Genomic DNA, 114,841 nt, shown 5'->3' on the forward strand with positions numbered 1-114,841 from the left:
TACCGGAAGGGGCCGGGGCGGGGCCGGGAGACCGGATCAGGCGCGCCGGGCCGCGCGCTCAGGAGTCGGCGTGGGCGCGCTCCTCCCGCTCGGCCTCCTCCTCGGCCGCGGCCTGCTTCCGGGAGGCGGCCAGCGAGGTGATCGTGGTGACGATCAGCACGGCGCAGATGACGCCCAGCGAGACCGGAATGCTGATCTCCGGCACATGCACCCCCGTCTCGTGCAGGGCGTGCAGCACCAGCTTGACGCCGATGAAGCCGAGGATGACCGACAGTCCGTAGGACAGGTGGACCAGCTTCTGCAGCAGGCCCCCGATCAAGAAGTAGAGCTGCCGCAGGCCCATCAACGCGAAGGCGTTGGCGGTGAAGACGATGTACGGGTCCTGGGTGAGGCCGAAGATCGCGGGTATGGAGTCCAGCGCGAAGAGCACATCGGTGGTGCCGATCGCCAGCATCACGATCAGCATGGGCGTCATCAGACGCTTGCCGTTCTCGACCACGAACAGCTTGGTGCCGTGGTACTTGTCCGTCGAGGGGAAGCGCCGCTCGACTGCCTTGAGCAGGCGGTTCTCCTCGAACTCCTCCTCCTGCTCGCCGGAGCGGGCCTCCTGGATGAGCTTCCACGCGGTCCAGATGAGGAAGGCGCCGAAGATGAAGAAGACCCAGGAAAAGGTCGAGATGATCGCCGCGCCCGCCGCGATGAAGATGCCCCGCAGCACCAGCGCTATCAGCACCCCCACCATCAGCACCCGCTGCTGGTAGACGGACGGCACGGCGAACTTCGCCATGATCAGGACGAAGACGAAGAGATTGTCGACGCTGAGCGACTTCTCGGTGATGAAGCCGGCGAAGAACTCGCCGGACGCCTGACCACCGCCGAAGAGGAAGAGGCCGAATCCGAAGAGCACGGCGAGGACGACCCAGACCGTGGTCCAGATGCCCGCTTCCTTGAGGGAGACGTCGTGCGGCTTGCGGCCGCCGATGAAGAAGTCGACCGCGATCAGGGCGCACAGACCGACGATGGTCAGCACCCAGGCGGTTGCAGAGATGTCCACGGGCGTTCCTCCGGCTTGCATATCAAGCATGGGCCGGAGGTCTCTTCCACCCGGCGCGCCGCCCATAGCGACCGGGCCGGTGCCCCGGGACCGTCCTGTCCGGCCCGTACTGACGGGGACACCGCATGGCTGGGAATACTCCCCTCCGTTGAAGAGACAGTAAAGTAATCCCATGAAAAGGTAAAGTGCGGGGCCCGGGAGGGCCCGCCCCTGGCCGGAGTCCGGGGGCCTGCCCCTCGCCGGAAGTGGTCAGCTCCCCGAGGAGTGGCGCGCGGCCACGACGCGCCGCAGCACCTGCGGCACGACCTGACTGCCGCTGGGCGCCAGCGGCGGCTCGTACGTCCAGGCGTGCCCCACCCAGGGGTCAGCGAGATGGTCGTCGGGCACCGGCGTCAGCCGCAGCAGCGAGCGCCACAGCGGGTCGAGAACCGGCCCGTAGGCCCGCGCCTCCTCCCGGTCGGCCACCATCAGCAGGCTGACCCCCACCGAGGGCCCCTCGTCCGCGAGGTAGCGCAGCTGGTTGACCGCCCGGTCGTCGAAGCCGTGCGGGAAGTCGTGCACGATCAGGAGCTGATCGGCCAGGTCCAGGTCGGGCGGTAGCGCGTCGGTGGCGCGGCTGCGGACCGCCATCTGCACCAGGTCCACCCGCTGCGTCAGCCGCTCCAGCGTGCGTGCCACCCCGGAGGCGCCCGCTGCGGGCGGCTCCCGCAGCACGCCCGACTCCACCAGCGGCAGCAGCGCCGTGGCGGCCGACCCCGCCGGGTCGATGACGTGCAGCGTCAGCTCGTCAGCCGGATGTACGGCGACGATCCGCGCGGCCAGCGCCGTGGCGGTCGCCTGCGCGAGGCGACGCAGCTCGTCCGCGTCCACCAAGGCGGACTCGCCGCCCCGCGGGCGGCCGCTGTCGATCCACAGCCCCCGCTCCAGCGGCAGCCGCACCAGCATCGGTATCCGCAGCCCCGCGCGCTCGGGGATGCTCAGATCACCCACCCGCAGCGCCATGGGGGGCTCGGCGGGTGGCTCGTACGCCTGCCATACGGGGTTGTCCCAGCGGGCCAGCGCGGGCGGCAGGGCCGGTTCGACCACCTCGGACTCGGCCTCGAGCCGGCCCGTATCCCGCTCCAGGGCCGCCTGGGCCTGCTCGATGAGCGCATCCCGCTTGGCCTGGGCCTGGGCACGGGCCGCCTCCGCCGCCGGGCCGACCCGGGCCCGCGGGTCGTCGAGCACGCTGTCGAGCTCCCGGTCCATCCGGGAATCGGCGAAGTCGACCGCCGAGCGGTAGGCCGCCACGCTGCGCGCCAAGTCCTCGAACATGCCCCACACCTGGTTGTAGAGCCGCTCCTCCATCGACCAGCCGGGGGCGTCCCCGGCGACGGGCTGCGAGCTGTCGGCACCGCCGGGCTGCCCCGGTACGGGGCCCGGCTGCGGGGCCGTACCGGGCTGGGCACCCGTACCGGACTGCGCGGGCGGACCGGCCTGCGACGGGACCGTGTCCGGCCGGGGCTGCCCGGCGGGGGCGGGCGGTGGGGTGGACGGTGAGGCGGGTGTGGCGCGGCGCGGGTGCCGGTAGTCGATCGGGCCGCCGCCATGGGTTCCGCCGGGCCCGTCGGCGGGCTGCTGTGCCCCGAGGGCCGGCCGGCCCTCGGGTGGCGGTGGCGGCGAGGTCGGCTGTGCCGGCTCCGTGCGGGCAGCCGTGGTGTGCCGGGTCGGCCCCTGGGGGGCGTGCCCGAACGAGCGGGCCATCCCGGCCGCGACCGCCTCGTTGATGGTGTCGGCGAGAGCGCCGGCCTCGGCCAGCCCCTGGTCGGCGAGCATCGCGGCGAGCCCTCCGGCGTACCCCTGTCCGACGGCACGCACCTTCCAGCCGCCCTGCCGCAGATACAGCTCCAGGGCGACCACGGCCGACTCGGCGCTCAGCCCCGTCGCCGTGTAGCTGGCGATCTCCTCGCCGTCCAGACCGGTGACGGCGAGGAAGGGGGCGGCGAGAGCGGAGAAGTCGGGCGGGAAGTCCGGTCCGGAGGGCAGGGCCAGCAGGATGTTGACCCGGTGCACGTCCTGCGGCAGCGCGTCCAGATCGACGGCGAGGTGGTGCACGGCCGCCGCCTGGCGGGAGACCTCAACCCCCGGCAGCTGGGGGGCTGCCGGGTGGGCTGTCCACCCCGCGTCACGCATCCGCCCCCGCTGGTCGTTGAGCGTCACCCCGGCGATGACCGGGGCACCTGCCGAGACCCGGATCTCCACCCGGGTCCCGGGCAGCGGGTGGTTCTGTCCCCGGACCAACTCGGCCGTCATCGTCGTGCCTCTCCCCTGGCTCGTCACACCTACGACGGATTCCGGCCTGCCACAGCTGGGGCAGCACCGGGGAACGCTACAGCCGGTTCAGACCGGGCCGTTCACAGCTTCGGCAGGATCGTCGGCATCAGGTCCTGGAAGGTGCGGCCGTTGGCGGGCTCCCCGATGGCGGTCATCTGCCAGCCGTTCCCCTGCCGGTGCACCTTGGCCATGATCTGCGCCGTGTACTGGCCGCCGCCGGTGAGGGTGTAGCGGGCCAGTTCCTCGCCGGTGGTCTCGTCGACGATGCGGCAGAAGGCGTTCTCGACCTCGGCGAAGGTCTGCCCGGTGAACGAGTTGACCGTGAAGACGATCTGGTCGATGTGGACCGGCACGCGCTGCAGGTCGACCATGATCGCCTCGTCGTCGCCGCCCTGGCCCGCGCCACCCACCAGGTTGTCACCGGTGTGCTTGACCGAGCCGTCGTCGCTCACCAGGTGCCGGAAGAAGACCACGTCGACCGGCTGCTTGTCCGCGAAGAGCACCGCCGAGGCGTCGAGGTCGATCTCCTTGGTGCGCTTGCCGAACAGCCCGCGACGCGGTGCGGCCCGCCAGCCCAGGCCCATGCGCACCGCCGTGAGCGCTGCCCCGTCGCTCTTCTGCAGGCTGATTCCCTGGCCCTTGGACAAGTTGACCGACACGTGCGTCCCCTCTCTGAACCGGTGCCGCCACCGGCCGACGGCCACCAGGCACAGCACCCTACGCAAGGGCACCGACAGCCTGGGTGGCCGCCCGGGACTTGTGTCGGTCTTGCAACACTCCGCCCGGCACCGCCACCGCAGGGCGCTACTTGAGCCCCGCCTCCTTCATCTGACGCAGCTCCTTCTTCAGCTCGCCGACCTCGTCCCGCAGCCGCGCTGCGACCTCGAACTGGAGCTCGGCCGCCGCGGCACGCATCCGCTCGGTCAGGTCCTCGATCGTCTGCGCCAGCTCGGCGGCGGGCCGGTCGGTCAGCTCCCCGGCCCCGGCCCCCTTGGCTGCCTTGCTCCTGGCGGGGGTGGGCGCCTTGCCCTTGGCCGCCTTGCCGCCCTTGCCCGTCTCGTCCCGCTGGCGGTAGCCCGTGTCCAGCAGCACCTCGGTGTCGATCTGCTCCCGTGCGATGTCCGCGACGATGTCGCCGATCTTCTTGCGCAGCGGCTCGGGATCGATGCCGTGTTCCTCGTTGTAGGCGATCTGCTTCTCGCGGCGCCGGTTGGTCTCGTCGATCGCCCGCTGCATCCCGGGGGTGACCTGGTCCGCGTACATATGGACCTGGCCTGAGACGTTACGGGCCGCACGGCCGATCGTCTGGATCAGCGAGGTGCCGGAGCGCAGGAAGCCCTCCTTGTCGGCGTCCAGGATGGCCACCAGCGAGACCTCGGGCAGGTCGAGGCCCTCGCGCAGCAGGTTGATGCCCACCAGGACGTCGTACTCACCCGAGCGCAGCTCGCGCAGCAGTTCGATGCGGCGCAGGGTGTCCACGTCGCTGTGCAGATACCGGACCCGGATGCCCAGCTCGAGGAAATAGTCCGTCAGGTCCTCGGCCATCTTCTTGGTGAGGGTGGTGACCAGCACCCGCTCGTCGCGCTCCTCGCGCAGCCGGATCTCGTGCACGAGGTCGTCGATCTGGCCCTCGGTGGGTTTGACGACGACCTCGGGGTCGACCAGCCCGGTGGGACGGATGACCTGCTCCACATAGCCGTCGGAGCGGGCCAGCTCGTAGGGGCCGGGGGTGGCCGACAGGTACACCGTCTGGCCGATGCGTCCGAGGAACTCCTCCCACTTCAGCGGGCGGTTGTCCAGCGCGGAGGGCAGCCGGAAGCCGTGCTCGATCAGGGTGCGCTTACGTGCCGCGTCGCCCTCGTACATGGCGCCGATCTGCGGCACCGTCTGGTGCGACTCGTCGATGACCAGCAGGAAGTCGTCGGGGAAGTAGTCCAGCAGGGTGTGCGGCGCCGAGCCGGGGTCGCGGCCGTCGATGTGCCGCGAGTAGTTCTCGATCCCGGAGCAGGTGCCGATCTGGCGCATCATCTCGATGTCGTACGTCGTACGCATCCGCAGCCGCTGGGCCTCCAGGAGCTTGCCCTGCTTCTCCATCGTCTCCAGCGTGCCGGCCAGCTCGGCCTCGATCGCGCTGATGGCGCGCTCCATGCGCTCGGGGCCCGCCACATAGTGCGAGGCGGGGAAGACGTACAGCTCCTGGTCGTCCGTGATCACCTCGCCGGTGAGCGGGTGCAGGGTGGAGAGCGCCTCGATCTCGTCACCGAACATCTCGATGCGGACGGCCAGCTCCTCGTAGACCGGGAAGATCTCGATGGTGTCGCCGCGCACTCGGAAGGTGCCCCTGGTGAACGACATGTCGTTGCGGGTGTACTGCACATCCACGAAGCGGCGCAGCAGCTCGTCCCTGTCGACCTCCTGGCCGACCTTCAGCGGCACCATGCGGTCCACGTACTCCTGCGGGGTGCCCAGGCCGTAGATGCAGGAGACGGAGGCGACCACGACCACGTCACGCCGGGTCAGCAGCGAATTCGTGGCACTGTGGCGCAGGCGTTCGACCTCCTCGTTGATCGAGGAGTCCTTCTCGATGTAGGTGTCCGTCTGCGGGACGTACGCCTCCGGCTGGTAGTAGTCGTAGTACGAGACGAAGTACTCGACCGCGTTGTTCGGCAGCAGCTCGCGGAACTCGTTGGCCAGCTGCGCAGCCAGTGTCTTGTTCGGCGCCATCACCAAGGTCGGGCGCTGGAGCTTCTCGATCATCCAGGCCGTGGTGGCCGACTTGCCGGTGCCCGTGGCACCCAGCAGCACGACATCCTTCTCACCCCCGGTGACCCGCTGCGCGAGCTCGGCGATCGCCGTCGGCTGGTCGCCGCTGGGCTGATAGGGGCTGACGACCTCGAAGGGCGCCACCTTGCGTTCGATCTCGGTGTTGGGCCGCATGTTCACCACGGTACGACTCACCACTGACAGCGGGCCCCGGGGTGCAAACTACCCCCCACTGGCAGATAGCTGCCAATTTCTTCCATCGCAGGTCAGCGGCTTGGGCACGCCGTATTCAGCACGACGCCACTTTGTCCCCGCTTGTTTGTATTGCGCATCGGGAACTGTTTCCGCAGTCCGTGCAGGCACAAGCGAGGAGACCCGCATGACGATACGCCCGCTGACCGCTACCGCAGCAGGGGCGCTGCTGGGTATGAGCGCGCTCTTCCTCACCGCCGCGCCGACCGCCGCCTCGGAACGCCCGGCGAGACAGATCCCGGAGCCGGTCGTAAACTTCCCCGGCTTCTCCGACCACGACCCCGACCCCGACCCCGATCTGCGGCCGCAGAGCGATGTGAGGAAACCGCACCGGCCGCCCCTGACCGTGGCGCACCGGGGAGCGTCGGCCTACGCGCCCGAGAACACCCTGGCCGCGGTCGACAAGGCACACGAGCTCGGCATCGACTGGGTCGAGAACGATGTGCAGCGCACCAAGGACGGCGAGCTGGTCGTCATCCACGACACCACGCTCTCGCGCACCACCGATGTCGAGGACCGCTTCCCAGACCGCAGCCCGTGGAAGGTCTCCGACTTCACCCTCAAGGAGATGAAGACGCTGGACGCGGGCAGCTGGTTCGACCCGCAGTTCAAGGGCGAGAAGATCCCCACCCTGGGCGAGTACCTGGACCGCCTCTCCCGGAACGGCCAGGAGCTCCTGCTGGAGCTGAAGTCGCCGTCGGCCTACCCCGGGATCGAGCGGGAGACCCTCGGCGAGCTGCGGCAGAAGGGCTGGCTGGACCGTCGGCACATCCGGAGCAGGCTGATCATCCAGAGCTTCGACAAGTCGTCGATCCAGGAGGTGCACCAGCAGAACCCCGAGGTGAAGACGGGCTTCCTGGGCACTCCCAAGGTCGGCGACCTGAAGGAGTACGCGAAATTCACCGACCAGATCAACCCCACGTACACGGACGCCACCAAGACCTATGTGGACGCCGTGCACGCGCTCAAGGGTCCGCACCACAAGACGCTGGAGGTCTTCACCTGGACCGTGAACGATGCCGACACCGCCCGTAAGGTCGCGGACGCGGGTGTGGACGGCATCATCACCAACAAGCCGGACGTGATCAGCAACGCCGTACAGCGGACAGCACGCGTCGGCTGATCCCTCCTCCCGCGAAGGCGCCGGCCGGCCGCCACCGGGCACTGTCAGTGGGGGCCTCTAGGGTGCCGGTATGACTGACACCCCGGCGCGGCCGCCGGCCTGGACCCCGCGGGAGACGCCCATCGGGCCCCTGCTCCTCGCGGCCACGGAAAAGGGCCTGGTCAACGTCGTCTTCCACGCGGAAGGACGCACCATCGACCGGGCTCTCGCCCGGCTCTCCGCCCGCCTGGGCGCCGAGCCGGAGCCCGCGGAGTCGCTGCCCGCGCAGCCCCCGCCCGACGAGCACGGCCCCACACCGGCCGGCCACCTCGCCACGGCCGTGGCCGCGCTCGACCGCTACTTCGCCGGCTCCCCCGGCCCCGTCACCGTCCCGCTGGACTGGTCGCTGTCGGGCGGTTTCAACGAGCGCGTGCTGCGCGCGCTGGCGGCCCATGTGCCGTACGGGGCGACCGTCGGCTACGAGGATCTCGCGCGGCGCGTCGGCGAACCGGGCGCGGCCCGCGCTGTGGGCGTCGCCATGGGCTCCAACCCGCTGCCGGTCGTGGTGCCCTGCCACCGGGTGCTGGAGAGTTCCGGCGGGATAGGCGGCTTCGGCGGCGGCCTGGAGACCAAACGGGCCCTCCTCGCCCTCGAAGGCGTACTCCCCCAGCCCCTGTTCTGATCCGCCGCAGACCGTCCCTGAGTCCGTGGTGGTGGCCGGGGCGGGGTGCCAGACTGCGCGGTGTGACTGACATTCATGAAACGGCCGACGGTGGTGACACGCCGGGGGACATAGCGGCGGGGAGCGCTGGGGGGACGGCGGGGAGAGCAGTGGAGAAGCCGGGGGAAACGGCGGAGAAGCCGGGGAAAGCACCGGAGAGAGCCGAGACGGCCGAGACGGCGGGGGAAGCGGCGGCGGGGAGGACGGGACAGGCGGCCGCCGGGCCGCGCGGGGAGGGCGTTCCCGGTGGGCTGCTCGCAGGACGCACGGCGCCCGGCGGGATCGATCTGCCGGCCACGCGGCGGCGGGTGCAGCTGGCCCTGGTGGTCAGCCAGATCCTCGGCGGCCTCGGGGTCTCCACGGCGGTGGCGCTGGCCGCCGTACTGGCCGAGGAGGTGGGCGGCTCGGAGGCCGTGGCCGGTCTGGCGTCCACGTCCTCCGTCATCGGCACGGCGCTGCTGTCGCTGCCGTTCGCTGCGCTGATGGCGCGGCGCGGGCGACGCGTCGGACTGACCTCCGCCTACGCGGTGGCCGCCGTCGGCGGGCTCGTCGTGGTGACCGGAGCCGCGATGCGCAACTTTCCGCTGCTGCTGGTGGGCATGGCCGCCTTCGGCGCCAGCAACACCGCCAACCTCCAGGCGCGCTTCGCCGCAGCCGACCTCGCAGAGCCGCTGCACCGGGCACGCGCCATCTCGACCGTGGTGTGGGCGACCACCATCGGCGCCGTGCTGGGTCCGAACATCGCGGCACCCGCGGGCAAGAGCGTGTCCGGCCTCGGCATACCGGAGGCGGCGGGGCCGTTCCTGTGGGGCACTGCCGTCTTCCTGGCGGCCGGCGCCGTGCTCCATCTGCTGCTGCGGCCCGACCCGCTGCTGACTGCCCGCGCGCTGGCACGCACGGAGGCACCGCGAGCTGCGGAGGAGGCCGTCACCGGCGCGGAGGCCGTCGTCGGCGCGGAGGGAGCAGCGCGAGAAGAGCACGGGCGGAGCGCGCATCAGAGCTCCGACAGTGAGCGCTCGCTGCGGGCCGGGATACGCGCTGTGGCCGCCTCGGCGCCCGCCCGCGTCGCCCTCGCCTCGATAGCCGGCTCGCACACGGTGATGGTCTCCGTCATGGTGATGACCCCCGTCGACCTGGGCGGACACGGCGCGGGCGTGGAACTGATCGGCCTGGTCATCAGCGGGCACATCACCGGGATGTACGCCTTCTCGCCCGTGATGGGCTGGCTCGCCGACCGGATCGGCCGGTTCAGCGTGATCCTGATCGGCGTGGCGCTGCTGGGGTGCGCCACGGCACTGGCCGGGACGGCGGACGGGAACCACGTACAGTCCGCCGTGGGACTGTTCTTGCTGGGGCTCGGCTGGTCGGCAGGACTGGTCTCCGGCTCCGCGCTGCTGACCGACTCGGTCCCACAGCAGGCCCGCGCCGCTGTGCAGGGCTTTTCCGACCTGATCATGAACTCGGCCGCGGGCGTCGGCGGCGCCCTCTCCGGCCTCGTCGTCGCGCAGGCGGGCTACGGCTGGCTCAACCTGCTCGCCGCCGCGCTGCTGGTGCCGGTGGCCGCGGTGACGGTGGCCGTCGCCGCCCGGCGCTGAGCCGCCACCGTCTCTCCCCGCCGCGGCGGGGAGAGACCCGCGGGGCACCACGTCCGGAGGCGGGCAGCGGACGCCAAGGAGGTCAGCGGGCGTGGAGTTCGAAGGCGACCGAGCGGCGGCCGCCGTTCAGGTGAACGTAGCGGTCCAGACCGCCGAAGACGACGGAGCGCGCGTACTCCTCGGGGTCCTGGTCGGTGAGCGCCTCGATGTAGGCCCGGTGCTCCAGCAGTGAGGCGAGCCCTTTGCGAGCCGCCTCCTCCCCCACCTGCACGGCGTGCGTCACGGCCGGTGCGGCTGCGACGGCGACCCACCGCACCCCGCCCCAGGGCAGGACGCCGTCGCTCTCCAGCTGGTCGCTGAAGATCCAGCGATTGCCCGCGTCCCCCACGGCGTCGAGGACGGAACGGCCCAGTGCCCGGTGGTCGGGGGTGTTCCATGGGCTGCCGGGGCCGCTGCCCCAGGTGTCGTAGTGGTTGATAGTGAGCACAAGTTCGGGCCGGTGCCGGCGGATCGCCGCCGCGATGTCCCTGCGCAGCGCCGGGCCCTCCGCCAGGACGCCGTCGCGGTGGTCGAGGAACTCGACCTCGGAGACCCCCACGACCCGCGCGCTGGCGCGCTGTTCGGCCTCACGGACGCGGGCGGCCTCGGCGGGGTCCATGGTGTCGATGCCTGCCTCGCCCCGGGTGGCGAGCACATAGACGACATCCTTGCCCCGCGCCGTCCACTCGGCGACCGCGGCGGCAGCGCCGTACTCCAGATCGTCCGGGTGTGCGACCACCGCCAGCGCCCTGGTCCAGTCCTCCGGCATCTCTGCCAACTGCGACACCGCGCCGTGCTCTTCCGTGCTCTGCGCCGTGGCCGTCATCCCGTTCCGCCCTTCGTGCGTATGCGCCCCGGTGGCGCTGGTCAACGATGCAACACCCGTGCTGCGGCGAACTGTTCCCACAGCACCGTTCAGCGTTCCAGCCCGGCAGTCCCGCCGCACGTCAGCACGCGTCCGGCGCGACGCCAGGCCGGCTCTCTGCGCCGAGCCGACTCCCTGCGCCAGGACGGCTCCCTGCGCCAGGACGGCTCAGTGCCACCCGTACACCTGCTGCAGGCGGTGCACCACGGCGTTGAAGCGTGCGCGGTCCAGGGCGCACGCCTCGCGCCGCATACCGCTCGTAGGGCACCCAGGTCCATACGATCTCTCCCGGGTCCGGCTCACCGTCCGGGTCGGGCGCGTACCTCGTCCGCACGGGACCGACCGAGCGGGAATCGAGCTCGACCGTCGCCGTCGCCCCGCCCCTGCCGGGAAAGCTCTCGTCCCGCTGGCCCCACTGGCCGACTGTCCCACTCTTGAGCTCAAGCTATCGGCCAGTGCGCAGCGTTGGTCCGCGGGGCCCGGCAGAGCCGTTGGAGCGGGCGGCCGGCGGCCCGGAGACACCGACGGCGCCGCACTCGGGGAGCGCGGCGCCGTGCGACAGAGGGGCGGCCGGCCGACGGGCGGCCGGCCGACGGTGTCACCCGTACGGGTTGTTGCGGGGGTCGGCGGGAGCGCCGCCCTGCTGGCCCGGGTTGCCGTAGTACGGACCCGGCTGCTGGGGCGGGGCCGCCGGCGCGCCGGGGGCCTGCGGGTTGCCGTAGGGCTGGCCGGGCTGCGGCTGCTGCTGGGGCTGCTGGTAGCCGCCGGGGGCCTGCGGCTGGGCGTACGGCTGCCCCTGGGGCTGACCCTGCGGAGGCTGCGGCTGACCCTGCGGAGGCTGCGGCTGGCCCTGCTGGGGCTGGGCCGCGTAGCCCTGCGGGGGCTGGGCCGCGTAGCCCTGCGGGGGCTGGGCCGCCGGGGCGTACCCCTGCTGCGGCGCGTACCCCTGGGGGGCGCCCTGCGCACCCGGCGCGCCCCCCACGACGGCGAGCAGCTCCTCCAGCTCGTTGCGCCACATGCGGTGGACGTTGATGCGCACCGGCTTGGCCTCGCCGGGCAGCGCCATGTAGTAGAAGCTCCACAGCGGGTTGAGCTGGATCTCGCCGAAGACGGAGCGCGCCTGGTCGCGCGGGATCGCGTGCACGATTTCCTTCGGCCGCTGCGAGAAGCGGGACATCCGCTGCACCAACAGGGCCTGCTCGGTGACCGTGATGAAGTAGTACTTGATCAGAAACTGGCCGATCAGACCGAGGAAACCGACACTCAGCCACGGTGTCGGCCCCGCTACGGCTCCGACCGAGACCAGCGGCCGGTCTCCGGGCGCCTGTTGTGCAATGGCCTCGGCCACCTGCTTCTTCATCGTCGCCTTACGAAAGGCCATCGGACCGCTCCTCGCTCCGTTCGCCGTGCTGTACGGCGCTTTCTCTGCGTTCGGCGCAGGGTACTCGCCACAGGTGACACAGCGCCCGGCTGGGGCGACCGGCCGACGGCATCTGACGGGCATGAGCCAAGAATCGGGCCGGGACAGGTCAAAGAGCGGTCATCAGCAGGCAATCTCCGCCCACTCGCCGCGGCCTCACCTTCCGGACTGCGCACAGGAGTTGGCCGGAGTCCACGCCCGGGCGACCGAACCGCACACGGATACGCGCGGCAAGGCCGTGATGACGGTCACATCGGCGGTCGCACCCGTCCGGTCACGCACCCACCACCTCAGCGGCCGCCCGCAGACAGGCGCGGACGAGCGGCCGGGCGTCGTCCGCGCGGCGGGCGACCGCCAGACGGCTCGGCGTCAGTCCCAGCACGCGGCGGGTGACCACTCCCCCGCGCATCAGCAGCGGCGCGTTGCCCTCCGCCAGCAAGCACACCCCCTGGTCGCCGACAAGGGCCTCATAGGTCTCCTCCGAACTGCTGACCTCGGCGCCGATCACCGGTTCCCGGCCACCGCGTGCCTCGATGGCCAGCCAGTAGTCGCGCAGCGGGCCGGCGCTCCTGGGCAGCGCCAGGAACGGCTCCTCCAGCAGGTCGGCGAAGTCGACAGCCGGGCGTCCGGCCAGCGGGTGGGTCTCGGGAAGCGCCACCAGCCGCGGCTCGCTCGCCACCACGGTCCAGCGGTAGCGCTCCGGTTCGGGCAGCGGCAGCCAGACGAAGGCCACGTCGCCGGTGCCGTCCGCCAGCCCCGCGGTCGAGTCCTCCCAGCCGAACTGCCGTATGGTCAGCACGGCTTCGGGGTGTGCGGCGGTGACGCGCGACCGGATGGCGGGCAGCAGGCCGCCCCGTCCGGGGCTGCTGCTCATCCCGACCACCAAGTCGGCCCGCTGCGCCGCCCTGACGGCCTCGACCGCCTCCCAGCCCGTCTGCCACTCGGCCAGCACCCGCCGGGCGTGCGGCAGCAACTCTGCCCCCGCACGCGTCAGTGCCACCCCTCGCCGGCCCCGCTCGAACAGGGTCACGCCCAGCGTCCGCTCCAGCGTGCGGACTTGTTTGCTCAGCGCGGGCTGAGAGACGAACAGGCGCTCGGCGGCGCGGGTGAAGTGCAGCTCCTCCGCCACCGCGACGAAGTACCGCAGGTCCCGACCGTGCACATCCATAACCGTTGGCTATCACGAAAGGTCTTGGACGCGCGACGGAGTTGTCGAGGAGTCTCACAGGGCCGGGAACGGCAACAGGAACGGGACGGAGAACCGATGAGCAGAGTATGGCTGGTGACCGGCGCCAACAGCGGGTTCGGGCGGGCGATCACCGAGGCGGCCGTGGCCGCGGGGGACACCGTGGTGGCGGCCGTCCGCCGCACTTCCACCCTCGACGACCTCGTCGCCGCACACCCCGACCAGGTGGACCCCGTCCAGCTGGACGTCACCGACAGCGAGCAGGCGGCGGCAGTCGCCGCCGACGCGATCGCCCGGCACGGCCGGGTGGACGTGCTGGTCAACAACGCCGGACGCACCCACGTCGGCGCTCTGGAGGAGACCACCGAGGCCGAACTGCGCGCCCTGTTCGACGTGCACGTCTTCGGACCGGCCGCTCTCGTCCGCGCCGTCCTGCCGCACATGCGGGAGCGCAGGACGGGTGCCGTGGTGCAGCTCAGCAGCATGGGCGGCCAGCTGTCCTTCGCGGGGTTCGGGGCGTACAGCGCCACGAAGTTCGCACTGGAGGGGATGTCCGAGGCGCTGGCGGACGAAGTGGCGCCGTACGGCATCAGGGTGCTGATCGTCGAGCCCGGCTCGTTCCGTACCGGCCTCTTCACGGCCGGCACGTCCAGCGCGGAGACGGGACCGTACGCGGACACCGTCGGGCCCACCCGCCGCATGATCGAAGACAGCGACGGCAAGCAGCCCGGCGACCCGGCCAAGGCCGCGTCCGCCGTGCTCACCGCTCTCGCCGCCGAGCAGACCCCGCTGCGCCTCCCGCTGGGCGACGACGCTGTCGACGCCGTGCTCGGCCACCTGGACCGCGTCCGTAGCGAGATCGAACGCTGGGAGACGGTCGCCCGCGACACGGCGGTCGAGTAGCGCTCCTCCCGGAGCTGGACGCGGGGGCCCGGTGGTGCGGGCAGGCAGGTGCCGCGTCCCGCGCTCCGGGAAGCGCCGTTCACAGCTCACGGAGTCCGGTGAGGGCCTGCACCGGGTCGGGCGCCGCGCGGCCCTCGGGCCACCAGTCGAGGACTTCGGAATCGGAGGATGCAGGCCCGTCCGGCGCCGCCCGGTAGGGATACCAGCGGCCGTCCCGCCCGTAGCGGAGTTGGAGGGGGCGGGTGGCGTGGGTGAGGCGGTTGCGGTGGATGGTCATCGCGATGCCCAGGGCCGCCAGGGAGCTGCGCCCGCGGTCGAAGTCGCCCGCAGGCGGGTCCCAGGCGCCTTCCAGCACCGCGAGCCCGGCCGCACCGCCCTGCCGCCAGGCCGCAGCGGCCCGGGCCAGCTCCAGCGCGTCCCGGCCCGCCGACCGCGCCAGCGCCGCGAAGAGCGAGGAGAGGGTACGGCGTCCGGTCAGCTGCGGATGGGTGGCCGCGAGGCGGATGGTGTCGTGCCAGAGCGAGAGCTCGGCCAACGGGTCGCCGTCTCCGTCCGCCGTGGCCGACGCCGCCGCCAGAGCGCGCCGGGCCCGGTTGGCCGCGTCGGTCGCCAGGAAGGCGAGCGCGTCGGCGCTGGGCGCACCGGGCAGCTCCGGGAACGGGCCCGGCTCGCCCGCCGCCTCCGGCAGCGGCAGCGGCTCGGGCAGCGGGGGCCGCACGGTGTCGGCGAAGACCTGCCCGGCGGGCAGGGTGCTGCTCGACTGCCGCTGGGCGGGGAGGGAAAGGGCACCGCCCTCACCACCGTCCCCGCCGCTCCGGCTGCCCGGGGAGGCGTGCTGCTGTACGGCCTCCCGGCGTGTGCTCCTGCGTGCGATGTCCTCCCGCAGTTCCTCCGCCGCCCGGCCCCGCATCAACAGCAGCGCCCAGGGATCGGCGTCGAGCAGACGGGCGGTCTCGTATCCGAGCGCCGCCGCGTGCTTGCAGGGATGCCCCTGGTCCGGGCAGCTGCAGACCGGGACCAGCTCGTCCGCTTCCGGAAGGAGCCGCACGCCCGCCGACCCCGCCAGGGCCACCACGCTGTGCGGTATGTCCCCGTCCAGCAGCGCCGCCGCGGCCGTGGGCCGGGCCGCGACCGCCGACAGAAAGGTGTCCCACTCCTCCTGGGACAGCACGGGCAGCCGCCATTCGGCGCGGTAGGGGCGGGCACGGCTGCCGTGCACGTACGCCGTGACGCGGCCGGGCCCCACCCGTACAGCGGCCACGCCCCAGGAGGTCCCGAGTTCTCCCCCAGAGGCCCCGGGGTCCGACTCCGCGTACGCGCGGCCTCGCTCCAGCCGGGCGGTGTCCCGTGCCGTGCCCTCCATCGCGCGCAGCCATGCACCGCCCAAGCTCCCGCCGGTGCTGCCCGGTGCTCTCGTCCAGGTCCGTCCGCGGCCGGTCACGGCTGTCTCCGCAGCGCGACGAGATCGGCCAGCTCCGCGTCGGTCAACTCCGTCAGCGCGGCCTCGCCACCGCTGAGCACCGCGTCCGCCAACTGCTTCTTCGCGGCGAGCAGTTGGGCGATGCGGTCCTCGACGGTGCCCTGGGCCAGCAGCCGGTGCACCTGTACGGGCCGGGTCTGGCCGATGCGGTAGGCGCGGTCGGTGGCCTGCTCCTCGACGGCCGGGTTCCACCAGCGGTCGTAGTGGACGACGTGCCCGGCCCGGGTCAGATTGAGGCCAGTGCCCGCCGCCTTGAGCGACAGCAGGAAGACGGGAACCTCACCGGACTGGAAGGCGTCCACCATCTCCTCGCGGCGCACCACCGGCGTGCCCCCGTGCAGCAGTTGCGCGGGGACACGGCGCTCGGCCAGATGGGCCTGGAGCAGCCGCGCCATCTCCACGTACTGCGTGAAAACCAGCGCCGAGTCGCCCTCCGCGAGGATCGTGCCCAGCAGTTCGTCCAGCAGCTCCAGCTTGCCGGAGCGGCCGGTGAGCCGCCCGTCCGGTCCCTCGCGCAGATACTGCGCCGGGTGGTTGCAGATCTGCTTGAGCGAGGTCAGCAGCTTCAACACCAGGCCGCGCCGCTCGATGCCCTCCGCCGCCTCGATCCGCGCAAGGGCCTCGCGCACCACCGCCTCGTACAGCGACGCCTGCTCCCTGCTGAGCTCTACCGTGTGGTCGGTCTCCGTCTTGGGCGGCAGTTCGGGGACGATTCCCGGGTCGGACTTCTTACGGCGCAGCAGGAAGGGCCGCACGAGCCGTGCCAGCCGCTCCGTCGCCTGCGGGTCCTCGCCGCCCTCGACGGCCCGCGCGTGCCGGGCGCGGAAGGTCTTGAGCGGGCCGAGCAGTCCCGGTGTCGTCCAGTCGAGCAGCGCCCACAGCTCCGAGAGGTTGTTCTCGACGGGGGTGCCGGTCAGGGCGACCCGGGCGGCGGCCGGGAGCCCGCGCAAGGCGCGGGCCGTGGCGGAGTAGGCGTTCTTGACGTGCTGGGCCTCGTCCGCGACCACCAGCCCCCACGCCTGCGCGGCGAGTTGCTCCGCGCTGCTGCGGAGCGTGCCGTACGTCGTCAGCACGAACCCCGCCTCGCGCTCCGTTTCGGAGCCCGCCTCCTGCCGTGCGCCGGCGCCGTCCCCGCCCAGCCCCTCCAGGGTGCGGCCGGGGCCGTAGAAGCGGCGTACGGGAACACCGGGCGCGAACCGGGCCAGCTCCCGCTGCCAGTTGCCCAGCAGTGACGCCGGGCAGACCACCAGCGTGGGCGCTGTCTCGCCCTGCTCGGCACGGCGCAGGTGGAGCGCGATGAGCGTGACGGTCTTGCCCAGCCCCATGTCATCGGCCAGGCAACCGCCGAGCCCCAGCGAGGTCATCGACTCCAGCCAGGCGAGCCCTTGGCGCTGGTAGCCCCGCAACCGGGCGTGCAGCCGGGCGGGCGGGGCCGCCTCCTCGGCCGCGGGTCCTGCCGCGCCGATGAGGCGGTCCCGCAGCGCCGCCAGCGCGCCCTCCGGTACCGCCTCGACCAGTTCGCCGTCCACCTCGGCCTCGCCCGAGAGGGCAGCGGCCAGCGCGTCGCCGGGCGAGAGCAGCCCCAGATGCCGTTTGCGCGCCTTGCGCACCAGCTCAGGATCGACCAGCACCCACTGGTCGCGCAGCCGCACCAGCGGCCGGTGCGCCTCTGCCAGTTCGTCCATCTCGCCCTCGGTGAGCGGGTCGCCGTCGAGCGCCAACTGCCAGCGGAATTCCAGGAGCTGCTGTTCCTTGAAGAAGCCGAACCCGTCGGCGGCCGAGCCAGGTGCCTGCGGGCTCCGCACCACCGCGGTCGCGCTCAGCAGCTCGCGGGCCAGCGCGCGCGGCCAGTGCACGGCCACGTCTGCGGCGGCCAGTTCCCGGGCCGTACGCCCCAGCAGGTCGTTGAGCTCCTCCTCCGTCAGCGGGAGTACATCGGGTGCGGGCCGCTCCAGGAGCCGGCCGAGCGGCGGCCAGACGCGTGCGGCGCGGCGCACCGCCAGCACGGTGTCGACCCTGGCGCGGGGCCCGAGATACTCCGCCTCGCCCTGCCACAGCGTCGCCACGTCCGCGACGAGCGTGGCGTCGGCTGCGCTTGTCGCCTGGACGACCGCCGCCGCGACATACGGCTCGGCGGGCGCGGCTCCGTCCAGGGCGGGGGCCGAATCCAGGTCCGGGGCCGAATCCGGGGCCGAAGCCGGCTCCGCCTCCGGTCCGCCGTCGAAGATCCGGTCCGCCGAGAGGTCGAGACGGAGAGAGATCCGGATTCCGGCCTCCGTACCCGCCGCCACCTCGGCCGCCCACTCCCGCAGCCGCGGATACCGCTCGGACAGCCGCTGGGGCTCCCGTGCCGCGAACGCCGGCCCCGTGGCAGCGGGCCCGGCAGGCGTACGGGGCAGCACATCGGCGACCGCGTCCAGGAAGGCCCTCACCAGCCCCTCCGGCTCCGGAACCCGGACCGGAACGGCAGCCGGCCGCCGCGACCGGGCCTCGGCTGATTGCCGCTCTCGGGCACCGCCCGGTCCGTCCCCGCCCGGCCGGGCGGGCACCGAGTGGGCCTCCGGGGGCATGGCGGCGGCAACGGCGGCCAGCTGGGCCACTTCCTCGGCGTCGAGCGGACCGGCCCGCCACACGTCCGTGTCCCCCTCGCCCACCCCCGGCACCAGGCGGCCCCGGGCGACCAGCCGCAGCGCCAGCAGCGCCGCCGCGCCCCAACAGGCGGCGGCCGGGTGCGCGCTCCCGTCCGTCCGCGCCCTCATCAGGACGGGCAGCGCCTCCCGCACCGGCATCCAGCGCGCCGCCACGGTACGCCGCCGCACGGCCTTCCCGTACGGGCGCACCACGGTGAGCTCTCCGGGCTCCCCGGCCTCGGGAAGCCCACCGCCGCCCTGCCGCCAGAACGCCACTCTCCCCTGGCGGGGCACATCTCCCGGCAGGAACACCACGGCACACCGCAGGAGGTCCGCACCGCTCCCTGACCCCATCGCCGCACCGCTTCCCGCACACCTGACTGCAATCTCGCCGGCGAGTCTAGAAGCACCCACTGACAATCCCTCCGACGATCAAGGGGCCCGCTGGTCAGCCCATACTCAGCGGTGCAACCGGCCGAGCTCGGCCGGGACGGCACGGCAACGACGGCTCTCGGCGAGGGGCCGGGAGAACGCCGGCCGGTGACGGTCAGGGCGACGGCGGATGACAGCGGTCAGGAGGTGACGGCAGCCCGTAGCGGTCAGCCGAAGGTGATGCCGCCGTGGATGTCGCGGGCCTGGACGACGGGGCCGTGCACCTGCGCGTCCCCGGACACCGTGTTGTGGACCTCGGAGTGCTCGGCGCGCAGCGCGGGCGCGTGCCGTTCGGCCCATCCGCGCAGCAGTGCCGCGAACTCCTCGTCCGCCCGGGCCTGCTGACCGAGCCAGCCGGTCAGGACGCGCACCTGCTCGCCGTCCGCCGGGTCGACGGCAGTCAGCTCTCCCGCGCCTGGCCGGCTGTCCGGACGTCGACCGCCCACTCGCCTCACGAGTGACAGCAGGGACTCCCAGGCGGACTGCCCGGCAGCGCCGGCAGCACCGCCCGCGGCGGCCGTCGCGGCGGTGGAGACGAGAGTGAGGGCGGCGTCAACGTCCATACGGCATACGGTAGGTCGCCCACAGGCAGCACCGCCAGACCGCACCCGGTTGTACCGTTTCCACAGCACACATGACCTCGAACGCGCGAGCGCGCGGCACGGCTCGGACAGCGGCGCTTGGTCGGTGCGGGGTTGGACGACGGGGGGGGAGACGGGATGAGCCCGGTGCGCGGGAACAGCCTGGCCGTGCACGCGGCGTCAGGTCGCGAACCCCTGGACCCCGCCGCGTACAGCCGTCTGCCGGCGGGCGAGATCGCCAGGGAAGTGACAGCGGGCCGGCTGACCGCGCACGAGGTGACGGCGGCTGCCCTGGCCCGGATCGCCGAAGTCGACGCCTCCATACGGGCGTTCACCGAGGTATGGCCCGGGCGCGCCGCGGAGCACGCGGCAGCCGTCGACCGCGCCGTCCGGGCGGGCGGCCGACTGCCGCTCGCCGGGGTGCCGCTGGCGGTCAAGGCCACCCAGCGCCTCTCGGCCCCGCCGCTCGCCCGGCTGCTGGCGGCGGGCTGCGTACCGGTGGGCGCCACGGCAACGCCCGGCGCGGGCACCGAGTGGCAGACGTGGGGCGCCACCGACCGGGGTCCCACCAGAAACCCCCACGACCCCGGCTGGAGTCCGGGCGGCTCGTCCGCCGGCTCCGCCGCCGCCGTGGCCGCGGGGATGGTGCCGCTCGCCACCGGAAGCGACGGTGCGGGCTCCATCCGTATCCCGGCCGCGTGGTGCGGGGTCCTCGGCATGAAGCCGACGGGCGGCCTGCTGCCCCCACGGAACCGGTCCCGCGGTCGCGCCAGGCGGAGCGTGCCCGGGCCGCTGGCCCGTACGGCGGCTGACGCGGCCGCCTTTCTCGCCGTGCTCACCGGCACCGCCGTACCGCAGCCGACACCTCCGGCGCGCCCGCTGCGCACGGCGTGGTCGGCGACGTTGGGCTTCGCCGAGACACAGCAGCCTGTCGCGGCGACGGCACGGGCGTTTGTGGACCTCCTGGTCCGAGCCGGTGCCCTCGCCCCGAGCTCCCTGTCCGTCCGGCTGCCGGACCCGGCCGACTGCTGGTTCTCGCTCCGCGACGACCTCCGGAAAGCACCGCGAGAGACACCACAAGAGAGCTCGCAGGAAGCGCCCCAGGCGGCTCCGCAGGAGGCACGGCACGGGGCACGCCGTGGGCCCGCTGCCCGCACGGCAGCTGTCCTCGCCACCGGACTCGACCAGGTCTTCGCCGAGGTGGATCTGCTCGCCACCCCCACCACCCCCAATCCACCGCACGGCCACGACGGGCCGGGAGACACCATGAGCACCGCCCTCACCTGGGCGTTCAACATCACGGGGCACCCGGCGATCAGCGTCCCGGCGGGGCTGACCGCCACCGGTGAACCGGTCGGCCTGCACCTCGTGGCCCCGCACGGCCGGGAAGCCGACCTGCTGGCCGTCGCGGCGGCAGCCGAGACCGCGGCAACAGCCCAACGCGCGGCGGCCGACGCGACGGGGGCCGGCTGATGGCCGCCGACCCGCCGCAGCGCCCGCTGCTCATGCTGGACGTCGACGGTCCGCTCAACCCGTTCGCGGCGCGCGGGCCACGCCGTCCGCGCGGCTACCGCACCCACCGGATGCTGCCGCCCAGCTACGTGGCGCGGCGGGAGGCAGCCGGGCGCCGGGCGCGGCCGCTGCGCGTACGGCTGAACGCGGCTCACGGGGAACGGCTGCTGGGGCTGGGCTACGAGCTGGTCTGGGCGACGACCTGGGCGGCCGAGGCGAACGAGTACATCGCCCCGCTGCTGGGGCTACCACGGCTGCCGGTCGTCGAGTGGCCGGAGGACCTCGTGCCGGAGTTGGACGGGCTGCTGTTCAAGACCCGGCATGTGGTGGCGTGGGCTGCCGGACGGCCGTTCGCCTGGGTGGACGACGCGCTGACGGCGAAGGAGCGCCGGTTCGTGAGCGCCCACCACCCCGGACCCGCTCTCCTCCACCATGTGGACCCCAGGTGGGGGCTGCGCGAGGACGACTTCGCGACGCTCGCCCGCTGGGCCGGGCGGTGCGCGAAGGAGCAGTGAGCAGTACCCGTCGCTCAGTTGCCGAGATCCGTCGTACCGGGCTCGGGCGGCTCGAAGTTGTCGAACCCCGCGGCCTCCACGAAATCCGGCCGCGGGTTGAGCGCGGCGGCGAGCTTGAAGTGGGCCCGTGCCTCGTCGTCCCGGGAGGCGCGCTCCAGGGTGCGGGCCAGCGCGAAGTGCGCGAACGCGTTGTCGGGCTCACGCTCCAGCACCCACTGGAACTCCTGCTCGGCCGACTGGAGCCGGGCCTGAAGGAAGTAGGCACGCGCGCGCAGCAGCCGTGCGCCCCGGTGCTCGGGGTGTTCTTCGATCACATTGTCCAGGAGGTCGACCGCGCCGCGTGCGTCGCGGGCTTCCAGGAGCTGCTCCGCCGCGCGGAACTGGATGAGGTTCGTCTCGGGGCTCGTCACAGCACTGCCCTTCCTTCGGCTCTCGCCTCGGCACAACGTCGGGCTGTCCATGACCATTCCCTCAGGACCTCGAGGCATCCCCGGGGATCAGCCGTGCAGTTCCTCCCACACCTCGCGGACCCGGGGGGCCAGCTTCTCCAGCGGACCGTCGTTGTCGATCACGATGTCCGCGACCGCGAGACGCTCCTGCCGGCCGGCCTGGGCGGCCATCCGGGCGCGCGCCTCCTCCTCGGTCATACCGCGCAGCCGTACGAGCCGGTCGAGCTGGGTCTCGGGGCTGGCGTCCACGACCACGACCCGGTCGTAGAGCGGGGCGAGTCCGTTCTCCACCAGCAGCGGCACATCGTGGACGACGACCGCGTCCGCGTCGGCCGCCAGCGCCCTGCGTTCCAGCTCCGCCGAGCGCTCCCCCACCCTCGGGTGGATGAGCGCGTTCAGCGCGGCCAGCCGGTCGGGGTCGGCGAAGACGAGCGAGCCGAGCCGCGGCCGGTCGAGGCTGCCGTCCGGCGCCAGGATCTCCTCACCGAACTCGGCGACGACCTCGGCCAGCCCCGGCGTCCCGGGCGCCACCACTTCCCGTGCGATCCGGTCCGCGTCGACGACGACTGCTCCGCACTCGGCGAACAGCCGCGACACCTCGCTCTTGCCCGCGCCGATCCCGCCCGTCAGACCTACCTTCACCATGCGGCACACGGTATCCGGTGCTCCGGGTCGCGCCGAAGTCAGTCCTGGCGGCCGCGGTCGCCGTCGGAGCCGGGGCCCTGCTGGCCCTCACGGTCGGCGAGGAACTGCTCGAAGACGGCGCCCAGCTCCTCGGCCGAGGGCAGCTCGGCGGGCTCGGCCACCAGGTTGCCGCGGGTCTCGGCGCCCGCCACCGCGTCGTACTGCTGTTCAAGGCCGCGGACGACCGAGACCAGCTCCTCGTCGCCCTCGGCCAGCTGCCGCTCGATCTCGTTCTGCGTCCGCAGCGCCTCCGTACGCAGCGCGTGCGCGACCTGAGGGAGGACCAGACCCGTCGCCGAGGTGATCGCCTCGGTGACGACCAGCGCGGCGTCGGGGTAGGTGGAACGTGAGATGTAGTGCGGCACATGGGCGACGATACCCAGGACGTCGTGGCCGCTCTCGGCCAGCCGCAGCTCGGCGAGTGCCGCCGCGCTGCCGGGAACCTGCGCCTCGTCGAAGACGGAACCCTGCGCCGGCACCAGGTCGGTCCGGTTGCCGTGCGGGGTGAGTCCCACCGGACGGGTGTGCGGGACACCCATCGGAATGCCGTGGAAGGTGACGGCCAGCCGGGCGCGGACCCGGTCCACGATCTCGCCGAGGGCCGCCGTGAAACCCTCCCACTCGTTGTCCGGTTCGGGGCCGGACAGCAGCAGGAACGGGGCGTCCGTCGCATCCCGCATCAGCCGCAGCTCCAGCCGGGGCGTCTCGTACGCCACCCAGCGGTCGCGCCGGAACGTCATCATCGGGCGGCGCGCGCGGTAGTCGAGCAGGCGGTCGACGTCGAAACGCGCCACCGTGATGTAGGGCTGGGTCTCCAGCAGCCGCTCCACGATCTGCTCACCGGTGTCTCCGGCGTCCATGAAGCCCTCGAAGTGGTACAGCATCACCAGGCCGGCGCTGTCCGGTTCCCCGACGATCGCATCGACAGCGTCGAGGCCGGCCTGATCCCACGCGTACATAGCTTCTCGCCGCTTGTGTGCCATACCTTGCTCAACGCCGCCGCCTCACAAGGCATTCCCTCCCACTGACGGGGGCCGCCACCCCACGGCGGGGCAGCCCGTCACCAGTTCCGCCGCGACGGCGCCCGGCCCGAACGACGGCGATCGGCGGTGCCGAACAAGCAGAGCCTGAGGCCGGCTCGGCACCGCCGGCAATGTCGTGCTCGGCACCGCCGACTACGTCGTGGGGTGTGCCGCCGTCGCGGCGGAAGAGAGGTGGGGGTGGCGGCAGGGCGCGGCGGCAGACGGGAAGGGCCCGCAATGGACCCGTCAAACGGGGCGAGGCCCGCACCCCCCCGGGGGGGGTGCGGGCCTCGCTTTCGGCTTGCGCCTCAGCGGTGAGCGTTCAGCTCTGGCCGCCGGCCAGCTTCTCGCGGAGCGCGGCGAGCGCCTCGTCGGAGGCCAGCGCGCCCGAGTCCTCGTCCGAGCCCTCGGACGAGTAGGAGCCGCCACCCTGGCCGCCGCCACCGCCGCCGCCCTGCGGGGCACCGGCGCCGCCGCCGGTGGCACCCTCGGCCGCGGCCTGCTCGTCGGCCTCGCGGGACTTGATGACCTGCGCCTGGTGCTGCTCGAAGCGGGCCTGCGCCTCGGCGTACTGGCGCTCCCACTCCTCGCGCTGCTTCTCGTAACCGGGCAGCCAGTCGTTGGCCTCCGGGTCGAAGCCCTCGGGGTAGATGTAGTTGCCCTGGTCGTCGTAGGACGCGGCCATGCCGTAGAGCGTCGGGTCGAACTCGACCGCGGTCGGGTCCGCACCGAAGGACTCGTTGGCCTGCTTCAGCGAGAGGCTGATGCGGCGGCGCTCCAGGTCGATGTCGATGACCTTGACGAAGATCTCGTCGTTGACCTGGACGACCTGCTCCGGGATCTCCACGTGGCGCTCGGCCAGCTCGGAGATGTGGACCAGGCCCTCGATGCCCTCGTCGACGCGGACGAACGCACCGAACGGCACCAGCTTGGTGACCTTGCCGGGGACGACCTGGCCGATCTGGTGGGTCCGGGCGAACTGCTGCCACGGGTCTTCCTGGGTCGCCTTGAGCGACAGGGAGACGCGCTCGCGGTCCATGTCGACGTCCAGGACCTCGACCGTGACCTCCTGGCCGACCTCGACGACCTCGGAGGGGTGGTCGATGTGCTTCCAGGACAGCTCGGAGACGTGGACCAGACCGTCGACGCCGCCCAGGTCCACGAAGGCGCCGAAGTTGACGATGGAGGAGACGACGCCGGAGCGCACCTGGCCCTTCTGGAGGGTGGTGAGGAAGGTCTGGCGGACCTCGCTCTGGGTCTGCTCCAGCCAGGCGCGACGGGAGAGGACCACGTTGTTGCGGTTCTTGTCCAGCTCGATGATCTTGGCCTCGAGCTCCTTGCCGACGTACGGCTGGAGGTCGCGCACCCGGCGCATCTCGACCAGGGAGGCCGGGAGGAAGCCGCGCAGGCCGATGTCGAGGATGAGGCCGCCCTTGACGACCTCGATGACGGTACCGGTGACGATCCCGTCCTCTTCCTTGATCTTCTCGATGGTGCCCCAGGCACGCTCGTACTGGGCGCGCTTCTTCGAGAGGATCAGGCGCCCTTCCTTGTCCTCCTTCTGGAGGACCAGGGCCTCGATCTCGTCACCGACGGCGACGACCTCGTTGGGGTCGACGTCGTGCTTGATCGACAGCTCTCGGGAAGGGATGACACCTTCGGTCTTGTAACCGATGTCGAGCAGGACCTCGTCCCGGTCGACCTTCACGATGACGCCGTCGACGATGTCGCCGTCGTTGAAGTACTTGATCGTCTCGTCGATCGCGGCGAGGAAGGCTTCCTCGGAACCGATGTCGTTGACCGCAACCTGCGGGGTGGTGGCGGAAGTCTCGGTGCTGCTCGTCATGTGGGAAAGGGTCTCCGGTACGGACATGAAGTCGTAGGTACTGCTACGCCGAGGACCCTTTGATCGCACCACATGCAAGTCAGCCGGAGAGCCTGGAAAGCCGGGAACCCGAGGGGACATACAGCCGATGCGAGCGCGGCCTGCTCCGTCCGAGGCACGCAGGCCCGCAGCGCAACTTGTAGCATACGGGGGCCGCTGGGCATGGTCAATGCGCGAAAGAGCACACCTGGGATGCAACACCCCATAACCGGCAGAACTCGCCGCTCCGCGCGGCCGGATGGCCCCCGCCCGGTGTCCTCGACCGAGAGTACGGCTAACCGAGAGTACGGCTACTGGCGCAATGGAACAACAGCACGAGGTCGACAGGGGTACACCTCCCCTGACACAGGGTGATCACCAGGGCGATCCGGTCGACGGCGACGCCGTGCGGCGGCCGGCCGGGGGCCGGGAGAGCAGCCGGGCCAGCCGCGGCTGGTGGGACCGGAACGCCGACGAGTACCAGAACGACCACGGCGACTTCCTCGGTGACGCCCGCTTCGTCTGGGGCCCGGAGGGTCTGGACGAGTCCACCGCGTGTCTGCTCGGGCCCGCGGAGCAGCTGCACGGCCTGGACGTACTGGAGGTGGGCGCGGGAGCCGCGCAGTGCTCCCGCTGGCTGGCCGCGCGGGGCGCGCGGCCCGTCGCCCTCGACCTCTCCCACCGGCAGCTCCAGCACGCGCTGCGGATCGGCGACGGACAGGGGGGCGGGTTGGCGTTCCCGCTGGTCGAGGCGGACGCGCGGGCGCTGCCCTTCGCGGACGGCTCGTTCGACCTCGCCTGCTCGGCGTACGGCGCGATCCCCTTCGTGGCCGATCCCGAACGGGTGTTCGCGGAAGTGGCGCGGGTGCTGCGCCCGGGGGGCCGGTGGGTGTTCTCGCTGACCCACCCCCTGCGCTGGGCCCTGGCGGACGAGCCAGGAACCGAGGGACTGACCGTCCTCGCCTCCTATTTCGACCGCACGCCGTACGTGGAGCAGGACGCCGCGGGCCGCACGGTGTATGTGGAGCACCACCGCACGCTGGGTGACCGGGTGCGGGAGCTGGTCGGCGCCGGCTTCCGGCTCGACGACGTGGTCGAACCGGAGTGGCCGGAATGGAACCAGCAGGTGTGGGGCGGCTGGTCCCCGCTGCGCGGACGGCTGATCCCGGGCACCGCGATCTTCGTCTGCACGCGCGCGTGAGCAACGCCGTGCGTCAGGACGAGCAGCTGAACCGGCTCCCCATCGCCGAGGCCGTCCCCCGGTTGCGCGAAGCGCTCGCCGAGTGCGGCGCTGCCGTCGTACACGCCCCGCCGGGCATCGGCAAGACGACGCTGCTGCCGCTCGCCCTGGCCGGGCTGTACGGCGACGGCGCGCCCCCGGGCACCGTCCTGGTGGCCGAGCCGCGCCGGATGGCGGCGCGGTCGGCGGCACGCCGGATGGCGTGGCTGCTGGGTGAGAAGCCCGGCGAGAGCGTCGGCTTCACCGTGCGCGGCGAGCGCCGCGTCAGCGCCCGTACCCGCGTGGAGGTCGTCACCACGGGCGTGCTGCTCCAGCGCCTGCAGCGGGACCAGGAGCTGTCCGGCGTGGACGTCGTACTGATGGACGAGTGCCACGAGCGCCATCTGGACGCCGATACGGCGCTGGCGTTCCTGCTGGACGTACGGGCCACGCTCCGGCCCGAGCTGCGGCTGATCGCCGCTTCGGCGACGCAGGACAGCCAGGCGTGGGCGCGGCTGCTCTCGGCGCGTGTCGTACCCGGACGGGGGACAAGCCACCCGGTCGACATCCGGTACGCGCCCCCACCCGCGGGGGTGCGTCCGCCGCACGGCATGTGGGTGGACCCGGCGCTGCTGCGGCATGTGGCGGCGACCGTCCGGCAGGCGCTGGCGGCCGTGCCGGAGGGCGATGTGCTCTGCTTCCTGCCCGGCGGCGGCGAGATCGCCCGGGTGGCGGGGCTGCTCTCCGACGTCCCCGCGCGTGTCCTGCCGCTGCACGGCCGGGCGCCGGCGCGGGTGCAGGACGAGGTGCTGAGCGGAAGCCCCGGCGCCGGGCGCGGCGAGCGGCGGGTGATCCTCTCGACCTCGGTGGCCGAGTCGAGCCTGACCGTGCCCGGGGTGCGGGTGGTGGTGGACGCCGGACTGGCCCGCGAGCCCCGTACGGACCACGCGCGCGGTCTGGGCTCGCTCACCACCGTCCGCGTCTCGCGTGCGGCGGCCGAGCAGCGCCGCGGCCGGGCGGGGCGCGAGGCGCCGGGGGTCGCGTACGCGTGCTGGGCACGGGGCGAGGAGGCAGGACGGCCGCGGGAGCCGTCCCCCGAGATCGCGGTGGCCGATCTGACCGCGTTCGCGCTGCAGGCCGCCTGCTGGGGAGATCCGGACGCGGCGCGGCTCGCCCTGCTGGACGCGCCGCCCGCGGGTGCGATGAGCGCGGCCCGGAGCACGCTGCGTGCGCTCGGCGCGCTGGACGAGGCGGGCCGGGTGACCGCGCGTGGGCAGCGGATGGCCCGTCTGGGTGTGCATCCGAGGCTGGCCCGCGCCCTGCTGGACGGCGCAGCGGCGGTGGGCGGCGAACTGGCGTGCGAGACCGTGGCGCTGCTGAGCGAGGAGCCGCCGCGTGCGTACGGGGACGACGCCCTGGAGGCTCTGCGGCGGGCACGGACGGCACGCCCGGACGATCCGTACGGGGCCCGCTGGGCCGCCGAGGTGCGGCGGCTGCGGTCACTGCTGGGCGGGGACGGCGTGAAGGGCACGAGCAAGGCGCGGGCGCGCTGCGTCACCGACGAGCAGGGCGTCGGAGAGGTGGTCGCGCTGGCGCAGCCGGAACGGGTGGCGCGCGCACAGAGCGGGACCTCGTATCTGCTGGTCGGCGGGCCCCGCGCCGAACTGCCCATGGACAGTCCGCTGCGCGGCACGCCGTGGCTGGCCGTCGCCGTGGCCGACCGGCCGGTGGGCGCCGCCTCGGCCCGGGTGCGGCTGGCGGCACCGATCGACGAGGAGAGGGCCCTCGCGGCGGCGAGCGCGCTGCACGACGTACGCGAAGAGGTGCGCTGGGACCCGGGCCAGGGCCAGGGCGGGGACGTGGTGGCGCGTGAGGTGGAGTCCCTGGGTGCCGTGCGGCTGTCGGTACGCCCGCTGACGAATCCGCCGCCCGAGGCGCTGCGTGAGGCCGCGCTGGAAGGGCTGCGGCGTGCCGGGACGGGGCTGCTGCGGTGGTCCGGGGGTGCCGTGGCGCTGCGGCACCGGCTCGCCTTCCTCCACCGGACGCTGGGTGCGCCCTGGCCCGACGTGGGTGAGGAGGCGCTGCTGGAGAGGGCCGACGAGTGGCTGGGACAGCCGCGGTGCCGGGCCGACCTCGCGCGGATGGACGCCTGGCAGGTGCTGTCGGGGATGCTGCCGTGGGCCTCCGGCGAGGCGGCGCGCCTGGACGAGCTGGCCCCGGAGCGGATCGAGGTGCCGTCCGGGTCACGCGTCCGGATCGACTACGCGCCGGACCAGCCGGTGCTGGCCGTCAAGCTCCAGGAGATGTTCGGGGCGCGGGAGACACCGCGGGTGGCGGACGGGCGGGTGCCGGTGCTCCTGCATCTGCTCTCCCCCGCCGGGCGGCCGGCCGCCGTGACCGCCGATCTCGCGTCCTTCTGGGCGGAGGGTTACCGCGGCGTGCGGGCGGAGCTGCGGGGGCGGTACCCCAAGCACCCATGGCCCGAGGACCCGGCGTCGGCCGAGCCCACCCGGCGCACGAAGAGCCCGAGGAGCCCGCGCGTCTCGTGAGGGGGTGACTCCGTCCGCCGTCGCGGGCCGCGAGGCCGTCGTGGTCGAGCGCGCAGTTCCCCGCGTCCCTTCGGGGCGCGGGCCTCCAGGACCAGCGAGGCGGCGAGCAGGAGGCCGCCGAGGGCGAGGAAGCCCCAGGGGAGATAGCTGGTCATCATCAGCACGAGCTGCCGTTGGGAGGAGACCAGATCCACCGTCGCGTCCTGGAAGTCGGGCCGCATCTTCACATGCCCGGCGAAGGCGGTGAGCGGCTTCTTGCCAGGCTGGTCCTTCCAGCGCATCTCCTCCTTGTGGATCTCCTGCCCGTCGACGGGCGCTCCGGTGACCGGCTCCACCCAGAACATCCGCTTGGTGGTGTACCAGCGCTCCAGACCGATCTGTTCGACGGTCTCGGGGGTGGCGCCCAGCGGGAGCTTCTTGGGCACCTTCACCTTGGTCCAGGGGATGGTCTGCTCGAAGTAGTAGGTCTCGATGCCGCGTACGGTGCGGGTGCCCTTGTAGTGGATGGGACCCGAGGTCCGGGTCTGGAAGTCGAAATACGCGTAGTCGCGCTTCTCGGTGAGGAAGGGCCACTTGTACTCGATGCCCTGGCGCCGTACCGGGTCGCCGTCGACATGCTCGCCGCCCGCGTGCACGGGCTCCTGGGAATGGGCGTCGAAGACGTAGCGCTCGGGGATCTGCGAGACCATCTTCCCCTTGTCGTCGGCGACATAGCTGAGGGTGTCCCAGACGACGACGTCGCGGCCGGTGCGGTCCTTGATCTTCTCGGCGGCTGCCACATTGCCCTTGAGGGTCTGCACGATGCTGACCTTGGGCACCTTCTTCGACTTCATGGTGGCGTAGTCGAGGAGGGTGGCGTTCTTCGCCTCCAGGACCATGTCCTGGTACTGGCTGGGCGGGATCTTCGCCAGGCGGGGGAAGGCGTACCAGCGGATCAGGGGCGAGAGCGCGGCGAAGAACACCGCGAAGGCCAGGAGGACCAGGCTCGCTCTCCTGCGCATGCTGCCTCCTGTCTGCTGCCTGCTGCTAGGGGTGCGCGGGGACCGTGGTGTGCAGCGGCTTCTCCGAGGTCTCGCCGGGCGGGGCGCCGATCGCGGTGACCGCGAGGACGAGCGCGAGCGCGGCGGCCAGTCCGATCCCGGCGGCGATGAGGGCACGCATGCGCTGGCTTCACCCCTCTGTGGGTGGCCGACCCCGGTGGGAGCCGGCGTCGGCCGTGCTGAGCTGACGCCTCGTCAGTTGTCGGTACCGTAGCAACACGCGCGTGTGAGGGGAACCACGCGTCAAGGGGTGGGACAGCCGGGACCGCACACAGCGCACCGGGAACGGCTCCGCCCCCGGCACCACGGTGGCGCCGGGGGCGAAGGGAACGCGCGGCTGAGCGGCTCGCGGCCTCACTCCTTGATGGTGACCTTCACCTTCAGAACGGCGCCGCCCTCGGCCGTCAGCGTCAGCGTGTAGGTATCGACCTGGTCGTCGGCGAAGAGGTCGGGCAGCTTGACGACGCCGTTGGAGTCCGTCTTCAGACCCGCGAGGCTGCGGATCGGCTTGCCCTGCTCGTCCTTGCCGAAGTACGGGCCCACCGTGGCGGCGTCGCCGAAGGACGCCGTCAAGGTGGTGTTCGCGACCGCCTTGCCCTTGCGGGTGGCCTTGACCTCCACGGCCTGCGCGAACTTGGTGTTCTTGGCGGCCTCCAGCACCACATCGCTGGTGCGGGTCAGCTTGTCGGCCTGCGGCGCGGTGACCGAGGCGGCGAACTCCACGGTGCCCAGGTCCTTGCCCGGGGCCGTCGCGCGCACGGTGAAGGAGCCCGCCTTGCCACCCGCGCCCAGGGTGGGCGCCGTGGCGACGCCGTCCGCGCCGGTGGTGACGTCCACCGTCCTGACGCCGCCCTCGAACCTCGCTCCGGTGTCGCCGCGGATCTCGAAGCGGACCTTGACGCCCTTGACGCCCTTGCCCTTGGAGGTCTCGGCCTTGACCGCGGGGCGCGCCGTGAACTTCTCGCCCGCCACCGCGGTGAACTCTCCGGCGCCGACCCGCTCGATGGCGTGCGGCTTCGTCGGCTCCGGGCTGGGGCCGGGGTTGTCGTGCCCGCCGGGGTTGCCGCCCCCGCCAGGGCCGCCGCCCGGGTTGCCGGGCTTGCTCGGCTTGCTCGGCTTGTTGGGCTTGTGCGGCTTGTCGTGGCCCTCGCCGCCCTTGGCGGGACCCTTTCCGCCGCGCTCCGGCGCCCTCTTGTCCGAGCCGCCGGGCTCGCCCACGCCGGGCGTGGTGGGCAGCACCGACAGCTCGCGGTCCGGCACCGAGTGGGTGCCCTTGCGGTAGAACTCGTACCAGGCCAGCACGGTGCGCAGGTAGTCGCTGGAGTTGTTGTAGCTGAGGATGGCCCGGTCCAGGTCCGCGTCCGACGACAGGTCACGGCCACCCGCGCACAGGTAGTCGCCCGCCGCGAGTGCCGCGTCGTGCATGTTGTTGGGGTCCTTGCGGCCGTCGCCGCTGCCGTCGGCGCCCCAGCGGTTCCAGGTGCCGGGGATGAACTGCATCGGGCCGACCGCCCGGTCGTAGCCGGTGTCGCCGTCCCACTTGCCCCCGTCGGTGTCCTTGATGCTGGCGAAGCCCTGGCCGTTGAGCACCGGGCCGAGGATGGGCCGCAGCGTCGTGCCGTCCTGGTCGACGGCGCCGCCGCGGGCGTGGCCCGACTCGACCTTGCCGATGCCCGCCAGCAACTCCCAGCGCAGGCCGCAGCCGGGCGTGCGGGAGGCAAGCGACTCGGCGGCCTTCTTGTAGGCGGCCAGCACCGAGGCGGGAATGCCGGACTTGTCGCCGATACCGCCGGGCTCGGAGGTTCCGGGCGGGCGCGGGGACTCCAGCGGCGGCAGCTCCGTCTCATAGCTGTCGTCACCGGGTGCCGGGTCGCTCGCGGCGTCCGAGCGGCCCTTGCCGTGGTCGCCGCCGAGTTCCACACCGGGCGCCTGGGAGGCGGTCAGCGCCGCCATGACGACGGCCGCGATCGCGGTACCGCCCAGACCCCTGCGGTATCTGCTGCTGCGAAGCCCGCCGCGGCGCCGGTGTCCCGCCGCTGTGGTGGCCGCCCGCTGCGCGGCGTGCCTGCCCCGGTTTCGCGCCATAGGTCAGTCCCCGTCCTCTCCCCTTCGGACGCAATCACCGTGACCTTACGGCAGAGTCAGGCCCCAAGTCAGCGGCTCTCGGCCACTTCGGAGGCTTCTGACCCGCTTTCGTGGCCGGTTTTACCGGTGTTCGCCCCTTGTTTCCCCAACGTCCCTTGCGGGAACGCCCGCTGGGGGCACCCGGTCGGCCTTCCAGGTGCCCCGGCCCCGCACCGCTGCGGCGCTCAGTGCGCCGCCGACTCCCAGTCCAGGCCGACGCCCACGGACACATCCAGCGGTGCCCGCAGTCCGACGGCGGCGGACATCTCGGAGCGGACCAGCTTCTCGACCTGCTCCCGCTCCCCCGGAGCGACCTCCAGCACGATCTCGTCGTGCACCTGGAGCAGCATCCGGGAGCGCAGCTTGGCGGCGCGCAGCGCCGCGTCGACCTTGAGCATGGCGACCTTGACGATGTCGGCCGCGGTCCCCTGGATCGGCGCGTTGAGCGCCATCCGCTCGGCCATCTCACGGCGCTGCCGGTGGTCGCTGGTCAGATCGGGCAGATAGCGGCGCCGGCCCATGATCGTGTGGGTGTAGCCGGTGGCGCGGGCCTCCTCCACGGTGCGGTGCAGATAGTCGCGCACCCCGCCGAAGCGCTCGAAGTAGGTGTCCATCAGCTTCCGCGCCTCGTCCGGGGTGATCCCCAGCTGCTGCGAGAGCCCGAAGGCCGAGAGCCCGTACGCCAGCCCGTAGGACATCGCCTTGATCTTGCGGCGCATCTCCGCGTCGACGGCGCTCTTCTCGACGCCGAAGACCTGCGCCGCGACCGTGTCGTGCAGGTCCTCGCCCGAGGTGAACGCCTCGATCAGGCCCTCGTCCTCGGACAGGTGCGCCATCACCCGCAGCTCGATCTGGCTGTAGTCGGCCGTCATCAGCGACTCGAAGCCCTCGCCGACGCGGAAGCCCCGGCGGATGGCGCGGCCCTCGTCCGTGCGGACCGGGATGTTCTGCAGGTTCGGGTCCGTGGAGGAGAGCCGGCCGGTGGCGGCCACCGTCTGGTTGAAGGTGGTGTGGATACGGCCATCGGGTGCGATGGTCTTGATCAGGCCCTCGACCGTGGTGCGCAGCTTCTGCTGCTCGCGGTAGCGCAGCATGATCACCGGCAGCTCGTGCTCGGTCTGTGCCGCCAGCCAGGCCAGTGCGTCCGCGTCCGTCGTGTATCCCGTCTTGGTCTTCTTCGTCTTGGGCAGACCCAGCTCGCCGAAGAGCACCTCCTGGAGCTGCTTGGGCGAACCCAGGTTGAACTCGTGGCCCACCGAGGCGTGTGCCTCGGCGACGGCCTGCTGCACCGCGTCGGCGAACTGCTGCTCAAGGCCGGTGAGCCACTCGCGGTCCGCGCAGATGCCCGCGCGCTCCATCCGGGCCAGCACCTCGGAGGTGGGCAGTTCCAGCTCGCGCAGCAGATCGGCGGCGCCCACCTGCTCCAGGCGCTGCTCGAAGGCGCCGCCCAGGTCGAGGATGGTGCGCGCCTTGATCATCAGGGCCTGGGCCTCGGCCTGTTCGTCCACCCCGAGCGCGAGCTGTCCGTCGGCCTCGGCCGTGGGACCCAGCTCGCGGCCCAGATACTCGACGGACAGCGCGTCCATGGCGAAGGAGCGGCGGCCCGGCTTGTCCAGATAGGCGGCGAGCGCGGTGTCCATCCATACGCCGTCCACCTGCCAGCCGTGCTCGGCGAAGACCCGCATCAGCGCCTTGGCGTCGTGCATCACCTTGCGGCGGCCGGAGTCGGCGAGCCAGGCGGCGAAAGCGCGCTCGTCGCCCTCGGTCAGCTCGGCCGGGTCGAACCTGACGGCCGGGCCCGTGCCGGTGGCCAGCGCGATCTCGCTGACGCTGCCGCTGCCCTGCTTCCAGACGTCCACGGTGGCCACGCCGAGCGTCGCGGCGCCGTGCTGCTCCAGCCAGGGGGCGAGCTGACCGGGCCCGGCGACCGTGCCGTCCAGCTCGATGCCGTCCCCCTCGGGCGGCTCCTCGGCCTGCGCCGCCGCGCCCGGGTCGACGCCGAAGAGGCGGTCGCGGAAGTTCTGGTGGCGGAACTCCAGGGTGTCCAGGACGACGGCGAGCGCGTCACGGTCGTAGGGGGCGCGGATCAGGTCCTCGGGGCGGTCGGGCAGCGCCACGTCGCGGACCAGCTCGGTCAGCCGGCGGTTGAGCAGCACCGACTCCAGATGCGCTCGCAGGTTGTCGCCCGCTTTGCCCTTGACCTCGTCCACCCGCTCGGCCAGCTCGGCGAGGGAGCCGAACTGGTTGATCCACTTGGTCGCCGTCTTCTCCCCGACGCCGGGGATGCCCGGCAGGTTGTCCGAGGGGTCGCCGCGCAGCGCGGCGAAGTCCGGATACTGCTCCGGGGAGAGGCCGTACTTCTCCCGCACCTTCTCCGGGGTGAAGCGGGTGAGCTCCGAGACGCCTTTGGTCGGGTACAGCACCGTGACGTCGTCGCTGACGAGCTGGAAGGTGTCCCGGTCACCGGTGACGATGGAGACCTTGAAGCCCTCGGCCTCCGCCTGGGTGGCGAGCGTGGCGATGACGTCGTCCGCCTCGTAGCCGTCGACCGCGTAGCGGCGCACGCGCATGGCGTCGAGCAGCTCGCCGATCAGCTCCACCTGGCCCTTGAACTCGTCCGGGCTCTTGGATCTGTTCGCCTTGTACTCCGTGAACTGCTCCGAGCGCCAGGTCTTGCGGGAGACGTCGAAGGCGACGGCGAAGTGGGTGGGGGCCTCATCACGCAGGGTGTTCGCCAGCATCGACGTGAAGCCGTAGATCGCGTTGGTGGGCTGCCCCGTGGTGGTGTTGAAGTTCTCCGCGGGCAGCGCGTAGAACGCGCGGTACGCGAGGGAGTGCCCGTCCATGAGCATCAGGCGGGGCTGCTCCTCGCCGCCCTTGTCCTGCGGGGTTGCCTTGGGTGCCGTCTTCGGTGCTGCCTTCTTAGCCACGGTGCCGATCCTCGCATGCGGCACTGACAACGGTGCGGCGCGGCACCATGCCGGATACGGAGCGTCGCGGCCTGGGCACGATTCGGCCGGCGACCGGTGGGCGCCGCCCCCTGCCCGCGCAGCGGCACAGGTGGCACCATCAGGGGTTATGACGCGCAAGGCTCCCTCCAGTGACCCGGTTCAGGACGCGCCCCAGGTGGAACCGCCGAAGCATGCCGCGGCCGGGCTGCCCGCCGTCGCGCACTCGCTGCGGATGGCGCGGCAGCAGATGGGGGTCAAGCGGACCGCGCTGACGCTGCTGCGTGTCAACCAGAAGGACGGCTTCGACTGTCCGGGCTGCGCGTGGCCGGAGGGTGACAAACGGCACGCGGCGGAGTTCTGCGAGAACGGCGCGAAGGCCGTCGCCGAGGAGGCCACCACGCGCCGGGTCACCCGCGACTTCTTCACCGCGCACCCCGTGGCCGACCTCGCCGGGCGGTCCGGGTACTGGCTGGGCCAGCAGGGGCGGCTGACCGAGCCGATGTATCTGCCCGAGGGTGGGGAGCGGTACGAGCCGATCGGCTGGGACGACGCCTTCGCGCTGATCGCCGAGGAGCTCAACGCGCTCGCCTCGCCCGACGAGGCGGTGTTCTACACCTCGGGCCGCACCAGCAACGAGGCCGCCTTCCTCTACCAGCTCTTCGCCCGCGAGTTCGGGACCAACAACCTGCCGGACTGCTCCAACATGTGCCACGAGTCGTCGGGCTCCGCACTGACCGAGACCGTCGGCGTCGGCAAGGGCAGCGTGCTGCTGGAGGACCTGTACCAGGCCGAACTGATCATCGTCGCCGGCCAGAACCCGGGCACCAACCACCCGCGGATGCTCTCCGCGCTGGAGAAGGCCAAGGCGGGCGGCGCCAGGATCATCACCGTCAACCCGCTGCCCGAGGCCGGGATGGAGCGGTTCAAGAACCCGCAGACCCCCAGAGGGCTGGCCGCCGGCGGCACCCCGCTGACCGATCTGTTCCTGCAGGTCCGGCTCGGCGGCGACCAGGCGCTCTTCCGGGTGCTGAACCGGATGATCCTGGAGCGGGACGGCGCCGTCGACGAGGAGTTCGTCGGTCGGTACACATACGGCTTCGAGGAGTTCGCGAAGGCCGCCCGCACCACCGACTGGGACGCCGCACTGGCCGCCACCGGGCTGGAGCGCGACCAGATCGAGCGCGCCCTGGAAATGGTGCTGGCCTCCCGCCGCACCGTGGTGTGCTGGGCGATGGGCCTCACCCAGCACAAGCACGCGGTGCCCACCATCCGCGAGGTGGTCAACTTCCTGCTGCTGCGGGGCGACATCGGCCGCCCCGGCGCCGGGGTGTGCCCGGTGCGCGGCCACAGCAATGTGCAGGGCGACCGCACCATGGGCATCTTCGAGCGGCCGGCGCCGGCCTTCCTGGACGCGCTGGAGAGGGAGTTCGGCTTCGCCCCGCCGCGCGAGCACGGCTACGACGTCGTACGGGCCATCCGCGCGATGCGCGACGGGCAGGCGAAGGTGTTCTTCGCGATGGGCGGCAACTTCGTGGCCGCCTCGCCCGACACCGAGGTGACCGAGGCGGCGATGCGCCGTGCACGGCTGACCGTGCACGTGTCCACCAAGCTCAACCGCTCGCACTGTGTGACGGGCGCGCGTGCGCTGATCCTGCCGACGCTGGGCCGCACCGAGCGGGACACCCAGCGGGGCGGCGACCAGTTCGTCACCGTCGAGGACTCCATGGGCATGGTGCACGCCTCGCGGGGACGGCTCGCCCCCGCCAGCGGTCAGCTGCTGTCCGAGCCCGCCATCGTCGCGCGGCTGGCACGCGCCGTGCTGGGCGACTCCTCCACCACCCCCTGGGAGGAGTTCGAGGGCGACTACGGGCTGATCCGTGACCGGATCGCACGCGTGGTGCCGGGCTTCAAGGACTTCAACGCCAAGGTGGCGCGCCCCGGGGGATTCGCGCTGCCGCACGCGCCCCGCGACGAGCGGCGCTTCCCCACCGGGACCGGAAAGGCGAACTTCACCGCAGCGCCCGTGGAGTACCCCCGCGTGCCCGAAGGGCGGCTGCTGCTGCAGACGCTGCGCTCGCACGACCAGTACAACACCACCGTCTACGGGCTCGACGACCGCTACCGGGGCATCAAGAACGGCCGCCGTGTGGTGCTCGTCCACCCCGAGGACGCGACGGCACACGGGCTCGCCGACGGCTCCTTCGCCGACCTCACCAGCGAGTGGAGCGACGGCCGGGAGCGGGTGGCGCGCGGCTTCCGCGTCGTCCACTACCCCACGGCGCGCGGATGCGCCGCCGCGTACTACCCGGAGACCAACGTCCTGGTGCCGCTCGACGCGACAGCGGACACGAGCAACACCCCCGCCAGCAAGTCGATCGTGATCAGGCTCACTCCGTCGGAGGCCGACTGAAGCGCGTACGGGCTTAAGCTCGGACCGGCGGTTGAACAGCGCATGATCGGAGCAGCGGCGCATGGGTGAGCAGACCACGACCAAGTTCCCCCAGGAGATCCTGGACCAGTGGGCCGGGTCGGGCGTGGACCTGCCTTCGCTCTTCTCCGCCGGCAAACTCGGCGAGCGCATGGGCCTGGAGATCCTGGAGGCGGCGCCCGAGCGGGTCGTGGGCACCCTCCCCGTCGAGGGCAACACCCAGCCGTACGGGCTGCTGCACGGCGGGGCCTCCGCGGTGCTCGCCGAGACACTCGGCTCGGTGGGCGCCATGCTGCACGGCGGCCCCGGGAGGGCCGCCGTTGGGGTGGACCTCAACTGCACTCATCACCGCGGGCCGCGCTCCGGGCTGGTGACCGGCGTCGCCACGCCGGTGCACCGGGGGCGGACGATGACCAGCTACGAGATCGTCATCACCGACGAGGGCGGGCGCCGGGTGTGCACGGCCCGCCTCACCTGCCTGCTGCGGGACGCGTAGGCCGGCTGCCGGGTCCAGGGAGAGCACGGCGCGTGCGCGGGGCACCCGGTGGCGCCAACGTCCCCCTATGGGGGACATTCTCAGCAGCGGTCCTGAGCGGCCCCGGCTCTTCGAGCGGTGGGAGGCGCTGCCGCGGCGTGCCCGGCGGCTGATCGTCGCCCTCGTCTGCTGTGCCCTCCTCGCCTGTGCGGTGGTCTCGGTGCTGCCAACCCGCCGGCTCCGGCGGCGCGGCACAAGGTGCCCTACCCCTTGCACAGCACCCGGATCACTTTCGTCCAGCCGGTGACGGTGCGGCCAGGTCGGGCCGGGCCGGTGTGGGTGACGGCGCGGGTCACCTCCTGCCGCACGCTGCCGGTACGGGCCCGACTGCCTTTCCTGGGCGTCACGTTGCGTAACGCGCGCGCGTCGCAAGATCTCAGCTTCCTCCCCGGGGACCGCTACGCCCGGGCCCTCACCCGTGTCTTCCGTACGGTATGCGGACCCGCTGCGTGGTCCCGGCCGGCGACCCGCTGAGCCAACTGCTGCTTCCGGGCGGGAAATGCGTCCGCCATCTCGCCGTCATACCGGGCACGTTGAGGATCACCGGCCTCCGGTCTGCCGGTTCCGTGACGGTCATAACAAGAGAGTCACATCCTCGATCCGACCTCTGCCCGACTGCACCAGCAGCGCCATAGAGTCACCGCCAGTCACCGCGCCGCCGGGCGCGCACGACGAGCTCCGATCTGTACTACACGTACGGCCCGGCGCGCGATACGGCCACTCACTCCATGGGGGCCGCGCCTTGGGGAAAGGACTGATCGTGCGTCACCGTTCCTTGCTCATACTCACCACCACCGTCACGGTGGGAGCCCTCACCCTGTCAGCGTGCGGCTCGCGCGACGACAAGAGCGGCGGCGACAGCGGAGAGAAGACCACTGTCGTCATCGGCGTCGACGCCCCGCTCACCGGCGACCTGTCGGCGCTGGGCCAGGGCATCAAGAACTCCAGCGACCTCGCCATCAAGACGGCCAACAAGAACAACGAGGTCAAGGGCGTCACCTTCAAGCTGGAGACGCTGGACGACCAGGCGCAGGCAGGCACCGGCCAGCAGAACGCCACCAAGCTGGTGGGCAACGACAAGGTCGTCGGCGTGGTCGGCCCCCTCAACTCGCACGTCGGCCAGTCGATGCAGAAAGTCTTCGGCAACGCCAACCTGGTGCAGGTCTCCCCCGCCAACACGGCCCCCGAGCTCAGCCAGGGCCCCCACTGGCAGAAGGGCGAGAAGAAGCGGCTGTTCGACACCTACTTCCGCACCTCCACCACCGACGCCGTACAGGGCCCGTACGCGGCGCAGTACCTGTACAACAAGCGGAAGCTGAAGAAGGCGTACATCATCGACGACAAGAAGACCTACGGCGCGGGGCTGGCCGGCACCTTCACCGACGAGTTCAAGAAGCTCGGCGGCAAGGTCGTCGGCACCGACCACATCAACCCCGACGACCGCGACTTCTCCGCCGTCGGCACCAAGGTTGCCAAGTCCAAGGCCGACTTCGTCTACTACGGCGGCGAGTACCCGGCCGGCGCCCCGCTCAGCGCGCAGATCACCAAGGCCGGCTCCAAGGCCCCGGTCGTGGGCGGTGACGCGCTCTACAGCGAGGAGTACATCAAGCTCGGCAAGAAGAACGTCGAGGGCGACCTGGCCACCTCCGTCGGCGCGCCCCTGGAGACCCTGGACACCGCCAAGACGTTCATGAAGAACTACCAGGCGGCCGGCTACAAACTCCCCTACGAAGCCTACGGCGGCTACTCCTACGACAGCACCTGGGCGATCATCCAGGCGGTCAAGGCCGTGGTGGAGAAGAACGACGGCAAGCTGCCCGGCGACATCGACGACACCCGCGAGCAGGTCACCAAGGCCATGCAGGACGTCGCGTTCAAGGGCGTCACCGGTGACGTCGCCTTCGACAAGTACGGCGACACCACCAACAAGCAGCTCTCCGTCTACGAGGTCAAGGGCGGCAAGCACAAGCCCGTGCAGACCGGCACCTTCGACGAAGGCTGATCCGCACCGCTCGCCCCAACCCGAACCTCACAGCCGCGCGGGGGCGCCGAGCGCGCCCCCGCGCAGCCGTATCTGACACACCCAAGGAGTCCCGGTGCAAGATCTGCCGGATCAGCTGGCGAACGGACTCGCACTCGGCGCGTTGTACGGCCTCATCGCGATCGGGTACACGATGGTCTACGGCATCGTCCAGCTCATCAACTTCGCCCACGGCGAGATATTCATGATCGGCGGCTTCGGCGCGCTGACCGCCTACCTGTGGCTGCCCGACGGCACAGGGCTGGCCGTCGCACTCCCCCTGATGATCCTGCTCGGCGTCGTATGCGCCGTCCTGGTCGCCATCGGAGCCGAACGCTTCGCCTACCGGCCACTGCGCGGCGGCCCCAGGCTCTCCCCGCTGATCACCGCCATCGGGCTGTCCCTCGCTCTCCAGCAGGCGGTATGGGCCTTCTACCCCGACGCCAAGAAGGCCCGGCCCTTCCCGCAGATCGGCGGCAGCGACTTCGACCTCGGCTTCGTCACCCTCTCCCGCGAAGACCTGTTCATCTTCGTCTCCGCGCCCGTGTGCATGCTCGCACTGGGCCTGTTCGTCGCCAAGACCCGCACCGGACGCGCCATGCAGGCCACCTCGCAGGACCCCGACACCGCCAAGCTGATGGGCGTCAACACCGACCGCATCATCGTGATGGCCTTCGCCATCGGTGCCGCGTTCGCCGCGATCGCCGCCATCGCCCAGGGCTTCAAGACCGGCGAGGTCAACTTCCGGATGGGTTTCATCGCCGGGCTCAAGGCGTTCACCGCCGCCGTGCTCGGCGGCATCGGCAACATCTACGGCGCCATGGTCGGCGGCCTCGTCCTCGGCGTCGCCGAAGCCATGGCCACCGCCTACATCGGCGACATCCCAGGGCTCGAACAGTTCGGCGGCGGCTCCTGGAAGGACGTATGGGCGTTCATCCTGCTCATCCTCGTCCTCCTCGTACGGCCCCAAGGAATCCTCGGCGAACGCCTCGCGGATCGGGCGTGATACCCATGACGACTCAGCACACCACCGCAACCCGGGACAACGACGGGACCACCACCGACCCGGCGCACCACGCCGCCGGAGGCCCACCGCTCCTCCCGCTCGGCTCCGACCCGCTGACCAGCCGCGGACTCGGCCGCATCCTCACCGCAGCCGGAGCCGTCGTCGCGTTCGCGAGCACCATGCTCCCCTGGACCTGGACCTCCGCCTTCCCCGGCGATCTGACCATCGCCATGTACCCGGCCGGACTGCAGCTCATCACCCTCGCCGGCGCCGTACTCACCGCGGCCGTGCTGCTGGCCACCGCAGGCGTCCCCGGACTGCGCTGGCTCACCCCCGGCGGCAAACACAGCGCACTGCTGCTGCTGGCCGTCGGCAACCTCGCCGCGACCTGGTACACCGCCGGAGCCATCGCCGTCGACCTCGGCGGCCTCGTCAACTTCGAACCCGGCATGTGGATCGGCGTCGCCGGTACCCTGCTGGCCGTCGTCGGCGCCCTCGCCCTCCCCACCGACCTGCCGCCCGGGCCCGAAGCCGGCCCACAGCGGCCGGCCCCCTGGAAGCGGCTCCGCCACGCGCTCGACGCGCCCGCGCCCGGCACCGCTGCACCGCTGCCCGGCTGGGCCGAGATCCTGGTGATCTGCGCCGCCTGCGCCACCGGACTGTACGTCTTCGCCTACGGCATCGAAGCCGAGGACGGGCCCCCCTTCATCGGCTTCCTGCTGCTGGCCGCCTTCGCCTTCCCCGCACTCGGCAGGGCAGGACTGACCCGGCGGCTGTCCGTACTCGCAGGCCGCAACCGCAACACCACCCTCGCCGCCGCCTTCGTCGCGGCCCTGCTCTTCCCGATCACCCAGAGCAACGAGGCATACACCAATATCGCGGTCAGCGTGCTGATCTTCGCCACCGTCGCGCTCGGCCTCAACATGGTCGTCGGCCTCGCCGGCATCCTCGACCTCGGATACGTCGCGTTCCTCGGCGTCGGCGCCTACACCGCGGCACTCGTCTCCGGCGCCGAGACCTCCTCGATCGGTCTGCACGTCCCCTTCTGGGCCGCCGTGCTCATCGGCGCCGCCGTCGCCCTCGTCTTCGGCCTGGTCATCGGCTTCCCCTCGCTGCGGCTGCACGGCGACTACCTCGCCATCGTCACACTCGGCTTCGGGGAGATCTTCCGGATCTCCGTCCAGAACCTCGACGGCGACTCAGGGCCCAACGTCACCAACGGCCCCAACGGCATCCCCAACATCCCCGACCTGAAGATCCTCGGCTTCGACCTCGGACAGACCCACACCGTCCTCGGCTTCGAACTCGGCCGCTTCGCCAACTACTACCTGCTGATGCTGGTCTTCACCGCCATCGTCGTCACCGTCTTCCGGCGATCCGACAACTCCCGCATCGGCCGCGCCTGGATCGCCATCCGCGAGGACGAGACCGCGGCACGCGCCATGGGCGTCAACGCCTTCCGGCTCAAGCTGATGGCCTTCGCTCTCGGCGCCACCCTCGCCGGAATGGCCGGCACCGTCCTCGCCCACGTCGAGTTCTCCGTCACCCCCGAGTCGTACAAGTTCGTCCACACCGCGCCACCCAACTCCGCGTTCCTGCTCATCGCCGTCATCCTCGGCGGCATGGGCACCGTCAGCGGACCCCTCATCGGCGCCGCACTGCTCTACCTCATCCCGGCCAAGCTCCAGTTCATGGCCGACTACCAGCTGCTGCTCTTCGGTATCGCGCTCATCCTGCTGATGCGCTTCAGGCCCGAGGGCCTCATCGCCGACCGCCGCAAACAGCTCGAGTTCCACGAGACGGGACAACTCGACACCCCCACAGCAGCGGCCCCCGGCCTCGGCAAGACGGAGGCGTGAGACGAGATGACGACCACCACACCAGCCGACGCGCCCGCGCCCGGATCCGGACCCGCCCTGGGCGACGTCGTACTCGACGCCTCCGGAGTCACCATGCGGTTCGGCGGCCTCACCGCCGTACGCGACGTGAACCTCGACGTGCGCGCCGGAGAAATCGTCGGCCTCATCGGACCCAACGGCGCCGGCAAGACCACCTTCTTCAACTGCCTCACCGGCCTCTACATCCCCACCGAAGGAACAGTGCGCTACAGGGGCACCGTCCTGCCCCACCGCTCCCACCTGGTCACCCAGGCAGGCATAGCCCGCACCTTCCAGAACATCCGGCTCTTCGCCAACATGACCGTCCTGGAGAACGTCCTCGTCGGCCGGCACACCCGCACCCACGAGGGCCTCTTCTCCGCCCTCATCCGCGGCCCCCGCTTCCGCAGAGCCGAACAGGAATCCGAAGAACGCGCCATGGAACTGCTGCGCTTCACCGGACTCGAGGACAAACGCGAACACCTGGCGCGCAACCTCCCCTACGGCGAACAGCGCAAACTGGAGATCGCCCGCGCCCTCGCCAGCGAACCCGGACTGCTGCTCCTGGACGAGCCCACAGCGGGTATGACGGCCGGCGAGACCACCGCCACCCGCGAACTCGTCCTGGCCATCCGCCAACAGGGCACCGCCGTACTCGTCATCGAGCACGACATGCGGTTCATCTTCAACCTCTGCGACCGCGTCGCCGTCCTCGTCCAGGGCGAGAAACTCGTCGAAGGCACCCCCGAGACCGTGCAGCGCGACGAACGCGTCATCGCCGCCTACCTCGGCACCCCCTTCGAAGGCGAACCAGGCGAGGAGGAGGCGGCCGAGGTACGAGCGGCGGAAGCGGCCACCCCACGGGACGGGCAACACGCCCCACAGGACGGGCAGCAGGAAGGGAGGACGGACTGATGGCCCTGCTCGAAGTCGAGGACCTGCGCGTCGCCTACGGCAAGATCGAAGCCGTCAAAGGCATCTCCTTCACCGTCGACGCAGGCGAAGTCGTCACCCTCATCGGCACCAACGGCGCCGGAAAGACCACCACCCTGCGCACCCTGTCCGGACTGCTCAAACCCGTCACCGGGAAGATCACCTTCGAAGGGCAGGTACTCAACGGAGTCGGCGCCCACAAGATCGTCTCCATGGGCCTCGCCCACTCACCCGAAGGCCGCCGCATCTTCCCCCGGCTCAGCATCGAGGAGAACCTCCGGCTCGGCGCCTTCCTCCGGAAGGACACCGACGGCGTCGCCAAGGACATCGACAGCGCCTACGAACGGTTCCCCATCCTCGGAGAACGCCGCCGCCAAGCCGCCGGCACCCTCTCCGGCGGCGAACAGCAGATGCTCGCCATGGCCCGCGCGCTGATGTCCCGCCCCAAGCTGCTCATGCTCGACGAACCCTCCATGGGGCTCTCACCGATCATGATGCAGAAGATCATGTCCACCATCGGCGAGCTCAAGGAACAGGGCACCACCATCCTGCTCGTCGAACAGAACGCCCAGGCCGCGCTCTCCCTGGCCGACCAGGGGCATGTGATGGAGACCGGCAGCATCACCCTGTCGGGGACGGGGGAGGAACTGATGCACGACGAGTCGGTACGCAAGGCGTACCTCGGCGAGGACTGAGCACCGACAACAGCGGGAGGGGGCGCCCGGAACCTCCGGGCGCCCCCTCCCCCGTGCTGCTCACTGCTGCTTCTTGCGCTCCTCGGCGTCGGCGATGACCGCCTCCGCCACCTGCTGCATCGACAGCCGCCGGTCCATCGACGTCTTCTGGATCCACCGGAACGCGGCCGGCTCGGTCAGCCCGTACTGCGTCTGCAGCACGCTCTTGGCCCGGTCCACCAGCTTCCGCGTCTCCAGCCGCTGGGCGAGGTCGGCGACCTCCTTCTCCAGCGTCTTCAGCTCCGTGAAGCGGGAGACCGCCATCTCGATGGCCGGCACCACATCGGTCTTGCTGAACGGCTTCACCAGGTAGGCCATCGCCCCGGCGTCCCGGGCCCGCTCGACCAGCTCCCGCTGGGAGAAGGCCGTCAGCATCAGCACCGGCGCGATGCTCTCCTCTGCGATCTTCTCCGCCGCGGAGATGCCGTCCAGCACCGGCATCTTCACATCCAGGATGCACAGGTCGGGGCGGTGCTCGCGGGCCAGCTCCACGGCCCGCTGCCCGTCGCCGGCCTCGCCGACGACGGTGTAGCCCTCCTCCTCCAGCATCTCCTTGAGGTCCATCCGGATCAGCGCCTCGTCCTCCGCGATCACGACCCGCGTCGTGGCCGGAGGCACATGCGCACTCCCACTCGTCTCGGCCGCCGCCGCCTCGCTGGGCTCGGCACTCTGGTCACTCACAGGCTCGGGGACGTCCGCGGTGCTCACTGGGCTCCTCGTTTCCGCACAGGTGGACCTTGAGCCTACCTAGCTGTTGTAAAGTGAGAACTCAGCGGGTAGGCGTAAGCCTTTGATTCCGTTGGCCCCGGTAGTCCAATTGGCAGCAGACAATGGATTCAAAACCCATACAGTGTCGGTTCGAGTCCGACCCGGGGCACTTTCCCCTTCGATTCCAAGGTCACAAGCGGAATCGACTAACTTCGCTCAGATGAGCTAGCGACGCCGCATTGAGCCACGCGAGCCGTGCAAGTCGGCGAATGCTACTCACGTGTACGACCTCCACACGAGGCGGCGCGCCCTCGCTCTAGTCGCGCAGGGCCACAGTCTCAACTCCGTGAGCAAGCAGACCGGCATCTCCCGGTGGTGTCTCCGCGCATGGCAGCAGAGACTCCACCCGGCCCAGCGGCGGAGCACCGCCCCTTGCGAGCGGTGCTCCTCGCTTCCCCAGCCACCTGCCGATCCCGCCGCCTACACCTACCTGCTGGGCCTCTACCTGGGCGATGGCTGTATCAGCGCGGTGGGCCGCACGCACAGCCTCCGGATCGCCTGCGCGGATGCCTGGCCGGGGCTCATCGGCGCATGTGAGCGAGCTATGCGCCTCGTACGCCCGCAGAACAAGGTCTTCCGCGTCCAGCGCCCCGGCTGCACGTATGTCACCGCCTTCTCGAACCACTGGCTGTGCCTCTTCCCGCAGCACGGTCCCGGCAGGAAGCATCAGCGTCGTATCGCGTTAACACCCTGGCAGCAGGAGATCGTCGAAGTGCACCCTTGGGAGCTGGTCCGCGGCCTCGTCCACTCCGACGGTTGCCGCATCACCAACTGGGCGACCCGCATGGTCGGCGGACAGCGGAAGCGGTACGAGTATCCGCGCTACTTCTTCGCCAACAAGTCCGAGGACATCCTGAACCTCTACTGCCGAACTCTCGACGCCCTCGGCGTTCAGTGGAAGGCCGCTCGGCAGAGCAACCGTGCTCACAACATCTCCGTCGCCCGCCGTGCCTCCGTCGCGCTCATGGACGCGCACGTCGGGCCCAAGTGGTGAGGCCCCGGGATGCTGTAACCGGACAACGGTGCGCCCGGTACCCGTGTGGGGCACCATGGCGCGCATGGTCGTGTTGACGCGTGCGGAGGCGCAGGGGCGGGCTCGGACCCTCAGGGTCGAGCAGTACGCCGTGGATCTTGATCTGACGCGGGGGGAGGAGGTGTTCGGGTCCACGACCGTGGTGCGGTTCGCCGCGCTGGAGGCGGGCGTGGACACGTTCGTGGAGCTGCGGCCGAGTCGGCTGGTGCGGGCCGAGCTGGACGGGGTGGCTCTCGATCCGGGCTCGCTGCACGAGGGGCGGCTGCCGTTGCGCGGGCTGGCGGCCGGGGAGCACGAGCTGCGGGTCGAGGCGCTGATGCCGTACTCGCGGGTGGGTGAGGGGATGCACCGCTTCACCGATCCGGAGGACGGCAACACATATGTGTACACACAGTGCTGTGTCGCTGACGCTCCGCTGGTGTTCGCCTGTTTCGACCAGCCGGATCTGAAGGCGGTCTTCCAAGTGTCGGTGACGGCGCCGGAAGAGTGGACGGTGCTGGGCAACGGTGTCGCTGCGCGCTCCGGTGCGGGCGGCGGCCGGTGGGTGTGTGCTGAGACGCCGCCGATCAGCACGTATCTGATGGCGGTGGCGGCGGGCCCGTTCCACTCGGTGCGTACGGAGCACGCGGGGCTGCCGTTCGGGCTGCATGTGCGCAGGTCGCTGGGGCGGTTCCTGGACGCTGACGCGGCGGAGCTGCTGGAGGTGACGCGGCGCTGTTTCGACCGCTATCACGAGCTGTTCGACGAGCCGTATCCGTTCGACTCCTACGATCAGGCGTTCGTGCCGGAGTTCAACGCGGGGGCGATGGAGAATCCGGGTCTGGTGACGTTCCGGGACGAGTACATCCACCGTTCGGCGGTCACGGAGACCGAGCGGATGTCGCGGGCCACGACGATCGCGCACGAGATGGCGCACATGTGGTTCGGGGATCTGGTGACGCTGCGCTGGTGGGACGACATCTGGCTGAACGAGTCGTTCGCGGAGTACATGGGCTATCAGGTGCTGAGCGAGGCGACCCGGTTCGTGGACGCCTGGACGGACTTCGCGGTGGCGCGGAAGAGCTGGGGGTACGACGCGGACGATCGGCCCTCGACGCATCCGGTGGCGCCGGCCGCTGAGGCGGTGCCGGACACGGCGGCTGCGATGGGCAATTTCGACGGCATCTCGTATGCGAAGGGTGCTTCGGCGCTGCGGCAGTTGGTCGTGTGGCTGGGTGAGAAGAGTTTCCTGGCGGGGATCAACGAGCATTTCGCGCGGCACAGGTTCGGCAACGCGACGCTTGCCGACTTCCTGGACTCGCTGGCGCGGGCCTCGGAGCGTGATGTGCGCGGCTGGGCGGAGAGCTGGCTGCTGACCACGGGTGCGGACGCGCTGGTGCCGCGGGTGGGCGAGTCGGCGGCGCGGCAGTGGTACGTGGATGTGGAGCACCGTGGAGAGCGTCCGCACCGGTTGGCGGTGGGGCTGTACGACCGGGCTCCGGCGGACGAGTCGCGGCTGGTGCTGCGTGAGCGGCTGGAGCGGGATGTGCCGCCGGGCGGTGGCCGGCTGACGGTGACGCTGGACGGTCCGCGTCCTGATCTTGTGCTGGTCAACGATCTGGACTGGACGTACGCGAGGGTGCGGCTCGATCCGGTCTCGTGGGGCACGGTGCGTTCGGCGCTGTCGGGGCTGCCGGGGCAGTTGTCGCGTGCTGTGGTGTGGAACGCGGCGCGGGACATGGTGCGTGAGGGTGAGCTGGGGCCGCTGGAGTACGTGCGTACGGTGCGGGATCATCTGCCGTCCGAGACGGACAACGCGGTGGTGCAGGGGGTGTTGGCGTTCGCGCGGGGGCACGCTGCCGACCGGTATCTGGCGGGTGCGGAGCGGCTGGAGGCGCTGGGGCTGCTGGGTGCGGTGTGCCGTGAGCTGCTGGAGTGTGACGAGGGGGCTGGTGCGGGGCGCGGTGCGGCCCCCGGCGGTTCGGGGGTGCGGCTGACGGCTGCGCGGTATTTCATCGACTGTGCAACCGACCCGGAGGAGTTGCTGGCGTGGCGGGCCGTGGGCGAGGTGCCGGGTGGTCCGGTGCTGGACGCGGAGCTGCGGTGGCGGCTGCTGCTGCGGCTGTCGGTGCTGGGCGCGGTGAGCGGCGCTGACATCGAGAAGGCCGTGGTGGCCGACCGGAGCGCCCGGGGAGAGGAGGCGGCGGCCCGCTGCCGTGCCGCGCTGCCGGAGGCCGCGGCGAAGGAGGCGGCGTGGGAAGCGATGTTCGGTCCTGCGGACGCCCTGTCGAACTATCTGTTCACCGCGACGGCGCAGGGCTTCTGGCAGCCGGAGCAGGCTGGGCTGCTGCGCGGCTACGTGGAACGGTATTTCACCGATGTGCTGCCCGTGGCGGCGCGCCGTGGTCCGGCTCTGGCGGATGCTGCGGGCCGGCACGCGTTCCCTGCGGTGTTCGTGGACGAGGCGACGCTGACGTACGGCGAGGAGTGTCTGGCCTCGGGTGAAGCGGTGCCGGCGCTGCGACGGCGGCTGGAGGACCAGGTGGACGACCTGCGGCGGGCGTTGGGGGTACGCGCGGCGGTGGCGTGACCCGGGGGCCGGGGGCCTCAGGGGACTGCCGGCGGGCCGTTGGGGGCCTCGGGGGGGCCTTCGGAGGGCTGCCGACGGGTCTTTTATCAGATCCGTCGGCCCGATCCGGGGCCGGCTACCTCCTTCGGGCGAAGTAGCGCGGAGATCGTCAGGTGGCGGGTCGCACGGCCCCTAAGTTAGGTCGCCCTAACCAGCCGTGGCCGCCGCTGTGTCCGGCCGCCGTGACGAGGGAGCCGCCATGTCCGCGTTCACCGTCGATGGTCTGCAGGAGCCCGCCCCAGGCCCGGAGGGGAGGGCGGGGCCTGGCCCTGGGCCGCAAACGAGCGCGGAGGCGGACACCGGAACAGGCACGGAAACGGGCGCGGAAACGGGCGCGGGGGTGGCGCCGGATGCGGGCCGGCTGCTGGCGGGCGGGGCCGCCGGGCCGGCAGCGCTGCGTCCGCTGCTGGGCACGGTGGTGGGGGCGTTGTCGCGGGGCGCGCTGGAGCGCGGCGGGCCGCTGCCGCCGGGCGGCCCCGAGGCGGTGGCCGAGCGGGTGCGGGAGGCGCTCGGCGCGGTGCTGCCGGAGCGGGGCGTGGGCGCCTCGGAGGCACTGGATGTGCTGGTCGGCGCAGTGGCGCGGGGAGCGGCTGATCCGGCGGAGCCGCTGTGCGCCGCGCATCTGCACTGTCCGCCGCTGGCGGTGGCGGCTGCCGCTGATCTGGCGGCCAGTGCGCTCAACCCGTCGCTGGACTCGTGGGACCAGGCACCCGCCGCTTCGGAGGTGGAGCTGCTGGTGTGCCGCGCGCTGGCGCGGCTGGTGTTTCCGCAGTCCGGGCCCGAGGGAAGCGGGGAGGCCGCGGCGGGCGCGGGGCCGGACGCGCTGGTGACGGCCGGTGGTACGGAGGCCAATCAGCTCGCTGTGCTGCTGGCCCGGGAGGGGGTCGGGGCCGGTGGGTGCAGTGACCGGGTGCGGCTGGTGTGCGGCTCCAACGCGCATCACAGCGTGCACCGTGCGGCGTGGCTGCTCGGGGTGGAGCCGCCGCTGGTGGTGCCGACGCCGCGCGGGGTGCTGGACCCGGCGGCGCTCGAGACGGCGCTGGATGATCTGTCCGCGCGCGCCGACGGTTCGGGGGCGCGGGCCGTGCCGCTGGTGGTGGCGACCGCGGGGACGACGGACACCGGTGCGGTCGATCCGTTGCCGCGCCTGGCCGAGGTGGCGCACCGTCATGGCGCCCGGCTGCACGTGGACGCGGCCTACGGCGGTCCGCTGCTGTTCAGTGCGGCGCTGCGGGGACGGCTGGCGGGGGTTGAGCTCGCGGACAGCGTGACGTTCGATCTGCACAAGCTGGGCTGGCAGCCGGTCGCCGCCGGTTTTCTGGCCGTCCCTCGGGGTTCGGCGCTGCGGGCGCTCGACCACCGTGCCGACTATCTCAATGCCGACGACGACATCGAGGCGGGCCTGCCCGATCTGCTGGGGCGGTCGCTGCGCACCACCCGGCGCCCGGATGTGCTGAAGGTGGCCGTGGCGCTGCGGGCGCTGGGGCGAGCGGGGATGGCCCGGCTGGTGGAGCGCACGTGTGCGGCGGCGGTGGAGCTGGCCGAACGGGTGGCGCGGGACGAGCGGTTCGAGCTGTATGCGCGCCCGGCGATCTCCACGGTGGTGTTCCGCCCGGCGGGTGGCGGTGACGCATTGGTGGCACGGGTGCGGCGGCTGTTGCTGGAGCGCGGGCAGGTGGTGCTGGGCCGGGCCGCGCTGGAGGGCCGGCTGTGGTGGAAGGTGACGCTGCTCAACCCGGCGGTGCGGGGCAGCGACCTGGCCGCTCTGCTCAAGCTCGTCGCGGAGGCGGCCTCGGAGGCGGCCGCACAGACGGCCGCACAGACGGCCGCGCAGACGGCCGCGCAGACGGCGCGTGCCGAGGCGGCGGGAGCGGAGGCATGGAGAGAGGCAACGGGACCGGTATGCGAGGGAGCGGGCACATGAGTGATGTCGAGGGCACGCGCGCTGCGGCCGCCGAGGCGGCCGAACCGCTGGACCTGGTGGGTGTCGGGATCGGCCCGTTCAACCTCTCGCTGGCGGCGCTCGGGGACGGAGTGCCGGGCCTGCGGTGCGCGTTCTACGAGCAGCGGCCCGCCTTCCGGTGGCATCCGGGACTGCTGATCGAGGGGGCGACGCTGCAGGTGCCGTTCCTGGCGGATCTGGTGACGCTGGCGGACCCGGCGAGCCCGTGGTCGTTCCTGCGGTTCCTGCGGGAGCGCGAGCGGCTGTTCCCGTTCTACTTCGCCGAGCGGTTCCACATCGAGCGGGCCGAGTACGACGCCTACTGCCGGTGGGTGAGCGAGGGCGTTCCGGGACTGCACTTCGGGCACCAGGTGGACGCGGTGCGCTGGAACGCCGAACGGGGGCTGTTCGAGGTCGACTTCACGCAGCTGGACGCGCACGGTGAGGCGGAGGCGCTGGGCCGGTCGTACGCGCGCAATGTGGTGCTGGGGATCGGTACGGCGCCGTATGTGCCGCAGGCGCTGCGGCCGCTGGCCGAGTCGCCGTCGGTTCCGGTCCACCACTCGTCGGAGTATCTGGAGCGGCGCGAGGAGCTGTTGGCCGCGGGACATGTGACGGTGGTCGGCTCGGGCCAGTCGGGCGCCGAGGTGTTCCTGGATCTGCTGCGCGGGCGCCCGGTGGGGCGCGAGCGGCTGCACTGGCTGACGCGCAGCGCCGCGTTCGCTCCGATGGAGTACAGCAAGCTGGGGCTGGAGCACTTCACTCCGGACTACACCCGCTACTTCCACGCCCTGCCGGAGCGGGTGCGGGACGGGCTGCTGCCGCGCCAGTGGCAGCTGCACAAGGCGGTGGACGCCGAGACGCTGGCGGCGGTGCACGACGAGCTGTACCGCAGATCGCTGCTGCTGGACACCGGCGCGGCGGAGGGCGACGGCGGCTCGTGGCCGGACGTGGTGCTCACTCCCGGGGTGCGGGTGCGCGCGGCGGGGCGGGGCGGCGGGTCACGCCTGGAGCTGCATCTCGAGCACGCCGAGCAGCAGGAGCGCGGGGTGCTGACGACGGATGCGGTGGTGCTGGCGACGGGGTACGCCGAGCGCCCGGCGGACGGGATGCTGACGGCGCTGGACCCGTATCTGCGGCGGGACGCCTCGCGGCGTCCGGTGGTGGACGAGGAGTACCGGCTGGTGCTGGATCGGGCGGTGGCCGGCGCGGTGTTCGTGCAGAACGGGGAACGGCACACGCACGGGGTGGGGGCGCCCGATCTGGGACTGGCAGCGCACCGCAGCGCGGTGATCCTCAACGCGGTGACGGGACGGGAGTGTTACCCACTGCCACGGCGTACGGCCTTCACCCGTTTCGGGCTCGGGGCGCAGCGGTCGGGGGCTTCGGCGGCTGGGCGGTCTGCCACAGTTGGCGTATGACGCAGATACCCGATGAAGCGCCGCCGTCCTCCCCTCCGCTGCCCGACGGTCCGGGCGCCGTGCCCTACGGCACGCCTGACGCGCCGCGGGTGGCGGTGCGCGGGGAGGCGACCTTGGAGTTCGATCCGGAGTACGCGCGGATCGAGATCTCGGTCTCCGCGCGCGGGACGGACCGGCGCGCCGCGCTGGAGGACCTGACGCAGCGCAACGCGAGTGCGCTGGAGTTGGTCAAGAGCTACGGCGATGCCGTGCGGAAGCTTTCGACGGGGACGTTCAGTGTGCAGCCCCGGATGCGGGACGGTAAGCGGGAGCGGGTGCACGCTTATGACGGGCGGGTGCGGCTGAATGCGACGGTCACGGATTTCACGGTGCTGGGCGAATTGACCACGCGGCTCGCCGATCTGGAGCTGACCGAGGTGCGGGGTCCGTGGTGGGGGCTGTGGCGGAACTCGGAGGCGCACCGTACGGCGCGGCAGCAGGCGGTGCGGGAGGCGGTGACGCGCGCCCGGGAGTACGTGGAGGCGCTGGGGGCCCGCCTGGTGGCGCTGGTGGAGCTGGCGGATCTGGGCGCCGAGGTCAGCACCCCGCCACCGCCGTATCCGGCAGCGCCCGGAGGTGTGAGGTACGGCAGGGCGGCCGGGCCGCCTCCGGAGCTGGATCTGGAGCCGCAGTCGCAGACGGTGTCCGCTCAGGTGAATGCGCGATTCGTGATGAGTCCGCCGCAGCTGGACTGATCCGCAAGGAGGACGCGAGGGCGTCGCGCTGTTCCGTCTCATTCGGCGAGACGGAACAGCCCCGGGGTGCGCTCATCCGAGCAAATCGCTGCCCACTTTATTAGTTGTCCTCGGGATTGAATGGCTTTTCGGTAAAGGCCGGTTGGACAATTGTCCGGCAGCGGTTCTTTACGCGCCGGTAAGTCTTAGGCTCAGGCCATGCGCCGAGCAAAAATCGTCAGCACCCTGGGCCCGTCCACCGACTCGTACGAGCAGATCAAGACGCTCGTGGAGGCCGGAATGGATGTCGCCCGGTTCAACATGAGCCATGGCACGCACGCCGAGCACAAGGAGCGCTACCACCGGGTGCGCGCCGCCTCGGAGGAGACGAAGCGCAGCGTGGGGGTGCTCGCGGACCTTCAAGGCCCGAAGATCCGGCTGGGCCGTTTCCGGGAGGGGCCTGTACTCCTTGAACGGGGCGACGAGTTCGCGATCACCGTGGAGGACCGGGAGGGTGACCGCGCGATGTGCGGCACCACCTACCCGGGCCTCGCCGCCGACGTGACCGCGGGCGAGCGCATCCTGGTGGACGACGGACGGGTCACCCTGGAAGTCACCCGCGTCGAGGGCTCCGTGGTGCACACGATGGTCATCGAGGGCGGCATGGTCTCCGACCACAAGGGCCTCAACCTGCCGGGCGTCGCCGTGTCGGTGCCCGCGCTGTCCGAGAAGGACGTCGAGGACCTGCGGTGGGCGCTGCGCATGGGCGCGGACATGATCGCGCTGTCGTTCGTGCGCAGCGGGCACGACATCAAGGAGGTCCACCGCGTCATGGCGGAGGAGGGCCGCTATCTGCCCGTCCTCGCCAAGCTGGAGAAGCCGCAGGCGGTGGCGAACCTGGAGTCGATCGTGGACGCCTTCGACGGCGTCATGGTCGCCCGCGGCGACCTGGGCGTGGAGATGCCGCTGGAGCAGGTGCCGCTGGTGCAGAAGCGGGCCATCAAGCTGTGCCGGCGCAACGCCAAGCCGGTGATCGTGGCCACTCAGATGCTGGACTCGATGATCGACGCCTCCCGCCCCACCCGGGCCGAGGCGTCCGACGTCGCCAACGCGGTGATGGACGGCACGGACGCGGTGATGCTCTCCGGCGAGACCAGCGTGGGCAAGTACCCGATCGAGACGGTGCGCACGATGAGCCGGATCGTGGAGGCCGCCGAGGAGGACGTGCTCGCCAAGGGCCTGCCGCCGCTGACGCAGAGCAGCAAGCCGCGTACCCAGGGCGGTGCGGTGGCCCGCGCCGCCGCCGAGATGGGGGACTTCCTGGGCGCCAAGTACCTGGTGGCCTTCACCCAGTCCGGCGACACGGTCCGCCGGCTGTCCCGCTACCGCTCCCCCATCCCCGTGCTGGCCTTCACCCCGGACCCGGCGACCCGCTCGCAGCTCAACCTCACCTGGGGCGTGGAGACCTTCCTCGGCCCGATGGTGCAGACCACGGACGAGATGGTGGACCAGGTGGACGAGATGCTGCTGAAGCTTGGCCGCTGCGAGCGGGGTGACCTGGTCATCATCACCGCCGGCTCGCCGCCCGGCGTCCCCGGCTCGACCAACCTGGTGCGGGTGCACCGGCTGGGCGAGGAGGACTCCTGAGTCCGCTCGGCGGATGAGCGGGCTGCGTGGATGCGTAAGCTCCGCGGATGAGCACGCCCTGCGGATGAGCACGCCACGCGGATGACCGGCCCGGGCCGTTCGGCGGCCCGGGCCGGTGGCGTCACTTCCCGGCCGCGCCGGCGATCTGCTCGTGGTGGCGGATGACCTCCGCGATGATGAAGTTCAGCAGCTTCTCGGCGAAGGCCGGGTCCAGTTTGGCGTCCTGGGCGAGTTCGCGCAGGCGGGCGATCTGCCGGGCCTCGCGGTCCGGGTCGGCCGGGGGCAGGTCGTGGTCGGCCTTGAGACGGCCGACGCGCTGGGTGCACTTGAAGCGCTCGGCGAGCATGTGCACCACAGCCGCATCGATGTTGTCGATGCTGTCGCGCAGCGCGGTCAGCTCCGCGCGTACGGACTCGTCGGGCTGCTGGATGTCGCTGCTGGTCATCGCCCGACCTTATCCGCTGAGGCGGCTGCATGGGATGGTCGGCGGGTGGTCCGGGTCGGGGACGCGGCCGGCGTAGCCGCCGGGGACCTTGCGGGACTGGGTGGCGCGGAAGTGCACGGGCGGGGTGCCCACCCGGCGGGTGAAGAGGCGGGAGAAGTAGGCCGGGTCGTCGTAGCCGACGCGCCGGGCCACGGTCGAGACGGGCAGATCTGTGCCGGCCAGCAGTTCCTTGGCGCGGCCCAGCCGGATGCCCAGCAGATAGTCCTTGGGGCTGCACCCCGCGCTGCGGCGTACGGCGGCGCGCAGCTCGGCCGGGGTCATTCCGTGCCGCGCCGCGTGGTCGGCGACCGAGAGCGGGAGGAAGGCGTCGCGGGCGAGGGCCTCCAGTACCGGGGCGCCGTCGGCCGTGGTGTCGGCGCGGGCCCGGCGCAGCGCGACGAGGAGTTCGTGGACGGCGGCCGCCGCCTCCACCTCCAGCAGCGGGTTGCCGGGGCGGGCCGCGCGAGCGACCCGGGCGATGGCCGTGCGGGCCGGGCCGGCGTCGGTGAGAGGGACCAGGGGCCGGTCCGGCTGGATGCAGCCCAGCTCGGTGTAGGCGGTCACGGCGGAGCCGGTGAAGTCGACGAAGCTCTCGTCCCAGCCCTCCTCGGCGTCGGCGCCGAAGTGGTGCCTGACCCCCGGGACGAGCCACAGCAGCGCGGGGGCCACCACAGCGCGACGGCGGCCTTCGGGGTCGGTGTACCAGCCGCGGCCGGCGCTGACGACGACGGCGACGTGGTGGTCGAGGACGCGCGGGCCGACCGGGGGCAGCGCGCCGTGCTGCATGCCGACGCCGAGACAGACCAGGCCGAGCCTGTGGTGCACGGGGCCCGGGGTGAAGTACCGCATCCAGGACTGGTACCGGTGCTCGGCCACCGAGGCACGCTCCCCTCGTTCGTTCCGGGCAGCAGCGTACGGTGATCACCCCGGCCGGGTCACCGGGGCGGGCGCCGGTTGACGCCTATTGTCCGGCACCTCGGTCACCGTGTTCCGGCACCTCGGTCACCGTGAAGGTGTCCAGTACGAACTCGGCCTTGCCGTCGTCGCCCACCTTGCGCAGTCCTACCCATGCCTCGCCGTTCCGCGGCGCTGTGAACTCATAGGTGTGGGTGGCGGGTTCGGTCGCCACCGGGAGCGGGGTGCGCTCCAGCTCCCGCGCGGCGGGCTCGTCCACGCCGGTGACCCAGGCGTACTGGCCGGCCTTCTCGTTCTCGTACCGGAAGGAGACCCGGTAGGTCCTCCCCGGCTCGAAGCGGACGGTGTGCGGCACGGTGCGGTGAACCAGGCCGGTGTTCTCGCCGCGGGACTTGAGGGACTCGCTGCCGTCGATGACGTCGTCGACGGCCTTGCCGTTCCAGCCGCGCTGGGTGTAGGGCGCGTGCCGCTGGGCGATATGGGTGCGCGGATCGGTTGAGCCGCCCGCGTCGCCCTTGACGAACGGGCCCCAGCCGTGCGGCACGTGCTCGAAGTCCTCGTGCACCAGCGCCCCGCGGCTGCCGGAGCGCGTGCCGGGGACGACGCGTACGTGGTCGAAGCGGACCGGTACCTCGCCCTTCCCCGCCGTGAGGGCGAGGGTGACCGGTCCGCCTCCCTCGGGCACGGTGAACCAGGTCGTCATCCGCTGGAACCGGGTGCCCTGCTTGAGGTCGGCGGCGACGTAGTTGGTGGCGGTGGAGGTTTCCGTCCAGTTCTCGGCGCTGACGCCGTCGGCGGTGCGGACGGTGAGCGCGGCGCGGCGCCGGTGTGCTGTCCGGGTGCCGACCTGGACCTGTACGGAGGCTGCGTAGGTGCCGGGCGCGAGGCGGGAGAGCCGCTGGCTGACGGAGGCCGCTCCGCCGGGCGCGAGGACCAGTTCGTTGTCGCCGCGCTCGCTCACCTCGACGCTCGCCGCGCCCTCGACGGTCCATGCCGCCAGGTCACCCGCGTGGAAGCCGGGGTCGGCCAGCGGGGTGCCCTCGCCCCAGCGGGGGTCGGGCGGCGCGGGAGCGGGGGCGCGGTAGAGGACGTAGGGCTGTCCGGGTTCGGCGGTCAGGGTGACCTTGCCGCCCGAGACGGTGACCTGCCGGGGTCTGCCGCGGCCCTGGGCGGTCAGCGGGTGGAGGTGGACCGTGCGCCCACCGGACCAGCCGGCGGGCAGCCGCCAGGTCGTGCGTCCACCGCGCGGGTTGAAGTGGTAGAGCTTCGGCGGGTCGGTGGCCTTGCGGGGCTCCCAGGGCAGCAGGTAGGCGCCGTCCTCGTAGACCAGCCGGCCGTCGGTGGTGATGCGGCGCTTGCCGTCGGTGTCGGTGACGGCGGTGGCCTCGGGGCCCTCGAAGGTGATCTCGTGCTCGGTCCAGGTGCGGATGGGCCTGGCCTGCAGGTACTTCGCCGGCAGGCTGTGGCTCCAGATCAGCCGGTAGAAGGCGTGCCAGTCGGTCTTGCCGCGCCAGCCCTCGTAGTTGCCCATCCGGGGCGCGCCCAGGAGGGTGGGCCACTTGTCGGCGAAGACGTCCTTCTGGTGGTTGCGCAGGAAACGGATGAGGCGGGAGTTGATGCCGCGCGAGGTGTCGGGGCCGTAGTCGGTCTCGGTCGCCCAGTGGGACCACAGCGCGGAGCGCTCCAGCCCGTGGCCCCACTCGGTGGTGACCTGCCAGCCCTGTTCGCGGAAGATCCGCTGGAGGCGGTCGGAGGTCCAGCCGGACTCGCGGAAGACGTCGATGTAGAGGGAGTTGAGGCCGTCGTCGGTGTCGTCGCGCAGGTTCCGCAGCCGGGTCGCGATGTCGCCGGAGACCAGGTCGCGGCGCTGGTCGATCCGGTAGGACTGGTCGAGCCAGTCCCACTGTTCGTTCGTCTTGTCGACGAGGGTCTCGGAGAAGGCGTGGGCGACCGGGTACGACTCGGTGGCGTTGAGGTGTACCGCGAAGTCGCAGTTCCACCGCTTGCCCCTGGACAGCAGGGTGTTGAGGTCGGCGAGGCCGCCCGCGCGCTCGTTGTAGTTGCCCGCGTAGTCGGGGTGCGCGGAGTCGTGACCCTCGGACTGGTAGCCCTTGAGCAGGGTGAACTGGCGCAGCCCGTCGGTCGCCAGGTGGATGCGCTTGACCTGGTCGAGGGTGGCCAGGAAGGGGTTGGTGGCCTGGCTGGCGAAGTTGAACGGGATGTGCGGCACGACCCGCAGATGCTGCTCATCGGCGCCGTGCGGGTCGACCATGATGTCGCGCATCGCGATGGCCGCGTCCTGCCAGTCGGCGACCCCGTCGCCGTTGCGGTCCCGGGTGACGACGACGGTGACGTACGGCAGCGGCTCGGTCTGGTCCGGCCCCGCGGTGGCGGCGCGGTAGGTCCACTGGCCGCACGTCAGCCGGGCGGCGACAGCGCCGTCCGCGGTGACGTTCTGCCGCCAGAGTCTGCCGTTCTCCCAGGCGGCGCCCTTGGTGCCGGCCGGTTTGTCGTAGCTGGTGTTGGTCTCCATCGCCGCTGCGAGGTCGCCGGTGGCGACGACCGCGTACGCGCAGCCCACCGGCTGGGGGTCGGGCTCGGTGGCACCGGTGAGCTCGACCAGGGTGTCACCGCTCGCGGCCTTGTCCAGCTCCACGCGGGCCGCGTACAGCACGGGCTCGGGCCGCTGGTCGGAGCGTACGGACAGGAAGGCCAGCTGTGGCAGCTGAAGCGTTCCGACGCGGCCGGTGGCGCTCTCCTCGATCCGGGTGACACGCCAGTGCACCTGGTCGTCCTCGGCCTCGATACGGACGGTCAGTTCGGTGCCGGTTCGCAGGGCGAGGGTGTAGGTGATGCCGCGGTTGTCGCCGCTCGGTTCGCTGCGTACCTCGGGGGTGTGTTCCTCACCGTCGATGAGGAGGGCGCGGACGGGGTCCTGCTGGGCGTGCAGGGTGGCACCCGTCTTCCGGTCGGTGTAGCCGACGATGCGGGGGAAGGCGGTGTCGACGGTGACGTCGAGCGCGCTGGTGCGCAGGGTGCGTACGCGGGGTGCCGCGCCCGCCGGTGCGGGGAGGGCGAGGCTGGTCAGTGCGGTTGCCGCACCGGCCGCCACCACCGTCCTGCGGGGCACGCCACGGGCTCCGGGAGGTTGCCCCGGTCCGCGGTGTGCGGTCAGCGGGTCGGCTGCGGTGGCTCGCTCCGTACCTCGCGCCCCTTCCGGCCGCGACTCGCGGTGCGGAGCTCGGGTCGTCTTCCGCTCGCCGCTCGCCATGGTTCCGCCTCCGCCCGGCTGTCGACCTCGGTCCGACGCCCAGCCTTGGCGAGCAGGCACGCGGCTGCCCATGGACAAGTGTGCGTGGTTGTTGGACTTCCTCACCCGTCCAGTTCGTCTTGTTCGAACCGCAGCGCCGCTTCCTGTTCGAGCTGCTGGATCAGCACGCCCTCGCGCAGCGCCCAGGGGCACAACGTCAGGGTCCGCAGGTCCAGCAGCTGCATGGTGGTGTGCGCGACGAGGGCGCCGGCCAGCGCCTGGCCGGCGCGGGCGGGCGAGATGCCGGGCAGGTCCGCGCGCTGCTCCGCGGGCAGCCGCGCCAGTCTGCCCAGCTCTTTTCGCAGCCTGCCCCGCTTCAGGTAGCGCGGGGTGAAGGGCCCCTCCCGGCCCGGCGGTGCCCCGCAGAGCCGGGCGAGCTGGTGCAGGGTGCGGGAGGTGGCCACCGCGGTGTGCGGCTGCTCCCAGCGGACGCGGGCTGTGACATCGCGCAGTTGGTGCCGTACCTGTCGCCGTACGGCGCGCAGCTGCTCGGGCGGTGGCGGGTCGGCGGTGCCGAAGTGCTCGCGGGTGAGCAGTCCGGCTCCCAGCGGGACGGAGACCGCCAGGTCCGGCACGCCGGAGCGGCCGAAGGCCACCTCGACCGAGCCGCCGCCGATGTCGAGCAGCACCATCGGTCCGGCCCGCCATCCCATCCAGCGGCGGGCCGCGAGGAAGGTCAGCTCGGCCTCCCGGCGCCCGGACATGATCGCGAGGTCCAGCCCGGAGTGTTTGCGTACGGTCTCCACGATCCGGGTGCGGTTGGGCGCCTCCCGAACGATCGCCGTGGCGAAGGCGGTCAGCCGGGTCACTCCCCAGGAGCGGGCCTCCTCGTCGGCCGCCGTGGCAGCCTCCGCCAACCGCTCCACCGCGTATTCGGGCAGTCGACCGTCGCCGTCCACGTCGTCGGCGAGCCGCAGCCGGTATTTGACGGTGTGCACGGGGAGCGGCACGGCGCCTTCGGCGTCGGCAATCTCCAGCCGTACGGTGTTCGAGCCGACGTCCAGGACACCCACCCGCAAGCCGAACCTCCCGCCGACAGCCGCTCCTTGGCTTCGCCTGCCCGTAGGACCCCTGGCCGGCACCTGGCCCGAGGAGTGTACGGGGGCCGCGGGCCGGTGCCCCGCGGCCGCGGCCGTCAGGCGGGGAGCACGCGTCCGGTCGCGTGCGCGCGAACGGTGTGGTGTCCGGGCCCGGCGGACCGGTGCCGCCCCATCACACAGCAGTTGTTCATCGCCTCCAGCCCGGTCCGCACATCGTCTCCGGCCAGCCCGGTGTGCTGGGCGATCCGTTCGACGGTGGGAGCCTGGGGCCGGGTGGCGCGGGTCAGTTCTCGGACAGCGGCGCGCACCTTCTCACGCAGCTCGCCGACCCGATGGGACGTGTGGACGCCCAGGGCGTGGTCGCGAACGTGACGGTGGCGTGCGGCGCACATAGGAACTCGCTCCTCCCGGTCTCGTGCATTCCCGGCAACCGCGGGAGGCGGCTCGGGTGACACACCCGGGGTGACCTTCGCGGTCACCTCCCGCGGATGTGCCTGTCCTCCCAAGCACCTGGCGTTTCGTATTACCGGCAGCACCGGCCGCGAAACCCTGATGATCCAACTTTTCGCGGACGACAAGAATCCGGCCCCCGGTGCCGTGGCGCCGGTGGAGGCTGTTGCCCGGCGAGGTGCCGGTGGCGGCGTTATCGTGGCGGTAGGCCGCGCGCTGGGGGTGTGGGATGGGTGGTTCGGTGGCTGACCCGGTGGAGCGGGGCTTTCCGCACCTGGAGACGGTGCGCGAGGCGATCACCGCGCTCTACCGGCGGATGTCGGCCGACTCGGTGCGGGGCTTCGACACCAGCGTGGCGCCCGGCGATGTGGCCTTCGCGGACGCGGACGACCTGTATCTGGGCGCGCAGCGTGTCGCGGGGGTGATGGTGCGGCATCTGCGGCTGCCCGAGGCACGGGTGATCGTCAGCTTCCGCGAGATGACACACGCGGCGAACGTCGAGCTGACGGCCGGCCCTGAGTACTTCGTCGAGCTGAACGCCCGCTTCAAACGCCACCGTCACGACATCGGCGCGGCTCTCGCCCACGAGGTCACCCATGTGTGGCTGCACCGTCTCGGCCTGGCGTTCGACGGCACCCGGGCCAACGAGATCCTCACCGACACCGCCGCCACCTACCTCGGCGCCGGATGGCTCCTGCTGGACGCGTTCCGGCAGGACGCCCTCACCTCGCAGAAGCTGGGCTACCTCACCCCCGAGGAGTTCGGCTATGTACTGGCCAAGCGGGCGCGGCTCTTCGGCGAGGACCCGGCGATCTGGTTCACCAGCCCGCAGGCGTACGAGGCATACGAGCGGGGGCGCAAGGTGGCCGACCGGGAGGAGGAGGTGCCGCCGCTGGCCGCCGCGCCGTGGCTGGAGCGGCGCCGCTATGTGCGGGACCGGCGGCACGGTGCCGGTCCCGGCGGCGCCGCGGGGTACGCCTTCGAGCACGGCGACGGCGCGGGACTGCGGGTTTCGTTCCCCTGCCCCACCTGCCGGGTACGGCTGCGGGTTCCCGTGCGGGGGCATGTGCGGGCGCGGTGCGGGCTGTGCGAGTCGGTCTGGCCGTGTGACACGTAGGTCGCTGCCGATAGGCCGTGGCCGGTGAGGGGTGTGTCGTGGCGGGGCGCGGTAGGTTCGGGGTATGGCTCCTTCGATCGCTACCAACACCCGGGTCGGACTCGATGAACTGCTGGAGTTCGTACGGCCCCGGCACCGGGCCATCCTGCTGACGCGGCGGGAGGACGGCACACCGCAGGCGTCACCGCTGACGTGCGGTGTCGACTCAGCGGGGCGGATCGTCATCGCGACGTACCCGGAGCGCGCCAAGACACACAACGCGCGCCGCGAGGCCGAGGTGAGCGTGCTGGTGCTGTCGGACGAGTGGAACGGGCCCTGGGTGCAGATCGACGGCCAGGCCGAGGTGCTGGATGTGCCGGAGGCGGTGGAGCCGCTGGTCGAGTACTACCGTGTCATCTCCGGCGAGCACCCCGACTGGGACGAGTACCGGTCGGCCATGCTCAAGCAGGGCAAGTCGCTGATCAGGGTCACCCCGCGCCGCTGGGGTCCCGTCGCCACGGGCGGCTTCCCAGCTCGGCTGGCCTCCTGAAGCGCAGGAGCCGGGCTTTCAGCAAGGGCACCCCTCTCACCGGGGCAGATGCCCGGCCAGCTCCCGTGCGGCCTCGGCGCCGTAGGCACCACGCAGGCGGGTCAGGAACTCATCCCGTTCCAGGGTGTAGGTCTGCGTACCGGTCACCTCCAGCGCCGTGGTGGCCAGGGCACCGCCCAGCTGGGCCGCACGCTGATGGCCGAGCCCCCGGGCGAGGCCCGCGAGAAAGCCCGCGCGGAAGGCGTCACCCGCACCGGTGGGATCGACGGCAGCGCCCGGCGCCAGTGGCACGGCCGCCACATCGACGGGGCAGACACCCACTTGCTCGATGTGCACCCCGCCGGCGCCCCTGGTCGTGACCCAGGTGCCGACACGGCCGAGGATCTGCTGCTCCGTCCAGCCGGTGCGCTCCTGGAGCAGCACCGCCTCGTACGCGTTGGTGAACAGATACGCGGGCCCGGCCAGCAGCGCCCTTACGCCGTCGCGGTCCAGCACGGCGAGCTGCTGGGAGATGTCGGCGGCGAACGGGAGGCCCAGCTCCGCGCATTCGCGGGTGTGGCGCAGCATCGCCTCGGGGTCGTCGGGCGCGACGACGACCAGGTCGAGGCCGCCGGTGCGCCTGGCCACCTCGTGCAGCGAGATGTCGCGGGCCTCGCTCATGGCGCCCGGGTAGAAGGAGCCGATCTGGTTGTGGTCGGCGTCGGTCGTGCAGACGAAGCGTGCGGTGTGCCGGCTGCTGCTGACGTGCACCGAGTCGGTGTCGACGCCGTGCTCCTTGAGCCACAGCTGGTAGTCCGACCAGTCGCTGCCCGCGGCACCGACCAGCACGGGGGTCAGTCCGAGCGCGCCGAGCCCGAAGGCGATGTTGGCCGCGACGCCGCCGCGCCGGATCTCCAGCTCTTCCACCAGGAAGGAGAGCGACACCGTGTGCAGGCTCTCGGGCAGCAGCTGTTCGCTGAAGCGGCCGGGGAACGTCATCAGGTGGTCCGTGGCGATCGAACCTGTCACGGCTATGCGCACGGGAACTCTCCTTGCTCGGAATCGGAGGCGGTGCCGGAGCCGGGCGGGCGGCCGCTGCGTGCGCCGAACCACTCGATCCAGTTCATCGCGAAGAACGCGTCGCCCGAGATCTTCAGCCGGCCGCTGACGAACGCGTCCGTGCCCTTGAGCTCGCCCACCGCCAGCGCCACCAGATCGGGCAGTGCCACGCCGATGGTGGCGTCGGGCGCGTGGTCGAGCGTCGCGGACGTGGCACAGGTGCCCTGGGCCACGGCGACATAGCGGTGGCGGACACCGAGCGGGGTGTCGATCTCGTAGTGGAAGACGCCGGAGGCCGGCGCGGCACGCTCGGGGCTGAAGCGGGCCCGGAACCACTCGAAGACCAGGTCGAGCAGCGCCTCCACCTCGTCGGGCGGGGGCGCGGCGGCGCTGGAGCGGGCGATGCTGCGCAGCTGGTGGAACATCGCTTCGGGCGCGGTCACGAAGCGGCTCCCGTACGCCCGCCGCCGACCGTGTGTTCCAGCAGCACGGAGGCGTCCTTGTCACCGTCGCCCGCCGCGCCGACGTCGGCGAAACGCTCCCGTACGGACTCCAGGACGGGCAGCGGCACCCCGGCGACCGCCGCGTCGCCGAGGGCGAGGCGCAGGTCCTTCTCCATCAGCGTGGAGCGGAAGAACGCCGGCTCGTAGCTGCCCTTGCGCATCAACTCGGCGCGGAAGCGCAGCACAACGGAGCTGAAGCCGCTCTCCGCGACGGAGGTCAGCAGCCGGTCCCGGTCGAGTCCCGCGGCCACACCGTAGGCGACCGCCTCGGCGAGGGAAGCCACCTGGGCGCCGAGCAGCAGGTTGAAGATGAGCTTGAGGGTGGCGGCGGTGCCGGGAGCTCCGAGGTGGACGACCTGCGCACCGAGGGTGTCCAGGATGTCCGCGACCCGGGCGATGTCCGCCTCGTCGCCGCTGGTGTAGACGCGCAGCTTGCCTTCGCGGGCCTGGAAGGGGTTGCCGACGACACATGCCTCCACCCGGCGCAGCCCGAGCCGGGCGAGCCGCCGCGCACAGGCGCGGGCGTACGCGGGCGAGACGGTCGAGGTGTCGATGACGACCGCGCCCGGCGCCAGCACCTCGGCCACCTGGCCGAACAGCACCTCTTCCACGGCCACCTCGTCGGCGAGGCTGAGCAGGACGACCGAGCGGCCCCTGGCTGCCTCGGCGGGGCTCGCGGCGACCGTGGCACCCGCCTCGGCCAGCGGCGCGGCCTTGGCGGCCGTGCGGTTGTGGACGGTCAGCGCGCACCCCGCGTCCAGGAGCCGGTGCGCCATGCCGCCACCCATGTTGCCCAGCCCGATGAAGGCCAGCGGTTCGGCGGGGGCGGAAGCCGTCGTGTCGGCCCCGGAGGCAGCGGCCTGGGACACGTCAGCCACGGACGCGGGTGGCACGTCGAACACCGTCTCGGTGACGACCATCTCGCCGCCCCGTCGGAACGGCTGGAGCCTGCGCCGGTTCTCGACGTGGGCCTCGCTCAGCTCGAACGCGCGGAAGGAGGGCTCGTCGGCCCAGTCGGTGAGCACGTAGTAGACGTTCTCGTCCTCGGCGGAACGCACCAGCGACTGGCCCCGGTTGGCGGGCTCGCGTGCGATACCGGTGGCCACCTGGCGCCAGGTGCGCTCGAACTCCTGCCGCCTGCCCGGGTGGATCTCCATCCGCAGCAGGACGCGGAACGGTGGCCGGGAGTCAGCTTCCATGGTGCGCGCCTCCAATGCGTGGGAACGCCCCTACGGTCACCATCCGCGCTCGACATCCGATCGAGCCACGCTCCGGACCCGGTCGGCGGGCGGCTGCGGAACGACGGCTCAAGTCCTGCTCGAGGACGCCTCCCTACGCTCGGTCGAGACCCCGACACCGGAGACCACGCCATGGCACACAATCCCGACGGGGGCCTCGCCGGCGCCCCGGAAGCCGCTCGCGGGCCCGCCCCGGGAGAGACCCTGCCACCCACCGCCACCAGGGTGGACGGCCCCGCCGCGACGCGTACGGTGCGCCGCTGGCCGATCGTGCTGCTGCGGTGCGTGGCGACGCTGTTCTTCGTACTGCTGCTGATCCAGCCGGTGCTGGCGGGCATGTTCATCAGCGGCGATGTGGACCTGCTCGACCTGCACGAGGCCAACTCGTTCGTCATCAGCATCACCAGCTGGTTCCAGGTGCTGGCCACGGTGCTGGTGTGGCGGCCGGGACGCGGACCGCTGTGGCCGGTCGGCGTGGCGGTGCTGCTGAGCTTCGCCATCGTCATGCAGGACGGCTGGGGGTACGCGCGCGAACTCCAGCTGCACATCCCCCTCGGCGTGCTCCTCGTCGCCGCCTCCACCGCTCTCCTCTACTGGTCGTACGGCCACCGCCCCGGACGCGGGAGGCGTGGATGAGCGCGGCACGCCGCAGGGTGGGCGCCGTGCGCGCGGAGCTCGACCGGCGCCGCTTCCTGGCCCTCGCCGGGGGTGCGGGGGCCGCGGCCGCGCTGGGCGGGACTGCCGGATGCGGCTCGTCCGGCGCCGGTGACGAGGTCTCCGGCGAGCTGCTGCGCAGCACAGCGCGGCTGCCCGAGCCGTTCCAGGTGCCGCTGCCGGTGCCGCCGGTGGCCGAACCGGTGCGCACCCGGGGCGGCGCCGTCGTCCACGAGGTGGAGCAGCGCGCGGCCCGCCTGGAGATCCTGCCGGGCCTGAGGACGGAGGTGTGGGGCTACGACGGGCGGTTCCCCGGGCCCACCTTCGTCGGCGAGTCGGGCCGCGAGCTGCGGCTTCGGGTGCGCAACACCCTCGCGGTGCCGACCTCGACCCATCTGCACGGCGGCGTGCAGAAGCCCGAGTTCGACGGGCACCCGACCGACCTGGTGCTGCCCTCCGGCTTCCCGGACCCGCGGAAGCGCCGCGGGCACGGGAAGCACAGCGAGCACAGCATGGTGAAGCCGTCGGAGTGGACGGTCTCGCGCGGCCACAAGGAGTACGTCTATCCGCTCGAACAGGCCGCCACCACGCTGTGGTACCACGATCACCGGATGGACTTCAGCGCTCCGCAGGTGTGGCGGGGGCTGGCGGGGATGTTCCTGATACACGACGACGAGGAGAGCGGGCTGCCGCTCCCCGAGGACACCCGGGACATCCCGCTGATGATCTGCGACCGGGCCTTCGAGGAGGACGGCTCGTTCCGCTACCCGTCGCTGGACCCCTCGCTGACCGGCGAGCCCGGAGTACGCGAGAAGTACATGGAGGGGGTCACCGGAGACGTCGTCCTGGTCAACGGCGCGCCCTGGCCGGAGCTGGAGGTGAGCGCCGAGCGGTACCGCTTCCGCATCCTGAACGCCTCCAACGCGCGCCGCTTCCGGCTCGTCCTCGACCCGGGCCCGCGGGAGGGTGCCGCGTTCGTCCAGGTCGGCAGCGACAGCGGGCTGCTGGCAGCGCCTCGTTCGCACGAGGCGCTGCCGGTCTCGCCGGCCGAACGGTTCGATGTCGTCGTCGACTTCGGGGCCTACCCGGTGGGCTCGACGGTGCGGCTCGTCAACACGCTGGGCAGCGGCGGCACCCGGGACGTCATGCGGTTCCGGGTGGCCCGGCGGCCGAAGCGCGGCGGCGGCGCGCCGCAGGTGCCCCGGCGGCTGGCGGACGTACGGAAGCTGCGGGCTGCACAGGCCGTCGCCGAGCGGCAGTTCGACTTCCGGCTCAAGCAGGTCGACGGTGCGCGGATGTGGACCGTCAACGGAAAGCCGTACGACCCGGGCTCGCCGCTCGCCTCGCCCCGGCTGGACACCGTCGAACGGTGGCGCTTCACCAGCGACTTCCACCATCCCGTCCACGTCCACCTGGCGCACTTCCAAGTGCTGGCGCGGGGCGGCAAGTCGCCGCTTTCGACCGACGCGGGGTGGAAGGACACGGTGGATGTGCGGCCGTACGAGGTCGTGGACGTCCTCGTACGGTTCTCCGGCTACCGGGGTCGCTACATGCTCCACTGCCACAACCTGGAGCACGAGGACATGGCGATGATGGCGGACTTCCGGGTGGTGTGAGGCCCCCGCTGAGGCTGGTGGCCAGGGCCGTGGCCGTCGGTTGTTCCGCCGGACTGTCGGTGGGTTGTTGCGCGCCGTCGCGACGGAGGCCGCGAGGCTCTAGCGAAGGGCGACCCGGCTCCTAGCCGGGTGCGCCACCGTCTTCCTCGTCATGTTGGCGGCGGAAGGGGTTGGGGCTGCGATGCGGGTACTGTTCACGACCTGGGCCTGGCCCTCTCATCTGTACGCGCTGGTCCCGCTGGCGTGGGCCTGCCGGAGTGCGGGGCACGAGGTGCTGGTCGTCAGCCAGCCGGAGCTGCTCCCTCTGATCGAGCGGACCGGGCTGCCGGGTGCCGCCGTCGGCAAGGACGTCGACGGGGTCGGCATGGTGCGCGGCTATGTGCTGCCCAGCAAGGACGACCCGACGGGCGACCAGCGGGCGCCGCGCGGCGGCAAGGGTCCGCGGGCGCTGCGGATGTTCACCGCGCACGCCGACTCGATGGTCGACGGGGTGGCCGAGACGGCCCGCGGGTGGGGCGCCGATGTGGTGGTGTCCGAACCGACGGCGCTGGCGGGACCGCTGGCCGCGGCCGCTGCCGGGGTACCGGCGGTACGGCTGCTGTACGGCGCCGACCTGATGGCGCGAGCCCGCACGCTGCTGCCGGACGCGCTGGCGCCGCTGGCCGAGCGGGTGGGCGTCGACCCGGCGGGCTACCACCCGTTCGGGGACTTCACCATCGACCCGTGCCCGCCGGGGTTCCAGGCTCCGGCTCCGGCCGAGCACCCCCGGGTGCCGATGCGGTACGTGCCGTTCAACGGGCCGGGAACGCCGCCCGATCCGCCGCTGCCACCGCCGACCGGCGGGCGCCGCAGGATCGTGGTCACCTGGGGGCACACCATGGCGCGGCTCGACCCTGCGCTGTTCCTGGCCGGGCACGCCGCGCGGGCGCTGGCCGCGCTGCCGGACGCGGAGCTGGTGCTGGCGGTGACCTCGGCGCAGCGTCCCCTGCTGGGCCAGGTGCCGGAGGGCGGCAACGTGCGGGTGGTGCTCGACGCTCCGCTGCACACGCTGCTGGGCGGCGCCGACCTGGTGGTCGCGCACGGCGGTGCGGGCACCGTGCTCACCTCGCTGCGCGCGGGGCTGCCGCTGCTGCTCGTACCGCAGTTGCCGGATCACGCAGGGCACGCGGCGCGGGTGCTGGCGGCCGGTGCCGGTGAGGTGCTCACCAGGGACGAGGCGAGCGCGGAACGGCTGCGCGAGGAGGCGGCCGGGCTGCTGGACCGTACGGCGGGCGCAGCGCGGCGCGAGGCGGCGCGGGCGCTGCGGGACGCGATGCTGGAGCAGCCCGCGCCCGCCCTGGTCGTCGGTGAGCTGGAGAAGCGGGTGGTCGCATGTGCGGCATAGCGGGCTGGATCGACTTCGCGCGGGGGATGCGCGAGGAGGGCAGCACCGTACGGGCGATGGCGGGCACGCTGGCCAACCGCGGTCCGGACGACGAGGCGGTGTGGACGGACCGGGACGCCGCGCTGGGGCACCGCAGGCTCGCCGTGATCGATGTGGACGACTCCACCCAGCCGATGACCGCCGAGCACGACGGGCGCACCCTCGCGGTCCTGGTGCACAACGGCGAGATCTACAACTACCGCGAGGTGCGGGCTCGACTGACGTCGCTGGGTCACCGGTTCCGTACCGCCGGGGACACCGAGGTGGTGCTGCGCGCTTATCTGGAGTGGGGCGCGGAGTGTGTCACGCGGCTGGACGGGATGTTCGCGTTCGCCGTGTGGGACCCGCGCAGCAGGCAGCTGCTCCTGGCGCGGGACCGGCTGGGCATCAAACCGCTGTACTACGCGCGCACGGCGCACGGTCTCCTCTTCGGCTCGGAGCCCAAGGCACTGCTGGCGCATCCCTCGCTGGAGTGCGTGGTCGACGCGGAGGGGCTGGCGGAACTGCTGGCCTACATCGCGACACCGGGGCACGCCGTCTACCGGGGCATCCGGGAGCTGCCCGCCGGGCACACAGCGGTGCTGCGGGAGGGCGCGGGCGGTGCGGTGCTGAGCGAGTCGCGGTACTGGTCGCTCCCCAACCACGAGCACCCCGACACCCTTGAGCACACGATCGAGACGGTGCGCGGGCTGCTGCAGGAGTCGGTCGGCTCCCATCTGGTGGCCGACGTACCGCTGTGCACGCTGCTGTCGGGCGGTGTGGACTCCAGCGCGCTGGCGGCCTTCGCGGCCCGCGCGGGGGCCGGGCGGCCGCGTACCTTCGCCGTGGACTTCGAGGGGCACACGGAGCGGTTCCGCAAGGACTTCTGGCACGAGGACCCGGACGCCCCGTACGCGGCCGAGGTCGCCCGCCACGTGGGCACCGACCACGAGCCGGTGGTGCTGCGTACCGCCGAGCTGGCCGACCATGTGGTGGACGCGGCCGCACTGCGGGCCCAGGATCTGCCCCGGCCGATCCCCGACATGGACCGCTCGCTGTATCTGCTGCTGCGCGCGGTACGGCAGCGCTCCACGGTGGCGCTGATGGGCGAGGTCGCCGACGAGCTGTTCGGCGGCTACCAGTCCTTCCGCGACCCGACACTGGTGGACACCGCGAACTTCCCCTGGGTGACGATGGGGCTGCGGGTGGCTCCGCACGGGATGAGCACCGGGCTGCTGGACCCGGGGCTGCTGCGCAAGATCGACGTACCCGGCTACTCGGCGCAGCGCTGGTCGGAGACGGTGGCCGAAGTGGCAGACGTGCCCGGCGAGTCGGAGACCGAGCGGGTCATGCGGCGGGTCGGGCACGCGCATCTGACGCGCTGGCTGCCGCTGCTGCTCTCCCGCGACGACCGGCTGAGCATGGCCGTGGGGCTCGAACTGCGGGTGCCGTACTGCGACCACCGGCTGGTGGAGTACGTCTACAACATCCCATGGGCGATGAAGACGGCCGACGGCCGCGAGAAGAGCGTGCTGCGCTCGGCCGTCGCCGACCTGCTCCCCGAGTCGGTCACCCAGCGCCGCAAGAGCCCCTTCCCCATCACCCAGGACCCGGACTACGGGCAGGTGCTGCGGCGGCGCTTCAACGCGGTCGTCGCCGACCCGGCCAGCCCCGTACGGCCGCTGCTGGACGGGCCGGCCTGCGCCGAGCTGGCGGCCGAGGACCGGCCGGTCGCGGTGGACGGATGGGGCGAGCGCCGCAACGTCGAGATGGTCCTCCAGCTCGACGCCTGGCTGCGCCACTACCGCGTCCGGCTGGACCTGTGAGAGCGAGATGCCGCGAGAGCGAACGGAGAGGGCGAGATGAAGCTGAGTGATCAGCTCAAGGAACTGGCCGCGCCGGTGCTGGAGAAGGTGCTGGCACACCCGTTCTGGTCGGGGCTGCGGGACGGCTCCCTGCCGGGCGAGTCGCTGGCGTACTTCGTCGAGCAGGACACCGGGCAGCTGCTGCCCGCCTACGCGAGGGCGCTGGCCCGTACAGCGGCCGCCGCCGAGCGGGACGCGCACACGGCGCTGCTGGGCCGCTCGATCACCGGCACCCTGGAGGCCCGCGACCGGCTGCGGGAGAAGTACGCTCAGCTGGCCGGGGGCATGGGCCTGCCCGAGCCGCCGACCCAGCCGCCGGAGGCGGGCCCGGTCACCCATGCGCACTGCGCGTTCTTCAACGCCTCCAGCGCCGCTTCCTTCGCCGCGGGCGTCGGGGCGCTGCTGCCGATGGTGTGGTTCAACCACCAGGTCTCCGACGACCTGCTGGAGCGCCGTACGCCCGGCTCCCGGTACGCCGAGTGGATCGGGATCTACCACCCGGGCGAGGGCTACCGCTACGCGGTGCGCGCGTTCCTGGGGCTGGCCGACGAGCTGGGCGAGACGGCCTCACCGGCCGAACGGGACCGGCTGATCGAGCACTTCCGTACCGGTGTCCGCCACGAGTGGGCGTTCGCCGAAGCCTCCTGGACCCGCCCCGAGTGGCCCGTATGACGGCCGCGGCAGCAGGAACTCCATCACCGACCGACCCCGGAGGGACAACCGTGAGCACTCAGACCCCGCCCAGGTATCCGTTCGCCTGGACCCCGCCCATGCAGGTGCCCGAAGCGCTGCGGCACGTGCACGGCAGCTCCGCGATGGAGGTGACGCTGCCGAGCGGGGACGTGGCGACGCTCGTGACCCGGTACAAGGACGTGCGCGCCCTGTTCGCCGACAAGCGTCTGTCCCGGAACATCGCGCGGCCCGACTGTGCGCGCATCTCCAAGGACAACGACCTGTTCATGGACCCGGAGATCGACCCCGACCCGCCCAAGCACACCCAGGTGCGCTCCCTGGTGACCAAGGCGTTCACCGCGCGCCGGATCGAGGCGCTGCGGCCCTATGTGCAGCAGGTCGCCGACGAGCTGCTGGACGAGATGGCGGCCGGGCCGCAGCCGGTGGAGCTGAACGAGGCGCTGGCGTTCCCGCTGCCGATCAAGGTGATCTGCAAGCTGCTGGGCGTTCCGGCCGAGGACCGCGACCAGTTCCGCGCCTATGTGGACGGCTTCCTGTCCGTCACCAAGCTGCCGCCCGAGGAGGTCGGGCAGTGCCGGCAGAACCTGTGGAAGTACCTGGGCGACCTGATCGACGCCAAGCGCGAGAAGCCCGGTGACGACCTGGTCAGCGAGCTGATCCGGGTCCGCGACGAGGAGGACAACCGGCTCAACGACCACGAGTTGCACTTCTGGTGCCAGGGGCTGCTGATCGCCGGCTATGTGACCACCGCCAGCCAGATCGGCACCGGAACCGCCGTACTGCTGCACCACCCGGAACTGGTGCGGCAGATCCAGGAGGACTGGTCGCTGGTGCCCTCCACCGTGGAGGAGCTGCTGCGCACCCAGATCATGGGCTCCTCGGTGGGCACCATGCGGTACGCGGTGGAGGACATCCCGCTCTCGGACGGTTCCGTCATCAAGAAGGGCACCAGCGTGCTGCTGTCGGAGGAGGGGGCCAATATGGACCCCGAGGTCTTCGACAACCCCTTCGAGCTGGACATCCGCCGCCAGGAGAACCACCACATGACCTTCGGCGCCGGCATCCACTACTGCGTGGGCGCCGCGCTGGCCCGGATGGAGCTCCAGGTGGCCACCGAGTCGCTGCTGCGGCGCTTCCCCGACATCCGGCTCGCCGCACCCGCCGAGGAACTGCCGCGGGCGCTGGGCGGGTTCATGGAGGGCTTCACCGAGATACCCGTGGAGTGGTGATGCTCCGAGTGACGGCGAACTCCGAGACCTGCGCGGTCAGCAGTCTGTGCGTCTACCGGCTGCCCGGCGTCTTCGACCAGGACGAGGACGGGCTGGTCGTCGTGCTGGACGAGACCCCTTCGGGGGAGTTCCACGAGGAGGTGCGGCGCGCTGCCCGTGGGTGCCCCACCAAGTCCATCCGCGTCACGGAGGACTGACCTTCGGCCGGTTCCGCCTCACCGCCTCCCCGCGGAGCACGAACCGGCCCCCGCGACGCAAGGGTCCCGGCAGCTGCCGGGACCCTTGCGTCGCGGCTGCGGTACTGCGTGTCGCCGCCGGTTCCGGCTAGCGGATCACGTGCGGAAGGAAGCGCGCGTACTCGTCGGTGACGAGCCCCGCGGACTCCCGGATACCCAGTCCCGCCGCCTCGCCGTCCACCACCCAGGTGCCCAGCACCGTGCGGTTGCCGTCGAAGTCCGGCAGCGGGCACAGGGCCTGGTAGCAGCACGGCTCGTCCCGTACCGAAGCGTCGGTGCCCGGGTCGTGCAGGGTGACGCCCGCGCCCTCGCGGCCCAGCAGCGGCTTGGCCGCCCAGCCGGTGGTCCGGGCCAGCTCACGCGGGCCGTCCAGATAGGCGGGAAGCAGGTTGGGGTGGCCGGGGAACAGCTCCCACAGGATGGCCAGCAGCGCCTTGTTGGACAGCAGCATCTTCCAGGCCGGCTCGATCCACATGGTGGTGCCTGTGCCGCCCCCGTTGTCGAGGGTCTCCAGCACATGCGGGCCGAACCGGTCGGAGGCCAGCCACTCCCACGGGTAGAGCTTGAAGCAGGCGCGGACGAACTTCAGCCGCTGGTCGACGAACCGGCCCGAGAGCCGGTCCCAGCCGATCTCCTCCACGGGTATCGCGACCGTCTCCAGACCGGCCTGCTCGGCCGTCTCCTGGAGGTAGGCGACGGTCATCAGATCCTCGCCCAGCTCGTCGCGCGCCGAGTGGGCGAAGTGCACGGGCGCGCCCGGCGGCAGCAGCGCCGCCTGCTTCTTCCACACCTCGACCAGCCGCTCGTGCAGCGAGTTCCACTGGTCGGCGCCGGGAAAGCGCTCCTCCATCCAGAACCACTGCGGGGAAGCGGCCTCGACCAGTGAGGTGGGGGTGTCGGCGTTGTACTCCAGCAGCTTGGCAGGGCCGCCGCGCCCGTCGTAGTGCAGGTCGAACCTGCCGTAGAGGCTGGGCAGTTCATCGCGACGCCGCCAGCTCTCGGCGACGCGGTCCACCAGCGCCCGGTCGGTGATGCCCAGGTCGGCGAACCTGTTCTCCGCCACGATGTGCGCGGCGGCGCGCAGGCACATGCCGTGCAGCTCCTCCACGACCTCCTCGAGGGCTTCCACCTCGGGCAGGGTGAAGGAGTAGTAGGCGCTCTCGTCCCAGTACGGGCGCAGCGAGCCGTCGGGGTACCGGGTCAGCGGGTAGATGCAGCCCTGCTCCTCGACGGTCTCCTGCCAGCCGGGGCGCGGGTCGATGGTGTGGCGTTCCACGCGGTCCCTCCTCTCGTCGGCCGCGCCCGCTCAGCCGCCGTAGCTGCCACCGCCGCTGCTGCCGTTCCCGTCGTCATCGTCGTCGCAGCCGAAGCCCGCCCGCTCGACGGCCGCCGCGTGGACGAACGTGCCGCCCTTCGCCCGGCCCTTCGCCTCGTTGCCGCCGTAGTACCAGACGTTCTCACGCGCTTCGGCGCCCCCGGCGGCGGGGAAGGCGGCGTTCCTGGCCGCGGCCGCGGTGCCGCCGGTTTCGCACTGGCTGGGGGGCAGGATGCGGTAGCCGCGCACCGCGTCGTAGCTGTCGGGGTCCACGCACCGACGGTCCGGCTCCGACGAGTAGCCGGACAGCGCCACCGCGAGGGCGCCCATGCCGCCGAGTACGACGGTCGAGGAGCGGAGCTTGCGCCGCGGAGCACGTACGGCTTCCTTGTCGGTGCTGTGCGCTTTCGGCGTACTGGCCATGCGAGTTCCCCCTGAGTACGACTGAGATCGGCCTGCCGCAGCACACCCTAGTGGGTGAGTGCGACGCTCTCGATCAGACGTTCACAGCTGGCGATGTGGTTCCGGGCCGCGTCTCGGCCTCGAACTCGATGGCTCCTGCCGGGATTTCGATCCGCGTCATACGGGCGAAAGCCTCACGCAGGTACGCGCGCAGGCACCAGGCCACCGTGAGCGTCACCAGCGGCCAGATCACGGCCTCGACGTACTTGAGAACGAGCTCGGCCACATCCATGGGGGCATCCTGGCCCACGGCGTACCCGGCCGCATGCGGACGGTCCGGCAGCGTCCTTGCTGCCGGACCGTCCGAACCGCGCTCCGCGAGAGCTCAGCTGCGCGGATACTGCTCGCGCAGCGCCTGGCCCAGGGCCGCCTTCGGGTCGGCTGTCGCGCCGTCGGAGCGCCAGGCCACGAACCCGTCGGGACGGATGAGAACGGCGCCGTCGGCGCCGATGCCGTACGCCTCGGCAAGGGACCGCCCGTCGGCGGCCACCAGCGTGGCGCCGGGCCCGCCGACCCGGTGGGCGTCCAGCCGCACACCGGTGTCAGCGGTGACCGCCGCTGCGGCGTCGACCCACACCTGCCCCTGCTCGGCGGTCAGGAGCACGGGCGCCCGGCCGTACAGGTCGAGGGTGGAGATCCGCTCGCCCGCGCGGTCGAGTTCCACGTGCGGGGCGCGTGTGCCCGGCTCGCCGCACAGGGCCTGCGGCGGCACCGGCGGTCCTTCGCCGTAGCGGTAGCCGAAGACGGTGGTGCTGTACGCCTCGGCGGGGTCGGGGCCCTCGCCTTCGCCGTCGCCGTCCGGGCCGGTGCGTTCCTGCATCATGCCGAGGGCCTGCTGGAGCGTCATCCAGGCGACCGGGTGGCGCTCGGTCTGGTAGGTGTCCAGCAGTTCGGGCCCCGACTCGCCGTCGAGCACCGCGGCCAGCTTCCAGGCCAGGTTGTTGGCGTCCTGGATGCCGAGGCTGGCGCCGAACCCGCCGGTGGGCGGAACCAGGTGGGCGGCGTCGCCGACGAGGAAGACCCGCCCCCTGCGGTACTCGCGTGCGACCTGCGCTCCGATGATGAAGCTCAGCCACTTGGCGCCGCCCGCCGGCAGTTGGGAAACGATGCGCACGTCCAGATCGGGCTGGCCGATGGCGGCGCGCACCAGCTCGACCGCCTGCTGTTCGGTGATGGTCTCCAGTGTCTCGCCCTCGGGCATGGCGGTGGCGAAGATCCAGCGCTGCTTGCCGTCGTGCGCGAACAGGATGGTGGAGGGCGCGGGCTTGTCCAGGTAGCAGACACCGACGTCGCGGCCCCGTGCCGCCTGGCTCAGGTCCGCCTCGAAGAGCACCGAGAGCGTGGTGGCGAACTCGCCGGGCCCGTCCGCCACGATGCCCAGCTCCTGGCGGATGGGGCTGCGGCTGCCGTCGGCGGCTACGAGGTAGGCGGCGTGTACCGTGCGCTCCTGCCCGCTCGCGGTGTCCCTCAGGACGGCGGTGACCCCGTCCTCGGACTGGGTGAAGGAGACCAGTTCGGTGCCGAAGGCCAGCTCGGCGCCCAGTTCGGCGGCGCGGCCGCGCAGCAGGTGTTCGAGCCGGTCCTGGTCGATCGGTGCCCACTCGCAGGGGCTGACGCCGCCGGTGGGATCGGGCTGGTCGGTGGGGCCGCTGAACATCTCGGGGCCGGCCAGCGTCTCGGCACGGATCATCAGCAGCTTGCTGAAGTCGGTGGCCAGGCTGGCCTCGGACCAGATGGGGTCCTCCAGCCCGACCTGCCGGTACAGCTCGACCGTGCGCGGGTTGACGCCGCGCGAGCGCGGGTGGCTGAGGGTGTCGGGGTGGCGTTCGACGACGAGCGAGCGGATGCCGTGCCAGCCGAGGAACACCGCGGTGGACAGCCCTGTCACCGCGCCTCCCACGACCAGTACCGGAACCTGCTGCGGGGCCTGCGGGGTATCGCTCATGGGTTGGGACTCCTCTTCTCGGGCGGCCCGCTCAGCCGGCCTTGCGGCAGATCACGAGCGTGTCGTAGTCGCTCAGCGGCAGCACCTCGGTCGAGGCGAACCCGGCGCGCTCGGCGTGCGCGACGGCCTCCGAGACCGGGTATTCCGAACCGCCGTCGGTGACCAGCAGCATGTCCAGGCTGATGACGAGGTTCTCCACGTGGTCGGGCTCGTCGTCCAGCATCCGGTCGTAGATCAGCAGCGCGCCGCCGGGGTTGACGGCCTGGTACGCCTTGGCGATCAGTTCGCCGCGCTGCTTCTCGTCCCAGTCGTGCAGCACGTGCCCGAGGTTGACGACATCGGCGCTGGGCAGCGGGTCGGTGAAGAAGCTGCCGCCGTGGAAGGTGACCTTGCCGGTCAGCCCGTACTCGGCGACCTTCTCGTCGAACAGCGGCTCCATCGGCGGCAGGTCGAAGACGTGCCCTGCCAGGTGCGGCTGGGCCTTGACGATGATGGAGCACAGGTTGCCGCGGGCGCCGCCGACGTCCAGGACTGAGCTGTAGCCGCTCCAGTCGAACTTCCCCACCAGCTCGGGGCCCACGACATGGGTGAGAGCGTCCATCATGCCGACGAACTGCCGCAGGATGTGCGGGTTCCTGGTGACTTCCTCGAAGTCGCTGCCGGACTGCTGCTGACCGGTGCGCAGCGCCTCGGACAGCCTGCCCCAGGCGGGGTAGAGGTTGCGGTTGGAGCGCTCCAGGAAGCCGCCGACGTAGGTGTGCTTGCCGCGCACCAGGTAGGTGCCGGCGCCCTCGGCGTTGCCGAACCTGCCGCCCTCCTCGCGGGTGAGCAGGCCCAGGGCAGCCAGCAGGTTGAGCCAGTCGCTCAGCCCGCGGCCGTGCAGGCCCAGCTCCTTGCGGATCTCCTCCTGGGTCGAGGGGCCCTTCTCGTCGAGGGTGGTGAACAGGCCCAGTTCGACGGCGGTCAGCAGCGCCTTCGCGTCGCAGAACGCGTTGCTCAGCCGGATGATTCCGGCCGGGGTGCTGACATCCAGGCTGGTGTGCGTCATGCGCAGGACTCCTTCCGAAACGGCACATGGCCTGGCGCCAGGGCCGCCCCGCGAGGGTCACACCGGAAAGTTGAGCACCCCTCGAACGGCGGTGGGGACCTGCCTGGGCGCGCCGGCCCCCGCCGGATCTCCAGCCGCCCTCAAGGGGCCGTGGCTACTCATCAGGGGTGCCGAAACCGACCGAGCCCAGCCGTTCCAAGGTCCGTTCAGAGGGGACATGCATGTATGACGTGAAGATCCCGGTGCTGATCGTCGGCGGTGGTCCCGTCGGACTGTCCACCGCGCTGTTCAGCGGCCGGCGTGGCGTCCGCACGATGCTGCTGGAGAAGCGGGACAGCACCTCCATGCTTCCCCGCGCCCCCGGCCTGCAGGCCCGCACGATGGAGCTGTTCCGCGCAGCGGGGCTCGGGAAGGACATCCGCGCCCTGGAGAAGGGCAACTCGCACGCCTACTTCGAGGGCGGGATCATCAAGGTCGACACCTTCTCCGACATCGACAACGCCGAGCTGCTGGAGTCCCCGTCGCTGGACGGTCCCACCGTCAGCCCGGAGCGGGTGATGGGCTGCGGCCAGGACCGCTACGAGAAGGTGCTGGTCGCCAAGGCGCGCGAGTACGGCGCCGATGTACGGTTCAACACCAAGCTGATCTCCTTCCAGGCCGACGAGGAGGGGGTCACCGCCATCGCGGAGGAGTCGGCGACGGGCAACCGGCTCACCATCCGCGCCGACTACCTGGTGGGGGCCGACGGCGCGGGCAGCCGCATCCGGCGGGCGCTGGGCGTCGAGCGGGTCGGCCGCGGCACCGTCTTCAACGCGCTGAGCATCTACTTCCGGGCGCCCGAGCTGGAGACGCTGCTCAAGGACCGCAAGTTCATCCTGTGCTACGCCTCGGCGGGCGGCTCCCTGATGGGGCTCTCCCGGCTGCACGGCTGCGACCCGTGGCTGGCCGCGCCGATCTACTACCCGGAGAAGGGCGAGAAGCCCGAGGACTACACCGACGAGCGGTGTGTGGAGATCGTCCGCCGAGCGGCGGGCAAGGACATCGACGTCGAGATCATGGACAAGGTGCCCTGGCAGGGCGCCCAGCTGGTCTCCGAGACCTTCCGCGTCGGACGGGTCTTCCTCGCGGGCGACGCGGCGCATGTACACCCGCCGGCCGGCGGCTTCGGCGCCAACACCGGCATCCACGACGCGCACAACCTGTCCTGGAAGCTGGCCGCCGTGCAGGACGGCTGGGGCACCGACGCGCTGCTGGACACCTACGACGCGGAGCGCCGCCCGCTGGGCACCGCCATGTCCGAGCAGGCTCTGGTGCGCAACCGTATCCGGCACGGCTACGCCACCGAGCAGGACCGGGAGGACTTCGTCGACGACGTGATCATCACGCTCGGCTACCGCTACCGGTCCTCGTCCATCGTCGGTGCCGAGGGCTCCAAGGTCCTCACCCCGGACCTGGAGCTGACCGGCGAGCCGGGCACCCGAGCGCCGCACGTGTGGCTGAACCGTTCGGGCAAGGAGGGCGACGAACGGATCTCCACCATCGACCTGTTCTGGGACGACTTCGTACTGCTGCACGGTCCCGACGGCGGCGCCTGGGCGAAGGCCGCGGTCAAGGCGGCCGAGCGGCTGGGAGTGCCGCTGCGCACCCACGCCGTGGGGCCCGACGAGGAGCTGCGGCCCGAGGACCGGGACTGGGCGACCGCCTACGGGGTGGGCGCGGGCGGCGCCGTGCTGGTGCGCCCTGACGCGTTCGTCTCCTGGCGCTCCGCGGGCGACACCTCGGCCGTCGCCGACCCGGACGCGGTCCTGGACGACGTACTGGCGCGCGCCTCGGCCGCGGCCGGCGCGAAGGCCGGCTCATGACCCGGAGGTGGCCCCGTGGCTGACGATGTGACGGCACACGCCGGACAGGTGCTCGGCCAGGCCATGGCCTTCCAGCCGGCGAAGCTGGTGCTGGCCGGGGTTCGGCTCGGCCTGTTCGCGACGCTGTCCGAGGGCCCGCTGCCCGAGGACCGGCTGCGCGAGCGGCTGGGCCTGCACCCGCGCGGCTGCGACCACTTCCTCGCGGCGCTGGCCGAGCTCGGCTTCCTGGAGCGCCGCCAGGACGGCACGTGGGCCAACTCGCAGGTCGCGGCGCAGCTCCTGGTGCCCGGCGACCCCGCCTCGCTCAGCGGCTTCCTGCAACTGGCCGACCGGGTGATGTACCCGGCGTGGGAGCGGCTGGCCGACGGGCTGCGGACCGGCGAGCCACAGGCCGCGACGTACTCCGGCGAGGACATGTTCGACCAGCTCTACGACAGCGAGGAGAAGAAGGACGGACTGGTCGGTATGGCGGAGGACGCCAGCCGGCCGCTCATTCCGGCGCTGACCCAGGTCTTCGACTGGGCGTCGTACGGCTCCGTGCTGGAACTCGGCGGCTGCCGCGGCAACGTGCTGGCCGGTCTGGTGGCGGCCCATCCGCACCTGGAAGCGCGGGTATTCGACCTGCCGCAGCTCGAGGGCGACTTCGAGGCGCACATGGCGACGCTGGGGATGACGGGCAAGCTCGGTTTCCACGGCGGCGACTTCTTCGCCGGGCCGCTGCCCGAGGCCGATGTGCTGATGCTGGGGCACGCGCTGGTCGACTGGAACGACGACCAGCGCGCCCAGCTCGTCAAGAACGCCTTCGCCGGAGTGCGGCCCGGCGGCGCCTTCCTGGTGTGGGACCCGGTCATCGTGCCCGAGGACGAGAGCTACCTGCGCAATCTGCTGCGCAGCCTCAACCTGCAGTTGATGACCCCGCACGGGAAGGGGTACACGCTCGCGCAGTGCGCGGCGTGGATGCGCGATGCGGGCTTCGCCTCCGTCGAACACCGCTCCCTGGGGCACGATGTGACCCTGGTGATCGCGCACAAGTCGGTGTGAGCGCCGCGCCGCCCCCTCCCCCGGCGGGGAGGGGGCGGCGCAGTGGCCTCAGGCCGCAGCCGAGCTCTGGGCCACGGCGGGAGCGGGCGTTCCGGCCGTGGCGGACTCCCGGTCGAAGGCGTCGATGGTCCTGGTGAAGTCCCGGGTGGACAGCAGCAGTTTGTAGACGATGGCGAGTTCGAAGACGAGCAGCAGCGCGCCGGAGACGACGGTGACGGCCAGTACCTGGTCGAGCAGCGGGCCGACGATGAACACGCCCATCTGGAACTCGATACCGCTGACCAGGTGCGTACGGATGCGGTGCCGCAGCAGGAAGGAGCGCATCCGCAGGTACCACGGGAACCGGCTGCGGAACTCCTGGTGCAGGTCGATGACCGGCCGCCGGACCCGGGTGGCCTCCTCGGCGGACCCGGTGGGGTCGGCCGGTGCGGGATCGGCGGGCTCGGTGACGCCCTCCGCGGGAGTCCGCACCGCCGTCTGTGCCGCGAGCGTGCCCGCCTGAGCGCCGGCGGTCTCCTGCTGGGCCGTGCGCAGGTCCTGCTCGACGTCGGCCTCGGGGTTCTCGCGCAACAGGTCTTCCATGAAGGTGAGTTCCACCTGGTTCTCCGCGCGGCGGGCCGCACGGATCCTGGACTTGAGCTGCTTGCGCATGGTGTGCCGGGTCTTGAAGATCTCCAGCGAGTTGATGTAGCGCAGCCCGTCCAGGAAGATGACGGCCGCCGCGAGCCATACGTACCGGATGTCGTCGGTGCGGTGGTACTGACCGGCCATCAGGGCCAGGGAGCAGAACATGACGCGGACGCGGTCGAAGATGTAGTCGAGCCAGGCGCCGAAGACGGAGCCGGTGCCGGTGAGGCGGGCCGTCTTCCCGTCCATGCAGTCCAGGATGAAGCTCAGGTGGTAGACGACGGCTCCGGCGACGAGCCAGCGCCAGTCGCCCATCGCGAAGCACGCGGCCGAGCCCAGCCCCAGCAGCAGGGCGCCCCAGGTGATCTGGTTGGGGGTGATACGCGTGCGGGCCGCGGTCAGCCGCACCAGGGGGGTGGCCACCGGGTCCACCAACATCACCGTCCACCACGCGTCGCGCTTCTTCTGCGTTATGCGACGCACTTCGGACAGGGGGGGTATCTCTGCAGGCATGCTGGTCTTCCTCGCGTTCACCAAACGTTCATGCGAAGTCAAAGTCCAGACCAGCCAAAGGACAAGAGTCCAGTCGTACAACCTTTCACAACAGGTAAAGGTCACAGTGGGGCAAGGGGTCTGTAGTGGCCGCTTACCCATACGCCGTTGAGGCGCGCGCCCCTCAACAGGCAGCCCCCCGCCCGGTCGGGCGGAGGGGACAGGGTCAGGTGGTGAGGACCAGCTTGGCGTCGAGTCCGCCGGCCTCGCCGAGCCGGTGGGCCCGTGCCGCTTCGGCGAGCGGCACCGGCTCGTGCACCGGCACCACGAGCGTGCCGCGCCGGTGGAGGGCGAGGGCCTGGTCGAGTGCGGGGCCGGTGCGGTCGAGGCCGGACTCGCCCGCGGATCCCGCGGAGAACCGCACCCCGTGCGCCTGCGCGGCCTGCGGATCGGCGAGGGTGAGCACTCTCGCCGCGCCGCCGCTCGCCAGCCGTGCCGAGTCGCCCAGTACGTCGGCGCCCGAGGTGTCCAGCACGGCGTCCACCCCTCGCGGTGCCACGGCCCGCACCCGCTCCGGCCAGCCGTCCCCGTAGGTGACGGGGGTGGCCCCGAGATCGGCCAGCCGCCGGTGCACCCGCTCGGCGGCCGTACCGACGACATGGGTGCCGCGTGCCACGGCGAACTGGACGGCGAGGTTGCCGACGGCGCCGCCCGCACCGTGGACGAGCAGGGTCTCCCCCGCGGCGACGGCCAGCTCGTCCAGCGCGCGATAGGCGGCCTCAGCAGCGACGGGCAGCCCGGCGGCGCGGTGGACGTCGAGATCGTGCGGCCGCAGCCGCAGCCGCGCGGTGTCGGCGACGAGGAGAGTGGCGTACGCGTACGAGGCGCGGCCGAAGACCTCGTCGCCCGGCTCCAGGGCGCTGACGCCGTCGCCCACCGCGTCGACCGTGCCGGCGAATTCCAGCCCCGGGATGTGCGGGAGCGTGACGGGCATGGCGGCGGACAGTGCGCCGCTGCGCAGCTTCCAGTCGAGCGGGTTGACGCCCGCGGCCCGTACGGCGACGCGCACCTGGTCGGGGTCCGGCTCGGGGATGTCGATACCGGTCGGCTGGAGCACCTCGGGCCCGCCGTACGTGGCGTAGGCGACGGCCTCGGGCATGGCGAACACCTGCTTCCTGTACGGGGTGCCGGCTCCCGTCCCGCGTTCCCTGCGGGCGCCCTCCCATGCGCACCCAGCTCAGCTCACGCCTGGCGCTCCTCTTCCCGCAGCCGGAGCAGGTGCCGCTCCTGGATCTCGCGGCTGCGCCTGGCGAAGTCCAGCAAGAGCTCCAGCTCGGGCAGCGAGTAGCGCTCCAAGAGTGCCGCGCCCTCCTCCGCGAGAGGGCCGTAGAGCTCGTCTGCACCGCGCTGGATGGCGGGCGTGGCGCGGACGACGGACTTGCGACGGTCGTGCGGGTCGGGCTCGCGGGTGAGGTAGCCGAGGCGGGCCAGCCGGTCGAGCATCGCCGTGACGCTTCCCGTGGTCAGGCCGAGTGCCGCGCCCAGCTGGCTGGGGGTGGCGCTCTCGCGCTGGGTGAGGACGTCGAGGCAGTGCAGGTCGGTGCGGTTGATACCGAGCCGATCGGCGGTGGCGGCGTCCACCGCGTCGGTCGCGCTCTGCAGGGCGCGTACCTCCTCGGCGAGTCGTCGGCGCAGCTCGGTTTCCTTCGGCTCCTGCGGTGGTGAGAACTTTTCACTTGACATACAAGTATCTCGACTCTCAAAATAAGAAGCAACAGTTAGCTTGGCTACCAAGATAGCCGGTTGCCAAGGGATTCTCGCCATCGGGTTGTTGCCCGGGTTCCAGGAAGGAACACTGCGATGAGCAACCAGCACACCGAGCACATGCCGGACCTCCACACCGAACGGGTCGAAGCCTTCTACACCAGTGTGAAACGGCTGGGCCACTGGACGCGGTCCCGCACGATCGACGTACGCACCCGGCGCTCCTCCGTCCACCTCGACCTGCGCTCGGCGCAGCTGCCCGACGGCGACATCGAGCTGCGGCTGCTGAGCGAGCGGAGCATGCTCAAGCTCCTGCTCCCCCAGGACGCCGTCCTCGACGAGACCGAACTGACCCTCGTGGGACGCTGCAAGATCAAGGACCGCGAGCGGCACGTCCCGCACCACGGCCGCGTCATCCGGCTCACCGGCACGCTCCAGCGGGGCGAGATCCGCGTCGCACGCGGCGGTGTCGCCACCCTCAGCGCGATGTTCTCCCGTGAGTTCATCGACGACTGCCGCACCGCGCACCGGAACGGCACTCACCCGGTGCTGCCCGACCCCGGCGGCGTGTACGGGCGCCCCGAGACCGAGCAGCTCCGCAAGGCGGGCGCGAGCCGCTCCCGCTGAGTCTCGACGCCCCGTCGAGTGCGCCCCCCTACCCTCGTCGTCCGACGCCGGAGCCTGCCCGGCCGCGGCGTGGCAGCCGGCCGTCCCGGGCCGGCCGCGCGACCCGGCCGCGCCGCTCGGCACCGTCCGGTACCGCGCAGGGGGCGCACTCATGACTCCGGAGCAGCTCCAGTCCTTCTTTCTGGGACTCGCCGCCATCCTGGCACTCAGCCGTCTGCTCGGCGCCGCGGCCCGCAGAATCGGGCAGCCGCCCGTGGTGGGCGAGCTGCTCGCCGGGGTGCTCGTGGGACCCACCCTGTTCGGCGGCGCCCTCGCCGGCCACCTCTTCCCCACCGACATCCGGCCCATGCTCGGCGCGCTGGCCGACCTCGGCCTCGTGCTGTTCATGTTCGTGGTGGGCTACGAGCTGGACCTGACCCGGCTCCGCGGCAGGGAACGCGTCGCGGTGAGCGTGTCGCTGTGCTCCGTACTGGTGCCGCTGACCCTCGGCGGGCTGCTCGCGCTGTATCTCGCCGAGCGGCACGCGACCGGCAGCCGCGCCGCGTTCGTGCTCTTCCTCGGCGCCGCCATGGCGGTCACCGCGTTCCCCGTGCTGGCCCGCATCCTCGCCGACAGCGGGCTGGGCCGCACCCGGATCGGCGGAATCGCGCTGGCCGCGGCGGCACTCGACGACATCCTCGCCTGGTCGCTGCTGGCCGTTGTCGTCACCGTCGCGGGCGGCGACGGCCAGTGGCGGCTGCTGCTGGCGCCCGCCTACCTCGCGGTGATGCTGCTCGCCGTACGGCCCTGCCTGCGCCGGCTGTTCGAGGGGCGGCGCACGGCCCCGCCACGGGCCGGCTGGGAGGGCTGGGCGCGCGAGCATGTGACCGCCGACCAGTTGATCGTCGTACTGGGCGGGCTGCTGCTCTCCTGCCTGGCGACGGCCTGGATGGGCGCCCACTTCGTCTTCGGCGCCTTCCTGTTCGGCGCCGTGATGCCGCGCGACACCTCACGCCGGCTGCGGCACCAGATCACCGACCGGCTGGAGTACGTGACCCGGCTGTTGCTGCTGCCCTCCTTCTTCGTCATCGCCGGCCTCCAGGTCGACCTCTCCCGCCTCGGCGCCCGCGGACTGGGCGAACTCGGCCTGATCCTGCTGACCGCCATCACCGCCAAGTTCGCCGGCGCGTACGCGGGCGCCCGGCTCAACCGGGTGCCCCACGCGCAGAGCGGAGTGCTCGCAGCGCTGATGAACACCCGCGGTCTGACGGAACTGGTCATCCTGACCGTCGGCCTCCAACTGAACGTCATCGACCGCGACTTGTACGCCCTCATGGTCGTCATGGCCCTGGCGACCACCGCCATGACCGGCCCCCTGCTGTCGCTGCTGGGCCGCCGCCACGGGGGCCCGGCAGCTCTGGGCGACTTCACCTTCCCAGCGGAGCCCGTTGAAAGCGCCCCACTGACGCGGACTCCCTCCGGCAAGAGCTGAACTCCTGCGACCCCTGATCGCCATTGCGACCATCAGATCCGTTCGAGGCCGGTCAGAGCCTGTTCATGTGTGGAGAACGCCGACGGCGGGCGGCGAGTCCACGAAGGTCGGCTGTGGTACGTCCGGAGAGCAGCAAGCCAGAGACGAGCGCTTGGACGGCGGGACGTGCGTGAACCTCTTGCGGGGCGCAGCGTTCGGCTGCCATGAGACTGGCAATGCAGGCGTCACGGTGCCCCCACCGGTTGTGGGCATGCGCCATGTCCGTATACAGCCGGGCGCGGCGGCGCTCGATGCTGGGCAGGTGACCCGCTGGGCGGCTACGCCTCAGCTCACCGGCTGGCCGCAACGCTGGAGTGGAAGCCATCCATCACTGTCGCTGGCGGAGTGGCCCGCTATGTGCGGTGGCTTGGCAAGACCCCGGGGGCGGTGCCGGACTGGCTGCTGGCCGAGCGGTCCACCGTCACCTAGAGCACCGGAGGCCGACCGAGGCGGGTCATGCGCCAAACCGTGGCCCACCGCATCGGCCGACGCGGTGCGCACGAGGTGCGCATGCCTTCGGTGAATCCGCCGAACCAGGCGCGGAGCCCGCCCCAAGAGCGGGTGCGTGCCAGGGTGAGGAGGGTCCAAGCGCCCAGGTAGACGGGGACGAGTGGCGCCGGCAGGTGGCGTTTGGCCAGCCAGACCCGGTTGCGGGCGACCATGCGGTGGAAGACCGCGTGCCGGGTCGGTGACGTCCATGGGTGCTGGAGCACGACGTCCGGCTCGTAGAGCACCTTCCAGCCCGCGTCCAGAGCGCGCCAGGCCAGGTCGGTCTCCTCATGGGCGTAGAAGAAGGCATCCGGCCAACCGCCGGTCTGCTCCAGCATCCGGGCCGCGAGGGCATGGCCGCCGCCGAGGAAGGTGGTGACCGGTCCGCCGCGCATCGGGTCACCGGCCCGCAGCCGGGGCACATGGCGGCGCTGGGTGCGCCCGCGCTCGTCGCAGATCCGGAAGCTGACGATGCCCAGCCGCTCGTCCTGCTCGTAGAGGCGGGCCAGGCGGGTGAAGACATCGCGGCTGATCAGCAGTCCGTCATCGTCCAGGTCCACCACCACATCGACGTCCCCGAACTCCGCCAGACGGGCGAGGGCCGCGTTCCGGCCGCCTGTCACGCCCAGGTTCTCCGGCAGTTCGAGACCCGTCACCCTCTTGGGCAGTGACGGAAGCGGTGCCCCGTTCCCGATGACCACCACCCGCTGCGCAGGCGTCTCCTGCGAGGCGACCGACTCCAGCAGCTCCATCAGCTCGGCAGGCCGGTTGCCCATTGTCAGGATGGCGACGCCGATACGCGGGTGACTCACAGATGAACGCTCCGTTCCTCGGGACTGAGGCAGATGCTAACGGTCCGCGTGACGGGGCCGACCACAGGAGAGCATGGCCCGTGATCCTCAGCGCAGGGCGGCCTCGGCCAGGAGGTTCAGCTGGCCGGGGGCTGCCGTGCAGGGGAAGACGAGGAGTTCGTCGCAGCCGGCTTCGGCGTAGGCCGTGGCCGTCTCGCGGAGCGACTCCGCGTCGGTGATGACGGCCTTGGCGGCCATCTCCGCCTTGGGGCCGATGAAGGCGTAGTAGGCACGCAGATAGTGCTCCGCCGTGGTGCGCGCTTCGGGGCCCAGGCAGGCGTAGACGAGGGCGACCAGGCGCGGGCTGTCGGTGCGGCCCTCGGTGCGCCAGGCCGCGCGGGCCTGCTGCGCCAGGTCGGCGTAGGCCGTGGCGGAGCTGCCGCCGGCGATCCAGCCGTTCGCATGGCGGGCGGCGCGGCGCATGGCTGCGGGGGTGTGGCCGCCGACGATCAGTTCGGGGCCGGGTGGGGTCGGGCGGGGGCCGACGCCCGTGACGCCGGTGTCGGTCTGCTTGCCGTCCCAGATGTTGCGGAGTTCGGTCAGGAGGGAGTCCAGGCGGCGGCCCCGGTTGCGGTAGGGCGCACCCGTTGCCTGGAAGTCGTCCTCCCTGCCGCCCGCCGCGGTGCCGACGGTCAGCCGGCCGCCGGAGATCTCGTGCAGGGTGGCCAGTTGTTTGGCCAACAGCGGGGTGCCGGGGCGGTAGGCCGCCAGGAGGATGCTGGTGGCCAGCCGGATGCGCGTGGTGACTGCTGCCGCCGCGGTGAGCGCTGTGAGGGGTTCGTAGCTGTCGTAGACGAGGCGGTCGAGTACGCCCAGCGTCGAGAAGCCGTGCTCCTCGGCGCGGACCGCCCAGTCGACGAGCCGCCGCCCGTCGACGTCGGGCACGGTGGTGGGCAGGCCCACTCCGATCTCCACGGTCGGTCTCCTTAACGTCGGGCGGCCCGTTTGCGGGCGATCAGCAGGGTGTTGCCGAGCGGCAGCGGATGGCTGGTCACGTCGGTGAAGCCGGCCTGCTCCATCCAGCCGGTGCAGTGGCCGGGGTGGTATCCGGCGCCTGCCGGGGTCATCACCAGCATGTGGAGGCTGGCGATCAGCGAGGCGAGTTCCGGCTTGTCGCCGTTCATCGGGTCGTAGACGAGCAGCGCGCCGCCCTCGTTGACGGCCGCGTACGCCTTCTCGATGAGCGTGCGGCGCTCGTCGCGGGAGAAGTCGGCGAGTACGTGGCCGATGACGACGACGTCCGCGGGTGGCAGGGGGTCGGTGAAGAAGTCACCCCCTGAGAAGGTGACGTTTTCCGGTACCCCGAGATCCTTGGTGTGCTCCGCGCAGGGTTCGGCGTTCTGCGGGCGGTCGAAGACGGTTGCCGTCAGGCCGGGGCGCTCGCGGACGATGCGCGCCGCGAGGTTGCCGCGCGCTCCGCCCACGTCGGTGAGGGTGTTGTATCCGGACCAGTCCAGTGCCTCCAGGAGGTGGGGGATCAGCGGCTGGCTGAGGGAGTCCTGCATGGCCAGGAACATCCGCCGCGCGTGCGGATCGCTGAGCATGGCCTCGAAGTCGCCCTCGGCCTGCGGCTTTCCGGTGCGCAGCGCCTCGGTGAGCCGGCCCCAGGCCGGGTAGAGGACGAAGCCCGCGCCCTCCAGGAAGCCGCCCTGGTAGTCGGGGCCGCGCACCAGATGCCGCTGGGCCGCCTCGCTGTTGCGGTAGCGGCCGTACTGCCGTTCCAGCAGCCCGACGGCGGTCAGCGCGTCGAAGAAGTCCGACGCGGCGCGCGGGTGCAGACCCAGCGCGGCCCGTAGTTCCTCGGCCTCCGCCGTGCCGTCGGCCGTCTCGGCGAGCGCTGTGAACACGCCCAGTTCCAGCGCGCTGAGCAGCAGCTTGGAGGCGGCGAAGCCGAGGCCGAGCTGGGCGATCCCGGCCGCCTGTGGCGAGTCCAGGACGGTGGATTCCGGTACCGGGGAAACGGAGGTCATGCGGGGTCACCTTCCTGGACAGGCGTGGGCGCGGGCTCGGACGCGGAGCCGGAAGCGGCCCCGGTCTCGTCGGCCTCCGGGGCCAGTCCGCGCGCCACCGTGTGCCGGCGCAGCGCGAGCGTGCCACCGACAGTGAGGGCGAGTACCGCCAGCAGCAGGTAGTACAGCGCCTCGGGAATGACGTCGATCAGCCGGACGAGGCCGCTGCCCGCGCCGCCGCCGAGCGCGGCGAACAGCCACAGCAGCCCGAGCATGTGCGCGATGAAGCGGCGCGGCAGCACATCTGCGACAGCGGCGATACCCACGGCGGCGACGATGAGTTCACCGCAGGCGTGCATCAGGTAGACCACCAGCAGCCACAGCGGGGAGACCTTCTCGTCGCCGGATGCCAGCCCGGCGGCCAGCGCCATGACCAGGAAGCTGACTCCGGTCAGCAGCAGTCCGGCGGAGAACTTGGCCGGGACGCCGGCGCGCCCGCCGCCGTGCTTGAGCAGCATCCACGCGAAGACCGGCGCCAGCACGAGAATGAACAGCGGGGTGGCCGACTGCAGCCAGCTGACGGGCACTTCGAAGCCGAGTACGTCACGGTCGGTGGAATTCTTGGCGAACAGGGTCAGGGACGAGCCGTCCTGGGCGATCAGCGACCAGAACAGGGTCGAGCCGAGAAAGATCCACAGGAACGAGCGCAACCGCCTGCGGTCGCCGGGCCCCAGCTCACGGCTGCGGTAGAGCACGGTGTAGGCGACGACGGGTGCGACGATCGAGGCCATGCCGACCAAGGCGATGCCACTGCCGGCCGTCAGGGCTCCGGCCGCTGCCATACCGCCCAGCAGCAGCGTGAGCACACCCGCGACAGTTCCCACCCGCCGTTTGACACGGCGCGCCTCCTCCACTTCCAGCGGCCGACCGGGCTTCTCGCCCACGCCCTGGAACTGCGGCTTGGCCAGAGCGACCTGGATGGTACCGATGAGCATGGCGGTGCCCGATACGCCGAAGCCGAGCCGCCAGTCGACTCGTTCGCCGAGGAACCCGGCGATCAGCGGCGAGGTCAGCGCGCTGACCTGGATGCCCACATAGATCAACGAGATGCCCGCCTCGCGGCGCCCGTTGTCCTTGAACATCAGGTTGAGCAGGGCCTGGTGGTTGGGCTTGTACAGGCCCATGCCGACGGCCAGCAGGACGAGCGCGAGCGGGGTGAGCCACAGCAGCGGCGTGGCCAGCGCGAAGTGGCCCGCGGTGGTGACGGCGGCGCCGAGCAGCAGCGTGCGGCGGGGGCCGAGCAGCCGGTCGGCGATCCAGCCGCCGGGCAGGCACAACATGAAGGCCAGCCCGATCCAGGCGCCGAACAGCGCGGCGGCGTCCGCCTTGGCGAGCCCGAGCCCTCCCTCGTCGCGGGGCGCGACGGCGAACAGTACGAGGATCGCCTGCATCCCGAAGAAGCCGAAGCGCTCCCACAGGTCGCTCATGAACAGGGTGCGGAACCAGTTGGGCCAGGGGCGCAGCGAGGCTGAGGCGCTGTCCTTCCCCGGCGCCGGGGAGGCGGAGTCGGCGGCGGTCACGCGGGGCCTCCTTCAGCGCCCGTGGCCTTCGTCCTGGCCAGGTGCAGCTGCGGGCGGAAGGCGAGGTACAGCCCGCCGACGGCGTTCTGCTCGCTCATGGGGGCCTGCTTCTGCTCGTGGACCTTGTTGAGGTTGGCGAGCGGGTTGGGGTCGCCGCTCTCGGCGCCGTTGAGGTGGGCGTGCACGCTGGCGTACACGTCCTGTGCGTCCTCCATGTCGGCGATTCCGGTGATGATGCGGTCGAAGGCGTCCTGGAGGTTGAGGTTCTCGCGCTGCGAGGAGGTGAGCTTCTGGGCGTTGTAGAAGTGGTGCTCCTTGCCGCGGTAGCTCTCGTAGAAGACGGAGACCAGCACCAGCAGCCGCTCGTAGGCGTGCCGGTAGACCGTGTTGAAGAAGTGCCAGGCTTCCTCTTCCTCGACCTCACCGCGGATGACGCTGCCGAGGGAGGCGCTGGCCAGCATGGCGCTGTAGGTGGCCAGGTGTACGCCGGTGGACAGCAGCGGGTCGAGGAAGCAGGCGGCGTCGCCGCACATCAGATAGCCGGGGCGGCCGAAGTTCTCGGCCGTGTAGGAGTAGTCCTGCTCGACCTTCATTCCGCTGACCTGTTCGGCGCCGCCCAGCAGCTTGGTGACGGCGGGGCACTCGGCCAGCACCTGGTCGTAGACCTGCTGGATGCCGCCGAGGCGGTTGCGCTTCTCGTTGAAGATGTCCCGCCCGGTGACCAGGCCGATGCTGGTGGTGCCGTCGTGCAGCGGGATCACCCAGAACCAGCCGTCGGGTGCCGAGCAGACGGCGATGGCGCCCTCGGGGCCGCGGTCCAGCGGTTTGACGTTCTTCCAGTAGGTCCAGGCCGCCACATTGCGGAAGATCTCGTGGTACTGGCGGTTCTTGACGTGCCGGGCCGCCATGACGCCGCCGCGCCCGGAGGCGTCGATGACGTAGTCGAAGCTGATGCGCCCGTTCTCGGCGGGGTCCTTGGTGCCGGCCCACTGGGCGGCGACGGGACGCTCGCCGTCGAACTCCAGCTCCTTGACGGTGATGTTCTCCACGACCTCGACACCCAGCGACTCGGCGTGCCGCAGCAGCAGCTCGTCGAACTCGGAGCGGATGACCTGCCAGGCATTGGTGCCGTCGTCGCCCAGGTTGTCGAACTTGACCTCCCACTCCTCAGGCCCCCAGAAGAAGTAGGCGCCGCCCTTGGGCTGGAAGCCGTGGGCCTGCACCTTGTCCCACACGCCGAGCAGTTCGAGGATCGGCCGGCACGAGGGGAGGATCGACTCGCCGATGTGGTAGCGCGGGAACGTGTCGCGTTCCAGCAGGGTGACCTCGAATCCCTGCTTGGCCAGCAGTCCGGCCGCCGTGGACCCGGCAGGCCCGCCCCCGATGACGAGGATCTGGGTGGAACCACGCATGAACTTCTCCATTCCTCCGGGGTCCTGGACAGGTCGGTCGGAAGACTCGGACCCTCCCCGGCACGGTGCGCCGGACTGCCGGAGGAGCGGTGGAGACAGCCTTGAAACGTCAGCCCCCCACATACGGTCAGGGGCGCGCCCGGATGGGCGCGCCCCTGCTGGGTGGAGCTGGTTCAGACGCGGGCGGTCGTCACCGGGTCCTCCCAGGGGACGCGGTAGGAGTAGACCGGCTCGGTGGCCTTCACGCCGAGCTTGAGGAAGAAGGGCAGCACCAGATCGCGCACGGCACGCTGGAAGCCGTTGCTGGCGGCCTTCTGGTTGCCGGTCTTGCGCCCCTCCTTGATGATTTTCTCGACGCGGCCCTTGCGAATGCCCTGGAACGCGGCGAAGGCCCGCTCCGGCTCGCCCAGATCCCGCAGGCACTTGGCCAGCACGATCGCGTCCTCCATCGCCATCGAGGCACCCTGCCCGACGTGCGGCGAGGTGGCGTGCGCCGCGTCCCCCACCAGGCAGACCCGCCCCTTGTACCAGGTGGGCAGGGAGGGCATGTCGTAGATCGGGTAGCCGATGATCCCGGACGGGGTGTCCTCGATCAGCTGCGGCACCGGGTAGTGGTCCTTGCGGTGCTTGGCCAACAGCCGCCGCTGCCACTCCTCGTGGGTGACGGCCTCGATCTCGCCCCGGGCGGGCTCCCGGGACTGGTGGTAGTTCTCGAACCAGTAGATCTCCCCGCCGGGCGTGGTCTGGTGACCGAAGAACCCGTCGAGGCAGAACGACATCCGCATCGTGCCGTCCTCGGGAGCGCCGTACCGGGAGCGGGTGTAGCCGGCTGTCCCGATGACACCCGTGTACGTCGGCCTGGGGGCGTCCGGCAGCACCGAGTACCGCGTCCTGGAGTGGATACCGTCGCAGCCGACCATGAAGTCGCCCTCGGCGGTGGAGCCGTCGCGGAACCGTACGGTGACGCCGTCGCCGGTCTCGGTGACGCTCTCGAAGAACTTCCCGAACTCGATACGCACCCCCCGCTCCACTGCGGCCTCGCGCAGCCCCTTGTTCAGCAGGCCGCGCTTGAGCAGCAGCGTCTCCGCCGGGTTCTCGCCGAGCTGCTTGCCCCGGTGGTTGAGGAAGGCGGTGCTGGTGGTGGGCGACCCGTACTGCTCGACGTTCTGCCTGATGCCCAGGGTCTCCAGCACCGCCAGCCCGTTGGGCGCGAGGTTGAGAAAGGCGCCCACGTCGTCGCGCGGCGCCTCGCTCGCCTCGTGGATGACGGCCTCCACACCGATCCGCTGGAGGTAGAGAGCCAGCACCGGACCGGCGATCCCGCAGCCGATGAGCAGCGCCCTGCGCGACGGTGCCGGCGCTTGTGGGTTACCCATGCTTTTCCTCGCCTCTCGTCAAGACAGCGGTTCTGCTGCCGCCGTGTCGGGAGCGTAGGCAAGGGCACTTGCGGACCACTCGAATGACTGACCCCGCGTGCCCCTCAGTGGTGGCCCCCTCGTACGCGGCGGGGAGCGGAGCCCTCGGTTCCGGGTTTCACCACGGTGAACTGCCCCATCATCCCCTGGTCCTCGTGCTTGAGCATGTGGCAGTGGAACATGTAAGGGGTGGCCGGATCGACATGCTCCGGCATCGGTACGGCCAGCCGCACCGTCTCCTGCGGGCGCAGATAGACGGTGTCCTTCAGCCCCCGCAGCCGCGCGGGGACGGGCCGCCCGCCGTACGAGACGACGCTGAAGCTGGTGCCGTGCACATGGAAGGAGTGCGGCACCCCGTCGATGCCCTGCACGTCCCACAGTTCGACGGCGCGCGCGGGTGCCACCTGGTCGATACGGTTCATGTCCATCGAGCGGCCGTTGATCTGGATGCCGGACAGCTCGAAGTACCTCCGGTGCGCGGAACCGGGGGCCGTAGGCGGTTCCGGTGCGCCGGGCAGCTTGCCGGGCACTTCGCCGGAGCCGCGCAGCGTCTTCCCGGCGCGGAACTGGATGAGGTCGAAGGTGTCCTCGCCGCCGTCCAGCCGCCCGTTGGGGAAGCCGACGCCGAGGTCGGGCGGGTAGCTGCGCAGCACCACCTTCTCGCCCGGTTCGAAGGGCACAACGATCTCGGCGCGTTCGGCGGGCGCGAGCTGCAGGCGGCGCATCCGCAGGGGGTTCGACAGCAGGCCGCTCTCCTGCGCTACGAGGTGGAAGGAGCGGCCGTCGGTGAGTCCGAGGTTGTAGACGCGCGCGTTGGACCCGTTCAGCACGCGCAGCCGCAGCAGCCGGGTGGTGACCTTCAGATGCGGGTTGTGGGTGCCGTTGACGAAGATGTTGTCGCCGAGGACGCCGAGGGAGCCGGCGCCGGCCAGCTCCTCCATGAAGGAGACGCCGCGCAGCGACAGCGAGCCGTCGTCGTGGAAGGCCCGGTCCTGCAGGATGAGCGGCACATCGTCCACGCCGTAGGTGTGCGGCAGGCCGGCGTCCTGGGAGTGCTCGTCCTCGATCAGGAACAGCCCGGCGATGCCGCGGGTGACGTGGTCGGCGGTCTTGCCGTGCGGGTGCGGGTGGTACCAGAGCGTCGCCGCCGGCTGGTCGAGGCGCCAGCTGGGCCGCCACACCTCGCCCGGTGCGACCGCCTGATGCGGACCCCCGTCGAACTCGGCGGGCAGGTGCATACCGTGCCAGTGCAGGGTGGTGGTCTCCGGGAGCCCGTTGGTGAACGCGACCGAGACGGTGTCCCCGCGCCGGGCGCGCAGCGTGGGGCCGAGGAACGGCCCGTTGATGCCCCAGGTGGGGGTCTTCTTGCCGGGGATCAGGGTGCTGGTGCCGGTGCGGGCCTTGAGGGTGAAGTGCCGTCGGCCGCGGTCGTCCTTCTCCGGCTCCAGCAGTCGGGGTACGGCCACCGGGTTGCGGAAGTCCAGCTCGCCGACGTTGGACAGCTTGCGGTCGCGGTAGACCATCGCGAAGGTGACGCCGTAGGCGCCGCCGGTCAGCGCGCCCAGACCCAGCAGCGAGCCCGCGGTGATCAGGATGCGGCGGCGGACGACCCGCTTGCGGCTGCGGGCGGGCGGCCCGGCCTGTGAGCCGTTGCGCCCGCCCGCGCCGGAGGGATCGGCACCTGCGGGGTCGGGGGTCGCGCTGTGCGGCGGTCTGGTCATCGCTCCATCATGCCGGAGGTTCGGCAACGCCCGCTGCATTCCCGGTCGTTGGGGACGGCGCGGTCGAGTGGGACTCCACCGGGACGCGGCATGCTGCCGCCGCGGCCTGCTGCTGCCGCGTTCCGACGACACGCGGGAGGGCGATCCCATGGCGGAGGTCTCCAGGACTGCTCTGGTCACCGGCGGCAATCGCGGCATCGGACACGCGGTCGCCGCGCTGCTGCACGGACGCGGACACCGCGTGATCGTCGCCTCGCGGGACGGTGACCAGGCCCGGGCGGCGGCCGAGCGGCTGGGCGCGGGGGCGCGGGGCGCCCGGCTGGACGTCACGGACGCCGCGGCGGTGGCCGAGCTGCACGCCTCGGTGGGCGAGGTCGACATCCTGGTCAACAACGCCGGAGTGCAGCTCGACTGGGGCGAGGAGCCGACGGGGATCGACCTGGCGCTGGTGCACAGCACGCTGGAGGTCAATCTGCTGGGCGCGTGGCGGATGGCGCAGGCGTTCGTACCTGACATGGTGCGCCGGGGCTGGGGGCGGGTCGTCAACATCTCCAGCGGCACCGCCTCGTTCGACCTCGGCCTGCCCGGCCGGTGTCCGGCCTACTCCGTCTCCAAGTCCTCCCTCAACGCGCTGACGGTGCTGCTCGCCCGCGAGACCGAGGGCACCGGGGTGCTGGTGAACGCCATCAACCCCGGGCTGGTCCGCTCCCGGATGCGGCCGGATGCCGAGCAGTCGCCGCAGGAGGCCGCCGAGCACATCGTGCGTGCGGCCACGCTGCCCGACGACGGCCCTTCGGGGGCCTTCCTGCGCCGGGACGCCGTCATCGGCTGGTGAGAGCGGCCCGCGGCGGTCCCCCGACCGCGTCCCCAGACATCTTCGAGGGCCGCTGGCTACTCCTGGGAGCGACAGCGCATCCCAGCCCTGCGGAGGTACTCCCAGTGATCAACGGCGTGAACAAGATCTTCATCTTCGTCGACGACCAGCAGAAGGCCAAGGAGTTCTGGACCCAGACCATGGGCTTCGGTCTCCACCTGGACTCCGAGGAATGCCCGGGCGCGGGATGGGTCGAGGTGGTGACGCCGGACAAGCGGGCCATCCTCATCCTGGCGCAGCGCCCCGAGGGCATGCCCAGCACCGCAGGACAGCGCTCCCACACGGCGTTCTACTGCGACGACATCCACAAGACCGTGGCCGAGCTGCGGTCGCGCGGGGTCGAGATCGCGAACGACATCACCGAGGAGCACTGGGGCCTGTCGGCGGACTTCAAGGACCCGCTGGGCACCCTGTTCAACATCGGTGAGCGCACCCCCGAGGTCCAGCCCCCGCCGCCCGGCGACTGACGCCCGGCAACTGACGCACCGCACGCGGTCGTCGCGGCTCCCGACGATTCCGCCGGACCCGGGCCGTCGTGGCTGACCACCGTTGCGGCGGAATCCGTTTCCGCCGCAACGGCGCAGCCGCAACAGGGAGGGTCCGGCGGAATCGTCTGCGGGCGCGACCCGCCACGCACCGGCCCACTCACCACACCCGCAGGAGGTATCCACCGTGCCAGGGGAGAACACAGCGGCCGCCGGCGACGACATCCGGGCCGGCCAGCCGACCCTCTTCACCGGTGACATCGAGGCGATGGCGGCGTTCTACCGCACCATCGGCTTCGTGGAGACCTACCGGTTCCCCACCAAGGAGGAGCCGGTCTTCATCACGCTCAAGTGGAGCGCCTTTCATCTCACGCTTGCCGACGAGGCCGCCGTACGGGCCTCGACCGGGCTGGACGGCATCGGTGCCTCCACCGGCCGCCGGTTCGACATCACCGTCATCGTCGAGGACGTCGACAAAACCGTCGGCGCGCTGCGCGAGGCCGGTGCCCCGGTGGTGCTGGACCCCCGCGACCAGCCCTGGGGCGACCGGCACGCCTATGTGACCGACCCCGAGGGCAACTACGTGCAGATCACCACGCACAGCAACCACGACTTCGGGTGGAGCGGCGCATGAACGTCTCCTGCCGCACTCGAGCTGGACTCGAGGCGCTGCTGGGACCCTGGCCGGTGCGTCCGGTCACATCGCTGCGACCTCCGCACGAACGAACAGCCTCCGAAGGGAGCCAGGTGTGACCACGACAGGTCCACGGCCGGCCGCGCCCCGTCAGGAACAGCCGCCCCTCGCCTATCCGTTGGGCGAGCCCACCCGCCTCGATCTGCACCCCGGCTACGCCCGGCTGCTCGCCGAGGCGCCGCTCACCCGGGTGACCATGCCGCACGGCGGCACCGCCTGGCTGGCGACCGGGTACGAGGCGGTGCGCGAGGTGATGTCCTCACCCGCGGTCAGCCGCGCGGCCGCCGCTGAGAACCCGGCGATACCCCGGCTGATGCCCGAGCCCCCGCCCGCCGGGACGATCATGACGCTCGACCCGCCGGAGCACTCCCGGCTGCGCCGCCTGGTCAGCAAGGCGTTCACGGCCCGCCGGGTGGAGGCCATGCGGCCCCGTATCCAGAAGGCCGTCGACGAACTGCTGGACGAGATGGTGGCGCACGGCGCCCCCGCCGATCTGGTGCGGCATCTGGCCGTGCCGCTGCCGGTGCGGGTGATCTGCGAGGTGATGGGCGTACCCGTCGAGGACGAGAAGCACTTCCGCGCCTTCACCGAGGGCATCATGGGCACCACGGCCTTCGACTCGGACGAGGTCAAGGCCGCGATGGGCAACTTCTTCGGCTACTTCGCCCAGTTGGTCGCCGAGCGCCGCGCCAACCCCACCGACGACCTGCTCGGTGCGCTGGTCACGGCGCGGGACGACGACGACAAGCTCAGCGAGCAGGAGCTGGTGTGGCTGGGGGTGGCGCTGCTCATCGGGGGCCACGAGACCACCCTGAACCAGATCACCAACTTCACCTATGTGCTGCTGAACAACCCGGCGCGCGCCCAGGAGCTGCGCGAGCACCCCGAGCTGTGGCCCAGGGCCGTGGAGGAGCTGCTGCGGTACGTGCCCACCGGCGCGGGCTCCGCGTTCGCCAGCCTGGTCACCGAGGACACGGTGCTGCACGGGGTACCGGTGGCCGCGGGTGAGGCGGTGATCGTGGACCTGGGTGCCGCCAACCGCGACCCGGCCGCCTTCGACCACCCCGATGAGCTGGACTTCCACCGGGAGCCCAACCACCACTTGGCCATGGGCCACGGAGCCCACTTCTGCCTGGGCGCCCAACTCGCCAGGATGGAACTGCACATCGCGCTGGGCACGCTCCTCGACCGCTTCCCCGGCCTGCGGCCGGCGGTGCCCGAAGAGAACCTCACCTGGCGCACGGGGTCGCTGATCCGTGGTCTGGACGAGCTGCCCGTCACCTGGTGACGGCCCGCCCGTGATCGGCTCGAGACCCCGGACCGCCCACAACCACATAGCACCGACAGTGCGGAGTTGGAGACATGACCACCACAGCGGACAACTCGGTGACCCCGGCGGCCGAGCCGTACCCCAAGCGCTGGATGGCGCTCGGGGTGCTGCTCGCCGCGGCCTTCATGGACCTGCTGGACGTCACGATCGTCAACATCGCCTTACCCGACATCCGCAGTGACCTGGACGCCGGCTACGCGGCCTCCCAGTGGGTGGTGACGGCCTACACCCTGGCCTTCGGTCTGGGGCTGATCACGGGCGGCCGGATGGGGGACCGCTACGGCCGCAAGCGGATCTTCCTGCTGGGCATCGGCTTGTTCACGCTCTCCTCGCTGCTGTGCGGTATCGCGCCCGACGTCGAGGTGCTGGTGACGGCGCGTGCGGTGCAGGGCATCGCGTCGGCGCTGATGGTGCCGCAGATCATGGCGACGGTGTACGCGATCTTCCCGGGGAACGAACGGGGCGGCGCCAGCGGCGCCTACGGCGCGGTGACCGGGCTGGCCGCGGTGGCGGGACCGCTGCTGGGTGGCGTGTTCGTCGCCTACGACGTGCTGGGCCTCGGCTGGCGCGCGGTCTTCCTCGTCAACGTACCCATCGGCATCGCCGCGCTGTTCGCGGCCTCCGTACTGGTGCCGGAGACCAAGTCGGACTTCCCGCTGCGGATGGACATCCTCGGCGTGGTCCTGGTCAGCGCCAGCCTGCTGCTCCTGCTGTATCCACTGGTGCAGGGGCGCACCAGCGGGTGGCCCGCCTGGATGGTCGTGGCGGTGATCGCGGCGCCGCTGGTCATGGTCGGCTACGCGCTGCACGCACGGGCCAAGGAGCGACGGGACCACTCCGCGCTGGTGCCGCTGCGGCTGTTCGGGCAGCCCGGGTTCAGCGCGGGCACCGTCGTGCTGTTCGTCTTCGACGCGACGATGATCGGCTTCTTCCTGGCCATCTCGCTCACCCTGCAGATCGGTCTGGGCTACAGCGCCATGCGCACCGGTCTGCTCTTCCTGCCGTGGGCGATCGGCGCCGGTCTCACCTCCGGTGCTGCCGACGGTCTTGTCGGCAAGCTGGGGCGGCATCTGCTCACCGCCGGGGCGCTGGTGATGGCCGCCGGCATGCTGTGGTTCGCGCTGGCACTTGAGCCGGGCGCGGGCTGGTGGGAGCTGGCGCCTGGGCTGTTCCTGGCGGGCATCGGCATGGGCGGCGTCATCGGCCCGGCCTTCACCGTCGCGGGCGCCCATGTGGAGGGCAGGGACGCGGGTGCCGCCTCCGGTTCGCTGAGCGCCGCTGTCCAGCTCGGCAATGCCACGGGTGCCGCGCTGCTGGGTGTCCTGCTGTTCACACCGCTCGCCAACGCCGCGCCCGACGCGTACGACGGTCACGACAAGCAGCTGCGGACCGAGCTGAGGGCCGCCGGTATTCCGGCCTCCGAGGCGCGCGAGCTCTCGGCGCAGCTGCGGCCCTGCTTCGTCGACTACGCCGAGGAGGAGAACCCCGACAAACAACCGAAGAGCTGTGGTCCGGTGTTCGAGCGGGCCGGCAGCGACCCCAGGGTGCAGCAGGCGGTGGACAAGGCGGTGGACGCGGGCCGAGCGGACATGTTCACCGACACCTTCGGCCGCTTCGTGTGGTTCACGGTCGGCGGCCTGGTCGTCGTCGCGCTGCTCGCCCAGACGATGCCGCGCGAGGTGCGGGGCTACGAGAGCTGGGGCGAGGAGAGCGAGGCCCAGGAGGCCAAGGGCTGACCCGCCCGGCCCCTACGCGGTGGAGCCCCGGCCCTGGGAACAGGGCCGGGGCTCCACCGCGTGCGGGGAGATGCCGTACGGCAGGTCATCCGCGGGTGTCGAGGAAGGAGGTGATGTGCCGGCCCTCCTGGAAGACGGGGTCGGCGACGATCTCGCGCAGCAGCGGGATGGTGGTGTGCACCCCGGGCCCGGCGATACGGAACTCGGCCAGCGCCCGGTCCATCCTCTCCAGCGCCTCGTCGCGTTCGGGTGCCCAGCAGATGACCTTCGCCAGCAGCGAGTCGTACTGCGGCGGCACCTTCCAGCCGGCCCGGCCATGGGTGTCCACCCGCACGAACGGGCCGCCCGGCGGGACGAACTCCTCCAGGGTGCCCGGTGCCGGGGCGAAGTCCCGTGCCGGGTCCTCCGCGTTGACGCGGCACTCCACCGCGACACCGCGCGGCACCAGGTCCTCCTGGGCCATCCGCAGCGCCTCACCGGAAGCGACCCGGATCTGCTCGCGTACCAGATCGACCCCGTAGACCGCTTCGGTGACCGGATGCTCCACCTGGATACGGCAGTTCATCTCCATGAAGGAGAAACCCTCGTCGTGCACCAGGAACTCGAAGGTGCCGGCGCCGGTGTAGCCGATGGCGCGGGCGCCGCGCACCGCGGCGCGGGCCATGGCCGAGCGCAGCTGCGGGTGCAGCCCCGGTCCCGGGCTCTCCTCGATGAGCTTCTGGTGCCTGCGCTGCACGGAGCAGTCACGCTCGCCCAGGTGCAGCACGGTGCCGTGTCCGTCTGCGAGGACCTGCACCTCGATATGGCGGGCGCTGTCGCAGTACCGCTCCATGTAGACGCGGTTGTCGCCGAAGACGGCCTGCGCGGTCGCCCGGGTCTGCCGGTAGGCGGGCAGCAGGTCGGAGGCGTGCCGTACGACGGTCATGCCCCGGCCGCCGCCCCCGGCCGCCGCCTTGATGATGAGCGGATAGCCGATCCGGGATGCCAGATCCGCGGCCTCGGCGGCGCTGTCCACGGTGCCGGGGCTGCCGGGCAGCACCGGCAGCCCCGCGTCCGTCATCAGCGACCGGGCGACCGCCTTGTCGCCCAGCCTGGAGAGCACTTCGGGGCGCGGCCCGATGAACGTCAGCCCGTTCTCCGCGCAGATCTCGGCGAAGTCCGGGTCCTCGGACAGAAAGCCGTAGCCCGGGTGCACGGCGTCGGCCCCGGTGCGCAGCGCCGCCTCGATCACGGCCGGCGCCGAGAGATACGACTTGCGGGGTGCTCCGGGCCCTATCTGCACCGCGGCGTCCGCGGCGTGCACATGGCTGCTGTCCTTGTCGGCCGTCGAGTGCACGGCCACGGTGCGGATGCCCAGTTCGCGGCAGGTCCGCATCACGCGTATCGCGATCTCGCCCCGGTTGGCCACCAGGACGGTGCCGAAGCCCATCTCACGCCCCCTCGTCCTGGCCGCCGCCGGCGGTTTCGTCGGGGTCGATCAGCACCAGCGGCTCGCCGTACTCGACGGGCTCGCCGTCGCCGACCAGCACCTCGACCACGCGCCCGGGCCGGGTGGCCTCCAGCGGGTTCATCAGCTTCATCGCCTCGATGATGCCGAGCTGCTGGCCCTTCTCCACGTGGTCGCCCGGCTGTACGAAGGGGGGTGCACCGGGGGCGGGGGCAGCGTAGAAGGTGCCGACGAGGGGCGCGCATTCGCGGTGCCCCTCCAGGATTTCCTCCCCGGCGCCCCCCGCGGCGCCGGTTCCCTCCTGGGGGGCCGGGCCGACGAGGGCGGCCGGCCCTCGGTCGCCCTCCCATTCGACCTCGATGCTCGCCGCACCGAGTGCGATGCGGACCCTGCGGGGCTTGTCAGGGCCTACCCGGACAACCTCCGCGATGCTGCGGCAGATGTCCGCGAGGGCCAGCCCGCTGTTGTCGTAGTCGAGCCCGGCGAGTGTGTCGTCGGAGCCCTGCGTCTGGGTGAGCTCACTCATGAGTGCCTCTCGATCGGTAATGCGTACCCGGCATGGGGAGTTGCGCTTGTCGGCCCTGCGCCCTGGGGGAACCTCCCGGCCGAAGGCTGGGGGAAGGCGGGCAGCCCGCGAACAACAGCCAGGGGCAGCCCCTCACCGGCCGTCACGAGCCCTCCGCGAGTCCGAAGGACCGGAAACGGCGCCGACGCGCAACCACCGACTCCGCGTCCGGCGCGGAGCGCAACTCGCGCAAGGCTGCGACAACAGCCCTCCGCACGGAGTCGCTGAGGGCGGCCGTATCCACATGGCCGCCGCCCTCGGGCTCGGGGATCACCCCGTCCACCACGCCGAGCCTCAGCAATGAGGCGGCGTCAAGGGCCAGTTCGTCCGCAGCGACAGCGGCCTCCGCGGCGTTCTTCCACAGGATCGCCGCGCAGCCCTCCGGGCTGATCACCGAATAGGTCGCATTCGCACAGATCAGCACCCGGTCGGCGACACCCAGCGCGAGCGCGCCCCCGCTGCCGCCCTCGCCGGTCACGACGGCGACCACCGGCACCGGCAGCGAGCCCATCAGCCGCAGGTTCTCGGCGATGGCGCCGGACTGGCCGCTCTCCTCCGCGCTGAGTCCCGGGTAGGCGCCGGGCGTGTCGATCAGGGTGACGACGGGAATCCGCAGCTTGGCCGCCAGCCGCATCAGCCGGGCCGCCTTGCGGTAGCCGGCGGGCGAGGGCATCCCGAAGTTACGGGCCACCAGTTCGGCGGTGGTGTGGCCCTTCTGGTGGCCGATGACCATCACCGGCAGGTTGTCCAGGCAGCCGATGCCGCCGACGACGGCCGGGCACTCCTCGCCGGCCCGGTCGCCGTGCAGTTCGACGAAGCCGTCCAGCCAGAACCCGATGTGCTCCAGGGTGGTGGGCCGGCCGGCCTCCCGGGCGAGCTGGACGCAGTCCCAGGCGGGCAGCTGGTCCAGCAGCTGGCTGTCGCGGACGACCGGGTCCTCCTCGCTGCCGCCCCAGTCCGGTGCCGGGCGGTCGGAGACGGCGAGCAGCCGGGCGAGCCTGGCGCGCAGTTCGCCGCGCTCCCATACGTCGTCCACGAGGCCGTGGCCGCGCAGGAACTCGGCGGTCTGGAAGCCGTCGGGGAGCTGCTGGCGGATGGTCTGCTCGATGACGCGCGGCCCGGCGAAGCCCATCCGGGCTCCGGGTTCGGCGACCACCACGTCGGAGAGGGTGGCGAAGGAGGCGGCGACGCCGCCGTAGGTGGGGTCGGTGACCAGCGTGACGGTCAGCAGTCCGGCCTCGTCCAGCTCGGCCAGCGCGTTGCTGGTCTTGGCCATCTGCATCAGGGACAGCGCCCCCTCCTGCATACGCGCACCGCCTGAAGCGGTGACGAGCAGCAGGGGGGTACGGTCCCGCAGTGCGTGCTCGGCGGCCGTGGTGACCGCCTCGCCCGCCGCGACGCCGAGGCTGCCACCGAAGAAGCGGAAGTCCATCACGGCCGCCGTGAGGGGGCGCCCTTCGATGCGGCCACGCACCGCGAGGACCGCGTCCTGCTGGCCGGTCTTGTGGCGGGCCTGCTGGAGACGCTCCGCGTACGGCCGCTGGTCCACGAAGTCGAGGGGGTTGTGCTGGGTGGGGGGTACGTCGAGGTAGGTGACGCTGCCCTCGTCGAAGAGCTGGGCTATCCGGGCCGGTGCGTCCAGGCGGGCGTGTGCCCCGCACTCGGGGCACACGTGCAACAGCCTCTTGTACCGCTTGCCGTAGACCAGGGAGCGGCAGTTGGTGCACGAGACCCAGGAGGGTTGTTCCGTTGTCAGCGTTGCTGGGGTTGTCATGTCGGTCCCTTGGGTTCGCGGTGCGCGGCCGTCAGTAGGTGGCGTCCACCTCGTAGATGCCGAACGGCACCTTCAGCCGGGTGTCCCGGTACGGGCGCAGCGGCGCGGTGTCGTCCTTGTGCGCTGCGCCCTCCTCCCACGCGCGGAAGGCCGCCATGTCGGACCAGCGGCTGACGACGACGAGCGCGGTGGGGTCGGCAGGTGAGCGCAGCAGCTCGTTGCCGAGCATCCCGGGCACCCGCGCCATCCGCTTGCTGACCTGGTGGTACGCGTCGCGCACCGCGGCCAGCTGCTCGTCGTCGTAAGCCGCCTGGTAGACCAGTACCCGGACCTCAGCGGGCATCTGCGCCCGCCTTGCCGGGTACGTGCGCGACGACCGTCATGGTGTTGAACGAGCCCTGGGAGCGGTAGGGGTGCAGCCGCTCGCGGTGGGCGAGGTGCGCTTCGCTGGTCTCGAACTCGCGGAAGCCGGGTTCGTCCACCCAGTCGCTGACGATGTAGTACGTGGACTCCTCGTCGGCCGACTTGGACAGCCACTGGCCCAGGCAGGCGGGGTGGCCGGTGACGGCCTCGGTGCTGCCGCGCCACACCTTCTCGAAGTCGGCTTCCATGCCGGGGTTGATCTGCATCCGCAGCAGCACCCGGAACTGGCCCTCGCTCTTCGCTTCGGTGGTCACGAGATTCCTCCGTCCACGCCGATGGTGGCGCCGGTGACATAGCGGGACAGGTCGCTGGCCAGCCACAGGATGGCGCCCGCGACCTCGTCGGGGGTGCCGAGCCGGGCCAGCGCGGTCTTGGCGCTGTACCGCTCGATCATGAGTTTCTGCTGGTCCTCGGGCATCTTGTGCAGGTTCTCGGTCTCGATGACACCGAGCGCGACGATGTTGAAGCGGATGCCCTTGGCTCCGAACTCCTTGGCCAGCGAGCGGTTCAGGCCGACCAGCGCCGCCTTGGTCGCGGTGTAGTGGGAGCGCAGCGGAATTCCCGCCTCCACCGCCTTGGAGCCGATGCTGACGACGGAGGAGCCCTCGCCCAGCAGCGGCAGCGCCGCCTGGATGACGAGGTGGACGCCGGTGAGGTTGGTGTCGACGATGCGGCGCCACTCCTCCAGGGGCAGCTCGGCGTAGGGGATATGGCTGATGGCACCCGCGTTGTTGACGACCAGGTCGAGCCGGCCCCAGCGGGTGCGGGCCTCCTCGATCAGGGCGGTGACGCTGTCGGGGTCCGAGACATCGGCGCACACCACATGGTGGTCGCCGTCGGTCTCCTTGAGGGCCGCCTCCAGCGAGGCGACGGCCTCGCTCTCCTTCTGGTAGCAGGTCAGCACGTCGGCGCCGGCCTCGGCCAGGGCGAGCGCGATGCCCCGGCCCACTCCCCTGGTACCGCCGGTGACCAGGGCCTTCTTGCCCTTGAGGCCGAGATCCATGAGTTCCTCCGTAAGGGGTCGTATGTCACAGCAGGTCACAGCAGCAGCGCGAGCGCCGCACAGTTGGCGACCAGGGCGAGGACGGTCAGCGCGCTGCGGCGCTGGTTCCAGGCGCCCCAGCGCCACCGCGGGTCCCGGTCGGCGAAGTCGGCGGGCAGGTTGTCCGGGTCGAGGGAGCGCACCCACTTGTTGACCGGGACGTTCTTGGTGAGCGAGATGACCACGGTGACCGCCGCCAGCACGGCGCCCGCGACGAACAGGCCGCGGGCCCCCGCGTGCGGGCTGACAGTCGCCAGCCAGATGTCTCCGGCCAGGGTGCCGAGCAGACAGACCGGCATGGCCGGGTCGTAACGGGTGGCGAAGAACGCGTGCGCGTGCACGTACCGGTCGGCGGGCAGCGCCGCCAGCAGCGGCCAGCCGCCCAACTGGGTGCCGAACAGCACACCGGCGGCCAGCCCGTTGAACAGCAGGACGAGCGGGGCGATATACGCGATCACTGGGCCGCCGCTGCCTTCGCTGCCGCCTCGACCTTCTCCTTGATGAGCTTCATCTGCACCGCGGTGTTGCGGTTCAGGTGCGCGGTCATCCCGTCGTCGGTGACCGGTGCGACGTCCTTCATATGGAAGTCCTGCACCCAGCGCATCCTGGTGCCGTCGCCCTCGGGGAGGTACTCCCAGTAGATGTTCATGTATTCGAACGGCCCGGTCTCCACACGGTGGGCGCGCACCTGGCGCTTGACGGGGTCGGGGACCCGCTTGGAGACCCAGCTCCAGACGTTGCCGTCCTCGTCGGGGTGCATGGTGAGCCGGAAGACGATCTCCCTGCCGTCCGCCCCTTCGTTGTCCTCCAGCACCTCGACGGCCGCGTACTCGCTGAACAGGTTCGGCCAGGACTTCAGGTCGTTGGTCATGTCCCAGACCAGGTCCAGCGGCGCGTCGATGACGATGCTGTTGTCGGTGTGGCCCGCCATGGCGGTTCCCTCCTCAGTTCTCCGGTTGTCCGTGCGGATGCCCCAGCACGAGCGCGGCGTTGAAGCCCCCGTGGCCGCGCGCGACGACCAGCGCCGTGCGCAGTCCGGCCTGGCGCGGCTCGCCGAGTACGAGGTCGATCTCGTATCCGGGAGCGGGCGCCGCGGGTCCCGCGGTGTGCGGGACGACCTGGTCGCGCAGCGCCAGCAGCGCGGTGGCGACGTCCAGCGCCGCTCCCCCGCCGTAGAGCCGGCCGGTCAGCGTCTTGGGCGCGGTGACCGGCACTCCGCGCGGCCCGAACACCTCGGCCAGCGCCTCGGCCTCGGCACGGTCGGCCTCCGGGACGCCGAGCGCGTCGGCGAACACCACATCCACCTCGGCGGCGTCCAGCCGGGCGTCGGCCAGCGCGGTGCGGACCGTACGGGCCAGCACCGGGCCGCGATCCGATCCCGGCGGGGGGTCGAAGGCGGCGGCGTAGCCCAGCACCCGGCCGTAGAGCTGGCCGGCGCCACGGGCCTCGGCCGCCTCGGCGTCCTCGACGACGAGCAGCGCGCCGCCCTCGCCTGGCAGATAGCCGGAGGCGTCCGCGTCGAACGGCAGATAGGCGCGTGCCGGGTCCTGCACGGTGGACAGCTGCCCGGTGGTCAGCTGCGCCGTCAGCCCGTAGGGGCACAGGGAGGCGTCGGTACCGCCGGTCATCACCAGCTTGGCGCCGGTACGGATCAGCCGCCGCGCCTGGCCGATGGCGTCGAGTCCGCCGGCCTGTTCGCAGCACAGCACACCGCAGGGGCCGCGCATCCCGTGCCGGATGGAGATCTGGCCCGTGGTGGCCGCGTAGAACCAGGCGATCGACTGGTAGGCGCCCACCCAGTCGGGGGCGTGCTGGTAGAGGTTCTCCATCTCGTGCTGGCCGAACTCGGTGCCGCCCGAGGAGCTGGAGGTGACCACCGCCATCTCGTACTCGGGCAGTTCGGCGGGGATCACGCCCGCGTCGGCGATGGCGGCCTCGGCCGCGGCCAGCCCCAGATGGGTCCAGCGGTCGGTCTGCTGGATGAGCCGGCTGGGCACCCGCCCCTTGGCCACGAAGCCGGGCACCTGGCCGGCGAGCCGCACCGGGTAGGGCGCCGGGTCGAACAGGGTGATCCGGTCGATGGCCGAGCGGCCCGCCAGCACCGAGCGCCAGTGCTCCTCGGTGCCGATGCCGGTGGGCGCCAGGACGCCGAGTCCGGTGATCACGGGGGCGCGGGTCGGGTTGGTGACGCCGGTCGCGGAGACGGGCGCGGTGCTCGTCGCGGTGGGGCTCATACGGCGGCCCCCTCGTACGCCACGGCCCCCGCGCGTGCCAGCACAGTGGCGCTCTGGAAGCCGCCGAAGCCGCTGCCGACGCTGAGCACCACGTCCATGGCGTGCTCGCGCGCGGTGCGCGGTACGTAGTCCAGATCGCACTCGGGGTCGGCGTTGTGCAGATTGGCGGTGGGCGGGACGACCTGCCGGTCGAGCGCCAGGGCGCAGGCCGCCACCTCGATGGAGCCGATGGCCCCCAGCGAGTGGCCCACCATGGACTTGATGGAGCTGACCGGCACCCGGTAGGCGTGCTCGCCCAGGCTGCGTTTGAACGCGGCCGTCTCATGGCGGTCGTTCTGCTTGGTCCCTGAGCCGTGCGCGTTGATGTAGTCGACCGCTGTGGGGTCGAGCCGGGCGCGGTTCAGGCAGACCCGGATGGCCTCGGCCATCTCCCGTCCGTTGGCCTTCAGTCCGGTCATGTGGAAGGCGTTGCTGCGGCCCGCGTAGCCGACGATCTCCCCGTAGATCCGTGCCCCGCGTGCCTCGGCCGCCGCCTTCTCCTCCAGCACGAGCACGGCGGCGCCCTCGCCGAGGACGAAGCCGTCGCGCTCCGCGTCGAAGGGCCGGGAGGCGTGCTCGGGGTCGTCGTTGTTGGGCGAGGTGGCCTTGATGGCGTCGAAACAGGCGGAGGTGATCGGCGAGAGCGGCGCGTCGGTTGCGCCCGCCAGCACCACGTCCGAGCTGCCCTCCTCGATGAGCTGTACGCCGTGCCCGATGGAGTCCAGGCCCGAGGTGCAGCCGGTGGAGATCAGCGCGACCGGGCCCTCGGCGCCGACCTCCCAGGCGACCTCGACGGCGAGGGTGGAGGGCACCATGTAGCCGTACAGGTGCGGCACGCCGTAGGTGTGGTCCACCAGCCAGTGCTTGCCGGCGTCGCTGAGCAGGACGTACTCCTCCTCCAGGCCCATGGTGCAGCCCACGGCGCTGCCGATGCTCACACCGGTGCGGGCCGGGTCGGCGGCGGCGAAGTCGTAGCCGCTGTCTTCGACCGCCTCCCTGGCGCTGACGACGGCGAACTGCGCGGCCCGGTCCATCCGCCGGATCTGCCGCGGGGTGAGCCCGGCGGCGACCGGGTCGAAGTCGGCCTCTGCCGCCATCCGGGAGCGGAACCCGGTGGGGTCGAACAGCGAGATGCGGCGGGTGGCGGTACGGCCGTCGGACAGCAGCTTCCAGAACGCCTCCCGGCCCACGCCGCCGGGCGCGACCACGCCGACGCCGGTGACCACGGCGCGGCGCCCTGCGGCTGCCTGAGCGGTCACGAGGCACCGCCGACGGAAGGGTTGGGCTGCTCGGCCCGTGCCACCTTCTCGGTGTCCACGTGGCCCAGATCGGGGCGGGGCGCCAGCGGCGAGAGGTGGAAGGCGGCGTGCGCGGGCTCGGTGCCGGTGTTCACCAGCCGGTGCCGTACGCCGATGGGCACCAGCAGCGAGTCACCGGGGCCGAGCTGGACTGCCTGCCCGTCCATCGTCATCTCCAGCCGACCGGTGACGATGTGCAGGAACTCCTCGGAGTAGGGGTGGTAGTGCTCGGTGACGTGCTCGCCCGGGGCCAGGCTCAGCACCCCGCCGAAACCGCTGGTGCATCCCGTGGTCCTCGGGCTGAGCGTGGTCCTGATGTCGCCGCCGCGCCGGGTGTTGGCCTCGACGTCGTCGGCGTGCACCCGGACGGTGCGCGTGATCTCGGTGGTCACTGACCCCCGCCTCCTTCGGCTTCCTTGGCTGGTGCCGCCCTGTGCTGGTGCCGCCGAGTGGATGCGGCCTCGCCCAGCGCCCCGCACCGTCGCAGCCGCGCCTACAAGTCCGCTCGAACCGCCGTTGATGGCCCCCTCCCGATGCCGATAGCTGGGGGAGCAGTTCCCGGCGCCCCTGCGGGGCGCCCCAGCGTGGCTCGACCCGTGGGCGAGCGGCGTGGGGCCAGATGGGCGGCCCTGTCCGCGACAGCGAGGAGCAGCCATGCCGTTCGCCGCCATCACCTACGACATCAAGGCGGGGTACGAGAAGGAGATCTCCGAGATCTTCGGCAACTTCCGGCGGGTGGGCTCGCCTGTCGTGCAGGACCAGGCGGGCGGCGAGGCTGCGCGCATCCTGTCGACCGCGGTCTTCATCCGGGACGCCACGATGGTCCGGGTCATCGAGTACGAGGGCGACCTGGACGCCATCGCCCGCCATATGGCGACCCAGCCGGGGGTGCGCGAGGTCGAGGAGAAGCTGGCCCCGTATCTCTCCCGGCCCCGGGCGACCGACACCGTGGAGGGTTTCGCCGCCACGTTCCGCCGCTCACTGCTGACCTGCATGGCGCAGATGTCGGTCCGGGACGCCGCCTGAGCGGCCGGAAGGAGTGCTCCGTGCTCACCCGCAGAAGCGTGCTCAGGGCCGGTACCTCGGCCGCCGCACTGGCCGCCGTTCCGGCCGGTCTCGTCACCGGCAGCCGGTCCGGCGTCGCGCGGGCGGCCGCGTCGCCGTTCACCACACCGCTGACGGTCCCCGCCCCACTGCGCCCCTGGCGGCTGGCGGGCCACGACTTCTACCGGCTCACCACCGAGGAGGCCGACGTCGGTCTGCTTCCGGGCACGACGACGCGAATCCGGTCCTTCAACGGCCGGATGAGCCCGGTGATCAGGGCCGAGCGGGGCAGGCCCGTGATCATCGAGCAGGTCAACAGGCTCGATGTGCCCTTCTCCATGCATCTGCACGGCGGCCACACTCCGCAGACCTCGGACGGCCACCCGATGCACCAGGTCGAGCCCGGGGGCAGCCGGCTGTTCCGCTACCCCAACGAGCAGCGCGCCGCCACCTTGTGGCTGCACGACCACTCGCACGAGAACCACGCGGAGAACATCTACCGCGGGCTGGCCGCGACCTACATCCTCACCGACGACGTCGAGGAGCGTCTCCCGCTGCCCAAGGGCCGGTACGACGTGCCCCTCCAGCTGCGCGACGCCAAGTTCCACGACAACGGCCGGCTCGACTGGGATCTGCACGGCTTCGACGATCGGCACACCGTCCTCGTCAACGGCAGGCCGCGGCCCTACTTCGAGGTGGCGGCCCGCAAGTACCGGCTGAGGCTGGTCAACACGGCCAACGAGCGGCCGTTCGTGCTCCGGCTCGGCGACGGCGAGGAGTTCACCCACATCGGGACGGACGGCGGCCTGCTGCCCGAGCCAGTACCCACCCGGGTCCTCCAGCTGTGGCCCGGTGAACGGCAGGAGATCGTGGTCGACTTCTCCCGCTACGGCGTCGGCCGGAGACTGGTCCTCGACAACACCTATCTGTTCGACGGCGAGACGCCCGGGATCATGCGCTTCGACGTGGTGCGTGAGGCGCGCGACCCCAGCAGGGTCCCCGACCGGCTTCGGCCCGTCCCCGACCTGGGCACGTCAGCCGTGGAGCGCGAGTTCACCATGTCCTTCGACCCGGGGACCGGCCGGCACCTGATCAACGGCAGGCCGTTCGACATGCACCGGGTCGACATCCGGCCCCGGCTCGGCGTGCCGGAGACCTGGAAGATCGTCAACGGTGACGGCCAGTACGGCATTCCGCACTCGATGCACCCGCACCTCGACGCGTTCAAGATCCTGGACCGCAACGGGAAGCCGCCGGCGGCCGGCGAGGCCGGGCTCAAGGACACGGTGACGGTGCCGGCGGGCGAGTACGCCCGCATCCAGGTCCGTTTCACGGAGCACACGGGTCTGTACATGTACCACTGCCACATGCTCAGCCATGTGCAGATGGGCATGATGGGCCAGATGGAGGTCAGTCGGTGACCGCGTGGCACTCCCTCTCGTCCCGCTCGGGCAGCGCCCCGGCGGCGGTCCGCAGGAGGTCGAGGGCCTGGGTGAGGAAGGGGTTGGGGTCGGTGGTGCGCCGGGTGGCGTAGATCCGCCGGGTGTGGGCGGGGTCGGTGAGCCGGAAGAGGCGCGTCCCTGAGGTGTCCGCCGAGGCCGGCGCCTCCACCACGGCGAGCTCCGGCTCACCGCCTGGCCGAGGCGGGTGTCGCCGTCACCGTGCTCGACGCCGGCGGCCGCACCCCGGGCACCTCCAGCGCCACCTTCTCCATCGACGTCACCCATCTGAAGACCCCGCACTCCTACTTCCTGCTCAACCGGCGCAGCGCCGCGCTCCACCGCGAGTTGGAGGAAGAGGTCCGCGCGGACGGTGCGAGCGGCACCGGCTGGCGGCATTCGGCGCCGCTCGTCCAGTGGGGCCACACCGAGGAGGAACAGCGCACTCTGCGTGCCCGTGCCGAGCGCCTCGCCGAGTGGGGGCACCCCTGCCGCACCGCCGACCCGGCGGAACCGGCCGGACTGGCGCCCGGAGTGGACCCCGGCGTCCTGCCGCGCCAGGCTGCTTCGTCGTGCACGACGAAGCAGCCTGGTACGACGCGCCCTTGCTGGCACGCACCCTGCTCGACCGTGCTCCAGAGCCCGTGCGGGGTACGCGTTACAGCGCCGTCACCGCTGCGGCGTTCAGCAGCAGGGCGGCCAGCGCCAGGATGGTGCGCAGCAGATGCCAGCGGCGCCAGAGGGGGCGGGGGTCCTGCCAGTCGTCGGGCAGCACGGCGGGGTCCGCCACCGCCTTGACCCGCCGGTTGATGGGCACGTTGCACAGGTGGGAGACGGCGGAGACGCCCAGTAGCAGGACCGCCGCAACGGCGAACAGCACGCGGGCCGGGGTGCCGTCGGCGACGAAGGCGAGGACCACGGCGAGCACGGTCGACGTCAGAACGACCACGGGCATGGTCGGGTCCCAGTTGCGGCCCAGCAGTTTGTGGGCGTACACATATGTGCCGGTCTCCATGGCGAACAGCGCGGGCAGCACGCTGAGCGCCACGGCGAAGAGGACCCCCGCCGTGACGCCGCTGCCGAGGAGAACGGCCACCCCGAGGACAGCGTCCACCCTCATCGGTTCAGCTCCCGGCGGGGTGCGTGTCCACGGTCAGCTGTGCGATGGACCGCATGGTGGCGTCGCGGAAGTAGGCGGCGAACGCCTCAGGGGATGCGGTGTCGCGCTTCTCGGCGAGGTAGGGCTGCAGCTTCTCCTCCAGGATGTGCACGCCCTTCTGCTGGGCCATGTGCTTGCCGACGGCCGCGAAGTCGCCCTCGTAGTGGATGACGCGCACCATCACGTCGTCCTTGATGAAGACGCCGGTGCCCAGCAGCCGTCCGGCCTGCTCGCCGTCGTCCCCGGCCAGGTCGGGGGTGTCGACGCGTTTGAAGTTGGCGAAGATCTCCGCGATCTCGTCCTCGTGGCCGGGCTTGACCCGGTAGGTGATCGCCGCGTAGGGCATCAGATTCCTCCATCGACTGTGAGCGTGACGCCGGTGACGTAGCGGGAGGTGTCGCCCGCGAGGTAGAGGACCGCGCCGGCCACGTCGGCGCCGGTGCCCAGCCGGCCCAGCGCCGTCATCCCGGCGAGGCGTTCGACGAGCTGCGGCGGCAGGCCGGCCCCCGGCTCGTCGTCGGTCGCCGTGACCCCGGGCGCCACGGTGTTGACGCGGATGCCACGGCTGCCGACCTCCTTGCACAGCGCCCGGCCGAAGCCGACGAGTGCCGCTTTGGAGGCGGAGTAGTGGGTGCCGAGCGCGCGCCCCCGCAGAGCGACCGAGGCGCCGATGTTGACGATCGAGGCGCCGTCCACGAGCAGTTCGTCGACGGCGCGGGTGACCAGGAACGCGGAGGTGACATTGGAGTCGAGCAGCCGGTGCCACTCGCTCTCGTCCAGGTCCGCGAACTTGCTGTGGCCGTCCACACCGACGTTGTTGACGAGCACGTCCAGACCGCCCAGCCGGGCCCGGCACTCCTCGGCGAGCCGGGCTGTGTCCTGGGAGCTGGTGACATCGGCGCGTACCAGATGGTGCTCGGCGCCCGTGGCCGCCAGCGCCTCGGCCAGGGTGCGCGCGTGGTCACCGGGACTGCGGTGGCCGACGACGAGCCGAGCACCCGCCTGCGCGAAGGCCAGCGCCGTGGTGCGGCCGATGCCCCGGGTGCCGCCGGTGACCAGGACGCGCTTGCCCGCCAGCCCCGGCCCGGGCAGCACACCGGTTTCCGTGCCGGCGGCGCTCATGCCGCATCGGTCAGGTTGGCATTGATCATCTTGAGCAGGAGCCGGGGCGTCTCCGCCTCCACCACGGCGTCGTCGGACAGCTCGACGCCCAACTCGCGCTTGATGACGCCGGTCACCTGGAGCAGCGCCAGCGAGTCGTAGCCGAGTTCGAGGAACGGCACATCCAGCGCCGCCTCATCGGCGATGTCCACATCCTCGGCCTCGCCCGCACACTCCAGCAGCTTCTCGGCCAGCTCACGCTGGGTGAACTCGCTCACTGGATCCTCCCTGAGTCCTTCGTCCATACGTAGAACGGGTTCGCCATCGCGTCCTTGGGCTCCTGCCAGTTCGGGTCGTAGGGCGACACGCACTGCGCGAGGCGGGTGTTGATGTCGTCGTAGAGGGGGTGGCTGCGGGCGCGGTACAGATTGGGGGTGATGTCCTCGTCCGCCTCGACGAGGTGGAAGTACAGGTCGTGGAAGGTGAAGAGCGTCCGCCGCGCCACGCCCACCATGTGGGGCAGTTCGGTCCCGTCCGACTCCTCGAAGATCCGCGCGATGGAGTCGGCCTTGCCCGGCTCCATCCGCGCCACTATGAGCGTCCGGTGTGCCACCGTCGGCCTCCTTCGGGAAGGTGTTCGCCTCCCGCGCACCGTGGCAGCACCCTCTACAGCCCGACTCGACCCGCGCCCCAATGGCGCGGGGCTACCGGAGGGGCCCGGTGATCACGGGGTACCGTTGCGCGGCCTCCCGCGAGAGCAACTGCGGCCTCCCCAGCAGCACTCCCTCCCGGCGTACG

At 71.7% G+C, this 114,841-nt stretch carries 101 protein-coding genes, 1 tRNA gene and 2 pseudogenes (1 of these 104 cut by a window edge); 43 read left to right on the top strand and 61 right to left on the bottom strand.

Features of this window, described 5'->3' with window-relative positions:
• Positions 1-58 precede the first annotated feature (58 nt).
• From JW592_RS21515 to uvrB, 4 genes are all read right to left on the bottom strand, one after another.
• Positions 59-1,054: a TerC family protein gene (locus JW592_RS21515; RefSeq protein ID WP_209266835.1), complete on the bottom strand. Its 996-nt coding sequence runs from the start codon at positions 1,052-1,054 to the stop codon at positions 59-61.
• Between the two features lie 249 nt (positions 1,055-1,303).
• Entirely contained in the window at positions 1,304-3,346 is a 2,043-nt protein-coding gene (locus JW592_RS21520) for a TerD family protein (protein ID WP_209266836.1), read from the bottom strand.
• A gap of 101 nt (positions 3,347-3,447) precedes the next feature.
• Positions 3,448-4,026, bottom strand: a complete 579-nt coding sequence (locus JW592_RS21525) for a TerD family protein (protein WP_209266837.1) — start codon at positions 4,024-4,026, stop codon at positions 3,448-3,450.
• A gap of 145 nt (positions 4,027-4,171) precedes the next feature.
• Entirely contained in the window at positions 4,172-6,304 is a 2,133-nt protein-coding gene (gene uvrB, locus JW592_RS21530) for an excinuclease ABC subunit UvrB (protein ID WP_229376555.1), read from the bottom strand.
• 205 nt (positions 6,305-6,509) lie between these two features.
• On the opposite strand from uvrB, the gene JW592_RS21535 reads away from it, so the two are divergent.
• From JW592_RS21535 to JW592_RS21545, 3 genes are all read left to right on the top strand, one after another.
• Complete coding sequence (locus JW592_RS21535; protein ID WP_209266838.1) at positions 6,510-7,505, top strand: glycerophosphodiester phosphodiesterase; 996 nt, start codon at positions 6,510-6,512, stop codon at positions 7,503-7,505.
• A gap of 70 nt (positions 7,506-7,575) precedes the next feature.
• Entirely contained in the window at positions 7,576-8,166 is a 591-nt protein-coding gene (locus JW592_RS21540) for a methylated-DNA--[protein]-cysteine S-methyltransferase (protein ID WP_209266839.1), read from the top strand.
• Positions 8,167-8,456: 290 nt separating this feature from the next.
• Positions 8,457-9,800 (top strand): MFS transporter, encoded by a 1,344-nt coding sequence (locus tag JW592_RS21545; protein WP_209266951.1) that lies wholly within the window; start codon positions 8,457-8,459, stop codon positions 9,798-9,800.
• 82 nt (positions 9,801-9,882) lie between these two features.
• On the opposite strand, the gene JW592_RS21550 is transcribed toward JW592_RS21545, so the two are convergent.
• From JW592_RS21550 to JW592_RS21560, 3 genes are all read right to left on the bottom strand, one after another.
• Entirely contained in the window at positions 9,883-10,665 is a 783-nt protein-coding gene (locus JW592_RS21550; protein WP_209266840.1) for a PIG-L deacetylase family protein, read from the bottom strand.
• Between the two features lie 637 nt (positions 10,666-11,302).
• A complete protein-coding gene (locus tag JW592_RS21555; protein ID WP_209266841.1) occupies positions 11,303-12,085 on the bottom strand; it encodes a hypothetical protein in 783 nt (260 codons plus the stop codon).
• 313 nt (positions 12,086-12,398) lie between these two features.
• A complete protein-coding gene (locus tag JW592_RS21560; RefSeq protein WP_209266842.1) occupies positions 12,399-13,292 on the bottom strand; it encodes a LysR family transcriptional regulator in 894 nt (297 codons plus the stop codon).
• Positions 13,293-13,388: 96 nt separating this feature from the next.
• Between JW592_RS21560 and JW592_RS21565 the strand changes: the two genes are divergently transcribed.
• A complete protein-coding gene (locus JW592_RS21565; RefSeq protein WP_209266843.1) occupies positions 13,389-14,213 on the top strand; it encodes an oxidoreductase in 825 nt (274 codons plus the stop codon).
• A gap of 79 nt (positions 14,214-14,292) precedes the next feature.
• Here the strand turns inward: JW592_RS21565 and JW592_RS21570 are convergent, their stop codons facing one another.
• The 3 genes from JW592_RS21570 to JW592_RS21580 all read right to left on the bottom strand — a co-directional run bounded on the left by JW592_RS21570 (position 14,293) and on the right by JW592_RS21580 (position 19,318).
• Positions 14,293-15,654, bottom strand: a complete 1,362-nt coding sequence (locus tag JW592_RS21570; RefSeq protein ID WP_209266844.1) for an SWIM zinc finger family protein — start codon at positions 15,652-15,654, stop codon at positions 14,293-14,295.
• Complete coding sequence (locus tag JW592_RS21575) at positions 15,651-18,677, bottom strand: SCO1167/SCO6262 family helicase (RefSeq protein ID WP_209266845.1); 3,027 nt, start codon at positions 18,675-18,677, stop codon at positions 15,651-15,653. The genes JW592_RS21570 and JW592_RS21575 overlap by 4 nt, the downstream gene beginning before the upstream one ends.
• Before the next feature lie 245 nt (positions 18,678-18,922).
• Positions 18,923-19,318 (bottom strand): hypothetical protein, encoded by a 396-nt coding sequence (locus JW592_RS21580; RefSeq protein WP_209266846.1) that lies wholly within the window; start codon positions 19,316-19,318, stop codon positions 18,923-18,925.
• 156 nt (positions 19,319-19,474) lie between these two features.
• Here JW592_RS21580 and JW592_RS21585 point away from each other — a divergent pair, with 156 nt between their 5' ends.
• Both JW592_RS21585 and JW592_RS21590 read left to right on the top strand, forming a co-directional pair.
• The gene (locus tag JW592_RS21585) at positions 19,475-20,809 is read left to right on the top strand and encodes an amidase family protein (RefSeq protein WP_209266847.1); all 1,335 of its coding nucleotides are present in this window, start codon (positions 19,475-19,477) and stop codon (positions 20,807-20,809) included.
• Positions 20,809-21,363: an HAD domain-containing protein gene (locus tag JW592_RS21590; protein ID WP_209266848.1), complete on the top strand. Its 555-nt coding sequence runs from the start codon at positions 20,809-20,811 to the stop codon at positions 21,361-21,363. Before JW592_RS21585 ends, JW592_RS21590 begins: the two co-directional genes overlap by 1 nt.
• Positions 21,364-21,377: 14 nt before the next feature.
• Here the strand turns inward: JW592_RS21590 and JW592_RS21595 are convergent, their stop codons facing one another.
• The 4 genes from JW592_RS21595 to rpsA all read right to left on the bottom strand — a co-directional run bounded on the left by JW592_RS21595 (position 21,378) and on the right by rpsA (position 25,364).
• Positions 21,378-21,824 carry a tetratricopeptide repeat protein gene (locus JW592_RS21595; protein ID WP_209266849.1) on the bottom strand — a complete coding sequence of 149 codons (447 nt, stop codon included), beginning with the start codon at positions 21,822-21,824 and terminating at the stop codon, positions 21,378-21,380.
• Between the two features lie 36 nt (positions 21,825-21,860).
• The gene (coaE, locus tag JW592_RS21600) at positions 21,861-22,457 is read right to left on the bottom strand and encodes a dephospho-CoA kinase (protein WP_209266850.1); all 597 of its coding nucleotides are present in this window, start codon (positions 22,455-22,457) and stop codon (positions 21,861-21,863) included.
• Positions 22,458-22,495: 38 nt separating this feature from the next.
• Positions 22,496-23,455, bottom strand: a complete 960-nt coding sequence (locus JW592_RS21605) for a PAC2 family protein (protein ID WP_209266851.1) — start codon at positions 23,453-23,455, stop codon at positions 22,496-22,498.
• A gap of 385 nt (positions 23,456-23,840) precedes the next feature.
• Entirely contained in the window at positions 23,841-25,364 is a 1,524-nt protein-coding gene (rpsA, locus tag JW592_RS21610) for a 30S ribosomal protein S1 (RefSeq protein ID WP_209266852.1), read from the bottom strand.
• A 340-nt stretch (positions 25,365-25,704) separates the two neighbouring features.
• Here rpsA and JW592_RS21615 point away from each other — a divergent pair, with 340 nt between their 5' ends.
• Both JW592_RS21615 and hrpB read left to right on the top strand, forming a co-directional pair.
• Positions 25,705-26,583 (top strand): class I SAM-dependent methyltransferase, encoded by an 879-nt coding sequence (locus JW592_RS21615; RefSeq protein WP_209266853.1) that lies wholly within the window; start codon positions 25,705-25,707, stop codon positions 26,581-26,583.
• 8 nt (positions 26,584-26,591) lie between these two features.
• Positions 26,592-29,126 (top strand): annotated as a pseudogene (gene hrpB / locus JW592_RS21620) (ATP-dependent helicase HrpB); the annotation flags it as partial.
• Here the strand turns inward: hrpB and pgfA are convergent.
• From pgfA to polA, 4 genes are all read right to left on the bottom strand, one after another.
• Positions 29,030-30,151: a cell envelope lipid trafficking protein PgfA gene (gene pgfA / locus JW592_RS32890; protein ID WP_229376556.1), complete on the bottom strand. Its 1,122-nt coding sequence runs from the start codon at positions 30,149-30,151 to the stop codon at positions 29,030-29,032. The pseudogene hrpB and the gene pgfA overlap by 97 nt on opposite strands.
• A 25-nt stretch (positions 30,152-30,176) precedes the next feature.
• Positions 30,177-30,311 (bottom strand): SPW_0924 family protein, encoded by a 135-nt coding sequence (locus JW592_RS21625; RefSeq protein WP_209266855.1) that lies wholly within the window; start codon positions 30,309-30,311, stop codon positions 30,177-30,179.
• A gap of 233 nt (positions 30,312-30,544) precedes the next feature.
• Positions 30,545-32,275 (bottom strand): lytic transglycosylase domain-containing protein, encoded by a 1,731-nt coding sequence (locus JW592_RS21630; RefSeq protein ID WP_209266856.1) that lies wholly within the window; start codon positions 32,273-32,275, stop codon positions 30,545-30,547.
• Between the two features lie 224 nt (positions 32,276-32,499).
• A complete protein-coding gene (polA, locus tag JW592_RS21635) occupies positions 32,500-35,244 on the bottom strand; it encodes a DNA polymerase I (RefSeq protein ID WP_209266857.1) in 2,745 nt (914 codons plus the stop codon).
• Between the two features lie 148 nt (positions 35,245-35,392).
• Here polA and JW592_RS21640 point away from each other — a divergent pair, with 148 nt between their 5' ends.
• Both JW592_RS21640 and JW592_RS21645 read left to right on the top strand, forming a co-directional pair.
• Positions 35,393-37,675 carry an FdhF/YdeP family oxidoreductase gene (locus JW592_RS21640; RefSeq protein WP_209266858.1) on the top strand — a complete coding sequence of 761 codons (2,283 nt, stop codon included), beginning with the start codon at positions 35,393-35,395 and terminating at the stop codon, positions 37,673-37,675.
• Between the two features lie 61 nt (positions 37,676-37,736).
• A complete protein-coding gene (locus tag JW592_RS21645; RefSeq protein WP_209266859.1) occupies positions 37,737-38,189 on the top strand; it encodes a PaaI family thioesterase in 453 nt (150 codons plus the stop codon).
• Between the two features lie 242 nt (positions 38,190-38,431).
• Here JW592_RS21645 and JW592_RS21650 read toward each other — a convergent pair whose 3' ends face one another.
• On the bottom strand, positions 38,432-38,575 hold the full coding sequence (locus JW592_RS21650) for a hypothetical protein (protein WP_209266860.1): 144 nt from the start codon (positions 38,573-38,575) through the stop codon (positions 38,432-38,434).
• Between the two features lie 413 nt (positions 38,576-38,988).
• Between JW592_RS21650 and JW592_RS21655 the strand changes: the two genes are divergently transcribed.
• The 5 genes from JW592_RS21655 to JW592_RS21675 all read left to right on the top strand — a co-directional run bounded on the left by JW592_RS21655 (position 38,989) and on the right by JW592_RS21675 (position 44,759).
• Complete coding sequence (locus tag JW592_RS21655; RefSeq protein ID WP_209266861.1) at positions 38,989-40,230, top strand: branched-chain amino acid ABC transporter substrate-binding protein; 1,242 nt, start codon at positions 38,989-38,991, stop codon at positions 40,228-40,230.
• A 94-nt stretch (positions 40,231-40,324) separates the two neighbouring features.
• A complete protein-coding gene (locus JW592_RS21660) occupies positions 40,325-41,254 on the top strand; it encodes a branched-chain amino acid ABC transporter permease (protein WP_209266862.1) in 930 nt (309 codons plus the stop codon).
• 5 nt (positions 41,255-41,259) lie between these two features.
• Entirely contained in the window at positions 41,260-43,113 is a 1,854-nt protein-coding gene (locus tag JW592_RS21665; protein WP_209266863.1) for a branched-chain amino acid ABC transporter permease, read from the top strand.
• 6 nt (positions 43,114-43,119) lie between these two features.
• A complete protein-coding gene (locus JW592_RS21670; protein ID WP_209266864.1) occupies positions 43,120-44,046 on the top strand; it encodes an ABC transporter ATP-binding protein in 927 nt (308 codons plus the stop codon).
• The gene (locus tag JW592_RS21675; RefSeq protein WP_209266952.1) at positions 44,043-44,759 is read left to right on the top strand and encodes an ABC transporter ATP-binding protein; all 717 of its coding nucleotides are present in this window, start codon (positions 44,043-44,045) and stop codon (positions 44,757-44,759) included. The genes JW592_RS21670 and JW592_RS21675 overlap by 4 nt, the downstream gene beginning before the upstream one ends.
• A gap of 60 nt (positions 44,760-44,819) precedes the next feature.
• Here JW592_RS21675 and JW592_RS21680 read toward each other — a convergent pair whose 3' ends face one another.
• Positions 44,820-45,506, bottom strand: a complete 687-nt coding sequence (locus JW592_RS21680) for an ANTAR domain-containing response regulator (protein ID WP_372446553.1) — start codon at positions 45,504-45,506, stop codon at positions 44,820-44,822.
• Between the two features lie 94 nt (positions 45,507-45,600).
• Between JW592_RS21680 and JW592_RS21685 the strand changes: the two genes are divergently transcribed.
• From JW592_RS21685 to pyk, 7 genes are all read left to right on the top strand, one after another.
• Positions 45,601-45,675 (top strand) — tRNA-Leu (locus tag JW592_RS21685).
• A 111-nt stretch (positions 45,676-45,786) separates the two neighbouring features.
• Positions 45,787-46,560, top strand: coding sequence for a transcriptional regulator (locus JW592_RS21690; protein WP_209266865.1), 774 nt, complete (start codon positions 45,787-45,789; stop codon positions 46,558-46,560).
• A gap of 64 nt (positions 46,561-46,624) precedes the next feature.
• A complete protein-coding gene (pepN, locus tag JW592_RS21695; protein ID WP_209266866.1) occupies positions 46,625-49,168 on the top strand; it encodes an aminopeptidase N in 2,544 nt (847 codons plus the stop codon).
• A 238-nt stretch (positions 49,169-49,406) separates the two neighbouring features.
• A complete protein-coding gene (locus JW592_RS21700; RefSeq protein ID WP_209266867.1) occupies positions 49,407-51,131 on the top strand; it encodes a pyridoxal phosphate-dependent decarboxylase family protein in 1,725 nt (574 codons plus the stop codon).
• A complete protein-coding gene (locus tag JW592_RS21705) occupies positions 51,128-52,570 on the top strand; it encodes a lysine N(6)-hydroxylase/L-ornithine N(5)-oxygenase family protein (RefSeq protein WP_209266868.1) in 1,443 nt (480 codons plus the stop codon). The genes JW592_RS21700 and JW592_RS21705 overlap by 4 nt, the downstream gene beginning before the upstream one ends.
• On the top strand, positions 52,567-53,304 hold the full coding sequence (locus JW592_RS21710) for an SIMPL domain-containing protein (protein WP_209266869.1): 738 nt from the start codon (positions 52,567-52,569) through the stop codon (positions 53,302-53,304). The genes JW592_RS21705 and JW592_RS21710 overlap by 4 nt, the downstream gene beginning before the upstream one ends.
• 198 nt (positions 53,305-53,502) lie before the next feature.
• Entirely contained in the window at positions 53,503-54,930 is a 1,428-nt protein-coding gene (gene pyk, locus JW592_RS21715) for a pyruvate kinase (protein WP_209266870.1), read from the top strand.
• Positions 54,931-55,051: 121 nt separating this feature from the next.
• On the opposite strand, the gene JW592_RS21720 is transcribed toward pyk, so the two are convergent.
• The 5 genes from JW592_RS21720 to JW592_RS21740 all read right to left on the bottom strand — a co-directional run bounded on the left by JW592_RS21720 (position 55,052) and on the right by JW592_RS21740 (position 61,071).
• Positions 55,052-55,375, bottom strand: coding sequence for a chorismate mutase (locus JW592_RS21720; protein ID WP_209266871.1), 324 nt, complete (start codon positions 55,373-55,375; stop codon positions 55,052-55,054).
• A 9-nt stretch (positions 55,376-55,384) separates the two neighbouring features.
• On the bottom strand, positions 55,385-56,263 hold the full coding sequence (locus tag JW592_RS21725) for a helix-turn-helix domain-containing protein (RefSeq protein WP_209266954.1): 879 nt from the start codon (positions 56,261-56,263) through the stop codon (positions 55,385-55,387).
• 112 nt (positions 56,264-56,375) lie between these two features.
• Positions 56,376-59,459, bottom strand: a complete 3,084-nt coding sequence (locus tag JW592_RS21730) for an endo-alpha-N-acetylgalactosaminidase family protein (RefSeq protein WP_307805496.1) — start codon at positions 59,457-59,459, stop codon at positions 56,376-56,378.
• Positions 59,460-59,701: 242 nt separating this feature from the next.
• Positions 59,702-60,658 (bottom strand): Ppx/GppA family phosphatase, encoded by a 957-nt coding sequence (locus JW592_RS21735; protein WP_209266873.1) that lies wholly within the window; start codon positions 60,656-60,658, stop codon positions 59,702-59,704.
• Between the two features lie 116 nt (positions 60,659-60,774).
• Positions 60,775-61,071 carry a hypothetical protein gene (locus JW592_RS21740; protein ID WP_209266874.1) on the bottom strand — a complete coding sequence of 99 codons (297 nt, stop codon included), beginning with the start codon at positions 61,069-61,071 and terminating at the stop codon, positions 60,775-60,777.
• Between the two features lie 287 nt (positions 61,072-61,358).
• On the opposite strand from JW592_RS21740, the gene JW592_RS21745 reads away from it, so the two are divergent.
• Entirely contained in the window at positions 61,359-62,246 is an 888-nt protein-coding gene (locus JW592_RS21745) for a hypothetical protein (protein ID WP_209266875.1), read from the top strand.
• A 64-nt stretch (positions 62,247-62,310) separates the two neighbouring features.
• The gene (locus JW592_RS21750) at positions 62,311-62,775 is read left to right on the top strand and encodes a PPOX class F420-dependent oxidoreductase (RefSeq protein ID WP_209266876.1); all 465 of its coding nucleotides are present in this window, start codon (positions 62,311-62,313) and stop codon (positions 62,773-62,775) included.
• A 36-nt stretch (positions 62,776-62,811) separates the two neighbouring features.
• Here JW592_RS21750 and JW592_RS21755 read toward each other — a convergent pair whose 3' ends face one another.
• The 3 genes from JW592_RS21755 to JW592_RS21765 are packed head-to-tail and all read right to left on the bottom strand — an operon-like array spanning position 62,812 to position 65,515.
• Positions 62,812-63,795 (bottom strand): carbohydrate kinase family protein, encoded by a 984-nt coding sequence (locus tag JW592_RS21755; protein ID WP_209266877.1) that lies wholly within the window; start codon positions 63,793-63,795, stop codon positions 62,812-62,814.
• Positions 63,786-64,256, bottom strand: a complete 471-nt coding sequence (locus JW592_RS21760) for an SCP2 sterol-binding domain-containing protein (protein WP_307805497.1) — start codon at positions 64,254-64,256, stop codon at positions 63,786-63,788. Before JW592_RS21760 ends, JW592_RS21755 begins: the two co-directional genes overlap by 10 nt.
• Complete coding sequence (locus JW592_RS21765) at positions 64,253-65,515, bottom strand: NAD(P)-binding domain-containing protein (RefSeq protein ID WP_209266878.1); 1,263 nt, start codon at positions 65,513-65,515, stop codon at positions 64,253-64,255. Before JW592_RS21765 ends, JW592_RS21760 begins: the two co-directional genes overlap by 4 nt.
• A 171-nt stretch (positions 65,516-65,686) precedes the next feature.
• Between JW592_RS21765 and JW592_RS21770 the strand changes: the two genes are divergently transcribed.
• The 7 genes from JW592_RS21770 to JW592_RS21800 all read left to right on the top strand — a co-directional run bounded on the left by JW592_RS21770 (position 65,687) and on the right by JW592_RS21800 (position 73,210).
• On the top strand, positions 65,687-66,190 hold the full coding sequence (locus JW592_RS21770; protein WP_209266879.1) for a hypothetical protein: 504 nt from the start codon (positions 65,687-65,689) through the stop codon (positions 66,188-66,190).
• Positions 66,187-67,824 (top strand): multicopper oxidase family protein, encoded by a 1,638-nt coding sequence (locus JW592_RS21775; protein WP_209266880.1) that lies wholly within the window; start codon positions 66,187-66,189, stop codon positions 67,822-67,824. The genes JW592_RS21770 and JW592_RS21775 overlap by 4 nt, the downstream gene beginning before the upstream one ends.
• Before the next feature lie 181 nt (positions 67,825-68,005).
• Entirely contained in the window at positions 68,006-69,208 is a 1,203-nt protein-coding gene (locus JW592_RS21780) for a nucleotide disphospho-sugar-binding domain-containing protein (RefSeq protein ID WP_209266881.1), read from the top strand.
• On the top strand, positions 69,196-71,052 hold the full coding sequence (gene asnB, locus JW592_RS21785; protein ID WP_209266882.1) for an asparagine synthase (glutamine-hydrolyzing): 1,857 nt from the start codon (positions 69,196-69,198) through the stop codon (positions 71,050-71,052). The genes JW592_RS21780 and asnB overlap by 13 nt, the downstream gene beginning before the upstream one ends.
• 36 nt (positions 71,053-71,088) lie before the next feature.
• Complete coding sequence (locus JW592_RS21790) at positions 71,089-71,763, top strand: TenA family protein (protein ID WP_209266883.1); 675 nt, start codon at positions 71,089-71,091, stop codon at positions 71,761-71,763.
• 50 nt (positions 71,764-71,813) lie between these two features.
• Positions 71,814-73,013 (top strand): cytochrome P450, encoded by a 1,200-nt coding sequence (locus JW592_RS21795; RefSeq protein WP_209242364.1) that lies wholly within the window; start codon positions 71,814-71,816, stop codon positions 73,011-73,013.
• On the top strand, positions 73,013-73,210 hold the full coding sequence (locus JW592_RS21800) for a ferredoxin (RefSeq protein ID WP_209266885.1): 198 nt from the start codon (positions 73,013-73,015) through the stop codon (positions 73,208-73,210). The genes JW592_RS21795 and JW592_RS21800 overlap by 1 nt, the downstream gene beginning before the upstream one ends.
• Before the next feature lie 127 nt (positions 73,211-73,337).
• Here the strand turns inward: JW592_RS21800 and JW592_RS21805 are convergent, their stop codons facing one another.
• The 5 genes from JW592_RS21805 to JW592_RS21825 all read right to left on the bottom strand — a co-directional run bounded on the left by JW592_RS21805 (position 73,338) and on the right by JW592_RS21825 (position 78,019).
• Positions 73,338-74,525 carry a glutathionylspermidine synthase family protein gene (locus JW592_RS21805; protein WP_209266886.1) on the bottom strand — a complete coding sequence of 396 codons (1,188 nt, stop codon included), beginning with the start codon at positions 74,523-74,525 and terminating at the stop codon, positions 73,338-73,340.
• Positions 74,526-74,555: 30 nt separating this feature from the next.
• A complete protein-coding gene (locus JW592_RS21810; protein WP_209266887.1) occupies positions 74,556-74,987 on the bottom strand; it encodes a hypothetical protein in 432 nt (143 codons plus the stop codon).
• Between the two features lie 73 nt (positions 74,988-75,060).
• Positions 75,061-75,258 (bottom strand): hypothetical protein, encoded by a 198-nt coding sequence (locus tag JW592_RS21815; protein ID WP_209266888.1) that lies wholly within the window; start codon positions 75,256-75,258, stop codon positions 75,061-75,063.
• Between the two features lie 93 nt (positions 75,259-75,351).
• Positions 75,352-76,971 (bottom strand): FAD-dependent monooxygenase, encoded by a 1,620-nt coding sequence (locus JW592_RS21820; RefSeq protein ID WP_209266889.1) that lies wholly within the window; start codon positions 76,969-76,971, stop codon positions 75,352-75,354.
• A gap of 31 nt (positions 76,972-77,002) precedes the next feature.
• Positions 77,003-78,019, bottom strand: a complete 1,017-nt coding sequence (locus JW592_RS21825) for a methyltransferase (RefSeq protein ID WP_209266890.1) — start codon at positions 78,017-78,019, stop codon at positions 77,003-77,005.
• Between the two features lie 221 nt (positions 78,020-78,240).
• Here JW592_RS21825 and JW592_RS21830 point away from each other — a divergent pair, with 221 nt between their 5' ends.
• The gene (locus JW592_RS21830) at positions 78,241-79,881 is read left to right on the top strand and encodes an FAD-dependent monooxygenase (protein WP_209266891.1); all 1,641 of its coding nucleotides are present in this window, start codon (positions 78,241-78,243) and stop codon (positions 79,879-79,881) included.
• 15 nt (positions 79,882-79,896) lie between these two features.
• A complete protein-coding gene (locus tag JW592_RS21835; protein ID WP_209266892.1) occupies positions 79,897-80,922 on the top strand; it encodes a methyltransferase in 1,026 nt (341 codons plus the stop codon).
• Between the two features lie 48 nt (positions 80,923-80,970).
• Here JW592_RS21835 and JW592_RS21840 read toward each other — a convergent pair whose 3' ends face one another.
• The 3 genes from JW592_RS21840 to JW592_RS21850 form a co-directional block, all read right to left on the bottom strand.
• The gene (locus JW592_RS21840) at positions 80,971-82,062 is read right to left on the bottom strand and encodes a CDP-alcohol phosphatidyltransferase family protein (RefSeq protein ID WP_209266893.1); all 1,092 of its coding nucleotides are present in this window, start codon (positions 82,060-82,062) and stop codon (positions 80,971-80,973) included.
• A gap of 205 nt (positions 82,063-82,267) precedes the next feature.
• Entirely contained in the window at positions 82,268-83,200 is a 933-nt protein-coding gene (locus JW592_RS21845; RefSeq protein WP_209266894.1) for an NADP-dependent oxidoreductase, read from the bottom strand.
• Positions 83,201-83,283: 83 nt separating this feature from the next.
• Positions 83,284-83,784, bottom strand: a complete 501-nt coding sequence (locus JW592_RS21850) for a MarR family winged helix-turn-helix transcriptional regulator (protein ID WP_209266895.1) — start codon at positions 83,782-83,784, stop codon at positions 83,284-83,286.
• Between the two features lie 117 nt (positions 83,785-83,901).
• Here JW592_RS21850 and JW592_RS21855 point away from each other — a divergent pair, with 117 nt between their 5' ends.
• Together JW592_RS21855 and JW592_RS21860 are read left to right on the top strand one after the other, a co-directional pair.
• Complete coding sequence (locus JW592_RS21855) at positions 83,902-84,432, top strand: hypothetical protein (protein WP_209266896.1); 531 nt, start codon at positions 83,902-83,904, stop codon at positions 84,430-84,432.
• A gap of 151 nt (positions 84,433-84,583) precedes the next feature.
• Entirely contained in the window at positions 84,584-85,903 is a 1,320-nt protein-coding gene (locus JW592_RS21860; RefSeq protein WP_209266897.1) for a cation:proton antiporter, read from the top strand.
• Positions 85,904-86,367: 464 nt separating this feature from the next.
• Here the strand turns inward: JW592_RS21860 and JW592_RS21865 are convergent, their stop codons facing one another.
• From JW592_RS21865 to JW592_RS21895, 7 genes are all read right to left on the bottom strand, one after another.
• Positions 86,368-87,243: a glycosyltransferase family 2 protein gene (locus JW592_RS21865; RefSeq protein ID WP_209266898.1), complete on the bottom strand. Its 876-nt coding sequence runs from the start codon at positions 87,241-87,243 to the stop codon at positions 86,368-86,370.
• 87 nt (positions 87,244-87,330) lie between these two features.
• Positions 87,331-88,197, bottom strand: a complete 867-nt coding sequence (locus JW592_RS21870) for an LLM class flavin-dependent oxidoreductase (RefSeq protein ID WP_209266899.1) — start codon at positions 88,195-88,197, stop codon at positions 87,331-87,333.
• An 11-nt stretch (positions 88,198-88,208) separates the two neighbouring features.
• A complete protein-coding gene (locus JW592_RS21875) occupies positions 88,209-89,252 on the bottom strand; it encodes a methyltransferase (protein WP_209266900.1) in 1,044 nt (347 codons plus the stop codon).
• Positions 89,249-90,811, bottom strand: coding sequence for a peptide MFS transporter (locus JW592_RS21880; RefSeq protein ID WP_209266901.1), 1,563 nt, complete (start codon positions 90,809-90,811; stop codon positions 89,249-89,251). Before JW592_RS21880 ends, JW592_RS21875 begins: the two co-directional genes overlap by 4 nt.
• The gene (locus JW592_RS21885; RefSeq protein WP_209266902.1) at positions 90,808-92,223 is read right to left on the bottom strand and encodes an NAD(P)/FAD-dependent oxidoreductase; all 1,416 of its coding nucleotides are present in this window, start codon (positions 92,221-92,223) and stop codon (positions 90,808-90,810) included. Before JW592_RS21885 ends, JW592_RS21880 begins: the two co-directional genes overlap by 4 nt.
• Before the next feature lie 173 nt (positions 92,224-92,396).
• Positions 92,397-93,599, bottom strand: coding sequence for an FAD-dependent monooxygenase (locus JW592_RS21890; RefSeq protein WP_209266903.1), 1,203 nt, complete (start codon positions 93,597-93,599; stop codon positions 92,397-92,399).
• 104 nt (positions 93,600-93,703) lie between these two features.
• The gene (locus JW592_RS21895; RefSeq protein ID WP_209266904.1) at positions 93,704-95,359 is read right to left on the bottom strand and encodes a multicopper oxidase family protein; all 1,656 of its coding nucleotides are present in this window, start codon (positions 95,357-95,359) and stop codon (positions 93,704-93,706) included.
• 148 nt (positions 95,360-95,507) lie between these two features.
• On the opposite strand from JW592_RS21895, the gene JW592_RS21900 reads away from it, so the two are divergent.
• The 5 genes from JW592_RS21900 to JW592_RS21920 all read left to right on the top strand — a co-directional run bounded on the left by JW592_RS21900 (position 95,508) and on the right by JW592_RS21920 (position 100,478).
• Positions 95,508-96,194, top strand: a complete 687-nt coding sequence (locus tag JW592_RS21900) for an SDR family NAD(P)-dependent oxidoreductase (protein WP_209266905.1) — start codon at positions 95,508-95,510, stop codon at positions 96,192-96,194.
• A gap of 104 nt (positions 96,195-96,298) precedes the next feature.
• Positions 96,299-96,700, top strand: coding sequence for a VOC family protein (locus JW592_RS21905; RefSeq protein WP_209266906.1), 402 nt, complete (start codon positions 96,299-96,301; stop codon positions 96,698-96,700).
• Positions 96,701-96,905: 205 nt separating this feature from the next.
• Complete coding sequence (locus JW592_RS33235; RefSeq protein ID WP_209266907.1) at positions 96,906-97,352, top strand: VOC family protein; 447 nt, start codon at positions 96,906-96,908, stop codon at positions 97,350-97,352.
• A gap of 115 nt (positions 97,353-97,467) precedes the next feature.
• Positions 97,468-98,700 (top strand): cytochrome P450, encoded by a 1,233-nt coding sequence (locus JW592_RS21915; protein WP_307805498.1) that lies wholly within the window; start codon positions 97,468-97,470, stop codon positions 98,698-98,700.
• 74 nt (positions 98,701-98,774) lie between these two features.
• Entirely contained in the window at positions 98,775-100,478 is a 1,704-nt protein-coding gene (locus JW592_RS21920; protein WP_209266908.1) for an MFS transporter, read from the top strand.
• Positions 100,479-100,563: 85 nt separating this feature from the next.
• Here the strand turns inward: JW592_RS21920 and accC are convergent, their stop codons facing one another.
• From accC to JW592_RS21975, 11 genes are all read right to left on the bottom strand, one after another.
• Positions 100,564-101,907, bottom strand: coding sequence for an acetyl-CoA carboxylase biotin carboxylase subunit (gene accC / locus JW592_RS21925; RefSeq protein WP_209266909.1), 1,344 nt, complete (start codon positions 101,905-101,907; stop codon positions 100,564-100,566).
• Between the two features lies 1 nt (position 101,908).
• Positions 101,909-102,451, bottom strand: coding sequence for an acetyl-CoA carboxylase biotin carboxyl carrier protein (locus JW592_RS21930; protein WP_209266910.1), 543 nt, complete (start codon positions 102,449-102,451; stop codon positions 101,909-101,911).
• A gap of 142 nt (positions 102,452-102,593) precedes the next feature.
• On the bottom strand, positions 102,594-104,264 hold the full coding sequence (gene accA, locus JW592_RS21935; protein ID WP_209266911.1) for an acetyl-CoA carboxylase carboxyl transferase subunit alpha: 1,671 nt from the start codon (positions 104,262-104,264) through the stop codon (positions 102,594-102,596).
• Between the two features lie 31 nt (positions 104,265-104,295).
• The gene (locus JW592_RS21940; protein ID WP_209266912.1) at positions 104,296-104,607 is read right to left on the bottom strand and encodes an antibiotic biosynthesis monooxygenase family protein; all 312 of its coding nucleotides are present in this window, start codon (positions 104,605-104,607) and stop codon (positions 104,296-104,298) included.
• Positions 104,597-104,941 (bottom strand): antibiotic biosynthesis monooxygenase family protein, encoded by a 345-nt coding sequence (locus JW592_RS21945; protein WP_307805500.1) that lies wholly within the window; start codon positions 104,939-104,941, stop codon positions 104,597-104,599. The genes JW592_RS21940 and JW592_RS21945 overlap by 11 nt, the downstream gene beginning before the upstream one ends.
• Positions 104,938-105,690, bottom strand: coding sequence for an SDR family NAD(P)-dependent oxidoreductase (locus tag JW592_RS21950; RefSeq protein WP_209266913.1), 753 nt, complete (start codon positions 105,688-105,690; stop codon positions 104,938-104,940). Before JW592_RS21950 ends, JW592_RS21945 begins: the two co-directional genes overlap by 4 nt.
• Positions 105,691-105,725: 35 nt before the next feature.
• Positions 105,726-106,187 (bottom strand): anthrone oxygenase family protein, encoded by a 462-nt coding sequence (locus JW592_RS21955; RefSeq protein ID WP_209266914.1) that lies wholly within the window; start codon positions 106,185-106,187, stop codon positions 105,726-105,728.
• Entirely contained in the window at positions 106,184-106,660 is a 477-nt protein-coding gene (locus JW592_RS21960) for an SRPBCC family protein (RefSeq protein WP_209266915.1), read from the bottom strand. The genes JW592_RS21955 and JW592_RS21960 overlap by 4 nt, the downstream gene beginning before the upstream one ends.
• Positions 106,661-106,673: 13 nt before the next feature.
• A complete protein-coding gene (locus JW592_RS21965) occupies positions 106,674-107,963 on the bottom strand; it encodes a ketosynthase chain-length factor (protein WP_229376558.1) in 1,290 nt (429 codons plus the stop codon).
• Complete coding sequence (locus JW592_RS21970; protein WP_209266916.1) at positions 107,960-109,261, bottom strand: beta-ketoacyl-[acyl-carrier-protein] synthase family protein; 1,302 nt, start codon at positions 109,259-109,261, stop codon at positions 107,960-107,962. The genes JW592_RS21965 and JW592_RS21970 overlap by 4 nt, the downstream gene beginning before the upstream one ends.
• Positions 109,258-109,692, bottom strand: a complete 435-nt coding sequence (locus JW592_RS21975; RefSeq protein ID WP_209266917.1) for a cupin domain-containing protein — start codon at positions 109,690-109,692, stop codon at positions 109,258-109,260. Before JW592_RS21975 ends, JW592_RS21970 begins: the two co-directional genes overlap by 4 nt.
• A gap of 262 nt (positions 109,693-109,954) precedes the next feature.
• Between JW592_RS21975 and JW592_RS21980 the strand changes: the two genes are divergently transcribed.
• Together JW592_RS21980 and JW592_RS21985 are read left to right on the top strand one after the other, a co-directional pair.
• On the top strand, positions 109,955-110,326 hold the full coding sequence (locus tag JW592_RS21980; RefSeq protein WP_209266918.1) for a SchA/CurD-like domain-containing protein: 372 nt from the start codon (positions 109,955-109,957) through the stop codon (positions 110,324-110,326).
• A 20-nt stretch (positions 110,327-110,346) separates the two neighbouring features.
• The gene (locus JW592_RS21985; protein WP_209266919.1) at positions 110,347-111,765 is read left to right on the top strand and encodes a multicopper oxidase family protein; all 1,419 of its coding nucleotides are present in this window, start codon (positions 110,347-110,349) and stop codon (positions 111,763-111,765) included.
• Here the strand turns inward: JW592_RS21985 and JW592_RS21990 are convergent.
• Positions 111,755-111,958, bottom strand: a complete 204-nt coding sequence (locus JW592_RS21990) for a hypothetical protein (protein ID WP_209266920.1) — start codon at positions 111,956-111,958, stop codon at positions 111,755-111,757. The genes JW592_RS21985 and JW592_RS21990 overlap by 11 nt on opposite strands.
• A 20-nt stretch (positions 111,959-111,978) precedes the next feature.
• On the opposite strand from JW592_RS21990, the pseudogene JW592_RS33625 reads away from it, so the two are divergent.
• A pseudogene (locus tag JW592_RS33625) lies at positions 111,979-112,311 on the top strand (hypothetical protein); the annotation flags it as partial.
• A 130-nt stretch (positions 112,312-112,441) separates the two neighbouring features.
• On the opposite strand, the gene JW592_RS21995 reads toward JW592_RS33625, so the two are convergent.
• The 6 genes from JW592_RS21995 to JW592_RS22020 form a co-directional block, all read right to left on the bottom strand.
• Positions 112,442-112,903, bottom strand: coding sequence for an anthrone oxygenase family protein (locus JW592_RS21995; RefSeq protein ID WP_209266921.1), 462 nt, complete (start codon positions 112,901-112,903; stop codon positions 112,442-112,444).
• Between the two features lie 4 nt (positions 112,904-112,907).
• On the bottom strand, positions 112,908-113,288 hold the full coding sequence (locus tag JW592_RS22000) for a SchA/CurD-like domain-containing protein (RefSeq protein ID WP_209266922.1): 381 nt from the start codon (positions 113,286-113,288) through the stop codon (positions 112,908-112,910).
• A complete protein-coding gene (locus JW592_RS22005) occupies positions 113,288-114,064 on the bottom strand; it encodes an SDR family NAD(P)-dependent oxidoreductase (protein WP_209266923.1) in 777 nt (258 codons plus the stop codon). The genes JW592_RS22000 and JW592_RS22005 overlap by 1 nt, the downstream gene beginning before the upstream one ends.
• Positions 114,061-114,321, bottom strand: a complete 261-nt coding sequence (locus JW592_RS22010; protein ID WP_209266924.1) for an acyl carrier protein — start codon at positions 114,319-114,321, stop codon at positions 114,061-114,063. Before JW592_RS22010 ends, JW592_RS22005 begins: the two co-directional genes overlap by 4 nt.
• Positions 114,318-114,656: a TcmI family type II polyketide cyclase gene (locus JW592_RS22015; protein WP_209266925.1), complete on the bottom strand. Its 339-nt coding sequence runs from the start codon at positions 114,654-114,656 to the stop codon at positions 114,318-114,320. The genes JW592_RS22010 and JW592_RS22015 overlap by 4 nt, the downstream gene beginning before the upstream one ends.
• Positions 114,657-114,747: 91 nt before the next feature.
• Positions 114,748-114,841, bottom strand: partial view of an aldehyde dehydrogenase family protein gene (locus tag JW592_RS22020; protein WP_209266926.1) — the end only. The gene runs 1,160 nt beyond the window's last position; 94 of the gene's 1,254 nt are visible here — the last part of the coding sequence; its start codon lies off the right edge, out of view; it ends in the stop codon at positions 114,748-114,750.

This window comes from Streptomyces spirodelae, from assembly GCF_017676385.1.
In the GTDB taxonomy this organism is placed as follows: Bacteria; Actinomycetota; Actinomycetes; order Streptomycetales; family Streptomycetaceae; genus Streptomyces; species Streptomyces spirodelae.

Bases quoted from the DNA above. Each gene is read 5' to 3' on its own strand.
- JW592_RS21860 (WP_209266897.1), top strand. From the start codon at position 84,584: ATGACTCCGGAGCAGCTCCAGTCCTTCTTTCTGGGACTCGCCGCCATC.
- JW592_RS21920 (WP_209266908.1), top strand. From the start codon at position 98,775: ATGACCACCACAGCGGACAACTCGGTGACCCCGGCGGCCGAGCCGTAC.
- JW592_RS21630 (WP_209266856.1), bottom strand. From the start codon at position 32,275: ATGGCGCGAAACCGGGGCAGGCACGCCGCGCAGCGGGCGGCCACCACA.
- JW592_RS21845 (WP_209266894.1), bottom strand. From the start codon at position 83,200: ATGCCCGAGGCCGTCGCCTACGCCACGTACGGCGGGCCCGAGGTGCTC.
- JW592_RS21820 (WP_209266889.1), bottom strand. From the start codon at position 76,971: ATGAGCGATACCCCGCAGGCCCCGCAGCAGGTTCCGGTACTGGTCGTG.
- JW592_RS22005 (WP_209266923.1), bottom strand. From the start codon at position 114,064: ATGAGCGCCGCCGGCACGGAAACCGGTGTGCTGCCCGGGCCGGGGCTG.
- JW592_RS21555 (WP_209266841.1), bottom strand. From the start codon at position 12,085: ATGGCCTTTCGTAAGGCGACGATGAAGAAGCAGGTGGCCGAGGCCATT.
- JW592_RS21780 (WP_209266881.1), top strand. From the start codon at position 68,006: ATGCGGGTACTGTTCACGACCTGGGCCTGGCCCTCTCATCTGTACGCG.
- JW592_RS21995 (WP_209266921.1), bottom strand. From the start codon at position 112,903: ATGAGGGTGGACGCTGTCCTCGGGGTGGCCGTTCTCCTCGGCAGCGGC.
- JW592_RS21665 (WP_209266863.1), top strand. From the start codon at position 41,260: ATGACGACTCAGCACACCACCGCAACCCGGGACAACGACGGGACCACC.
- JW592_RS21710 (WP_209266869.1), top strand. From the start codon at position 52,567: ATGACGCAGATACCCGATGAAGCGCCGCCGTCCTCCCCTCCGCTGCCC.
- JW592_RS21595 (WP_209266849.1), bottom strand. From the start codon at position 21,824: ATGGACAGCCCGACGTTGTGCCGAGGCGAGAGCCGAAGGAAGGGCAGT.
- JW592_RS21875 (WP_209266900.1), bottom strand. From the start codon at position 89,252: ATGACCTCCGTTTCCCCGGTACCGGAATCCACCGTCCTGGACTCGCCA.
- JW592_RS21750 (WP_209266876.1), top strand. From the start codon at position 62,311: ATGGCTCCTTCGATCGCTACCAACACCCGGGTCGGACTCGATGAACTG.
- JW592_RS21615 (WP_209266853.1), top strand. From the start codon at position 25,705: ATGGAACAACAGCACGAGGTCGACAGGGGTACACCTCCCCTGACACAG.
- JW592_RS21885 (WP_209266902.1), bottom strand. From the start codon at position 92,223: ATGCGTGGTTCCACCCAGATCCTCGTCATCGGGGGCGGGCCTGCCGGG.
- JW592_RS21580 (WP_209266846.1), bottom strand. From the start codon at position 19,318: ATGGACGTTGACGCCGCCCTCACTCTCGTCTCCACCGCCGCGACGGCC.
- JW592_RS21670 (WP_209266864.1), top strand. From the start codon at position 43,120: ATGACGACCACCACACCAGCCGACGCGCCCGCGCCCGGATCCGGACCC.
- JW592_RS21960 (WP_209266915.1), bottom strand. From the start codon at position 106,660: ATGGCGGGCCACACCGACAACAGCATCGTCATCGACGCGCCGCTGGAC.
- JW592_RS21775 (WP_209266880.1), top strand. From the start codon at position 66,187: ATGAGCGCGGCACGCCGCAGGGTGGGCGCCGTGCGCGCGGAGCTCGAC.
- JW592_RS21950 (WP_209266913.1), bottom strand. From the start codon at position 105,690: ATGGATCTCGGCCTCAAGGGCAAGAAGGCCCTGGTCACCGGCGGTACC.
- JW592_RS21645 (WP_209266859.1), top strand. From the start codon at position 37,737: ATGGGTGAGCAGACCACGACCAAGTTCCCCCAGGAGATCCTGGACCAG.
- pgfA (WP_229376556.1), bottom strand. From the start codon at position 30,151: ATGCGCAGGAGAGCGAGCCTGGTCCTCCTGGCCTTCGCGGTGTTCTTC.
- pepN (WP_209266866.1), top strand. From the start codon at position 46,625: ATGGTCGTGTTGACGCGTGCGGAGGCGCAGGGGCGGGCTCGGACCCTC.
- asnB (WP_209266882.1), top strand. From the start codon at position 69,196: ATGTGCGGCATAGCGGGCTGGATCGACTTCGCGCGGGGGATGCGCGAG.
- JW592_RS21605 (WP_209266851.1), bottom strand. From the start codon at position 23,455: ATGTACGCGTGGGATCAGGCCGGCCTCGACGCTGTCGATGCGATCGTC.
- JW592_RS21560 (WP_209266842.1), bottom strand. From the start codon at position 13,292: ATGGATGTGCACGGTCGGGACCTGCGGTACTTCGTCGCGGTGGCGGAG.
- JW592_RS21830 (WP_209266891.1), top strand. From the start codon at position 78,241: ATGTATGACGTGAAGATCCCGGTGCTGATCGTCGGCGGTGGTCCCGTC.
- JW592_RS21625 (WP_209266855.1), bottom strand. From the start codon at position 30,311: ATGCGTGCCCTCATCGCCGCCGGGATCGGACTGGCCGCCGCGCTCGCG.
- JW592_RS21535 (WP_209266838.1), top strand. From the start codon at position 6,510: ATGACGATACGCCCGCTGACCGCTACCGCAGCAGGGGCGCTGCTGGGT.
- JW592_RS21790 (WP_209266883.1), top strand. From the start codon at position 71,089: ATGAAGCTGAGTGATCAGCTCAAGGAACTGGCCGCGCCGGTGCTGGAG.
- JW592_RS21575 (WP_209266845.1), bottom strand. From the start codon at position 18,677: ATGGGGTCAGGGAGCGGTGCGGACCTCCTGCGGTGTGCCGTGGTGTTC.
- JW592_RS21840 (WP_209266893.1), bottom strand. From the start codon at position 82,062: ATGCCTGCAGAGATACCCCCCCTGTCCGAAGTGCGTCGCATAACGCAG.
- JW592_RS21740 (WP_209266874.1), bottom strand. From the start codon at position 61,071: ATGTGCGCCGCACGCCACCGTCACGTTCGCGACCACGCCCTGGGCGTC.
- JW592_RS21550 (WP_209266840.1), bottom strand. From the start codon at position 10,665: ATGACGGCCACGGCGCAGAGCACGGAAGAGCACGGCGCGGTGTCGCAG.
- JW592_RS21940 (WP_209266912.1), bottom strand. From the start codon at position 104,607: ATGCCCGCTGAGGTCCGGGTACTGGTCTACCAGGCGGCTTACGACGAC.
- accA (WP_209266911.1), bottom strand. From the start codon at position 104,264: ATGACAACCCCAGCAACGCTGACAACGGAACAACCCTCCTGGGTCTCG.
- pyk (WP_209266870.1), top strand. From the start codon at position 53,503: ATGCGCCGAGCAAAAATCGTCAGCACCCTGGGCCCGTCCACCGACTCG.
- JW592_RS21590 (WP_209266848.1), top strand. From the start codon at position 20,809: ATGGCCGCCGACCCGCCGCAGCGCCCGCTGCTCATGCTGGACGTCGAC.
- JW592_RS21895 (WP_209266904.1), bottom strand. From the start codon at position 95,359: ATGACCAGACCGCCGCACAGCGCGACCCCCGACCCCGCAGGTGCCGAT.
- JW592_RS21565 (WP_209266843.1), top strand. From the start codon at position 13,389: ATGAGCAGAGTATGGCTGGTGACCGGCGCCAACAGCGGGTTCGGGCGG.
- JW592_RS21965 (WP_229376558.1), bottom strand. From the start codon at position 107,963: ATGAGCCCCACCGCGACGAGCACCGCGCCCGTCTCCGCGACCGGCGTC.
- JW592_RS21520 (WP_209266836.1), bottom strand. From the start codon at position 3,346: ATGACGGCCGAGTTGGTCCGGGGACAGAACCACCCGCTGCCCGGGACC.
- JW592_RS21980 (WP_209266918.1), top strand. From the start codon at position 109,955: ATGCCGTTCGCCGCCATCACCTACGACATCAAGGCGGGGTACGAGAAG.
- JW592_RS21585 (WP_209266847.1), top strand. From the start codon at position 19,475: ATGAGCCCGGTGCGCGGGAACAGCCTGGCCGTGCACGCGGCGTCAGGT.
- JW592_RS21540 (WP_209266839.1), top strand. From the start codon at position 7,576: ATGACTGACACCCCGGCGCGGCCGCCGGCCTGGACCCCGCGGGAGACG.
- JW592_RS21890 (WP_209266903.1), bottom strand. From the start codon at position 93,599: ATGGGTAACCCACAAGCGCCGGCACCGTCGCGCAGGGCGCTGCTCATC.
- JW592_RS21810 (WP_209266887.1), bottom strand. From the start codon at position 74,987: ATGGCCAGTACGCCGAAAGCGCACAGCACCGACAAGGAAGCCGTACGT.
- JW592_RS21765 (WP_209266878.1), bottom strand. From the start codon at position 65,515: ATGGAAGCTGACTCCCGGCCACCGTTCCGCGTCCTGCTGCGGATGGAG.
- JW592_RS21705 (WP_209266868.1), top strand. From the start codon at position 51,128: ATGAGTGATGTCGAGGGCACGCGCGCTGCGGCCGCCGAGGCGGCCGAA.
- JW592_RS21800 (WP_209266885.1), top strand. From the start codon at position 73,013: ATGCTCCGAGTGACGGCGAACTCCGAGACCTGCGCGGTCAGCAGTCTG.
- JW592_RS21825 (WP_209266890.1), bottom strand. From the start codon at position 78,019: ATGACGCACACCAGCCTGGATGTCAGCACCCCGGCCGGAATCATCCGG.
- JW592_RS22000 (WP_209266922.1), bottom strand. From the start codon at position 113,288: ATGCCCTACGCGGCGATCACCTACCGGGTCAAGCCCGGCCACGAGGAC.
- JW592_RS21725 (WP_209266954.1), bottom strand. From the start codon at position 56,263: ATGCGGTACTTCACCCCGGGCCCCGTGCACCACAGGCTCGGCCTGGTC.
- JW592_RS21815 (WP_209266888.1), bottom strand. From the start codon at position 75,258: ATGGATGTGGCCGAGCTCGTTCTCAAGTACGTCGAGGCCGTGATCTGG.
- JW592_RS21850 (WP_209266895.1), bottom strand. From the start codon at position 83,784: ATGTCAAGTGAAAAGTTCTCACCACCGCAGGAGCCGAAGGAAACCGAG.
- JW592_RS21770 (WP_209266879.1), top strand. From the start codon at position 65,687: ATGGCACACAATCCCGACGGGGGCCTCGCCGGCGCCCCGGAAGCCGCT.
- uvrB (WP_229376555.1), bottom strand. From the start codon at position 6,304: ATGCGGCCCAACACCGAGATCGAACGCAAGGTGGCGCCCTTCGAGGTC.
- JW592_RS21855 (WP_209266896.1), top strand. From the start codon at position 83,902: ATGAGCAACCAGCACACCGAGCACATGCCGGACCTCCACACCGAACGG.
- JW592_RS21900 (WP_209266905.1), top strand. From the start codon at position 95,508: ATGGCGGAGGTCTCCAGGACTGCTCTGGTCACCGGCGGCAATCGCGGC.
- JW592_RS21640 (WP_209266858.1), top strand. From the start codon at position 35,393: ATGACGCGCAAGGCTCCCTCCAGTGACCCGGTTCAGGACGCGCCCCAG.
- JW592_RS21700 (WP_209266867.1), top strand. From the start codon at position 49,407: ATGTCCGCGTTCACCGTCGATGGTCTGCAGGAGCCCGCCCCAGGCCCG.
- coaE (WP_209266850.1), bottom strand. From the start codon at position 22,457: ATGGTGAAGGTAGGTCTGACGGGCGGGATCGGCGCGGGCAAGAGCGAG.
- accC (WP_209266909.1), bottom strand. From the start codon at position 101,907: ATGGGCTTCGGCACCGTCCTGGTGGCCAACCGGGGCGAGATCGCGATA.
- JW592_RS21745 (WP_209266875.1), top strand. From the start codon at position 61,359: ATGGGTGGTTCGGTGGCTGACCCGGTGGAGCGGGGCTTTCCGCACCTG.
- JW592_RS21930 (WP_209266910.1), bottom strand. From the start codon at position 102,451: ATGAGTGAGCTCACCCAGACGCAGGGCTCCGACGACACACTCGCCGGG.
- rpsA (WP_209266852.1), bottom strand. From the start codon at position 25,364: ATGACGAGCAGCACCGAGACTTCCGCCACCACCCCGCAGGTTGCGGTC.
- JW592_RS21720 (WP_209266871.1), bottom strand. From the start codon at position 55,375: ATGACCAGCAGCGACATCCAGCAGCCCGACGAGTCCGTACGCGCGGAG.